This window comes from Stappia stellulata, assembly GCF_020176715.1.
Lineage (GTDB): Bacteria > Pseudomonadota > Alphaproteobacteria > Rhizobiales > Stappiaceae > Stappia.
Map to the genome: position 1 here is coordinate 54,769 of NZ_JAIVMF010000005.1, position 114,124 is coordinate 168,892.

Below are 114,124 nucleotides of genomic sequence, written 5' to 3' on the forward strand. Positions count from 1 at the left end.
CCTTTGAAAGCGCCGCACGGGTGAAGGCATCGCTGCGGTTGCCCGGCGGCACGTTCCCGGCGGCCACCACCCGGTCGTGGTTGCCGCGCACGGTGGTCCAGTCGCGCGCCATCAGCAGCTGCGCGGTCTCTTCGGGCCACAACGGACCGGAGAGACAGTCGCCGAGATTGACGACACGGTCCGGCGCCAGGCGCTCGAGATCGTCCAGGACGGCTTCGAGCGCCGGGGCGTTTCCGTGAATGTCGGCAATGACGGCGATGCGCATGATCGCGGTCCTCTTGTCTCAGCCCTCGCCGAAGACCCGTGCGAAGATCGTGTCCACCGCCTTGGTGTGATAGCCGAGGTCGAAGCGGGCGCGGATTTCCTCTTCCGGGAGAGCGACGCGCACGTCGGCGTCCTTCAAGAGTTCCTCCAGGAAGTCGACGTCGGACGACCCTTGCGTCTGGTAGCTGTCCCACACCTTCATGGCGTTGCGCTGCACGAGGCGGTAGGCGTCCTCGCGGCTGACGCCGGCCTGGGTCAGCGCCAGCAGGATGCGCTGGGAATGCACCAGCCCGCCGAGGCGGTTCATGTTGGCGAGCATGCGCTCGGGATAGACCATCAGCTTGTCGATGACATTGGTGAGCCGCGCGAGCGCGAAATCCAGCGTCACGGTGGCGTCGGGGCCGATCATGCGCTCCACCGAGGAGTGCGAGATATCGCGCTCGTGCCACAGCGCCACGTTTTCCATCGCCGGCATTGCATAGGCGCGCACCATGCGGGCAAGACCGGTGAGGTTTTCCGTCAGCACCGGATTGCGCTTGTGCGGCATGGCGCTGGAGCCCTTCTGGCCGGGCGAGAAATATTCTTCCGCTTCCAGAACCTCGGTGCGCTGCAGGTGGCGGACTTCGGTCGCCACGCGCTCGATAGAGGAGGCGATGACGCCAAGGGTCGCAAAGAACATCGCGTGGCGGTCGCGCGGGATCACCTGCGTGGAGACCGGCTCCACGGCAAGGCCCATGGCTTCCGCGACATGCTCTTCGACGCGCGGGTCGATATTGGCGAAGGTGCCGACCGCCCCGGAGATCGCGCAGGTGGCGATTTCGGCGCGCGCGGCCAGCAGGCGGGTGCGGCAGCGGTCGAACTCGGCATAGGCTTCCGCCATCTTCAGGCCAAAGGTCACCGGCTCGGCGTGGATGCCATGCGAGCGGCCGATGCAGACGGTGTCCTTGTGCTCAAAGGCGCGGCGCTTGAGCGCGGCCAGCAGGGCGTCGAGATCGGCCAGCAGCAGGTCCGCCGCGCGGGTGAGCTGCACGTTGAGGCAGGTGTCGAGCACGTCGGAGGAGGTCATGCCCTGATGCACGAAGCGGGCGTCGGGGCCGACGATTTCGGCCAGATGCGTCAGGAAGGCGATGACGTCGTGCTTGGTCTCGCGCTCGATCTCGTCAATCCGGGCGACGTCGAAGGTGGCGGCACCTCCCTTTTCCCAGATGGTCTTCGCGGCGGCTTCCGGGATGACCCCGAGTTTTGCAAGGGCGTCGCAGGCGTGCGCCTCGATTTCGAACCAAATGCGGAACTTGGTCTCGGGCGACCAGATGGCGACCATCTCGGGCCGCGAATAGCGCGGGATCATGCAAAGTCCTCGTCAGCGGGGAAAGGGTGAGAGTGCCATATCAGACGCGGCCGCCCGGCTCAATGCGGGCGAAATACCATGACGCGGCAAAAAGCGGGAGAAGCATGACCGGAAGCAGCACGCGCACGCCCATCACCACGAAGATATAGGCCGTGGTCGCGCCGGTGAAGACCTGCTCCCAGAGCATGCGGTAGGAGAATTCATGCGTGTGCGAGCTCGCGTAGTAGCCGCGCAGCTGCAGGAAGAACAGGAATGCCGTCAGGCCGGCGGTCGCAATCGACAGGCAGACGACCATCGCCGCGAAGCGGGCGGAGCGCTGCCTGCGTCGCCAGGTCAGCAGTCGAGCCGCCCCCCAGGCGATCCAGCCGCCCAGGAAGCTGCCGACGCAAAACACCGCGATCACGGCAAGCGAGCGCCCGCTCAAGGCTTCGCCCCGTCCCAGCGTCAACAGGGCAACGCATGCGGAGATGGTGCCGGACCAGACGAGGGCGAAGAGCAGCGGGCGCAAGAGGTCCTGCCTTTCTGGCGGTTCAGGCCGCGGCCTTTGCCGCGGCGTCGCGGATGGCGGAGATATTGGCGCGGTAGCCCGCGACACCTTCGCCCTTGAAGACGGCGGAGCCGGCGACGAGCGCGTTGGCGCCGGCCTTGGCCACCAGCGGCGCGGTCTCGGGCGTGACGCCGCCGTCGACTTCCAGGTGGATCGGGCGGTCGCCGATCATCGCCTTGATGCGGGCGACCTTGTCGACCATGGCGGGGATGAAGGACTGGCCGCCGAAGCCCGGATTGACGCTCATGACAAGGATCAGGTCGAGCCGGTCGAGGACATATTCCAGCACGCTTTCGGGCGTCGCCGGATTGAGCGACACGCCGGCCTTCTTGCCGAGTGCGCGGATCGCCTGCAGCGAGCGGTCGAGATGGGGACCGGCTTCCGCATGCACGGTGATGATGTCCGATCCGGCCTTGGCGAAGGCTTCCAGATAGGCATCGCAGGGCGCGATCATCAAATGGGTGTCGAAGATCTTGTCGGTGTGCTTGCGCATCGCCGCGATCACATCCGGGCCGAAGCTGATGTTGGGCACGAAATGCCCGTCCATGACGTCGAGATGGATCCAGTCGGCGCCGGCTTCCGCAACGTCGCGGACTTCCCGCCCGAAGGCGGAAAAGTCGGAGGCGAGCATGGACGGGGCGATGACGAGGGGGAGGGACATGGCGGCGGGCGGCTCCGATGGGGTGTCTGTTCCGCTCGCCGCTAGCACAGCCCGCCGCGGGCGACAAGCGCAACGCGCGGCGGGAGCGCGATCACAGCCGGCCGGTGATCGCCAGAAACCGCCCGTCGGGGCCTTCGAAACCGATCCGTTCCATCAGCACGAGAACGGCGAAATAGGTCGGGCCGGGAAAGGTCGGCGTATGGATGACGAACCGTTCGATCCGGTAGCGCAGCGGGCAGCCCCGGCTTTTCGGGATCTGGGTGTCATCGGCCAGGATGCGCGTTTTTCCTTCAAACGAGAGCGTCAGCTTCATGCCCCGGATGTCGCCGAAGCCGCTCGGACAGGTGTCCGGGTCGGGAACGGGACGCTCCTCAAGGGCAAGCGTCACGGTCTCTCCCATGGACGGCACGTCGGGAATGACGGAGGCGAGCATCAGGTGCGGATCGCTGGAGCGCTCCGTTGCCGGATTGTGGGCGACGGTTTCGCCCGCGCCGGCGATCCCGGTCTGGTCGAGCACGACCCGCGCGGCCTCCCGGTTTGCGGCGCGGGTGCGGGCCAGTTCCTCAGCGAAGTCGAGCGGCTGGCTGTCGTCCACCTCGTCGAGGCGCCGCAGCGGGGTGCCCGGCACCCAGCTGTCGTCGCCGACATCGATCACGTAGATGTTGGAATAGGGGAACCCCGATCCGTCCTGAACGCCGTACTCCTCGAACGCGAAGTGACTGCCGGAGCGGGAGAAACCGAGAAGGTCGACCTGGGCGAATTCACCGGCGGCCGCCGGAACCGGGAGCGCGGCAAGGGCCATGCCGGCGAGGAGCGTCAGGCCGCCCGCAAGACGGCGCACCGGTGAGCGTCGAACATGTGTGCTGTGCATTCCCGTTATCTCCGTTCCTTCGGCGGACGGCCGCGCCGCCCGGATCCTTTCCTAGCGGGAAATCCCGTCGACACCGTGACTCTCGTCACGCATCGCAGCCTTTGCCGCCGCGCGCCGCGCCAGCGGCCCCAGGATCCACGGCAGGAGATAGATCGGCAACTGGCCGAGCCCGAAGTAGAGCCAGGCGAGATCCGGCAGGCTGCCGCCGAGCGCCGCCACCAGCAGCCCCATGTTGCGGTTGCCGGCCGCATGGGCGAGCACGAAGGCGTGATCCTTGCGAACGGCCGAAAACACCAGCCACGTCAGCCCCATTTGCGCGCAGGCGACGGCGAAGGTCAGCGCGCCGATCCCCAAGGTCAGGACCGGGTTGCTGGCGAATTGCGCCGCGACACCGTCCATCACGGCAACCGCGAAGACGAAGAGAACCAGCACGTTCAGCCCGTCGATGTGCTGGCGGGCGGCGACGACCCGCACAGTGCCGAAGACCCGCCGGATGATCCAGGCGCAGCCGGCGGAGGCGGCGAGCAGCAGGGCGAGGCGCAGGGCCAGCGCCGGCGCGTCGATCGGCAGCGTGTCGCCGATCAGCGCGCCGCCGATGAGCGGTGCGGTCAGCGGCGTCAGCAGCATGGTCACGCAGACAAGCGCGAGCGACAGCGCGCCGTCGAGACCGATCAGCGCGATGAAGGCGGGGGCGGACATGATCGGCGGCGCGGCGGTGACGATGAAAGCGGCAAGCGCCAGGTCGGGATTGTCGTCGATGAGCCCGCTGGCGGAGAGCGCGAGTGCGGTTGCGCCCGGCACGATCACCAGCATCCACAGGCTCGCCAGCCCCACGAGGCGCGGTTTCCGGACATGGGCGATCACCGCCGCGGGATCGACGCGCAGGAAGGCAAGCACCAGCAGCACGAAGATCGCCTCTTCCACGATCGGCCGGAACAGCGCGGAAAGCTGGGGCAGAAACAGGCCGAGCAGCGCGCTGACCGCGACGGCGCGCGTCCCTTGCCGCCCGAGCCAGGCGACAAGTCGCAGAGGCAGGAGCAGCGCCTGCATGGGGAAACTCCGTGGGGTTGACGATGCCGCGTCCCTGGCCGGCGCGCGGGGTGCTGGAGATCAAAAAAATGCGGCTTCAGTATCGACGCGGGCGACTTCCCCTTGCAAGCGCCCTGTGAACGGTGTGGATAGGCACAATGCGGAACCACGATGTCATTGTTCTGGGAGGGGGAATCAGCGGCGTTTGCGCTGCGCTGCATTTGCAGGCGCGCGGCATGCGGGTTTTGCTTGTCGATCGCGCCGCGCCCGGAGACGAGGCATCGAGGGCCAATGCGGGCATTCTCGCGCGCGACGGCTTCAGTCCGGTCGACTGGCCGGTGACGGCGGGCGAAATCCTGTCGCGGGTCATGCGCCCGGCCGGGCGGATCCGCCTCGACCTTCGCAGCCTGCCGGCGGCGCTGCCGTTCCTGCGGGCGGCGCATATGGCGGTGCAGACCGGGGCGGCGGCGCGGACCGGGCGCGCCATCGCGCCGTTGCAGGCGATTGCGGCGGGCGAGCATCTGGCGCTTGCGCGCGCGGCAAGCGCGCTGCGATTCTTCCGCCGCACCGGCTGGATCAAGATCTATCGCCGTCAGGCATCCTATGAAGCGAGCGAGCAGGACCGGCATTTCGCCCGGATCTTCGGCGTTCCCTACACGGATCTTTCCGCGGCGGATCTCGTGCGGCTGGAGCCGCATCTGGTCTCCTTCGATCACGCCGGCCTCTACTGGCCGGACACCCAGTCGGTGTCCTCGCCCGGCGGGGTGACGAAGGCCTATGCGCGGCTGTTTCGCGAGCGCGGCGGCGAGACGGAAATGGGCAAGGCGGAGACGCTGGTCGCCACCCGGGACGGCTGGTCGGTGCGCACCACCCGGGGCGAGGCGGAAGGCCGGCGCGCCGTGATCGCGCTGGGCGCCGGCGCGCCGGGCGTGCTGGCGCGTCTCGGGGTCGAACTCCCGGTCGCGACGATGCGCGGCTACCACCGGCATTTCCGGGCGGTGTCCGGCGTGACGCTGTCGCGGCCGATCACCGACATCGACAATGGTTACACGCTGACGCCGATGGAGCGCGGCCTGCGGCTCGTCGGCGGCCATGAACTGACCCGCGTGGACCGTCCTGTGCGCGAGACCGCCTTGCTGCGCGCGGGCGCGGCGGCGCGTGCCCTGATGCCGATCGGCGCGCAGGTCGAGGAGGTGCCGATCCCCGGCGTCCGGCTCTGCATGCCCGACGGACTGCCGGTGATGGGGCAGGTGCCGGCGCTGCCGGGGCTTTGGCTGGCGCTCGGCAACGAACGTTCCAGTTTCGGTCTCGGGGCGGCGATGGGGCGCCTGCTCGCCGAGACGATGACCGGCGCGCGTCCCTTTGCCGATCCCGCTCCCTATTCCCCGGTGCGGTTCATTTCCGATTAAGCTGCGGAACCTCAAGAGGCTGTCCTTGGAAAAGGTCGAATTGACCGATTGGCGATTTCGACTGAGGGCTGCCATGCGGGCGCTGCCTATTGTCGCGATGCAACCAGACAGCTCGTTCCTGGGCCGATGCTGTGATGTGGGGGAGGCAACAACGCTTTCCTTTTTCTCGTCGGAGCGGATCGGGCTGAAGGCGTCACGCGAGGCATTGTCGATGTCGATCGACTTGTCGGGAGGCGGGCGTTCATGGCGCCTGACCGGCCGGTCGGCCCGATGCCGCGCGGCCGCGAGAGCCCGGCCCGCTTCAGCACCGGCGACGCGAGGCCACGTTGCGGGTTGCGCCGGTGCGCCCGGAGCGGTGGCCTGCGGCATGTGCACCGGTCGCGAAGATCGATCCGCCATGCCCGCACGGCCCCCGACCTTGTAACGTGCCACCCAGCGAGCAACGACCTTCTCCGAGCCCCTGGGGCTGCGCCGCCTGCACTTTGGCAAGACGGCCTTGAGGACCGACAGCGCCATTTCTGTTCGACGCGACCGTGTCAGCCGGGCATCTCTGTCGATGTTCATTCTGACCCAGCAATGAGTGCTGAAGCTTGGGAACTCCAGGCTCCTCGGTCCGGTTCGAATGGACACCCTCACGAAAACTCACAGCTAGAGTGGCTGGCCGGCCGGCTCGCTCGAGGTGTCGTCCGGCAGCGGGATCAGCAGGCTGCGTTCCTGGAGAAAGGGGTGGAGCGCGACCGCCTCGCGCAGGGCCTGCTGGCCCAGGCGCATGCGGCCCTGTCCCATGAGAATGCGGGCCTTGCCGCTCATGGCGCCGAAATGGCGCGGCTCCAGCGCCAGCGCCCGGTCCAGATCGGAAAGCGCGGCGTCGTATTTCTCCTGCAGGAAAAGCACGAAGGCGCGCTGGTTCCATCCTTCGGCATAGCCGGGCGCCTGCGACACCACCTCGTTCAGGATCAGCCGCGCACCCTCGAAGTCGTATTCGCCGCGCTTGCGCATCGCCTCCCGGGTCAGCGCGTTGATCTCCTGCGTCGGCGCGGCATCGATCCAGCTTTCCCAGATCTCCGCCTCGATCGCGCGCGCGTCGCGCTCGCTCTGCGCGGTCTTGAGCGCGGCGAAGAGCGCCTCCGTGTCGGCGTTTGCCGGTGCAAGCGCGATGACGAAGGCGACCGCGACCGCGCCCAGCACAGGGGCGAGGGCGAAACGGCGAAACAGCGGGTGCCGGGACGGGGGCGGCGTCTTGCGGTGCGACATGCGGGTTCTCCCAGGTTTTACGTGTCTCGCCGAGCCGGTTGCCGGTCCTGCCATTGACTTGGGTCGGCATGCAGGCAAGCCTTCAGCCAAAATTCATCGGCCCGCGTCATCTTGCGCGAAACAGTATCGGGAGTTTTCCGCGCGCATGTCCAATGTCGTGACCGCCGTCGCCATGATCGCCACAGCCGGCGTTGCCGCCCAATGGCTCGCCTGGCGCTTTCAGCTTCCCGCCATCGTCCTGCTTCTGGCGGCCGGCGCGCTTGCCGGGCCGGTGACGGGTCTGGTGCAGCCGGACGTGCAGTTCGCCGGACTGGTGCAGCCGCTCGTCGCGGTTGCCGTGGCGATCATCCTGTTCGAAGGCGGTCTGACGCTGAATTTCCACGAGATCTCCGGCACCTCCAAGGCGGTGCGCCGGATCGTCTTCATCGGCGCGCCGATCGCCTTTCTGCTTGGCGCGGTCAATGCCTATTACGTCGCGGAGCTGAGCCTGTGGCCGGCGCTGATCTTCGCCGGGATCCTGGTGGTTACGGGGCCGACGGTGATCATCCCTTTGCTCAGGCAGGCGAAACTCGCCAAACGGCCGGCGGCTCTGCTGCGCTGGGAGGCGATCCTTGCCGACCCGCTCGGTGCCCTGATCGCCGTCTTCGTGTTCGAGGCCTTTCTTGTCGCCTCCGGGCAGCATCACGCCGACACGCTGCTGATGCGCATTGCGCTGGCGCTGCTGCTCGGGCTTGCCGGAGGCTGGTTCGCGGGCCGGGCGCTGGTCTGGGCCTTCGTCAACGGTCACGTCCCGGAATACCTCAAGATCCCGGTCATCCTCACCACGGTGATCGGAACCTATGCGATCTCCAATGCGGTGCTGGAGGAAAGCGGTCTCCTGACCGTCACCATGCTCGGCCTTGCGCTCGGCAATTCGCGCATCGCTTCGCTCGGGGAGGTCAAGCGCTTCAAGGAGATCATGACGATCCTGCTGGTCTCAGGGGTCTTTATCATCCTCACCGCCTCGCTGGAGCCGTCGGCGCTGGTTTCCGCCTTCGAGCCGCGCACGCTGGCGTTCGTCTTGGTGCTGCTGTTTGTCGTGCGGCCGGTCTCGGTGTGGCTGGCGACGATCGGAACGGGGCTGGGTGCGAAGGAACGGCTTCTCGTCGGCTGGATCGCGCCGCGCGGCGTGGTCGCGGTCGCCGTGTCGGGCCTCTTCGCGGGGCTTTTGGTCGGGCGGGGAATCGAGGACGGCGCCCGTCTCGTGCCGCTCGCCTTTTCCGTCGTGGTCGTGACCGTGATCGCGCACGGATTTTCCATCGCGCCGCTGGCGCGCGCGCTCGGCCTGTCGTCCGGGGGCGGGGCGGGGCTCTTGATCGTCGGCGCCAACCGTTTCACCGTCGCGCTCGCGGAGAAATTCGGCCAGAAGGAGATCCCCGTCCTCGTTTCGGATCGCAACTGGCGTCGGTTGCGGCATGCGCGCAACGCCGGGGTGCCGACCCATTACGGCGAGATCCTCTCGGAAGTGGCGGAACACACCATTTCGCTCGCGCCCTACAGTCACCTGCTCGCGGCCAGCGACAACGACGACTACAACGCGCTGATCTGCACGAACTTCGGCCCGGAAATCGGCCGCTCGGAGGTGCTGCAGATCGGCCGCGACGATACGGAGGGCGCGCAGCACCGCCAGTTGATGGTGACGCTCGGCGGCCGGCCCTATCTGGCGTCCTGCGGCGGCATTGAGGGGCTGGACGGACTTCTGGCCCAGGGCTGGAAGGTGTCGGCGACCACCCTGAGCGAGACCTATGGCAAGGACCGGTTCCTGGAGGCGCGGGCGCCGGAGGCGATCAGCCTGTTCCTGTTGTCCGCCGGCGGAAAGCTGCGCCCCGAGCCGGATCTTTCGCAAGACACGCTCAAGCCCGGAGACACGGTGTTCAGTCTCGTGCCGCCGGAAAAAGACGGCTGAGACGTGTTAGCGATTGAACCGCCTTGGCCCGCAGCGCTATAGGGCAGGCGCAGACTTCCCGAGGCCGGAGCCTTCATGACCACCATACGCGTCCGCATCACCGCCCTGGAATTTGAGGCGAAGCGCATCTACGAGCTGCTGGCCCGCGATTTCGAGGACGAGGGCAATCCCGTCACCGTGTTTGAATCCTCACCCGACGGGCGGACCTGGACCGCCGAGATCCTGCTGTTCGACATGAGCGCGGACGAGGCGCGGGATCTGATCCGCGACCGGCTGGGGGTGGACGCCTTTGCCGCCCCCGTCGAGGCCGAGCCGCTCGACGACATCAACTGGGTGGAAAAGAGCCTGGAGGGTCTGACCCCGGTGCGGGCCGGGCGCTTCTTCGTGCATGGCCGGCACGATCGCGACAAGCGTCCCGTCAACGGCGTGTCGCTGGAGATCGAGGCGGCGCTCGCCTTCGGCACGGGTCACCACGGCACCACCGCCGGCTGCCTGATCGAGATCGACAGGCTCTTGTCGCGCCGCCGCTACCAGTGTCTGCTTGACCTTGGAACCGGAACCGGCGTTCTGGCAATTGCCATGGCGCGGCTGGCCCGGCAGCGGGTGCTTGCGACCGACATCGATCCGGTGGCGACGCGCACGGCGGCGGAAAACGCCGTCCACAACGGTGTCGGCCAGCTCGTGCATGCCGTTACGGCGGCCGGTGCCGATGCGCGGATCTTCGCCGAGGAAGGGCCGTTCGACCTGGTGGTGGCGAATATTCTGGCGCGGCCCCTGATGCGCATGGCGGTGGCCGTGTCGCGCTGCATGGCGCCGCAGGCGACCCTCATTCTCTCCGGCCTTCGCGTTGAGGACGGGCCGCGTATCCTCTTTGCCTATGGCACGCAGGGCTTTCACCTTGCGCGTCGGCAGGACCGCGACGGCTGGCTGACGCTGACGCTGGTGCGCGGGCGCCGGGACCCCTGACGGGTCGCGTCCGGAAAACCAGGCAATAAAAAACCCGGCCATGTGGCCGGGTTTTTTCGTCGGACCGCCTCAAGGACGGTGCGCGTGTCAGAATGCCGAGGTGGCAGAGCCCTGACGTTCCAGCTCCGCACGGTCGTAGCCGTAGGCGGCGAGCGTGGCATCGTCGAGCGACAGCAGGTAGCCGTTGACGTAGCGGCGGGCCTGACGCTCGCGCGCGGTCACCAGCGACGAGAAGGCGCGATGCATGAAGCCCTTCGAAGAGCCGCGCGAGGCGCCGGCATGCGAGGTCGACGTGAAGGTGGCGATAGCCATGATGTGTGTCTCCGGTTCGAGGTCTCTTTGCGAAAGAGCTTCCTCCCTCAAACTCTCGACACTGAGTATGGGGATGCGGACCACGTCGGAAAAGAGCGTTAAGTGCATGGCTGCGCTGCGATTGTTGCATGTGCGAATTCATAATGTTGCAACGCGGCATCGGATCTGGGCAAGATTGCCCTGCATATTTTACCGTCGCGCCCAAAAATTGGGCTTGCTGCCGCGTCGCCATGCACAAACGGCTTTCGCTTGATCGCCAGTTGATCTAGCGTTCGGCCCATGTTTCAGACCTTCGACAGCATGATCGACCCGTCCGTGGGTTCCGCGCGTTGCGCGGCGCTCCGGCAAGAGCTCGCCCGGCGCAAGCTGGACGGTTTTCTCGTTCCGCGCGGCGATGCGCATCAGGGCGAATATGTGCCGCCGTCCGATGCGCGGCTGGAATGGCTGACGGGCTTTGCGGGATCCGCCGGCATCGCCGTGGTCCTCGCCGAGGACGCGGCGATCTTCGTCGATGGTCGCTACACCATTCAGGTGCGCGAGCAGGTTGATGCGCAGGTCTTTGCGCCGATGCATCTGATCGAGACGCCGCCGGCGGACTGGCTCGCGACGACGCTCAAGCCGGGCCAGAAGCTCGGCTACGATCCGATGCTTCACACGATCTCGGGTACACGGCGGCTCAAGGCGGCCTGCACGGCGGCCGGTGCCGAACTGGTCGCGGTTTCCGGCAATCCCGTCGACGCGGTCTGGCATGACCGCCCCGCGCCGCCGCTCGGTGCGGTGGTCATCCATCCGGATGCATTGGCCGGAGAGGCGGCATCCGAGAAGATCGCGCGCATGGGGGCGAAGGTTGGCGAGGCGAAGGCCGACGCCTTCGTGCTGACCCAGCCCGATTCCATCGCCTGGCTGTTCAACATTCGCGGCAGCGATGTCGCCCATACGCCGCTGCCGCTCTCCTTTGCGATCCTGCCGGCCAGTGGCAAGCCGCGTCTCTTCATCGATGGACGCAAGCTCAGCAACGCCGTGCGTGATCATCTTGTCGGGCTCGCCGAGGTGGAAGAACCAGTCGGACTGGTGCCGGCACTCGCCGATATGGGCCGGGCGGGGGCAGCCGTGATGCTCGATCCCGACTGGGCGGGCGACGCGCTGGCCAGCGCTGTTTGCGACGCGGGCGGCACGATCAAGGAAGGCGCGGACCCGATCGCGCGGGCCAAGGCCGTCAAGACCGAGGCGGAAATCGCCGGCGCGCGCGCCGCACACCTGCGTGACGGGGCGGCCTACGCCCGCTTTCTCGCGTGGTTCGACAGGGCGATTCTCGATGGTCCGCTCGATGAAATCGCTGTTGCGGAGCGGCTTGAAGCGTTTCGCGCCGAGACGGGTGCGCTCAAGGAAATTTCCTTCGACAGCATTTCCGCCGCAGGTCCCAATGCCGCGATCTGCCACTACCGCGTGGACCGCAAGAGCAACCGGGTCATTCCTCCCGACAGCCTGTTCCTGATCGATTCCGGTGCGCAATATGAAGACGGCACCACCGATATCACCCGCACGCTCGCGGTCGGTGCGGTCGCCAACGAAATGAAGCGCCATTTCACGCTGGTCCTGAAGGGGCACATCGCCATTGCGACCGCGCGCTTTCCAAAAGGCACCAGCGGCGCGCAGATCGATGCGCTGGCGCGGATCGACCTGTGGAAGGCGGGCCTCGATTTCGACCATGGCACCGGCCATGGCGTTGGCTCCTATCTCTCCGTGCACGAGGGGCCGCAGCGTATCGCCAAGACCGGCCATGTCGCTCTGGAGCCGGGCATGATCGTGTCGAACGAGCCCGGCTATTACAAGGCCGGAAGTCACGGCATCCGGATCGAGAACCTTGAGCTGGTAACCGGCCCCGACGAGATTGAGGGCGGGGAACGGCCAATGCTTGGGTTCCAGGCGCTGACGCTTGCACCGATCGACCGCCGGTTGATCGTCAAGGAGATGCTGAGCGCCGGGGAACACGCCTGGGTCGAGCGCTATCATGCCCGCGTTCTGGCGGAGATCGGACCGCTGGTCGATCCCGACACCAGGTCCTGGCTGGAGGCGGCGACGGCCCCGCTATGAGGCGGCGCCGGATCGACGCGGGGGCTTCCTGCGGCGACATTGTCGATCCGGCACCGGCATGTCAGTGTCGACATGGCCGGGTTTGGGCGAGGCATGGGCGGACATGAAGGTTTTGGATGCGCTGAAGATGCCATTCTGGGTGGCGCAGGTGGCCACCGGGGCGAAGTCGTTTCGCGACAATCCCGTTCTGGGCAGCCGCCGGCTGAACGAACGCGGGCTTCACGTTGCCCGCGTCCGTGCCGCCGAGGCCATGGCCGACCGTCGCCGGCGGGGGATGGAAGATCTCCTCGACGACCACCATCGCCGTTTCTTTGCCGAAAACGGCTATGTCGAGCAGCGCAACGTGTTGCCGGCGGATACGTTCGCGCAATTGCTCGAGGAGGTGCATGGCACCCGCTTCGACGCCTGGGAAATGCGGCAGGGCAACGCGGTCACCCGCTTCATCCCCTTGCCGCCGGAAGTGCTTCGGCGCCTGCCGGCGCTTGCCGCCTTCGTCAATGGCGCCGTGTTTCAGGGCACGCTGAAATATGTCGCCTCGACGAGAGCCGAGCCGACCGTCTATCTCCATGCGGTTCTGACCGATCCCGATCTCGGCACGCCCGACCCGCAAACGCATTTTCACGCCGACACCTTCTTTGCCAATTCCAAGGCGTGGTTCTTTCTCGACGATGTGCCGGAAGCCGACGGTCCCTTCCGCTTCGTTCCCGGATCGCACCGGCTGACCCCGGAACGTGCCGCATGGGAGCAGACGCAAAGCGAAACGGCCGCCACGCACGGCAACCGGCTGCATGGGCGCGGATCGTTTCGCATATCCGAGGACGAACTCGCCACGCTCGGCTTTGCCCCGCCCGTCACCTTCGAAGTGCCGGCCAATACGCTGGTCGTCGCCGATACCTTCGGGTTTCACGCCAGGACGCCGAGCCTCCGCCCGTCTGTGCGGATCGCGATCTACGGCAGTGTCCGGCGCAATCCGTTCCTGCCGTTTGCCGGGCTCGATCCGCTGACGCTGCCGGGCTTGCGCGGGCGTTCTGCGCAACTGCTCAACGCCTATCGCGACACGCGGGCGCGGTTGCTGAAAAAACCGCAGTCGGAACGCTACATCGGCAAGACCTTGCTCACCGACCCCGCGCATCTCTAGCGGCGCTGCACCCTAGCGGTGCTCTTCCACCTGGTTGTTGATCAGTTCGGCGTTGAAGAAGCGCAGCGCCCGCACATGGGTGGCGTGGCCGATTACCCGTGTCGCATCGGCCCCATCCACCACCGGCAGACGGTTCCGGCCGCTGTCGTCGAAGATCTTGAGGGCGGTTTCCAGGGTGTCGGTGAGGTGAAGATACGGCTCGCCGCTCGCCGGATCGAACTCGACCGGCTCGGCATCCTCGTCCAGCCGCTCCACGAAATCGGACACATGGACGATGCGCACCAGCCATTTGTGCGCACCCTCGTGCAGCATCACGCCGCGCATTTCCAGCTGCCAGTGGAAATAGGAGCGTCCGTGCACCGCCTGCGTCAGTCCGGTGGCGATCGACACGGTGACGAGCAGCGCGATGGAGAGCGCATAGCCGCCGGTCAGTTCGAAGACGATCATCGTCGTTGAGAAGGGCGCGCCGAGGACGGCCGCCGCCACCGCGCCCATGCCGAGGATCGCATAAAGCCCGTGCGAGGAGGCAAGCTCGGGAAAGACGGCGGCGGCAATCAGGCCGAAGGCGCCGCCGCACATGGCGCCGAGATAGAGCGCGGGCGAAAAGATGCCGCCGCCGAAGCGCGAGGCAAGGGTGATGGAGGTCGCGGCGGTTTTCGCCACCAGCAGGATCAGCAGGGTTGCAAGCGGAAGCTGGTGCTTCAGCGCGGCATCGGTCGCCTCGTAGCCGACGCCCAGAACCTCCGGATAGGCAATGCCGATGGCCCCGACCGCAAGCCCGCCGATGGTCGGGCGCAGCCACAGCGGCATGGGGATGTTGCGCGCCACCCAGTCGGTGCCGATCAGCGCGAACTGGAAGATGACGGCGACGGCGGCGCAGGTCAGCCCGAGCAGCGCGAAGGCCGGCATCTCCAGAAGTGACGTGATCTGGTACTGCGGAATGGCGAAGGCAACGACATCGCCGAACCAGGCCCGCGCCATCAGCGTTCCAAGCACGGAGGCGATGACGATGGGCACGAAGGCCGTCAGCGCGTAATGGCCGAGAATGACCTCATGGGCGAAGAGCACGCCGGCGATCGGGGCGTTGAAGGAGGCGGAGACCGCGCTCGCCACGCCGCAGGCCAGCAGCATGCGGCGTGCCGCGTCCGGCAGCCGGAAGGTCTGGCAGATGGCGGTACCGATGGTCGCGCCGAGATGCACCACCGGTCCCTCGCGTCCCGCGCTGGCGCCGCTGCCAAGCGAGAGTGCGGTGACGAAGGCGGAGGAAAGCCCGGACCAGAGCGTCAGGCCGCGCCCGCCCTGCGCGCGGGCCTCGATCACGTCGGCGACGCCACCGGCGCGCTGTTTCGGCTGGATGAACGTCAGGTAGAGACCGACGAGGAAGCCGCCGCCCGCCGGCGCGAGCAGGATCGTCCACCAGGGCACCTCGGCGGTGGCGCTGACCACCGTTTCCGCCGCCGAGCCGAGCCATGTCCACTGGATCGCTCCGATGGCGAGACGGAACAGGATTGCGGCGGCGGCGGTCAGAATGCCGATCACGATCGCCAGCGCCCAGACGAGCGGGAGCCGCGTCGTGCGGAACAGCCGGATGTTCGGCTCGATCCAGCGCGCGGCGATCACCGGCAGGCGTCTCACTATCGTCGGCAGGCGGATCATGGACTGGGATCCGTTTGCGCGCGGACCGCTCCTGTCCTAGCGCTTGGTGATGGATATGCGGCGGCCGGCGCGCTCCGGGCGCCCGAGCACCGCATGGGCTTGTTTCATCCGCTCCAGCCTCTCGCGAATGTCGTCGGGCCAGGGAGCGACCTTGCGCGCGCCCATGTCGACATGCAGCGAGACCTGTTCCGAGGTCGCGGACAGAAACCCTTCCTCGGCATGATAGAGTTCCTGATAGAGATGCGCACGTTTCTCGTCAAAATCAACGAGTTGAACCGTTGCATACACCGGAGAATGCTCTTCCAGTTCGCGCAGGTAGCAAAGATGCACCTCGGCGGTGAAGAAGGAGGCGTTGCGGGTCGCGACATACTCCGGCCCCAGGCCGAGGCTGATGAAGGCCTCGTCGACGCAGGTGTCGAACAGGACGTTGTAATAGGCCATGTTAAGATGGCCATTGTAGTCGAGCCACTCGCTCTTGACCGTTTGCAGCGAGCCCTTGAAGGGGGCGGCCTCCGGTGAGGCGGTTGTCATGGTCCTGCTCTTTCGTTCGGGGTGAACGGGAAACGGCGCAAAAGGCGGAGCGCCGGTCGGAAGTCTTTGGCCGGGATGGCCGTTTTTGCTAGTGTGCGCCAAACCTAGTCCGAGGGTGCGCGCAAAGGCAAATCAGGCGCCGGCACGCCGGACACTTGCCCGCAAAACCCGCAAGGCACGCGGATGTGGAGACCTTTTATGACGCTCGCCTCGATGCAAATGCCGGTGGAACGAAACGAGACGGGAATCAGCGTCGCCCTACAGGTTCTCGCGCAGCGCTTTGGCGAGCGGTTTTCCGCCGCAGCCGCCGTGCGCGAACAGCACGCCCACACCACGACGTGGCTGCCCAACCAGGCGCCGGACGCGGTCATCTTCGCCCATTCGACCGAGGAGGTTGCCGAGGCCGTGCGGATCTGCGCCGAGCACAAGGTGCCGGTCATCGCCTTCGGCACCGGATCCTCGCTCGAAGGCCACGTCAACGCACCGGCCGGCGGCGTGTCGATCGACATGTCGCAGATGGACAAGGTGCTGCAGGTCAACGCCGAGGACCTCGATTGCACGGTCCAGGCGGGCGTCACCCGGACCCGGCTGAACGAGCATTTGCGCGATACGGGTCTGTTCTTTCCCATCGATCCGGGCGCCGATGCCAGCATCGGCGGCATGGCCGCGACCCGCGCGTCGGGCACCAATGCCGTGCGTTACGGCACCATGAAGGATGCGGTGATGGCGCTGACGGCGGTGATGGCCGACGGCACCGTCGTTCACACCGGCGGGCGGGCGCGCAAGTCGTCGGCCGGCTACGACCTGACCCGCCTGCTTGTCGGCTCGGAAGGAACGCTCGGCATCATCACCGAGGTGACCTTGCGGCTCCACGGCATTCCCGAAGCCGTCTCCGGCGGCGTGTGCCCGTTCCCCGATCTGGAGTCGGCCTGCAACGCGGTGATCATGACCATCCAGTGCGGGCTGCCGGTGGCGCGCATCGAGCTGCTTGACGCGATGCAGATCCGTGCCAGCAACGCCTATTCCAAGCTCGATCTTGCGGAGACGCCGACGCTTTTCGTCGAGTTTCACGGCACGCCCGACGGTGTGCGCGAGCAGAGCGAACTCTTCGGTGAAATCGCCCGCGACAGCGGCGGCGGCGAGTTCGTCTGGGCCACCAAGGCGGAGGACCGCACGAAGCTGTGGAAGGCCCGCCACGACGCCTATTGGGCGGCGATGGGCTTGCGGCCCGGCGCCAAGGGGGTGTCGACTGACGTCTGCGTGCCGATTTCCCGGCTCGCCGAATGCATCGGCGAGACCAATCGCGACATCGACGCCATGGGGCTGACAGCGGCTCTGGTCGGCCATGTCGGCGACGGCAACTTTCATGTTCTGGTGCTCGTCGACACCGACAATCCGACGGAAATCGAAACGACGGAAGACTTCATCGAGCGGCTGAACTGGCGCGCCATCGAGATGGGCGGCACCTGCACCGGCGAACATGGCGTCGGGCAGGGCAAGATGAAATATCTTGCGCGCGAACATGGCGCGGGTCTCGGTGTGATGCGGGCGATCAAGACGGCCCTCGACCCCGACAACATTCTCAACCCCGGCAAGATCGTGCCGGCGGCGTGAGCGGTCTCCTGATCCTCACGCGCATGATTGAGGGAGAGAACTCCTGAACTCGATCTACATCACGATCGGCCTCAGCGTGATCGCGGTGCTTCTCGCCGCGCTCATCGGCCCGTTCTTCATCGACTGGACCGCCTATCGCAGCACGTTCGAGGATTACGGCGAACGCCTGCTCGGCCACCGTGTCGCGGTGATGGGCGATGCGGAGATGCGGCTGCTGCCGACCCCGACGCTGACCTTCTCCGACGTGCGCGTCGGCGAGCCGGAGGATCCGCTACTTGCCGTTTCTCGCTTTGCCGTGCGCATCGAGCTGCCGCCGTTGCTGAAGGGCGAGGTCCGGATCATCGACATGACGCTCGACGAGCCGTCGCTGCGCCTGTCGCTCGACGAGCAGGGCCGCCTCGACTGGTTCACCGGCCTCAATCGCGACGGGTTCCTGCGCGATGTCGATCCCGATCTGGTGATGCTGGAACGCGCGACCATCCGTGACGGACGCCTGTCGGTGATCGACGCGCGCAGCGGCCGGAGCCATTCCCTCGACGACATCGACCTGCTCGTGGGCGCAAGGTCGCTGCTTGGTCCCTACAAGCTCGATGGCATGGTCAGCCACAATGGGCAGCGCGCGACCGTTGTGCTGGCGACCGGCCGGCGCGATGCCGAAGGTGCGTTGCGGTTGCGGGCCGGGATCACGCCGGTTTCCGTTCCTGTCGACCTGGTGATGGACGGACAGGTCTCGCTCGCCGAGGGCAAGCCGGCCTATGAGGGCGCCTATACGCTGAATTCCGTGGTGACGGAGGAGGGGGCTGCGGCGCGCTGGGTCAGCGAGGGCGCCTTTGCGCTCGACGTGGCACGGCTGGCCCTGACGCAAGCGAGCCTGCGCTATGGTCCGGAGGACCGGCCCGTCACCATCGAGGGCGGGCTGGACGTCGCCTTTTCCACCCCCTCGCGCTTCGACTTCGCCGGGACGGCGAAGCAGATCGACCTCGACCGGATCGCCGGACGCGGGCCGCAGGAGCCGCTCTCGCCGGGCGAGGCCGGCGGTCTCCTGCTCTCCGCCCTGCAAGGATTGCCGCATCCGCCGATCGACGGGCGGATCGCGCTCGACGTGCCCGCCGTCGTGGCCGGCGGCGGCCTGGTCCAGGACGTGCGGATCGAGGCCGAGCGGCTGGCCAGCGGCTGGCGGCTGGCCGAGATCTCGGGGCAGATGCCGGGCCGCAGTCCGTTTCTTGCGCGCGGCGATCTGGAACTGAAGCCCCGCGCGGCCTTCCGGGGCAGCTTCGCGGCCTCCGTCTCCCAGCCGAACGTCTTTGCCGACTGGTGGCGGCAGGGCGTCGTGGTGGATGCCGTTGTCGATGCCTTCGCGCTGGAAAGCCGGATCGAGGCGTCGCCCGCCGGACTGGCGCTTACCGATCTCATGTTCGAACTTGCCGGCGAACAGGGGCGCGGCGCGATCAGCTACCGCGAACAGCGCAACGGGCCGCCGGTGTTCGAGGCCGATCTCGATGCGGATCTGCTCGATGCCGATCAGGCCGCCTTGCTGGCGCGGCTCTTTCTGGGCGGCGAAAACGGCATCTTCGCACGCCCCGGCGAGAGCGCGACGCAGGTGGCGCTCAGGCTTTATGCGCAAAAGCTGAAAGTGCGCGATCTCACCGCCTCGTCGATTGCGCTGCGCGCTTCCTATCAGGGCGACATCCTGGAGATCGAGGACCTGACGGTGGCCGATCTCGCCGGCGCGCGGCTTGCCGCCAGCGGGCGGATCACCGACGTCTCGACGGCACCGGCCGGTGCCATGCAGCTAAAGGTCGATGCCGACCGGCTTGGCGGTGTCGCGACGCTTCTTGAAACCCTGTTTCCGAACGCGGAGGCGCTTGCGCTTTTCACCGACCGGCCGGAACTGTTCGCGCCGGCCAGGCTCGATGTCGCCTTCCAGGGCGAGGCAGCGGGCGGCAATGCGCGCGCCGGCACGCAGGCGACGGTCACCCTGTCGGGCACGGCGGGCGGCACGGAGGTCGATGTCAGCCTCGGTCTGCGCGGGCGGCTGGATGCGTGGCGCGAGGCCAATCTCGACTTTGAGGCCGGCTTTACCGCGGCCGATGGCGGCGACCTGCTGCGCCAGTTGGGTCTGACGGTTCTTCCCGTGGCGCAGCTTGGCGAGGCGCGGGTCGAACTGGGGGGCGCGGGCGTGCCGCAGCAGGGGCTTGACGGTCACGCGCGGCTTTATCTCGACGAGGCCTCCCTGGTCGGCGTCGGCACGCTCAGCCTGCCCGACGACGGACCCTCAAGCTACTCCGCGGATCTCGGGGCCAAGGCGTCCGACCTGTTGCCGCTGACCCTGATCACGGGACGTCTGCCGTCGCTGTCGAGCTCCGTCGGCGATGTCGACCTTGTGGCGACGCTGGAGGGAGAGGGCGACGAATTTTCGCTGAGCGGACTGTCCGGGCGCATTGCCGGGACCGAAGTTGACGCCGATCTGCAGATCGACCTGCGCCGAAGCGTTGCCAGTCTTCAGCCGCAGGTGCGCGGCAGTGCGGCGCTGTCCGATCTCGACCCGGCTGCGCTGGGCGACCTTCTGCTTGGCGCCGACCAGCTCACGGCAGCGCGAGACGGCTCGGGCTGGCCCTCGATTGCCTTCGGCCCGCCGGTCGTCTCGGGCGTCGACGTGGCGCTCGATGTGACGGCGCGCCGCATGCCGCTTGGTCCATCGCTTGAGGCGAGCGAGATGACGGGTACGCTCGGCCTGAGAGACGATGCGCTCAGCCTCGATGTCGACGGCGCGGACCTCGCCGGCGGCAGGCTGACCGGGGCATTGTCCGTGAAACGCACCGACGGGCAGGCCGGGCTGACGCTTTCCATGCGCGTGGAAAACGGCGCGCTCGGCGATTTCATCTGGCGGCGCAATGCCCGTCCGGTCGCAACCGGGCGGATGGATCTGTCGCTCGACCTGGAGGGCACGGGGCGCTCGCTCGCAGGGATCGTGTCCGGGCTTGCGGGCGGCGCGACATTGTCCATTCGCAACGGCGAGATCCGCGGCATCAACCCGGAAGCCTTCGGACTGGTGATCCGCGCCGCCGATGCCGGGCTGGAGCTGGACGATGCGGCCGTTCGCTCCGCTTTCGAGAGTTATCTCGATGCGGGACGTCTGCCCTTCGAGGCGCTCGAGGCGGGTGCGACGGTTGCCGGCGGCGTGGTGCGCGTCAGCAATGTCACGCTCGACAACACGAGCGCCACCGTCTTCGGCAATGCCCGGATCGATCTGGACGCACAAACGCTCGACAGCGACTTTTCCCTGAAGGTGGATCCGGGCGCTGAGGCCGTGACGGGAGCCGAACCGGAGGTCGGGCTTGTCTTTTCCGGGGCGCTGGGCGATCCGGGTCGCTCCATCGATATCGCTCCCTTCACGGCCTTCCTGACGCTGCGCGCCTTCGAACGCGAGGTGCAGCGCATCGAGGAGCTTCAGGCGGAAATCGACGCGCGCGAACAGGCGATGGAAGAGCGCATGCAACTGCTGCAGCAGGAAAAGCGGCGCGAGGATGCCAAGACCCGGCTTCCGGGCGATCCGGACCCCGAGGCGCCTCGGCCCGAGGAGGAGGAAGAGGCGGCGGCGTCTTCGCCAAGGCCGGCCATCGATGCGCCGTCAACGCCCGGCGTCGCGACGCCGAATGCGCCGCAGGCCCCGGTGGTGGCAACCCCCACCGCGCCCTCGGCGCCGGCCGTGCCGCGCCGCCGTGAAACGCCTCCCGCGCCGCAACCGTCGCAGGCCGCGAACCCGGCGACCGAAAGCGGGTTTCGGGACCGGATCCGCTCCGCGCTGGAACAGATCGACGCGACCGGACGCATCGCCCCGTCCGAGCCGGAGCCGGGAGAGCCGATGCGCCTGCTGCCGCCGCTCGATCCGCCGGTGTTCATCGACGTCACGCCGGACCGTTAGGACGCCAGGCCGCCGCCATTCCTGTAAAAGCCAAGTGCTGCCACGCGCAGGGCGGAGGAAAGCGCCGGCGCATCGCTCACCGGATCCATGTGCCGCGCATCGTCGATCCCCGCGACAAGCGTCGGCAGGCTGACACCGTCGCGCGCGGCCATGGCATCGAGCGCGTCCCAGAATTCCGGCTCGAGCGCGAGGCTGGTGCGATGGCCGTGCAGGGTGAGGGATCTTTTTACGAGAGGCACGAGACTGGCCTCACAGCGACCGGACCCATAGCTTGCCGGGGCGAGACTGACCCGATAGCCGGGGGTGTCGCGGACCGGGCAGTCACCGGTCCGTATCCGGATCTTCGCGATCCGTGGCGCCGGCATCATTGTCAACGTCGGACCCGCGCAGATGCGCGTCGATCCGCCGTTGGGCGCGTTCGTTTTCCGCCTTGACCACCGTCCGTTCCGCTTTGGTGCGGCCGAAGACAATCCGGTTCTCGGCGGCGCGGGCGTCCTTGTCCTGCCGCTTGCGGGCCTTGCGCGCCTTGCGAAGATTTATGATCTCGCCGCTCATCGCCGGTCCGGCCGCTTCGTTCAGGGTTTCTTGCGGAAGGCATCGAGCGACACGACGTCGGCGCTGGCCGTGTCGTCGTCGCCGGTCTTCTCCCCAGCCTTGTCGCCCGTCTTGTCGGTGGCGTTTCCGGCCGTCTTCTTGGACTTCGGCTTGTCTGCAGCGGTCTTTGCCGTCGCGCCGCGGTCGCGGGACAGGGTGTCGTCGATATCCGCCAGCGTGGCTTCGGCGCGCTCCTGGTCGCGCGCCGCGTCGACGAGTTCTTCCGGCAGCTCTTCCGCCGTCTTGCCCGGCTCGAATTCGAGCGCGAATTGCACGGACGGATCGAAGAACCCCTTGATCGAGGAAAACGGCACGAACAGCTTTTCCGGGATGCCGCCGAAGGACAGGCCGACCTCGAAGGCATGGTCCGTCACGGTCAGGTCCCAGAACTGGTGCTGCAGCACCACCGTCATCTCGTTGGGATAGCGTTCGTGCAGGCGCGGGGAAATCCGCACGCCCGGCGCGTTGGTGTCGAAGGCGATGTAGAAATGATGCTCGCCCGGTAGCCCGATGCGGACCACCTCGGTCAGGATCTTGCGAACGGCGCCGCGAAGCGCGTCCTGAATGACGATGTCGTAACGGATCAGGTCTTCGGCCATTTTCTTCAACTGCCGGTCTTTGGAATCACTCTGGCGCCCAACATGGCCTGTGGCGGGCAAGATGAAAAGGCTTCCAGGCCGCCTTGCGCTATTCTTTTGCACCCTTGCCGCGCAGGCGATGCCCCAAGGGTTTTCAGGGCACGGGAAACCGCGCGTCACGACGTCAAAAGCCAGGCAAAAAAGAAGTGGAGGCTTCTGTTGCCAGGTGCCTCCGAACCCCGCCTGAAGGTGCTAACCAACAGGACTTAGTGGACTACCGGCACTGCATTACGCAGCGACAGCGTTGTCCATAGCATAGTTGTCATTTGCAACTATTGAGACGGCCCGATAACGGCGGAACCATGCCGGACGAAAGAAAAGCCTTTACACCCTCGTCGATCCTATTTCGCCCCCCCGAAGCCCGCCTGATCCGCTTGCGCGAGACGGGCTTGGGTGGAGGCGCCGGGTACCGCCCCCGGGTCCGATAGGCTTATTACGCAGTCCGTTTATCGTCATAGTCGGCTTGCGCCGACACACCCAATATAGGCAGTGCCCGTCGGGATGAAAAGGGGGTGTCTCGCGCGCTTGTGAGCTTGTGTCATTGGCGCGCAAGCTGTTGTGGTGCTTAGAGTGTCGCTCATCAAGGGTCTCGTCCGGCCTGCCATGGCCGCGCGGACGCGGGTTGGAAGGAGTGGCAGTGATGAGCGGAATTTCCAGACGGCAGGTTCTGATTGCGGGCGCGCTTCTTGCCGGGGCCGCGGCGATTGGCGCACGGGGGGCGGCTCAGGCCGGGTGGTTCGGTCTGGGCAGCGACGACACCGGCCCGGTCTATACCGGTCTTGTCGATGGGGTGGCCGTCGGCGGCTACGATCCGGTCGCCTATTTCACGCAAGGAAAGCCGGTGGAAGGATCGCGCGATTTCGCCGCGACGCACCGGGGCGCCGAATGGCGCTTCGCCAGCGCCGCCAATCGCGACGCCTTTCTGGCCGAACCGGAAAAATACGCGCCGGCCTATGGCGGCTATTGCTCCTGGGCAATCGCAGAAGGCAAGCTTGCCAAGGGCGACCCGAAGAACTGGGACATCGTCGACGGCCGCCTTTATCTCAACTACAACGACGCCATCCAGAAACGCTGGCGCGCCGACGTTCCGGGCTTTATCGCCAAGGCCAACGGCAATTGGCCGGCGATTGCCGAAAAGTAACCTCGTCTCCGGCCATTCTTGCGCCGATACGGTGGATTGCGGGTGAAAGGCGACATGCCCCGATGCCTCGGCGCTTGTCGCCCCGGCGCCCGCGCGCGACACTCGAGCGTCAATCGAATCGACCTCCTTACGGGACGGGCAAGGTGCGCCAGTATCACGATCTCATGCAGCGGATCCTCGACGAGGGAACGAAGAAGACCGACCGCACAGGGACGGGCACCTTGTCCGTCTTCGGTCATCAGATGCGCTTCGACCTCGCGCAGGGCTTCCCGATGGTCACAACCAAGAAGCTGCACCTGAAATCGATCGTACACGAACTGCTGTGGTTTCTGGCCGGCGACACCAACATCCGTTATCTCAAGGAAAACGGCGTCCGCATCTGGGACGAATGGGCGGATGAAAACGGCGATCTCGGCCCGGTCTACGGCTATCAGTGGCGCTCGTGGCCCGCGCCCGACGGCCGGTCCATCGACCAGATCGCCAAGCTGCTCGACATGATCCGCACAACGCCCGACAGCCGGCGGCTGATGGTCTCGGCCTGGAACCCGGCGCTGGTCGACGAGATGGCGCTGCCGCCGTGTCATGCGCTGTTCCAGTTCTATGTCGCCGACGGAAAGCTCTCCTGCCAGCTCTATCAGCGTTCCGCCGACGTCTTCCTCGGCGTGCCCTTCAACATCGCCTCCTACGCGCTGCTGACGATGATGGTGGCGCAGGTGACCGGCTATGAGCCCGGCGACTTCGTGCATTCTTTCGGCGACGCGCATCTCTACACCAACCACCTGGAGCAGGCCCGCGAGCAGCTGTCGCGCGAACCGCGCGCCCTGCCGACGATGACTCTGAACCCGGACGTGACGGACCTCTTCGCCTTCCGCTTCGAGGACTTCACGCTGACCGGCTATGATCCGCATCCGCACATCAAGGCGGCGGTTGCCGTCTAGCGGGACACCCGGCGTTCTCCCATGCGAAAGGCCGGGCGATGCGATGCCGCGCCGCCCGGCCTTTTCTGTCGTTCGGCCATTCGCTGTCGTTCGGGCGGTTGATCAGGCGCGCAGGCGCCAGCCGGTCTTGAAGATCCAGCTGATCACGGCAAGGCAGATCACCAGGAACAGGAAGGTCATGAAGACGCTGAGGCCGATGCTCACGTCCGCCTGGCCGTAGAAGCTCCAGCGGAAGCCGCTGATCAGATAGACAACCGGATTGAACAGCGTGACCGTCTGCCAGAAGGGCGGCAACATGTTGATCGAATAGAAGCTGCCCCCCAGGAAGGCGAGCGGCGTGACCACCAGAAGCGGCACGAACTGCAGCTTCTCGAAATTGTCCGCCCAGATGCCCAGGATGAAGCCGAGCAGGGCGAAAGTGACGGCCGTCAGCATCAGGAACAAGAGCATCCAGACGGGATGCTGGATGTCGAGCGGCACGAACAGATGGGCGGTCGCCAGAATGATCAGGCCGACCAGGATCGATTTCGTCGCCGCCGCGCCGACATAGGCAATGACGATCTCCAGATAGGAGACGGGCGCCGACAAGACCTCGTAGATCGTGCCGGTGAAGCGCGGAAAATAGATCCCGAAGGAGGCGTTGCTGACGCTTTGGGTCAAAAGCGACAGCATGATCAGTCCGGGCACGATGAAGGCGCCGTAGCTGACGCCGTCGACTTCCTCGATGCGCGAGCCGATGGCCGCGCCGAAGACGACGAAATAGAGCGATGTGGACAGGACCGGCGAGACGATGCTCTGGAACAGCGTGCGGCCGGTGCGCGCCATCTCGAAACGGTAGATGGCCTTGATGGCGTGAAAATTCATGACGGGGCCTTCACGAGATTGACGAAGATGTCCTCAAGCGAGCTTTGCCGCGTCTGCAGGTCGCGGAAGCGGATGCCGGCCGCATGCAGGTCCTTGAGGAGCGCGGTGATGCCGGTGCGCTCGGCCTGGGTGTCGTAGGTGTAGACCAGCGTTTCGCCGTTCTGCCCGAGCTCCAGGCCGCGTTCGGCGAGCGTTTCCGGGACGGCTTCCAGCGGGTCGGCAAGATGCAGGATGAGCTGCTTGCGCCCCAATTTGCGCATCAGCTCGACCTTGTCCTCCACCAGGATGATCTCGCCGCCGTTGATGACGCCGACGCGGTCGGCGAGATCCTCCGCCTCCTCGATGTAGTGGGTGGTCAGGATGATGGTGACGCCGGTCTCCTGCAGGCGGCGCACGACCCGCCACATGTCGCGGCGCAGCTCCACGTCGACGCCGGCGGTCGGTTCGTCGAGGAACAGCACCCGCGGCTCATGGGCAAGCGCCTTGGCGATCAGCACCCGGCGCTTCATTCCGCCGGACAGGGTGATCAGCTTGTTGTCGCGCTTGTCCCAGAGCGACAGGTCCTTCAGCACCTTTTCCACGATGGCGTGGTTCTTCGGCTTGCCGAACAGGCCGCGGCTGAAATTCACCGTCGCCCAGACCGTCTCGAAGGCGTCGGTTGTGAGCTCCTGCGGCACCAGGCCGATCTCGGCGCGGGCGGCGCGGAAATCGCGGGCGATGTCGTGACCGTCGACGGTCACGGTGCCGCCGCTGGCGTTGACGATGCCGCAGATGATGCTGATCAGGGTGGTCTTGCCGGCGCCATTGGGCCCGAGCAGCGCAAACAGCTCGCCGCGCTCGATCTCAAGGTCGATGCCCTTCAGCGCATGGAAGCCGCTGTCATAGACCTTTGAAAGATTGGATATTTTCAGGATTGGCGACATCAATGGGTCTTTGCTTGCTGGAAAGCCGGAGCGGGAGGCGGGACCGACGCCTTGAGCAGGGCGCCAGCCTCCCGAAAACATGCGCGGAGCATATAGGGATGCGCCGGCGCTTCAACCGTCGTGTAGCCTGTGGCGAACCGCGACGTCCCGGAGCGTTCAGCGAATGCCGTCGTGCCAGCGGTCGGCGCGGGCACGGCCGCGCAGCTGCTCCCAGCGCTCATCCTTGATCCAGCGGATCGGCATCAGCTTTGCGGTCACGCATCCGATCAGCAAGGAGCCGTTTGCGGTTCGCAACGGCAGGATAAGGCGCTCGTAAAGAAGGTCCATCTCCCGGCCGGCGAGATCCCGCGTCCTGACCGACATGATGTCGAGATTGGGTTCGCCGGCGATTGCCGCGTGGTAGCCACGCGCCGCACTGCGCTCCAGATCCGTGTCGGGCGTGTGTTCCTCGACGATTGCCGAGCGTGCCCAGGCCGCGCCATAGCATTCGGCGACGAAGGACTGCGGACCCACGACAAGCAAGCGGGGCGAAAGGCCGGACGACGCCGTGCCGGCGCTCAGAGTCGTGCGGTCTGCGATATAGCGATGCAGCAGACGCAGGTCCTGCGCGCCGGTATCCAGGTCACGCCAGCACGTCCAGAACGCCTTGATGTCGCCTTGCACGAGACCGCGATCCAGTGCCGACAGGCTGAGTTGCATCACGTCGTTCACAGTGGCGCCTCGCGGAGCCTGGACAGCAGCGGGTGTGTCGCTCAGCCGGGGCCCGTCGTGGCGGGCCCCGGCTGCATGCGTGTCGGGTCAGAAGCCGACGTTGATCAGCTGAACCCGCCGGTTGATCGCGCCGTCCGGGTTGGAGGGATCGCGCAATTGCTCCTCGCCCAGCCCGATGGCCTCAAGCTGTTCGGAGGGGACGAAAAAGGTGGTCACCAGCGCCTCGCGGACCGCGTTTGCCCGGCGCTGCGAAAGCTCCAGATTGTACTCGCGCTTGCCCTTGGCATCGGTGTGGCCGACGACGAAGAAGACCTGGCCCCACAGGTAGGGTGTGTGCAGGGCGTCGGCGATCACGCCGATGGTCTCGTAGGATTCCGGCCGGATCCGGTCGGAATCGAAGTCGAAGGTGATCTCGACATTGAACTGGCGCAGCTTTGCAAGCTGCGCGGAGATCGGCAGCGACGTGGTGGCATTGTCGCCGGGATATTGCTGAATGTTCTGCAGTGCCTGCGCACGGACATCGGCGGCGTTGATCTCCGCCTTGCTCTGGGCGCCCTGCAGGCTGTTGACGATCTCGTTTCGCGACAGCTGGGTCTGCGCCTGTGCGCCGGCCAGGGTGAGCGGCAGTGCGATGATCGACGCCGCGAAGAGGTGGGGTAACTTCAAGACACGTCCTCCGTAGGATTGCGGTCCAAGCCGGGCGGGCTCAGCGATAACCGGCATCGTCGATCGCCTGATTGCAGTCGGCGCTGACGCTTGGCTGCGCCTTCAGCAGGCACCGCAGGACATGGCCCTTACCCGGTTCGGTTCCGCTGCACAGACGGCGGGCGTCGCGGTCGCAAATCCTGGACACGACGGATTGCGCGGCGAGCCGGGTCTGCAGGGAAACATAGACGCCGGCATAGTCCGCCTTGCAGCGGGGAGAAATGCGCGCTTCATTCTCGGCCAGGCATTTCTGGATGCGACCGTTGCCGATGTTGGCGGTCTTGCAATACTTCTGAATGTCCTCGCCGCAACTCGAACTCAGGATCTTGATCGCATCGGCGAAACCGATGGTCTGGGCATAGGCGCCCTGCGTGTGGATTATGGTTCCGACCAGCAGAAAAATGGCCGCCCAAAGTGATTTTGACATTCGCACCCCCCGGGAATGTTTTTTGCCGCCCATCGGCAAAAACAATCTGAATTGTCATCTTATTCCAATGGCATGAAAGATCCATCTTGATACTTGTCGCAAGGGGCCTTCGCACACTGCGGGCTCGCGCATATCCTGACAGAAAGCGGCATCGCGAACGGAGGGACGAGGGCAGATGAGCGGACACTCCTACCAGGCAGGTCGGTTGAACCTTCCCTTCGTCGGGATCGCGACCTTCGGCAAGCGCCCCTATTGCGAGGACTGGTCGAAACTCGATGCCGATGTTGGCGTACTCGGCGCGCCGTTCGATTTCGGCACGCAGTTTCGCGCCGGGGCCCGGTTCGGTCCGCGGGCCATCCGCGAGGCGTCGACGCTGTTTTCCTTCGGTCACGCCGGCGCCTACGACCATGAGGACGACGCTACCTATCTGCCGGAAAGCGTCCGGATCGCGGATCTCGGCGACGCCGACATCGTGCATACCGACACGGTGGCAAGCCACGCCAATATTGCAGCCGGGGTGCGGGCGATGCTGGAGGCCGGAGCCTTTCCGGTGGTGCTCGGCGGCGACCATTCGGTCAACATCCCCTGCATCGATGCCTTCGAGGAGTATGGACCGATCCATATCCTGCAGATCGACGCGCATCTGGATTTCGTCGACGAGCGCCACGGCGTGCGCAACGGACATGGCAATCCGATGCGCCGGGCGGCGGAAAAGGACTATGTCACCGGGCTGACGCAGGTCGGCATCCGCAACGTCTCCTCGACCGCCCGCGAGGGCTACGAGGCGGCACGCGCCTTCGGTTCCGACATTCTCTCGGTGCGCCAGATGCGCAAGCTCGGCCCGGAGGGCGTGATCGCGCGCATCCCGGAAGGGGCAAGGGTCTATGTCACCCTCGACATCGATGGCTTCTGCCCGTCGATCGCACCTGGCACGGGAACGCCCAGCCACGGCGGCTTTCTCTATTACGAGGTGCTGGAGATGCTGCAGGCGCTGAGCCGTCGCCACGAGGTGGTCGGCATCGATCTGGTGGAAGTGGCGCCGGACTACGACCAGACCGGCTCGACGGCAATCCTCGCCGCGCAGATCCTGCTGAATTTCCTGGGGTTCGTGTTCCACGAACGCGAGCAGCGGCGGGGAGGCGCCTGACGCGGAGGACGCGTGTTTGCAGCGCCGAAGCGCACTGTCTCATCTATCGTCAGGAAGAGAAGGGAGTGGTGGGTGCACGGGGATTCGAACCCAGGACCGGCTGATTAAGAGTCAGCTGCTCTACCAACTGAGCTATACACCCACGGCCAATGCGGCCAAACGGCGGAAGCGGCAATCGCCCGCGCCGTGGAGTGGGTATATACAAAGCCCGGCGGGGTGTTGCAAGGGGCTTTTCGCGTTTAGTGACTGCTCACGTTCGAAGCTGGGGATATCCGCGCAGCGCACTGGATGTAGCCCGGTTTCCATCGGCAGGTTTTGCAGGGGAAATCGGATCGTCTGCAACATTCGACAAGATTTGCCATTCCGCGGCGAAATTTCCTGACATAGCGCTTGACCCCTTGGGAGGGCGCGTCTAGTTTGCGCGGCGTCGGGTGACGGCAGTTCGTGCGGGGGCAGATGCCCCGTCGGACAGGCCGGACGCGACACCGGCAAAACGGGAGTGGTACGAATGATGGGCTTTACGCTCATTCTTGTAGGCGAGGCGCGCGCGAACGGGACGAGGTGACACTCGTTTCCCGACGATGATGCGCGCACAAGGCCTCCTCGGGGGCCTTTTTTATTGCCTGAAGGTCGTGCCCGGACTGTCCGCCTCAATCGCGGCGGGGCCGTTGCGCCAAACCAGAACGATGACATGTGTCGAGACAGCAAGCTGCGATAATCGAGGAAAGCGAAAATGAAGCGCGAGATGACCGGCGCCGAGATGGTGCTCCAGGCACTCAAGGATCAAGGGGTCCAGCATGTGTTCGGCTACCCCGGTGGTGCCGTGCTTCCGATTTACGATGAAATTATCCAGCAGGACGATGTCGCGCATATTCTCGTGCGTCACGAGCAGGGCGCCGGCCATGCGGCCGAGGGCTATGCCCGTTCGACCGGCAAGCCCGGCGTGGTGCTCGTCACCTCCGGTCCCGGCGCGACCAATATGGTCACCGCGCTGACCGATGCGATGCTCGATTCGATCCCCATGGTCTGCATCACCGGCCAGGTGCCGACGCATCTGATCGGCAATGACGCCTTTCAGGAATGCGACACCGTCGGCATCACCCGGCCCTGCACCAAGCACAACTGGCTGGTGCGCGACGTCAAGGACCTGCCGCGCATCCTGCACGAGGCCTTTTACGTCGCGACCGCCGGGCGTCCCGGTCCGGTCGTCGTCGACATCCCCAAGGACGTGCAGTTCGCCACCGGCACCTATGAGGCGCCGGGCACCGTCGCGCACAAGAGCTACCGCCCGCGCCTTAAGGGCGACATGGAGGCGATCCGCGGCGCCATCGAGCTTCTCGCGCGGGCGCGCCGGCCGATTCTCTATACCGGCGGCGGTGTGATCAATTCGGGCACGGCGGCCTGCCACCTGCTGCGCGAATTCGCCCAGATGACCGGCATTCCGGTGACCTCGACGCTGATGGGGCTTGGCGCCTATCCGGCGTCGGGCAAGGAGTGGCTCGGCATGCTCGGCATGCACGGCACCTATGAAGCCAACATGGCGATGCACGATTGCGACGTGATGGTGAACATCGGCGCGCGTTTCGACGACCGCATCACCGGGCGTCTCGATGCCTTTTCGCCGAACTCGCTGAAGGTGCATATCGACATCGACCCGTCGTCGATCAACAAGACGGTGAAGGTCGATATCCCCATTGTCGGCGATGTCGGCCACGTTCTGGAAGACATGGTGCGGCTGTGGCGCAGCGGCGGCCATTCGCTCAATGCCGAGGCGCAGAAGGACTGGTGGGCGCAGATCGACACCTGGCGGGCGCGCAATTCGCTGGCCTACCGTCCGACGGACGACGTCATCATGCCGCAATACGCGATCCAGCGGCTCTATGAGCTGACCAAGGACCGGGAGACCTATGTGTCGACCGAGGTCGGCCAGCACCAGATGTGGGCGGCGCAGTTCTACGGCTTTGAATCGCCGAACCGCTGGCTGACATCGGGCGGTCTCGGCACGATGGGCTACGGTCTGCCCGCGGCGATCGGCGCGCAGGTCGCGCATCCGGACGCGCTGTGCGTCGATATTGCCGGCGACGCCTCGATCCTGATGAACATCCAGGAAATGTCGACGGCGGTGCAGTTCGGCCTGCCGGTGAAGGTGTTCATCCTGAACAACCAGTACATGGGCATGGTGCGCCAGTGGCAGCAGCTGCTGCACGGCAACCGCCTGTCGAACTCCTACATGGAAAGCCTTCCCGACTTCGTGAAGCTGGCGGAAGCCTATGGCGGCCACGGGATCCGAGTGGAGAAGCCCGGTGATCTGGATGCGGCCATCGAGGAAATGATCGCAACCCCCAAGCCGGTGATCTTCGACTGCCGGGTCGCGAGCCTCGCCAACTGTTTCCCGATGATCCCGTCCGGCAAGGCGCATAACGAAATGCTTCTGCCCGACGAGGCCAACGACGAAGCGGTGGCCTCGGCCATTTCCTCCGAAGGCAAGGCGCTCGTGTGAGCTTTGCCTGACAATGACCGCCCTTGCCGTATTCGGATTGATACTTGCGTATCCTCTTCTGCTCCTTGGCTACACTGGAACGTGTACCCAGGGAGCAAACGGGCCTTTTTTGACCGGCGCGATTCTTGGCGGTGTGCCGCTTGTTCTCTCGCTGATCGGGAGTATCGGAGCTCTTTATAGAGAGCGCGGGGGGCGGTCCCATTCCGCTTTGGCAGTGTCGGGGTGCGTCGGACTATTGGGATGGGCGCTTGTGGCACTCAACCACGGGGTTTCAAGAGGTGTTCTCCTATTCGGCACACCCTGCGGGCAGGGGTATGAGCATGCAGGGCGTCCGCTGTCCAACTGGCTGTCGGTTCTCCTGCTGACCTCATATCTCGTGCTCCCTGCCGTCGTCGCTTCGATCAACTCCGTGCTGGCTTTTCGACTGTTGAGAAAGATACCGGGAACGAAAAAACCATGAACGCACAGAACCTGAATGCGCCGTCCGCCTACTTCATGGCAGAGGTGAGCGAAGTCTCCGAAAGCCACACGCTCTCGGTCCTCGTCGACAACGAGCCGGGTGTCCTTGCCCGGGTGATCGGTCTTTTCTCCGGGCGCGGCTACAACATCGACAGCCTGACGGTGTCGGAGACGGAGCACGAGAAGCACCTGTCGCGCATCACCATCGTGACCACCGGAACGCCGATGGTGATCGAGCAGATCCACCATCAGCTTGAACGGCTGGTGCCGGTGCACCGGGTCACCAACCTGACGGTGGAGGCCCGCCGGCGAAACTTCGAAAAGCCGCTGGAACGCGAACTGGTGCTGATCAAGGTGGCCGGCGTCGGCGAAAAGCGGCTCGAGGCCCTGCGCTTGGCCGATGCCTTCAAGGCGACGGTGATCGATGCGACGGCGGAGCATTTCGTCTTCGAGATCACCGGACGGACCAACAAGATCGAACAGTTCATCGGCATTTTGAAGCCGCTCGGACTGGTGGAAGTGTCGCGCTCCGGCGTCGCCGCATTGCAGCGCGGTCCGGAAGGGCTTTAAGCTCGACCGCGCCGGTGCTTGCATCGGCGCGGGCTTTCCGCTACCAAATTGTTAACGGTTTGGTCAGTCTTTCCGGTGACCCTCGGGGTCTGCCGAAAAGTCACGCGATGACCGGCAATACGGACAGACCGCCCCGGCCACCTTCGTTGGCCCGTCGGGCGCAAGACACGGGAAACGAGATCCGCATGATCGCCGCTGGCACCATTGCCGCTTCTGCGATCGACGCGCACAGCTTGCGCGGCGGACTGCTACCGATTTCCGGTCTCCTTCTTCTTATCAGCCCCTGAGCGCTGACTGCTTCCGCCATGACCGGGAGCGGGCACTCAGGGGAGCCAGCATCATTCCCAACACCAGATTTTGATAGGCTTCGCGCGCAACGCATCTGCGGCGCCGAACCAGGCTAAAGAGGAAACCCGACCCATGTCCGGCCAGGATCACGTCTTCATCTTCGACACCACCTTGCGCGACGGCGAGCAGTCGCCCGGCGCCTCCATGACGCTGGAGGAAAAGCTCCAGGTCGCCGAAATCCTCGACGACATGGGCGTCGACATCATCGAAGCCGGCTTTCCGATCGCCTCCAACGGCGATTTCGAGGCGGTGAGCGAGATCGCCAAGCGCGCCAAGCGGTCGGTGATCGCCGGTCTGGCCCGCGCGATCCACGCGGATATCGACCGTGCGGGCGACGCCGTGCGTCATGCCGAACGCGGGCGCATCCACACCTTCGTGTCGACCTCGCCGATCCATCTGGAACACCAGATGAAAAAGACCGAGGCGCAGGTGCTCGACATCATCACCGATACGGTGACGCGGGCGCGCAACCTGATCGACGACGTCGAATGGTCGGCAATGGACGCGACCCGCACGCCGATCGAGTATCTGTGCCGCTGCGTGGAAGCCGCCATTCGCGCCGGCGCCACCACGATCAACCTGCCCGACACCGTCGGTTATGCGACGCCGGACGAATACAAGGCGATGTTCCAGGCCATTCGCGAAAGCGTGCCGGATGCCGACAAGGCGGTTTTCTCGGTGCATTGCCACAACGACCTGGGACTGGCGGTCGCCAACTCGCTGGCCGGTGTCGCCGGCGGCGCACGCCAGATCGAATGCACGATCAACGGTCTGGGCGAGCGCGCGGGCAATGCGGCGCTGGAAGAGATCGTGATGGCGCTCAGGACCCGCTCCGACGTGCTGCCCTACGCGTGCGGCGTCGACCCGAAGTTCCTGACGCGCGCGTCCAAGCTGGTCTCGGCCGTTTCCGGTTTTCCGGTCCAGTACAACAAGGCCATCGTCGGCAAGAACGCCTTCGCGCATGAAAGCGGCATCCACCAGGATGGCATGCTGAAGAACGCGGAGACCTACGAGATCATGCGTCCCGAGGACGTTGGCGTGCGCGCGACCTCGCTGGTCATGGGCAAGCATTCGGGCCGTCACGCGTTCCGCCAGAAGCTGGAGGAACTGGGCTACGAGATCGGCGACAATGCCTTCGAGGAGGCGTTCCGCCGCTTCAAGGAGCTGGCCGACCGCAAGAAGCATGTCTACGACGAGGACATCGAGGCGCTGGTCGAAAACGAGATCGCGACACAGGGCGAGCAGATCAAGGTGATCGCGCTGACAGTGATCGCCGGCACCGGCGGTCCGCAGAAGGCGATCCTGACGATGGATGTCGACGGCAAGCACGAGACCCGCGAGTGTTCCGGCGACGGACCGGTCGATGCGACCTTCAATGCCATCAAGGCCATCGTGCCGCATGAGGCAAAGCTTTCGCTCTACCAGGTGCATGCGGTCACCGAAGGCACCGACGCCCAGGGCGAGGTCTCCGTGCGGCTTGAGGCCAACGGGCGCATTTCCACCGGCAAGGGCGCGGATACGGACACGCTGGTCGCCTCGGCGCGCGCCTATGTCTCGGCGCTGAACAAGCTGCTCGCCCGTCAGAACCGCCCGGACCATCAGGAACTGAAGGCCGTGTGAGGTCCAGCTTCCTCCGGCTGTCCTCGGCGGCAGCCTTGACGATGACAAACGCCCTGCGGTCGATGGATCGCAGGGCGTTTTTGTTTCTCGGATGGTTGAAGTGCTGTCCTAACCCGCGTTCGAGGCGAAGCGTTTCGCCAGCGCCGGGGAGAGGATCTGCAGGCAGTCGAAGGCCGCGTCGTCGATCAGCATGCGCTGGCGCTGGCGGAAGCCGTTGGCTTCCATCATCCGGCGGGCCGGTTCGTTGCCGGCGGCCACGAAGGCGATCAGATGGGTGAAATAGGTGGTGTCGAAGAACCACTCCACGAGGGCGTCCGCCAGTTCCGACGCATAGCCCTTGCCCCAGAATTCGGACTTCAGGCAGATGCTGAGCGCGACTTCCGAGGTCTCGGGATAGACCGAGAAACCGGCGCGCCCGGCGAAGGTTCCGTCGTCCAGCGACGCTTTCCACTGGCTGAAGCCGCGCCGCTCCTGTCCGGTAACATAGTCGCTGAGGTGGCGCCTGGCGTCTTCGCGGGTGTGGATGATCTCGTGGGACCCCAGGAACCGGTTGACCTGCGGGTCGCAATGCAGCGCGTAGAGGTCGGCGAGATCGTCCTCGGAAAATGTGGTCAGCGCCAGTCTTGGCGTGGTGAGGATCGCTTTCGACGGCATTCCGTCCTCCTACGGTGTCGTCCCGGCGCCATGTGCCGGAAAGCCATGCGTGCGCGTGTCGCACACGTCAGGCGCTGTCGCGTTCACCGGGCATTTACCGCCTCTCATTGAACGCTGATTCGGCGTCTTGCGGGAACAAGACCCGACTTATTCAAGCCCGGCCCAAGGATTGCGCGAAGTCGATACCCGCATAATGTGCGCAAACCGTGGCGGTGCAATCTTGGGCTTTATTATATCACGGATGGCGCGCCAATTGTGTGACGAGTTCGCGCAAGGTAGAGGCGTTCGGGTCGAGACGCGGCCAATCGCCGAGCTGGCCGCGGAAGAAGGTCTCCTGCCGTTTTGCGTATTGCCGTGTCTGGGCGACGCAGCGCTCGACAGCGGCAGCAAGGCCGGCATCCATGTCGGGCAGGTTGGCGAGCTCGCGCACGCCGATCGCCTTCATCGCCGGCAGGGCAGGGGAGAGGCCGCGCGCCGCAAGACGGCGCGCTTCGGAAATCGCGCCCTGTGCGATCATGGTGTCGAAACGCGCGGCAATGCGGGCATGCAGCCAGCGGCGCGGCGGCGCCAGAACGACCCGTGGGGCGGAGCGGGCGATCAGCGGTGTCCCGGTCTGGCCTTGCCAATGCAGCAACGACCGGCCGGTGCTTTCCACGACCTCCAGCGCGCGGGTGATGCGCTGCGTGTCGCCGGGCTCCAGACGGTCCGCCATGTCGGGATCGCGCGCGCGCAACAGCCGGTGCAACTCATCGCCCGGAGCCTCGGCCGCCATGGCGCGCAGTCTGGTGCGTACCGCCTCGTCGATGGGCGGGACGCTCGACAGGCCCTTGGTCAGGGCGCGGAAGTAAAGCCCCGTGCCGCCGACCAGGATCACGGGGCGCCCGTCCGCCGTTGCCGATGCCAACGTCGTCTCGACATCGCCCAGCCAGCGGGCGACGGAATAGGCATCGGCGGCGTCGATATGGCCGTAGAGGCGGTGGTCGGCGCGGGCGAGATCGTCCGCCCCCGGACGGGCCGTCAGGACATCGAGATCGGCATAGACCTGCATGCTGTCGGCATTGACCACCAGCGCCCCGGTCTTTTCCGCCAGGGTCACGGCAAGCGCCGACTTGCCGCTGGCGGTCGGCCCGGCTATCAACGTTACCGCTTGAGATCCCATCCAATTCCTCTCAAAGGCAGAGCCGACCATGACCCTGGTTGCCACCCTGATTGCCGCCCCGCAGCGTCCGGTTATTGACGCCAGGCTTCTGGAGGCCGCGCGGGCGGTCCTGCCCGAGGGCGCGCAAACCGTGACGCTCGACGCCGGGCACGCCGTTGACCTTCTGTTCAATGCCGATCCGGCCAGCGCCGGCGCCTTCGAAACCGCGTTGCGTAACGCGCTCGACGGCGTGCCGGTCGACCTTCTTGTGCAGAAGCAGGAGGGAAGACGCAAGCGCCTGCTGATCGCGGACATGGATTCCACCATGATCGGGCAGGAATGCATCGACGAACTGGCCGATGCCCTTGGCAAAAAGCCCGAGATCGCCGCGATCACCGAGCGGGCGATGCGGGGCGAGCTGGAGTTCGAGCCAGCGTTGCGGGAGCGGGCCGCCATGCTCGCCGGGCTCGATGTCTCGGTGATCCGGACGGTGCTCGACACCCAGATCACCCTGACGCCGGGTGCGAAGAGCCTTGTGCAGACCATGCGCCGGGATGGCGCCTATTGCGCGCTTGTGTCCGGTGGCTTCACGGCCTTTACCGAGGTGATTGCGGCCGAGATCGGGTTTCACGAAAACCGGGCGAATTCTCTGCTCACCGCCGACGGCAAGCTGACCGGCGAGGTCGCGGATCCGATCCTTGGACGCGAGGCCAAGCGCCAGCGTCTGGGAGAGCTTCTGGCGGAGCAGGGGCTGACGCCGGAAGACGCACTTGCGGTCGGCGACGGCGCCAACGATCTGGCGATGATCGAGCTGGCCGGCCTGGGCGTTGCCTATCACGCCAAGCCGTCGGTCGCGGCGGTCGCGGATGCGCGGATCGATCACGGCGACCTGAGCGCGCTTCTGTATATGCAGGGCTATGCGAAGGCGGATTTCGCCGCCTGAACACGGGCTGCCGTCACCTCCCACGGGAGGGGCGAGAGAAAAAGAAAGGGGCCGCGGGATGTACCGCGGCCCCTTTTTGCTTCGAACGCGTGATGCGTCCAACCCGGTCAATCCTCGATCGGGACCGGGATGAAGCGAACCTCGCCCTGGGCGTTGGAGATCAGCAGCAGCGCCAGGCGGCGGCCTTCCTCCTTCAGGGTCTGCACGCGCGCGCCAATGTCGGCGGGTGCCTTGACGGCTTCCTGGGCCACTTCGACGATCACATCGCCGGCGGTGATGCGCTTTTCCGCAGCGTCGGACCCGGCCTCGACCTCGGTCACGACGACGCCTTCGACATCTTCGGCGATCGTGTATTTCTCGCGCAGTTCATCGCTCATCGGGGCAAGCGTCATGCCCAGCATGGAGGAGGTTTCCGACGGCTCGTCGGCCGGGCTTTCGCCGGATGCGTCGGCAACGGCGGAATCCGCTTCCTCGAGACGGCCAAGCGTCACCTTCAGCGTGACCTCGGTACCCTTGCGCAACACGACCACATCGACTTCCTCGGCGACGGGCGTGTCCGCGACCATGCGCGGCAGATCGCGCATGGAGGGAACACGCTCGCCATTGAACTCGACGATGACGTCACCGGCGGTGAGGCCGGCTTCTTCGGCCGGTCCGCCTTCGGTGATGCCGGCGACAAGCGCGCCTTCGGCATCGGACATGCCGAGGCTTTCCGCGATCTCGTCGGTGACTTCCTGGATGCGGACGCCGAGCCAGCCGCGGCGGGTCTCGCCGAACTCGCGCAACTGGGCGATCACCTGCATCGCCGTCTTGGAGGGAATGGCGAAGCCGATGCCGATCGAGCCGCCGGAAGGCGAGATGATCGCGGTGTTGATGCCGATGACTTCGCCCAGCTCGTTGAACAACGGTCCGCCCGAGTTGCCCCGGTTGATGGAGGCGTCGGTCTGCAGGTAGTTGTCATAGGGACCGGAATTGATGTCGCGGTTGCGCGCGGACACAATGCCGGTGGTGACCGTGCCGCCAAGCCCGAAGGGGTTGCCGATCGCCATCACCCAGTCGCCGACCCGCATCTTGTCGGAATCGCCGAAGGCAACCGCCTTCAGCGGACCGTCCGGATCGACCTTGAGCACGGCGAGATCGGTTTTCGGATCCGTGCCGATCACCTCCGCCGCGAGCTTGGAGCCATCGTTGAAATTGACGGTGATTTCGTCGGCGCCCTCGATCACGTGGTTGTTGGTGATGATGATGCCTTCGGTGCCGTCGAGAACGAAGCCCGACCCCAGCGACTGGACGCGCCGCGGACGGTTGGTGTTGTCGCGGTTCTGCCGGTTGAAGAATTCGTCGAAGAACTCCTGGAAGGGCGAGCCGTCCGGAACCTGCGGCATCGGCACCGAGCGCTGTCCGGTGACGTTTTGCGCGGTCGAGATGTTCACCACGGAATCGAGGCGCGATTCCGCGAGATCGGGGACCGATTCCGGACCATGCGCCAGGGCCGGGCGCAGGTCGGCCGCAAGGCTTGCAGCGCCAAGCGCGAAGGCCAGTGTCAGAACTGCGGCGCGGCGGAAGATCCGCTGCGCGCCGGACGTCTTGGTGTAAGAGGCGTCGTCGCGGGTCGTCAACGCGCCTTGAGGTGTCATCAGGGCCATTGGCCGTCGTCCTCCAGTGCCTTCGTCCTGACGCCGGGAGATGCCGGCGCCGCTTGATAGTCTATCCCCGATCAATTGGGCGAGGAAACCGTTCCGGCCGCCTCGCCGTCGTGAGGGGCGCTCACCCGCGCACGAGCCATACGATACAGACCCCGATGGCGAGCGCGGCGACACCGCCGCCGCGCAGGATGTTGTCCGGCAGGTCCAGCATCTGCCGGATTGCCTGTTTCATCGCGCCCGGGGCCAGCGCATAGAGGGTTCCCTCCAGCGCCAGCACCAGTCCAAGCGCGACCCACAGATCGCTCACTGCGCGGTGGCGGCGGGCGCTGCGGGCTCAGCCGTCGGCGCCGCCGGCATCTCCGTGGCCGGAACGCGCGTGGGCGTCAGTTCGGTTCCGCGCGGATCGCGGAAGTAGCGGAAGAACTCAGAGTTCGGAGACAGCACCATCGAGGTTCCGCTTGTCTCCAGTCCGGCCGCATAGGCCTGCATCGACCGGTAGAAGGAGAAGAACTCCGGATCTTCGCTGAACGCTTCGGCAAAGATGTTCGTCCGCTCCGCGTCACCGTCACCGCGCATGATCTCCGCATCGCGTCGCGCCTCGGCGATCAGAACCGTCGCATCGCGGTCGGCGCGCGACCGGATCCGGCGAGCCTGTTCCTCACCCTGCGCACGAAGCTCCGTCGCCTCGCGCTGACGCTCGGTTTGCATGCGACGGAAAATCGCGTCGGAGTTGGTCTGCGGAAGGTCCGCGCGACGGATCTTGACGTCGATGACCTCGATCCCGATCGGTGCGGCGCGGATTGCCACGTCCTCACGGATCTCGTCCATCAGTTCGGCGCGTTCGTCACGCACGACCTGCACGAAGGTGGCCCGCGCCAGCACTGAGCGAAGGCTCGACTGCAGGAAGGTGGACAGACGCTGGTTCGCCTCGTTGATGTTGTTCACCGTCTGGTAGAACAGGACCGGATCGGTGATGCGGTAACGGGCGAAGGCGTCCACGATCAGGCGCTTCTTGTCCGAGGCGATGGCCTCAATCGGCGGCATGTTGAGATCAAGCACCCGCTTGTCGAAGAAGCGCACGTTCTGAACGAAGGGGACCTTGAACTTCAGGCCCGCTTCGCGCTCGCTCTTGCGGATTTCACCGAACTGAAGCACCAGCGCCTGCTGGTCCGGGTTGATGATGTAGATCGACAGATATGCGGTGAACGCCAGTGCTGCGATCAGCAGGGCGCCAAGTCCGAAAAGACCGTTCTTCATTACTGGTTGCCTCCGCTGCGGGCGGCGCCCTGAGACTTGTTGAGCTGGTCGAGCGGGAGATAGGGGACAATGCCGCCCGCGCCGCCAACGTTGTCGTCGATGATGATCTTGTTGTTGGCGCCCAGAACCTTTTCAAGCGTTTCGAGATAGAGCCGCTCGCGGGTCACGTTCGGTGCCTTGCGATACTCCTGGAGAACCTTGGTGAAGCGCTGTGCCTGACCGTTGGCTTCCGCGATCGTCTGGTCGCGATAGGCATTGGCCGCCTCGAGAACACGGGCCGCTTCGCCTCGCGCTTCCGGCACGATCCGGTTGGCGTAGGTCTGCGCCTCGTTCTGGATGCGCTCCTGGTCGGCACGGGCCGCCTGCACGTCGCGGAAGGCGTCGATGACCTGCTGCGGCGGGTCGACCTTCTGCATCTGCACCTCGGTCACTTCGACGCCGGCGCCGTAGGTGTCGAGCGCGCCCTGCATCAGCGTGCGCACGGCCTGCTGGATGGGCAGGCGGTTTTCGCCGAGGATGGAATCGATGTTGCTCTCGCCCACGACCTCGCGCATCGCGCTTTCGGCAACCGCCTTCACCGTGGCTTCCGGATCCTGGATGTTGAACAGGTAGTCAGCCACGCCCTGCGGCGTGTTGCGGATGCGCCACTGAACCTTGAAGTCGACGTCGACGATGTTCTCGTCGCCGGTCAGCATCAGGCTTTCCTCGACCACGTCCTGCGCCGTAACGCGCGAGCCGCGCACCGTCTCGCGAAGGCCGACGGTGATTTCGCGGATGCGCAGCACTTCCGGCGTGAACACGGACCCGAGCGGATAGGGCCAGTTGTAGTTCAGGCCCGGAGCGGTCTGGTCGGTGATTTCGCCAAGAACGAGCTCCACGCCGACCTGGCCCTGTTCGACGCGGTAGAAACCGTTGGCGAACCAGATGCCGATCACGACGACGATCGCGAGCAGGATGCCCTTGAAGCCGAGATTGCCGCCGCCGGGAAGCACGCTCTTCAGCGTGTTCTGGCTACGCTTCAGGAGTTCTTCCAGATCCGGCGGATTGCCGCCTCCGCCGCCACCGCCGCGCTGGGGACCACTGCCCCAAGGGCCGCCGCCGCCACCGCCCGATCCGCCCCACGGACCGCCGTTGCCGCCGCCTTTCCAGCCGCCGCCGCCGTTCTGGTTGCTCCAAGGCATCAACACATCCTTCGCTGAGGAGCCCGGCGCCGTATGCGCCAGGGTCCGGTTGTCGTCTTGCGCCCATCAGGGCCTCGTCGGGTTATAGGAACTCTTCCCGGCGCTTTCAATGAAGCGTATCGGCCGTCACTCCCCTGGTACCGACTTGGATACCGCGACCTTGCTTGTCAATGCATACCGGGGCGACAGCTGCCCGGTTTCGCGGTTTTCGCGTCGATTTCGCCCACGATGGTTTATCCGGCTGCCGACAGGGCGGCTCGGGCGGCCTCCAGTCCGCTTTGCCGTGCGCCATGGGCGGTGGAAAAAGCCGTTGCCGAAACCGCTTCACCGGCCAGAAACAGGCCTCCCTCAATAGGTGCGCGAAGGGCGGCGCGGGCGTCGGCATGGCCCGGCAGGGCGCAGGAGTAGGCGCCCAGGATATGCGGATCCGAGCTCCAGCGGGTCGCGGTGGCGCGGCGGATGCGCGCGGCGATGCCGCTGCCGAAAACGTCCTTGAGGGCGGCAAGGCCGAAATCGACCATCGCCGGCTCTCCCGCCGCTTCCAGCTCCCGCGCGGTTTCGCCGCACAACTGGCCGACGATCACCGGCTGGGAGAAGTGGTTGACGACGAAATTGATCGGCGCCCGCGCCGGGTCGCCGGACGTCATCGTGTCGATATAGGCCGTGTCCTCGAAGCCCTCGACCGGTGCGTCGAGCAGGAACGCGACTTTTTCGGCGACGCCGGTCGGACAGTGTAAGGCCGCCTCCTGCACGGCGTCGGGAAGCGCGGGCGTAAAGCGGATCCTGCCTGAGGCGAGGATATTGGTCGAAACGGTGAGGATGACGGAGCGGGCGCGCAAGGTGCCGCGGCTGGTTGCGACGCGGATCGGCGTCGACGACCGGTCGATCGCGCTGACCTCCACATCCAGATGCACCGGCACATGCGCCGAAGCGCGGGCAATGAGCGCGCCATAGCCGGAGACGACCGGCCAGTTTTCCTTGGTGTCCTGATAGGCGGCAAGGTCGAGCGTGGAGATCTGCTCCGGGGGCATGGCGGAGAGCAGCGACATCCAGTGCCGGGCGAGCGGCCACCACGGGCCGGCGGTGTCGCATACGCTTTGCGCATCGACGTCCCGGCCCGCCTCGCCGGCCGCGTCAGCGGCCGCGAATGCCGCCTCGACTGCGTCCCAGGCGGCCCTCGTCGTTGCCGCATCCGCCTTTTCGCCAGCGAGATACAGACCGCTGGAGCGGCGCGTTCCCATGCGTCGATAGTCGACGTCCAGCCGGTCGGCGATTTCGCGGAACGGATTGTGCGAGGCGCTGTGAATCCAGTGACAGCCCCGGTCGAAGGGGATGCCGGGAAAGATGCGCTCGTCCGTCCAGGCGCGGCCACCGACGCGGGCCTTGGCCTCCAGGACGGCGAAAGACACGCCGGCGCGTGCGAGGGCTTCTCCGGCGGCAAGGCCTGCAGCACCTGCGCCGATGACGATCACGTTGTAGTCGGACATTGGGTCTCCGGAAATCGGGTCTTGAAAATAAGCCGGTCAGCCGGTCAGCCGTTCGGCGTGCCAGGCCATGTGGTCCGGCAGAAAGGTCGAGACGAAGTAATAGGAATGATCATAGCCGCCCTGCAGGCGCAGGGTCAGCTCGACGCCAGCCTCGCGGCACGCCGCGTCGAAGGCCCAGGGCTTGAGCTGCTCGTCCAGAAAGCCGTCGGCAGATCCCTGGTCGATCAGGATATCGCGCGCCCAGCCTTTGGTTCGAACGAGATGGCAGGCGTCATGCGCTTCCCAGGTCTTGCGGTCGCCGCCGAGATAGGCGCCGAGCGTCTTCTCGCCCCAAGGGCAGGCGGTCGGATTGACGATGGGCGCGAAGGCGGAGACGGAGCGGAACAGGTCGGGGTATTTCATGGCAAGCGTCAGCGCCCCGTGACCGCCCATGGAATGGCCGGTGATGCCGATGGCGCTGTCCCACACCGGCAGCTCGGCGCTCACCAGGCCCATCAGTTCGTCGGCGACATAGCTTTCCATGCGGAAATGCGGGGCCCAGGGGGCTTGCGTCGCATCGACGTAGAAGCCAGCGCCCTGGCCAAGGTCATAGGCCTCGTCATTGGCAACGCCTTCGCCGCGCGGGCTGGTGTCGGGGGCGATCACGATCATCGCGTTTTCCGCCGCGAGCCGCTGGTAGCCGGCCTTCGAGGTGGCGTTTTCCCAGGTGCAGGTCAGGCCGGAGAGATAGACCAGCGTCGGGCAGATTTCGCCGCGCAGGGCCTCTGCCGGCAGAAAAGCGGCGAATTCCATGGCGATGCCGGTGGCGGTGGAGGCGTGCCGGTAGACGCGCTGCTCTCCGCCGAAGGCGCGGGCGCTGGAAACAAGATCAAGGGTCATGGATGGGCGGTCTCCGAAGGGGTGTCGTGGCGCGCGGCGGCCGGCTCGATCCCGGCCGGGCGGCGCATGTCGATATGCGGGATCCCGTCCTCGTCGTAAATCTCCGAGACGGGACGGAAGCCATGAGCGGCGTAGAAGCCTTGCAGTTGGGCCTGGGCGGAGAGCTCCACCGGCCGGTCGGGCCAACGCTCGAGCGCGCGGGCGATGCCTGCCGTCAAGAGATACCCGCCGAGGCCGCAGCCGCGCCAGTCCCGTGCGGTGGCGATGCGGCCGAGGCGCGGTGCCCCGTCGCCGTCCGGCGGCAACAGGCGCAGGCAGGCGGCAAGCCCGCCGTCCGCCGTCTCCAGCAGGAGATGTTCGGCATCGGGGTCGCGCCCGTCGATCTCCGCGTAGGCACAGGCCTGCTCGACAACGAAGATGGCGACGCGCAAGCGGAACAGCGCGTGGATCCGTGCCGGGGACAGATTGTCCAGGCTGGACCAGATCGCGTCCAGCCGGGGCCGGTCGGAGATGGCAGGCGGCGGGATCCGGATCACGAAGACCCGGCCGCCTCTTCGGCCTGCGACCGGGCTGCGCGCGCCAGACGCTCGATCTGCTCTTCCAGCCGGTCGAGCGCCTCGCCGGTGCGCTCATGGGTGTCGCGCAGGTTCTTGAGGCTCGCCGAGATCATCGAGAGCTCCGTCGTCATGCGTTCATCCGTCGGCGCCTCGCCCACGCCATACAAAAGCCAGGTCGGGCTGACGGCGAGAAAACCCGCAAGCATGGTCAGCCGGTTGGCGCGCGGCTCGGAGCGGCCGCTTTCCCAGGCATTGACCGTCGCGGTCTTTATGCCGAGACGGCGCGCAAGCTGCGCGCCGCTCAGGTTGGCGGCTTCCCGTGCGCGGCGGATGCGTCCGCCGATGGAATCCAGGTCGCGTGTCTCCGACCACATCGTTTCCGCCTCGCTCATTGCGGGGAGCTCCTCAGGTTGCACGCATGCCGGCTTTGGGGGCCGCGTGAGGGACAGGGTCAGTCGTAGAGGACGACCGAGCGGATCGACTTGCCTTCATGCATCAGGTCGAAGCCGTGGTTGATTTCCTCCAGCGGCATGGTGTGGGTGATCATCGGATCGATCTCGATCTTGCCGTCCATGTACCAGTCGACGATCTTCGGCACGTCGGTGCGTCCGCGTGCACCGCCGAAGGCCGTGCCGCGCCAGGAGCGGCCGGTGACGAGCTGGAAGGGGCGGGTGGAGATCTCCGCGCCCGCCGGCGCCACGCCGATGATGATCGATTCGCCCCAGCCCTTGTGGGCCGCTTCCAGCGCCGTGCGCATCACGTTGACATTGCCGGTCGCGTCGAAGGTGTAGTCGGCGCCGCCCTTGGTCAGGTCGACGAGATAGGGCACGAGATCGCCCTCGACCTCGTTCGGATTGACGAAATGGGTCATGCCGAAGCGCTCGGCCATTTCCTTCTTGCCGTCATTGATGTCGACGCCGACGATCATGTTGGCGCCGACGAGACGCGCGCCCTGGATCACGTTCAGGCCGATGCCGCCGAGACCGAAGACGATGACGTTGGAGCCGGGTTCGACCTTGGCGGTGTTGATCACCGCGCCGATGCCGGTCGTCACGCCGCAGCCGATGTAGCAGATCTTCTCGAAGGGGGCGTCCTGGCGCACCTTGGCGAGCGCGATTTCCGGCAGGACGGTGAAATTGGCGAAGGTCGAGGTGCCCATGTAGTGGAAGATCTTCTCGCCGTTCAGCGTGAAGCGGCTGGACCCGTCCGGCATCACGCCGGCGCCCTGCGTCGAGCGGATCTTCTGGCACAGGTTGGTCTTGGGGTTGAGGCAGTATTCGCACTCGCGGCATTCGGGCGTGTAGAGCGGGATCACGTGGTCGCCGGGCTTCAGGCTGGTCACGCCCTTGCCGACCTCGCGCACGATTCCCGCGCCCTCGTGGCCGAGGATCGCCGGGAACAGGCCTTCCGGATCGGCGCCGGAGCGGGTGAATTCGTCGGTGTGGCAAATGCCGGTGGCCTTGATCTCGACCAGCACCTCAAAGGCCTTCGGGCCTTCCAGGGTCACGGTCTCGATCGTCAGGGGCTTTCCGGCCTGCCAGGCCACGGCCGCGCGTACGTCCATAGTGTCGTCCTCCAGGAGCGGGTCGTGCGGCGGCGAAACAGGCCGCCTGTTCTGGGCCCGATCCTAGGCAGGCTTTGCGACGAGCGAAAGGGCGCAGGCCGACGCAGATAGGCGCAGACGCGACAAAGGGCGCGTTCGTCGATCCAAGCCCTGTTTCGCAAACTGTGGAAAACGGCTGGTTCTCAGCGCTAGCGCCGATAGCTCAGGAAGGTCACATCCGTGCTGTCGTTCGCTCCGCGCTCCGGGGTTTCGCGCGCGACTTCCCGCCAGACGTCTTCGTCGATCCGCGGAAAGTGTGCATCGCCGTCGGGGGTTGCGTGCACCCGTGTGATCTCCAGCCGGTCGGCGCGGGGCAGAGCGGCTGCATAGATCTCGCCACCGCCAACCACCATCACCGCCTCGACGCCGTCGGCCGCGGCGATCTTGGCTGCGCGTTCGATCGCGGCCTCGAGCGAGGGCGCGGTGAGCACGCCGTCGCGGGTCCAGTTGGCATCGCGGGTGACCACGATGGTGGTGCGTCCGGGAAGCGGACGACCGATCGATTCAAACGTCTTGCGGCCCATGACCATCGGATGGCCGAGCGTCAGTCGCTTGAAGCGCTTCAGGTCGGACGAGAGCCGCCAGGGCATGTCGCCCTTCGCGCCGATGACACCGTTTTCCGCAACGGCTGCGACGAGCACGAGAGCGGGGGCGGAGGGCGAGGCGGAGCTTGCGGACACGGGCGGGCCTTCGTTCTTCGGGCGGCTTTTGTTTGCGGACCGGGAGATAGCACAAAAACGGCCCGCGCGAAGGCGGGCCGTTTCATTTGCTTCAGGTCGCTCAGGCGATCTAGCGCTTAGTTGCGCTCCTTGTCGACCAGGGCGTTGGACTTGATCCACGGCATCATGCCGCGCAGCTTCTCGCCAACTTCCTCGATCTGGTGGGCGTCGTTCAGGCGACGGGTCGCCTTGAAGCGGGCCTGGCCGCCCTTGCATTCCTGCATCCACTCGGAGGTGAACTTGCCGGTCTGGATGTCGGTGAGGATGCGCTTCATCTCCGCCTTGGTTTCCGGCGTCACGACGCGCGGACCGGACATGTACTCGCCCCACTCCGCGGTGTTGGAGATGGAGTAGTTCATGTTGGCGATGCCGCCCTCGTAGATCAGGTCGACGATCAGCTTCACTTCATGCAGGCACTCGAAATAGGCCATTTCCGGTGCGTAGCCGGCCTCGACCAGGGTCTCGAAGCCGGCGCGGATCAGCTCCACGAGACCGCCGCACAGAACGGCCTGCTCGCCGAAGAGGTCGGTTTCGCACTCTTCCTTGAAGGTCGTCTCGATGATGCCGGAGCGGCCGCCACCGACGCCCGACGCATAGGCGAGGCCGAGGTCGAGCGCGTTGCCGGAAGCGTCCTGATGGACGGCGACCAGGCACGGCACGCCGCCGCCCTTCTCATATTCGCCGCGCACGGTGTGGCCCGGGCCCTTCGGCGCGATCATCAGAACGTCGACCGTGGACTTCGCCTCGATCAGGCCGAAGTGGACGTTCAGGCCGTGGGCGAAGGCGATGGCCGCGCCGTCACGGATGTTGTCGGCGATGTGGTCCTTGTAGATATCGGCCTGCAGCTCGTCCGGGGTGGCCATCATCATCAGGTCGGCCCAGGCGGCGGCGTCTGCCACGCTCATGACCTTGAGGCCGTCGGCCTCGACCTTGTGCGCGGTCGTCGAACGGGGGCGCAGTGCGACGACGATGTCGGTGACGCCGCTGTCCTTCAGGTTCAGCGCATGGGCGCGGCCCTGCGAACCGTAGCCGATGACGGCGACCTTCCTGGATTTGATCAGATTGAGATCGGCATCACGATCGTAGTAAACGCGCATTGTTGGATACTCCCGTTTGGCGTTTCATGCTTGGGCGCCGGTTGGCCGGCGTCCGGGGTTTTGACGTCAGCCCGCCGGGTGGCCCGTGTCCTGGGCGTCCGGCGGGAAGAGGGTGAGAAACTGGTCGACCGACAGGTTTGCCCGCGCCGCGAAATCGGCCTCGGTGCCCTCGGGCTCCTGGCCGAGCAGCCAGCGGCCGTGGGCATCGCGCACGATCAGCCCGTAGAGCGTGCGATAGGCCTCCGTCGCATCGACGGCGGCGATATGCCCTTGTGCAGCGCCTGCCTCCAGCAGCACGCGGGCTCGGGTCGCGATCCTGAGGCGTCCGCGCTCCAAAAGCAGGCGGCCGAGCGGTGAGCCCTCGCGGCTCGCCTGGCCGATGGCGAGCCGGTTCAACGCGAGCGAGGTGTCGCCGGCCAGCACCGTGAGCAGATCCTCCGCGAAGGTGACGAGCCGCTCGCGAAAGGCGGATGCGCTCAATTGGTAGTCGTTTTCATGTGGCACGCGCACCTTGGACGCCTGATGGGCGACGATGGCCGCCAGCAGTCCGTCGCGGTCGCCGAACCAGCGATAGAGGCTCTCCTTGGAGCAATTGGCCGCCCGCGCCACCGCCGCCGTCGTCAGCGCCTTCTCGCCGCCCTCGACCACAAGCCGTAGCGCCGAGGCGAGGACCTCGTTCTGGCGGGGCGTGAATTCGGGGCCGGTGGCGGTCATGGGGGTGCTGACTTCGAGCGTGCGGTTGGAGGGTAGCGGTCGTCTGGCCGGCGACTGTCCGGGCGCGTCACCACGGTCTCATGCGGGTTGAGAAACAAATAGTACCGTACGGTACGGTTCGGCAGTGACAATGCCCGCGATGCCATCCGCCGTCAAGCGGGAAAATGGGCGCGCTTCGGTGTTCGCATTGGAGGGAAGCGGTCACCCCGGCTTTCGCCAAAGCTCAGCCGGTGTGACATGCGGAGAGTGGGGGCCGGTACGCCTGACGGGCGCTAGATGAGCAACTCACCCTTGGAGATGATGACCGCCTGGCCGCCAATGCGCGCGGCGTGGAGGGCGCCGGCTTCGATGTCGAGTTCCAGGTCGATCATCGAGGGGCGGCCCATGTCGTAGCCCTGTTCGATGCGCACATAGTGGGTGCCGTCGGTCGGCTTGTCGAAATGGCGCACGACGCCGGCGAAGGCGGCTGCCGCGGAGCCGGTTGCGGGGTCTTCGTAGATCCCCATGCCGGGGCTGAACATGCGGGCCGAAAAGGTGCCGTCATGCGTCGTGGTCTGCCGGCAGTAGACATAGACCGCCGCGCCGCCGTCGCCGCCGTAGGCGTCCTGCCAATAGGCCTGGACGGGGCGCGCGCGGGACAGGGCCTTGAGGTTGGCCACGGGCACGAAAGCGAAGGCGACGCCGGCCTCGAAGGCGGAGGGGCGGTGGTTCTCGAAACCGATCTCGTTGGGTTCCAGCGACAGGCTTGCCGCGATGATGTCCTTGTCGCCGAGCGGATCGGCGGGGCGGGCGAGTTTCGGTACGTCGAATTCGGCAAAGCCGGCGGCGCCGTTTTTCAGCACCACGCCGCAGCGCACGTTGCCGACGGCCTCTTCCAGCACGACCATGGCGTTCTGGTCGTCGTCGGTGTCGCCGAAGCGCTGGCGGGCCAACAGGATCGCGGTTCCCACCGTCGGATGGCCTGCGAAGGGCAGCTCTTTCGTCGGGGTGAAAATTCGCAGCTTGGCCGAGTGCGCCGGGTTTTCCGGCGGCAGCACGAACACGGTCTCCGACAGGTTGAACTCGCGTGCGATTCCCTGCATCCGGGCGTCCGACAGGCCTTCCGCGTCCAGAACGACCGCCAGCGGATTTCCCGCAAGGGCCTGATTCGTGAAGACGTCGAGGACGTAGAACCGTCGTGCCATCGTGCGCATTCCCCTGTTTCTCTTGTCGCCGTTGTCGCGATTGTCGCCATGCCCGAGCGTGCGGGCGGACAGACTGTCGCATGCCGTGGCCGGCGTTGCCAGCGCCGGACGCGACTTCGCGCCCGGTCATCGTCAACCAAAGGTTAACAAAACACGCCGGGCCGGTCGCCCCTTGTGCGGTTTTGGCTAATGGGCCGGCTCGAGACCCGTGAACCGGTCGGCGCGATCGGCCGTAGGACAGGCCATGACCCTCTCATTGAACAGTTTTCCTCCCGGCGGCATTGCCGTTGTCATCGGCTCGACCGGCGGAATCGGCTCCGCGTTCATGGATGCCCTGGACGCCTCCGGCCGCTTCGGCGCCGTGATCGGCCTGTCCAGACGGAGCGATCCGCCCCTTGATCTTCTGGACGAGGCGAGTATCGAGGCCGCCGCGGCTGCCGTGCGGCAAAGGGGACCGTTGCGCCTCGTCGTCGATGCGACCGGTATCCTCTCCGATGCCGAGATGTCGCCGGAAAAGGCGCTTCGCCAGATTGACCCCGCGCAGATGGCGCGCTCCTATGCGATCAACGCCATCGGTCCGGCGCTTCTCCTGAAACACTTTGGCCCGGCGATGGCGCGCGACGGCAAATCGGTGTTCGCGACCCTTTCGGCCAAGGTCGGCAGCATTGGCGACAATGGGCTCGGCGGCTGGATCAGCTACCGGGCGGCCAAGGCGGGGCTGAACCAGATCGTCAGGACCGCCTCGATCGAGCTCGGGCGCCGGGCGCCGGAGCTTGTCGTTCTGGCGCTTCATCCCGGTACGGTCGACACCGGCCTGTCGAAACCCTTCGCCAAGGCGGGTCTGGAGGTCCAGACCCCCGACGCCGCCGCCGGGCGGCTCTGCTCGGTGATCGATACGGTAGATGCATCGCAGACCGGAGGCTTTTTCAGCTACACGGGCGAGCGGCTGCCCTGGTGAAGGGCAAAAGCCGGCGGTCGTTGCGCGGTGCGCGTCGACGGGTGTAAAAGGCGCGGATCGCCCGCCGCACCCGAGAGCCGCATGTCCGATTTCCGCATTTCCGCCTTCTATCATTTCGCAGCCCTCGACGACTTTGCGGCGCTGAAGACCCCGCTTGCGGCGCTGGCCTGCAGGAAGGGCGTACGCGGGTCGATCCTGCTTGCGGCGGAAGGCGTCAACGGCACGATTGCCGGCACGGACGAGGGCGTCGACGCGGTGCTCGCGCATATGCGCGCCGATCCGCGCCTGGGCGGGCTCAAGGACAAGAGTTCCCGCGCCGGGCGCATGCCGTTCAAGCGGCTGAAGGTGCGGTTGAAGCGCGAGATCGTCTCGCTCGGCGTGGAGGGGATCGACCCGGTCGAAAAGGTCGGGACCTATGTGGCGCCGGAAGACTGGAACGACCTGCTTCGGGACCCGGATGTCGTGCTGGTCGACACGCGCAACGACTACGAGATCGCCTTTGGCACCTTCGAGGGCGCCATGTCGCCCGAAACGCGCAGTTTCCGCTCCTTCCCGGAGTGGGTGAGAACCGCCCCGGCGATGGCCAACAAACCCAAGGTCGCCATGTTCTGCACCGGCGGGATCCGCTGCGAAAAGGCGACGTCGCTGCTGCTTGAGGAAGGCTTTGGCGAGGTCTACCACCTCGACGGCGGTATCCTGAACTATCTCGAACGCGTCCCGCGCGAAGAGAGCCTGTGGCGCGGCGACTGTTTCGTGTTCGACGAGCGCATCGCGGTCGATCACGACCTGGCGCCGACCTGGGGCGAGGGGGCGCCGGAAGAAGCGCATGCGGTGCTGCCGCGCGCCGTGGTCGAGGGCGCGGACGGCTGACGATCCGCTGCCCGTCAGTCTCCTACAGGCGCAGGAGATGGCCCGGAAGGCCGCGCACGCCGGGCGTCAGCGCGAACACTCCGCCGGAGTCCGGATAGGCCGACAGCATGTCCGCGTCTCCGGGCGGGCGCAGGCTGGTGATGACGAGCGTGTCGAGACCGGGGCCGCAGAAACACGGCATGGTCGGTCGCGGCACCGGCATCTTCAGCGTCTCGAAAAGGGTCCCCTCGGGCGAAAACCGGTTGACGACGCCGGCGGAAACGCCGGCGGACCAATAGTCCCCTTGCGCATCCACCGTGCCGCCGTCCGGCCGGCCGCTGTCGTTGGTCATTTGCGCGAAGAGGCGGCGGTTGGCGATGGCGCCGGTCGCGGGATCGAAATCCCAGGCCTCGATCCGGCCGGGCCGGCTGTCGGCGTGATAGAGCGTGCGCCCGTCGGGCGACCAGGCCAGTCCGTTGGAGACCGTGACCCCCTCCACCATCCGCGTGCAACCGCCCGAGGCGTCGACCCGGTAGAGCGCGCCGATCGGCTTGCGGTCGGGCCGGTCGTCCATGGTCCCGACCCAGAAGGCGCCATCGGGACCGACCTTGCCGTCGTTCAGCCGGGTGCGCTCGTCCGTCTCCTCGATGGCGACGAGCGGCTCGAAGGTCTCGTTGCGAAGGCGATAGAGGCCGACCCGGTCGCGCAGGGCGACGATCAGCACGTCGGGGTCGGTGGTCAGTCCGAAGGAGCCGATCACGTCCGGCATGCTGCGGATGGTCTCTGTGCCGCTTGCCCAGTCGCGGGCGATTAGCCGTTTGCCCAGAATGTCGCACCAGTGGAGTGTGCGGCTGCGATGATCCCAGGTCGGCCCTTCCGCCAGGTCGCTGATCGTGTCGCTCAACCGGCGGATGCACGCGGATGTCTGTCGGGGCTCGGTCATGGAGAGAACCTTCGCAGTCGGGAGGAACCGATCGGGCGGCAGGTCTCATGTGTCGGACGAAACGCCGGCGGGATCAAGGTCGGGATCGGCAATCGGGATCTGGGCTCGGGACCGGCGTTCGGAGGCGGAGCCGGCAAAGGCCTCAGCCGGTGGCTTGCCGTTGGGCGCGGGCGGTGCCGGACACCGGCAGGCACAGCCATGTGTCGCGAACATCGCGGATCAGGTCTTCCAGCTTATCCATCGTGTCCGGTTTGGTCAGCACTGCGTTCGCGCCTGCGCGGCGGGCCTGCTCGGCCAGGTCCTCGTCGTTGCTGGTCGTCAGCATCAGGATCGGTGTTGCAAGAAGCACCGGGCGTGCCCGCAGAACGGCGAGAAGCTCCAGACCGGACAGGCCGGGCATGTTGATATCGAGGACAATGAGGTCGGGAAGCGGGCCGCCGGCGGCCTGGGCCTCGCCGATCCATTCAAGCGCGGCCGTGGCGCCGAGTTTTGCAACGACGTTCAGCCGCTGTCCGCCAGGCACGGATTTGCGAAACTGGCGTTCGACAAGCCAGATGTCGTCCTCGTCGTCATCGACGAGAAGAACGGTCATGGATGCCGCGCGGGCTGCCTCTTTTGTCTCGAGCATGGGCATTCTGTCGAATCTTCACGGTGCACGCTGTCTGTTTTACCTATCCTATCAGCAATACTCCTGATTTCCCACCAGCTTGAAATGGTTGCGGCCACCGTGACTTTTCGCAGGATGCCTCACGCCCGCGGTCCGGGGGCGCCGTCGCGCTGCTGCTCGCGCGACGGCGCCGGCAGCGGAAAGGCCGTGCTCCGCGTGATGGTGCGGATCGCGAAGGAGGAGCGCATGCGCGACACGCCGGGAAGCCGGGCGAGATGGTCGCGGTGGATATGCTCGAAATGGGCGGGGTCGGCGGCCGCGATCCGCAGCATGTAATCCGCGTCGCCGGCCATCAGGTAGCATTCCATGATTTCCGGGGATTGCGCCACGGCCTGTTCGAAGGCGGTGAGGACCTCGTTCGATTGCGAGTTCAGCGAGATCTCCACAAAAATATCCATCCGCCGGCCGATCCGGTCCTGGTTGAGTAGCGCGACGTAGCGATCGATCACGCCGGCGTCCTCCAGTGCGCGCACGCGGCGAAGGCAGGCGGAGGGGGAGAGGCCGACGGCATCGGCAAGCTCGCTGTTGGAAATGCGTCCGTCGCCCTGCAGGAGCGTGAGAATGTGCCGGTCGATCCGGTCAAAGGGCATGCACAGGTCTCCACCGCATAAAATTTCAATGACCAAGCGTAATATGCTTCAAAGTTGCGCTGAAGCGGCGAAACCTGTCAAGTTCGCAAGCACATTCGATGAAACACGGTCTATCCTTTAGGGCAGGGAGTTGTTTTCGACGTAACGTATGGGAGGAGAAACAAACATGCGCATCGGTGTGCCCAAGGAAATCAAGAATCACGAGTACCGTGTCGGGCTGACGCCCGAGAGCGTGCGCGAGCTTGTTGCGAACGGACATGAGGTCGTCATCGAGACCCAGGCAGGCGCGGGCATCGGCGCGGGAGACGACGTCTATCAGTCTGCCGGCGCGCGGATCCTGCAAACGGCCGCGGAGGTGTTCGACGCCGCGCAGATGATCGTCAAGGTCAAGGAACCGCAGGCCGGCGAGCGGGCGATGCTGCGGCCCGACCACATTCTTTTCACCTATCTGCATCTCGCCCCGGACGCGGCCCAGACGGCGGATCTGGTCAAGTCGGGCGCGACCTGCATTGCCTATGAGACAGTGACGGACGGGCGTGGCGGGTTGCCGCTTCTGGCGCCGATGTCCCAGGTGGCCGGACGGCTGTCGGTGCAGGCGGGCGCAACGGCGCTTGAGCGCGCCCATGGCGGCGCCGGCATGCTGCTTGGCGGCGTTCCGGGCGTTGCACCGGCCAAGGTCGTCGTCATCGGCGGCGGTGTCGTCGGCGCGCATGCGATCACGATGGCGCTGGGCCTTGGCGCGGATGTGACGGTGCTCGATCGCTCCATCGACGTGCTGGGCGGCTTGTCCTCGCGCTTCGGTGCGGCCCTGCGCACGGTCTATTCGACGCGTGCGGCGGTCGAGGAATATGTGCTCGATGCAGACTTGGTCATTGGCGCAGTGCTGGTGGCCGGCGCCGCCGCACCCAAGCTGGTTACCGCCGATCACGTCCGCCGGATGAAGCCGGGGTCCGTGCTGGTGGATGTCGCCATTGACCAGGGCGGCTGTTTCGAGACCTCGCATGCAACAACCCATGCCGAGCCGACCTATGTCGTCGACGAGGTGGTGCACTACTGCGTCGCCAATATGCCGGGTGCGGTGCCGAAGACCTCCGCGCATGCGCTCAACAATGCGACGCTGCCCTTCACGCTGGCGCTTGCCAACAACGGCTATCACAAGGCGCTGACCGACAATCCGCACCTGATGAACGGTCTCAACGTTCATGCCGGCCGGGTGACCGTGAAGGCGGTGGCCGAGGCGCTTGGCTATGAGTACGTCAGCCCGCAGGTGGCGCTGGCCGGAGTTGCCGCTGCCGCTTGACGGCGGTCAGGAGGCGGCGCCAAGTCGCTCCGCCAGAAACCGAAAGCCCGGCCGGGAGATCCCGGCCGGGCTTTTTTGTCGTGCCTATCGCGTGTCGCGGGTCGCAGACGGACCGCGTACAGGCTGAGCTTACGGGCAGACCACGCGGTAGCGACGGCCGTAGCGGTCGGTCGCAACGCAGTTCTTCGGCGTGGTGGCCGCGCCGACGACGCCGCCGCCGACGGCACCGATCGCCGCGCCGGCAAGTGCCGCACCGGCGCCACCGCCGGTTGCCGCGCCGATTGCCGCGCCGGTTGCCGCACCGAGGCCGCCGCCGACCAGCGTCCGGTCCCGTTGGCTGTCCGACTGACAAGCCGCCAACAGCAGGGCAGCAGCAGAAACGAGAACGACTTTCTTCATCCAATCACACTCCAAGAGAATGCCGCCCACGCGGTCACTTCAGTCAAACATAGCATTGCGCCCGAAAGGGCTCCGGCGCAATGGCGTCAAGCCTGTTACGGACAGGCAACCCGGTAGCGGCGGCCATAGCGATCGGTCGCGATGCAATTCTTCGGCGTGGTCGCCGAACCGACCATGGCGCCGCCGACACCGCCGATCACGCCGCCGACGAGGGCACCACCGACATCGCCGGTTGCCGCCGCGCCAACCGCCGCGCCGGTCGCAGCACCAAGGCCACCGCCGACAAGTGTCCGGTCGCGCTGGCTGTCGGACTGACAGGCGACCAGCAGAAGCGCCGATGCGCTTACCAGAACAAGTTTCAGCATTTGTTCGCTCCTCATACTAAGCCTACCGAATTCATGGCCGAGGCGCCTTGCGACGGTTGGTAGACGATCTTGCTTCCGTCTGCGCATCACACCATCAAAACCGAGTACAGTCTAGGCCGGCGAAGTGGCGACGCTGTGACCTAAATCATACAAGTTCATTCATTGTTAAGATTTTCGCGGAAATGCCGTCTTTCTCAGGAGGCCATCGGTGGAGGGGTCGCGTCCGCCGACCGGCGTACGGCCCTCGACCATCGGCAGCAACTCGCTGGCGAGCGTTTTCCCCAGTTCAACGCCCCATTGATCGAAGGAGTTGATTCCCCAGATCGCGCCCTCGACGAAGACGCGGTGTTCGTAGAGCGCGATAAGACGCCCGAGGGCAAAGGGGGTCAGCTTGTCGTACAGGATGGTGATCGACGGGCGGTTGCCGGGAAACACCTTGTGCGGGGCAAGCCGGGCAGCCTGTGCCTCGCTCGCGCCCTGCGCGCGCAAGGCGGCCTTCGCCTCCGCGAGGGTCTGGCCCTTCATCAGCGCTTCCGACTGCGCCAGGCAATTGGCGATGAGCAGCGCGTGATGCTCGGCAAGCTCCGGCTCGTGTCCGCGGGCGGCGAGGATGAACTCGCACGGAATCACGTCGCTGCCCTGGTGCAGCAACTGGTAGAAGGCATGCTGGCCGTTGGTTCCAGGCTCTCCCCAGACGAGCGGGCCGGTCGCCTCGCCAACCGCTTCGCCCGACAAGGTGACGCGCTTGCCGTTCGATTCCATGTCGAGCTGCTGGAGATAGGCCGGCAGGCGGGCGAGCCGCTGGTCGTAGGGCAGAACCGCCCGGGCCGCAAAGCCGCACAGGTTGCGGTGCCAGATGCCGGCAAGGCCCAACAGCACCGGCAGGTTCTCCTCAAGCGGCGCGGTCTGGAAGTGCCGGTCCATGGCATGGGCGCCGTCGAGAAACTGTCCGAAGTTCTGCGCGCCGATCGCCAGCATCACCGGCAGGCCGATGGCTGACCAGACCGAATAGCGCCCGCCGACCCAGTCCCAGAAGCCGAAGACGCGGGTTTCGCCGATGCCGAAGGCCGCGACCTTGTCGAGGGCGGTGGAGACGGCGGTGAAATGCGAGGCCACCGCCTGTTCTCCCAGGCTTTCGACGATCCAGCGTCGCGCCGTGCGGGCGTTGGTCATGGTCTCGGTGGTGGTGAAGGTCTTTGAGGCGACGACGATCAGCGTGCGCGCGGGATCGAGCCCGGCGAGCGTGTCGGCGATATGCGCGCCGTCGACATTGGAGACGAAATGCAGGCGCGGGCCGTCGGCATAGGGGGAGAGCGCCTGGGTGACTATCGCCGGACCGAGATCCGATCCGCCGATGCCGATGTTCACCACGTCCTGGAACGGCTTGCCGGAATGGCCGGCGATCACGCCGGAGCGGATGCCGTCGCAAAAGGCCTCGACGCGGGCAAGCGTCTCGCGCACGTCGGGCATGACGTCATGCCCCTCGATCAGGACCGGCGCATCGCCGCGGTTGCGCAGGGCGACATGCAGCACGGCCCGGCCTTCCGTCTCGTTGATCGCACCGCCGGCAAACATCGCGTCGCGGCGGCTCTCGACGCCGCGCGCGCGGGCGAGATCCGCAAGCGCGGCGATGGCGTCGCGGTCCCAGTGCATCTTGGAAAAATCGACGAGCAGGTCGTCGAGCGAGACAGAGAGCGCATCGAAGCGGCCAGGGTCGTCGGCAAGGAGCCGACGTAGCCCCTTTGCCTGCAGTTCCGCTGCCCGGTGCTTGAGGTGCTGCGGCATGTCAGGCGGCGTCATCGGTTCTCTCCTCCCTAGGCAATAAAGGCCCTGCCGGCACGCGAGCTTAGGCCAGCAACACGGCGCAGTACCAGCCATAAGCGACGAGGAGTGCCAGACCGGCAACACGCGGCAGCCGGCGCAAGGACAGCAAGAGCACGGCAATCCCCAGCGACACGACCAGCATGACCGGAATATCGAATGCGGCGATCTCGGCGGCGACCGGAATCGGAGAAAGCATCGCGGTGATGCCGAGAATACCCAGGATGTTGAAGATGTTGGAGCCGACCACATTGCCGATGGCGATTTCCGGCTGCCTGCGCAGCGCCGAGGCGACCGAGGTCGCAAGCTCGGGAAGGCTGGTGCCGACGGCCACCACGGTCAGCCCGATCACCGCATCCGACAGGCCCATCACCCGGGCGATCCGGGATGCGCCGTCGACGAGGAAGTCGGCGCCGAAGATGAGCGCGGCGAGACCGGCACCGGCAATGGCAAGGGTCTTCCAGACCGGCGACCCGACTGCGTCGGGCGCAAGATCGGGAGCGCTGCTTCGCCCCGTGACGGCGCTATAGGCCAGATAGGCAACGAGCGCGGCGAAGAAGGCCAGGCCGATCGGTGCGGACATTATCCCCGCCCAGGCGACCGCGGCCAGGGCGAAGGCGCTTGCCAGCATCACCGAGAGATCGCGGCCGAGACCGGCGATGCGCGTCGGCATAGGCGCGATCAGCATGGCAAGGCCGAGGATCAAAAGGATGTTGGCGGTGTTCGATCCGACGACATTGCCGACCGCGATGTCGGGGACGCCAGCGAAGGCCGCCTGCACGGAGACCAGCAGTTCCGGCATGGACGTGCCGAAACCGACGATGGTCAGTCCGATGAGAAGCGGCGGCATCCGCAGCCGCACGGCCAGGGCGACGGCGCCGCGCACCAGCGCGTCGCCGCCAACGAACAGAAGAACAAGCCCTGCGACGATAAAGCCAATATCCACAAGCATTTACTTTGATCTTTCACCGTCGGGTTTCAGGGTCGAACGCGGCGCGAGAGAAAGCGCACCGCGCCGCATCGGTTGTGCGCGTGCGGGCGGGTGCGAGATTGTGACGTCGCGGATATAGCCCGGGTCAGGCGTCTGTCGGATCGTCTGACAGGAGGTCGCGTTCGCCCTCGTATGCCATCACCGCAAGCTTCACGATGCAATAGAGCGCGGCTGCAACAAGCGGAACGGCAACGACGGCGGTCGCGACGGGACCGAGCGCCAGAAATCCGCTGAGCGCCCAAATGGTGCCAAGCGCCATCACCGCGATTTCGGCGGCGAAGAGGATCACGGTAGAGATGAGAATGAGAAAGAAGACGAGCCCGGGTTGTTTGATCTGTGCGGGAACCGGAGACTGCGGCAGTTGAAGCGAGCCTGGCATGGCCTTGACCCTTGATGAGCGCGGGCATGAGCGCCCGCGGCTCAGGGCAGATGGGAGGGCACTGCCTGTCGCACAAGATGGGAAATGCGGCGCGTGACGATCTTTTTTTCAAGCCTCCAGCCAGCATCGATCAGCCGAGGTTGGCGGCCTGGCGCGCGCGGCTCTCGATCCCGTCCCAGTCCTCCTCCGCGATTGCCTTGGCGCCTGCAATCCAGGAGCCGCCGACACAGGCAACATTGGGCAAGGCCAGATAGTCGGGCGCGCTTTGCAGCGTGATCCCGCCGGTCGGGCAGAACCTTGCCGCCGGCAGCGGTGCGCCGAGGGATTTCAGCAGGGCGATGCCGCCGACGGCTTCCGCCGGGAAGAGCTTCAGCCGCGTGTAGCCGGCTTCCAGCAGGCGCATCACTTCAGACGCCGTGGATGCGCCGGGCAGCAGAGGCACATTGTGGTCGGCTGCGGCGGCGAGCAGCCGGTCGGTCGCGCCGGGGGAGACGATGAAGCGCGATCCGGCGGCGACGGCTGCCTCATATTGCGTGGCGTCGAGCACGGTGCCGGCGCCGACGATGGCGCCCTCGACCTCGTTCGCGACAGCGCGGATCGCCTCCAGCGCACCGGGCGTGCGCAGGGTGATCTCGATCGCCGGCAATCCGCCGCGCACCAGCGCCCGTGCCATCGGCACGGCCTTGGCGGGATCCTCCACGACCAGCACCGGAATCACGGGGGCGGCCTGCATCACCGTGTCGAGCTTGGCGGTGTCTTGCGTCATGAAAAACTCCAGTTCGAAGGGCGCGCGTCAGGCGCCGAAAACATGCGCGCCCTCGTCGGCGGGACCGGCGGCGGCGCGGAAGGCGGCGAAGAGGTCGCGACCGACCCCTTGCTGGTGGGCGGACAAGTCGGCGGTTGTCGGCTGCCGGGCCTCGAACTCGGCCGCATCGACGAGCACCTCGAGCCGACCCGTTTCGGCATCAATGCGCAGCAGGTCGCCGTCGCGCACCTTCGCGATCGGTCCGCCGGTGGCAGCCTCCGGTGTCACATGGATCGCGGCCGGCACCTTGCCGGAGGCCCCCGACATGCGCCCGTCGGTGACAAGGGCGACCGTCAGCCCGCGGTCCTGCAGCACGCCGAGGGTCGGGGTGAGCTGGTGCAGTTCCGGCATGCCGCAGGCGCGCGGCCCCTGGAACGGCAGCACGGCGACGAAATCCTCGGTCAGTTCGCCGGCCTTGAAGGCGTCGATCACGGCGGCTTGAGAGGTGAAGACCCGCGCGCGCGCCTCGATCACGCGGCGTTCCGGCTTGACCGCCGAGACCTTGATGACGGCGCGGCCGAGATTGCCGTCGAGCATCTTCAGCCCGCCGTTCGGCTGGAAGGGGTCCTTGACGGTGGAGAGAACCTTGGGGTCGGCGCTGGCCTTGTCCGCTGGTTCCCAGACGACAGAGCCGTCCGCGCCAAGCCTCGCCTCGACCGCATAGCCGGACAGTCCGGTGCCGTTCACCGTCTTGACGTCCTCATGCAGCAGCCCTTCCGAGAGCAGTTCGCCGATGAGGTAGCCCATGCCGCCGGCGGCGTGGAAGTGGTTCACGTCGGCGAGCCCGTTGGGATAGATGCGCGCGATCAGCGGCACGATGTCGGAGAGATCGGAGATGTCGCCCCAGGTGAGCTTGATCCCGGCCGCATTCGCCATGGCGACGAGATGCATCGTGTGGTTCGTCGAACCGCCGGTGGCATGCAGGCCGACCACGCCGTTGACGATGGCGCGGGCGTCGATCATCTCGCCGATGGGCGTGTAATTGTTGCCGAGGGCGGAGAGGGCAAGCGCGCGTTTCGCGCCCTCGCGGGTCAATGCGTCGCGCAGCGGCGTGTTGGGATTGACGAAGCTGGCGCCGGGCAGGTGCAGCCCCATGATCTCCATCAGCATCTGATTGGAGTTTGCGGTGCCGTAGAAGGTGCAGGTGCCCGGTGAATGATAGGATTTGCTCTCCGATTCCAGCAGTTCAGCGCGGCCGATCTTGCCTTCGGCGTAAAGCTGGCGGGTCTTGGCCTTCTCGTCGTTGGGCAGGCCCGAGGGCATCGGTCCGGCCGGCAGGAAGACCGCCGGAAGATGGCCGAAGGAAAGCGCCGCGATCATCAGGCCCGGAACGATCTTGTCGCAGATGCCGAGATAGACGGCGGCGTCGAACATCTGGTGCGACAGGCCGACGGCGGTGGCCATGGCGATGACGTCGCGCGAAAACAGCGACAGCTCCATGCCGGTCTGGCCCTGGGTGACGCCGTCGCACATCGCCGGAACGCCGCCGGCGACCTGCGCCACGGCGCCGGCCTCGCGCGCCGCCTCGCGGATCAGTTCGGGAAAGCGCTCGAACGGCTGATGCGCGGACAGCATGTCGTTGTAGGCGGTAATGATGCCGAGATTGGGCACCACGTCGCCGGCGAGCCGCTCCTTGTCCGTGATCCCGCAGGCGGCAAATCCATGCGCCAGGTTCCCGCAGGACAGGGTGCCGCGCTTCGGTCCTGCCTCGCCGGCGGCGCGGATGCGCTCCAGATAGCGCGCGCGACTGTCGCGGCTGCGCTCCTCGATACGGGCGGTGACGTCGGCAACGGTGGAATGCACGGTCATGGCTCGGTTCATCCTCTCAGCATGCGCCGCAGGCACGGGGGGAGCGGGCCGCGGCGTCGGTGAAACCGGTGGTGCGCCAATGCGCGCCAGCCTCACGTTTAAATCGATTTAATTTCGGGTTCAACGGTTAAGCCCGTCGATCATTGTCGTATCCGGTGGCCGGCCTAGATGAGGTCCTCGAACCAGGTGCGGCCGTCGCGCTCGATCAGGGCAATCGCCGCCGACGGTCCCCAGGTTCCCGACGTGTAGCCCTTCGGCAGGTCCTTCAGCGTGGCCCAATCCTCAAGGATCGGGTCGACCCAGGCCCAGGCGGCCTCGACCTCGTCGCGGCGCATGAACAGCGTCTGGTTGCCGCGGATGACATCCATGATCAGGCGCTCGTAGGCGTCCGGGTTGCGCACCTTGAAGGCGGTGGCGAAGGACATGTCGAGCGGCACCTGCCTGAGCCGCATGCCGCCGGGGCCGGGGTCCTTGATCATGATCTGCATGCGCACGCCCTCGTCGGGCTGCAGCCGGATCACCAGGCGGTTGGAGGAAATCTCGCCCGCTTCCGCCTCGAAGATGGAATGCGGGATGGGGCGGAACTGCACCACGATTTCCGAGACCCGCGCGGCCAGTCTCTTGCCGGTGCGCAGATAGAACGGCACGTTGGCCCAACGCCAGTTGGCGATCTCCGCCTTGATCGCGACGAAGGTCTCCGTCTGCGAGGTCGGGTCGTCGAGTTCCTCGAGGTAACCGCGCACCGCGCCGCCGGCCGACGCGCCGGCGCGATACTGGCCGCGCACGGTCGCCTTGCTCGCCGTCTCGGCGTCCATTTGCTTCAGAGCCTTGAGGACCTTGAGCTTTTCGTCGCGCACGGAATCCGCGTTCATCGATTCCGGCGGCTCCATCGCCACCAGGCACAGAAGCTGGAGAATGTGGTTCTGCACCATGTCGCGCATGGCGCCGGCGGTGTCGTAATAGCCCGCGCGCCCCTCGACGCCGAGCGATTCCGCCACCGTGATCTGCACATGGTCGATATGGGCGGCGTTCCACAGCGGCTCGAACAGCGCGTTGCCAAAGCGCAGCGCCATCAGGTTCTGGACGGTCTCCTTGCCGAGATAGTGGTCGATGCGGAAGATCTGGTCCTCGCGGAACACCTCGCCGATCGCGGCATTCAGCGCGCGCGCCGAGGCGCCGTCCTTGCCGATCGGCTTTTCGATGACGATGCGGGCGAGGTCCGTTGCCAGGCCGTATTCGCCGATCCGCTCGCAGATGGTGCCGAAGAAATCCGGCGACACGGCGAGATAGAAGGCGCGCACCACATCTTCGCGACCGCGCAGGGTGTCGCCGAGTTCGCTCCAGCCGCGCTCGCCCGCCGCATCGACGGCGATATAGCTCAGCCTTGCAAGAAACCGCGAGAGGGCGGGGGCCTCGATGTCGTCGACATGTTCGCGCACCGCTTCTTCGGCGAAGCTGCGGTAGGCGTCGTTGCTCATGTCGCGGCGCGAGCAGGCGATCACCCGGGCGTCGGCCGGGATCTGTCCGTCGAGGTCGCGGTGGTAGAGCGCGGGCAGGAGCTTGCGGTGGGCAAGGTCCCCCGTTGCTCCGAACACGATGAGATCGAACGGATCGACTTCGATGACGCGGGCGACCATGAACGTCCTTTCAACTGACGGCGGGATCGGGAAGGCCGAGTTCGGCACGGCGGGGCAGGTCAGCGCCGCGTCGGGAGCAGGTGATGGCGGCGGCACGCGCGGCGAAGCGCAGCAGGTCCAGCATATCCGTGTCGCCAAGGCGCTCAAGGGCTGAACGACTGCGGCCGCAGGTTTCTCCGAGACGGGCGAGGACGGCGGCCTGGAAGGTGTCCCCGGCGCCGACCGTATCGGCGAGCGCGACAGGGTCTCCGGCGATCTCGACACGATGGCGCGCAGTCAAGGCCGCGGCGCCGTCTGCGCCGCGCGTCACAATCACCAGCGCTGGCCCCTGGCCAAGCCACGTCTCGGCGAGCGTCTCCAGGGTCTGCCCCGGATACATCAGCTCCAGATCCTCCAGGCTGATCTTGAGCAGGTCGACATGGGGCAGATAGTCGGCGAAGCGCGTCCGCCAGGCATCGAGATCCGGGACCACGGTCGGGCGCACGTTCGGGTCGTAGGCGATCATCCGCCGGCCGTGTTCGCGCGCGGCGAGCGCCAGCAGGCTGTCGCCGATGGGCGGCACCAGCGCCGTGTAGGAGCCGATCTGGATGGTGTCGATGCTGTCGGGCAGCTGCGGCAGGTCGTTGGTGCGCACCTGCCGGTCGGCCGCATCCTTGCCGTAGAACCCGTAGGCCGGGCTGCCGGCCGCGTCGAGACCGACAACGCTCAGCGTGGTGAGCGCGTCGCTCTCAAGTGCGAAGGAAAGATCGACCCCTTCCGCGCCGAGCGCCCTGCGCAGCCGCTCGCCGAACAGGTCGGTCGACAGCGCCCCGAAAAAGGCGGCCGGTGTCCCGAGGCGGGCAAGGCCGACCGCCACGTTGAACGGCGAGCCGCCGATCCTTGCATCGAGCGTCAGCTGTCCGTTTGTCTCGTCGGCGAAGAGGTCGAACAGGGCTTCGCCGCAGACCAGGATTATGGGCCGGCCCCCTTCGCTCACGCCGCCTCCGGGGCGTCGGGCGGCTCCATCGCGCCGGTCATGATCGCGACCGCGTCCGACATGGAATAGTCGGACGGGCGGATCACCGCGATCCGTCGTCCGAGCCGGTGGATGTGGATGCGGTCGGCGACCTCGAAGACATGCGGCATATTGTGGGAGATCAGCACGATGGGAAGGCCGCGGGCCTTCACGTCGCGGATGAGTTCCAGCACCCGCCGGCTTTCCTTCACGCCGAGGGCTGCCGTCGGTTCGTCCATGATGACGACCTTGGAGCCGAAGGCGGCGGCACGGGCCACCGCCACCCCCTGGCGCTGGCCGCCCGACAGCGTCTCGACGGCCTGGTTGATGTTCTGGATGGTCATCAGGCCAAGCTCGGACAGCTTGTCGCGGGCGATGCGCTCCATTTCCTTGCGGTCGAGCTTGCGGAAGATCTTCCCCATGAGGCCCGGCGCGCGCAATTCGCGGCCCATGAACAGATTGTCGGCGATGGAAAGCGCCGGCGACAGGGCGAGGTTCTGGTAGACGGTCTCGATGCCGGCGTCGCGCGCGCGCATCGGCGAGGTGAAATGCACCGGCTTGCCCTCCAGGCGGATTTCGCCGGCGTCCGGCGTGACCGCGCCGGAGATCGCCTTGATGAGGGTCGACTTGCCCGCGCCATTGTCGCCGATCACGGCGAGCACTTCGCCCGGATAGAGATCGAAGTCGGTGCGGTCGAGGGCGACGACGCGTCCGTAGCGCTTGACCAGGCCACGGGCGGTGAGAACGGGTTCGCGGGTCATGCGGCCACCTTTCGGATCCATTGGTCGATGGCAACGGCGACGATGATCAGCACGCCGATCAGGAGATAGGTCCACTGCGGATCGGTGCCGATCAGCCTGAGGCCGAGGGAGAACACGCCGACGATCAGCGCGCCGAACAGCATGCCGAGTACGGAGCCGCGTCCGCCGAAGAGCGAGATGCCGCCGATCACCACGGCGGTGATCGATTCGATGTTGGTGAACTGGCCGGTCGTCGGCGACACCGAGCCGAGGCGGCCGATCATCACCCAGCCGGCCAGCGCGCAAATCAGTCCGGCGAGCGTATAGACCGAGATCCGCATCCGCGCGACGCGCACGCCGGCAAGCTCGGCCGCGTCCGGATCGTCGCCGATCGCCATGACATGGCGGCCCCAGGCGGTGTGGTTGAGCGCGTAGTTCAGCACCAGCACCAGAACAAACAGCGCGATCACGCCATAGGTGAAGATGGCGCCGCCGATGTTGAACTTTTCGCCGAAGAACTGGAGGATCGGCGCCTGGGCCTCGATGTCCTGGCTGCGAATGGTCTCGTTGGCTGAAAAGAGGAAGTTGGTGGCCAGCACGATCTGCCACATGCCGAGCGTGACGATGAAGGGCGGCAGGCGCATGATCGCGACCAGAGCGCCGTTGATGAAGCCGCAGAGCGCGCCGCAGGCGAGGCCGCACAGCACCGCGATTTCCGGGGGAAGCCCGTAGCGGAAGGTGAACTGGCCCATCACCACGGACGACAGCACCATGATCGCGCCCACCGACAGGTCGATGCCGGCGGTGAGGATCACCAGCGACTGGGCGCAACCGACGATGCCGACGATGGCGACCTGTTGCAGGATCAGGGTGAGGGCGAAGGGCGAGAAGAATTTCGACCCCAGCAAAAGGCCGAAGATGGCAACCGAAATGACCAGCACGATCAGCGGCACGAATTCGGGCCGTGCATGCAGCTTGTGCTGGATCGTGTCGAGCAGCGAGCGGCCGTGTCCGTCAAAGGTCGCGACGTCGCCGGACTTGCCTGCGAGCCCGTCCTCGTAACGCTCGGCGTCGCGTGCGTCCCCTTCGCTCATGGTGTCCCCTCCCAAAGACCGCCGGCTTTCCGGCATTTCCTCCCAGGATGCGCGGGGCGACGGTGGTCGCGCCCCGCGTCCGTGTGCTCAAGGCCTAGTCGGCGCTGGCGATCAGCCCCAGCACTTGTCCAGGCCTTCCTTGGTGTCGATGGACGGCACGCCCTCGGCCGGCTTGTCGGTCACGAGCGCGACGCCCGTGTCGAAGAAGGCCTTGCCCGGCGTCGGCTCGGGCTTCTTGCCGGCGTCGGCATAGGCCTTGATCGCCTCGATGCCGAGGGAGGCCATCAGCAGCGGATATTGCTGCGACGTGGCGCCGATGACGCCTTCCGCGACATTCTTCACGCCCGGGCAGCCGCCGTCGACCGAGACGATCAGCACGTCGTTCTCGCGGCCCATCGCCTTCAGCGCCTCATAGGCTCCGGCGGCGGCCGGCTCGTTGATGGTGTAGACGACGTTGATGGTCGGATCCTTGGTGAGAAGGTTCTCCATCGCCGTGCGCCCGCCTTCCTCGTTGCCGGCGGTGACATCGTGGCCGACGATGCGCGGGTCGTCCTCGTCGCCCCAGCGGTTCGGATCCTTCACGTCGATGCCGAAGCCGGTCATGAAGCCCTGGTCGCGCAACACGCCGACGGAGGGCTGGCTGACGGCGAGGTCGAGCATGGCGATGCGCGCATTGGCGGCCTCGTCGCCGAGCGAGGCGGCGGCCCATTGGCCGATGAGTTCGCCGGCCTTGAAGTTGTCGGTCGCGAATGTCGCGTCGGCCGCGTCGATCGGCTCCAGCGGGGTGTCGAGGGCAATCACCAGAATCCCGGCATCACGGGCCTGGCGAACGCTGTCGACAATGGCCTTGGTGTCGGAGGCGGTGATCAGGATGCCCTTGGCGCCATCGGCGATGCAGGTCTCGATGGCCGCGACCTGCGCGTCGTGGTCGCCGTCGATCCGCCCCGCATAGGACTTGAGCGTCATGCCGAGTTCTTCCGCCTTGGCGGTGGCGCCTTCCTTCATCTTCACGAAGAACGGATTGGTGTCCGTCTTGGTGATCAGGCAGGCATTGGTTTCCGAGGCGAGCGCCGGCGTGGCACCCGCGGCTGCGATGATCGTTCCGGCAAGCATCAGTTTGCGTAGCATGTCAGTCTCCTCCCAATGGTCGTTTGACCCGGCTGGTCCTCCCCCGGCGTATCCGGATGGAGGTCGTCAGGTGCCGCCGACCGCCGCATGCGGTTGATCCGCATGTCGTGGCCGGGCTGCACCCTGTTTCGCCCCGCGTCCGGTCAGGATGGCGGTCCGTGGCGAATAGTTGAAAAAGATCGGCAGGTTGGCAGCTCCCGCCGCCCCCGCGTCGGATCCGAAGGAGCCGCGTTGCAGGCGCGGCGGGTAGCGCGCCTCCGGGGCGGCGGCCTCGAGGGCTTCTGCAAGATCGGCAAGCAGGCGGTCCGCCAGTCCGCCGTCGATGTCGAAGTCGATCACCACCAGCGGGACATCGAGGAGCGAGATTGCCGACCAGACGGCCGGTGCCAGGGCCGCGACGCAGTCATCGAGCCATTCGTCGACGGCGGGGTGCCCGGTCTCGACGGCAAGCTCGAGGTCGCCGCGCGTTTCCGCGTCCACGCCGTGATGGGCGAGGTGGCGCTTGAGGGCGGAAAGCGATGCGCGGGTCAGCAGGATGTCCATCTCGCCGCGCGGCCGTGGCGCGGAGGCGAGCCGGCTGGGCGGAACCGGGATCATCGCGACATCGCCGGCGTTGCCGTTGACGCCCTTGAGGCAGTCGCCTCCGGTGACGACGCCGCCGCCAATCGCCGGTCCGAGAAACAGATAGAGGAAATCGTCTGCAAGCCGGCCGGCCCCGGAAAAGAGCTCGGCGATGGCGGCGGCCGTCCCGTCGTTTTCGGACAAGACGGGATAGGAGATGGCCTCCTCCAGCAAGGCCTTGAAGTCGACCTCGTCCCAGCGGCGGAAGGCTTCGACCGGAAGCCCGAGTTCGCGCAGCCAGGCGCCGAGGTTGAAGGGCATTGCCAGCCCGACGCCGGCGATGCGGTCGTGTTCTTCCGGCTCGATCAGCTTGAGCAGGGTGTCGATGTCGCCGGCCACGAGTTCGACGGCGCGCTCGGGGGTCGGCAGGAACCGGTCGTGCGACTGGCGGCCGATGATGCGGCCCGAGAAATCGGCCAGCACCGTTTCGATCGAGGTCCGGTCGAGACGCACGCCGAAGCCGTAGGCGCCGGAGGGGGCGATCCGCAGCATGGTCGCCGGCTGGCCGCGCCCGCCATCGTGGCGCTTGCCGAGGGTGTCGATCAGCCCGGCCGCCGAGAGCTCCTGGATGATGCCGCCAATCGCCGCGTTGGTGAGTTGGGCAAGCCGCGCGAGATCCGCCTTGGAGGCCTCGCCGACGCGCCGCAGGGCCTGAAGCACGATACGTTCATTGTAACGGCGCAGTTGTGCCGAATTGGATCCTTGACCGACGCGCGGGCGAACTGGCACGATTTTGGTCCCTCCCTCGCGGCTGTAACCGCGGCCGGGTGTCCATTCTGCCACCCGATCTCCAATTTAATTTATCTGATTTAATTAATCATCGACAGGCCGCGTCTGTCAAATGCATTCGTTGCTGCGCTGCGGCGAGACCGGTGGAAACGGACGTAGCGGAAGGTGGCTCACCTGTGGGCGAGGCTTCGCGGCGGTGGCGCGACGCCGCGCTTGCGTGTCATGGTTGGTGCCGCGCCGGCGGTTCCGCGGCCGTGCCCGGCGCCCGTTTTCCTTTCCCGCAACGGAGACCTCCATGCCGGACACCGCCGATACGCAAGCGTTTCTCACCCGTGCCATTGCCGCCGGGCGCGGCGAGGTCCCGGCCGATCTGGTGATCCGCAATGCGCGGCTTTTTTCGGTCATGGACGGATCGGTTACGGACACCGACATCGCCATCGTGGGCAACCGGATCGTCGGCACGCATGCGCGCTATCGCGGCGAGCGCGAGATCGATGCCGGTGGCCGCATGGTCGTTCCAGGCTTCATCGATACACATCTGCATGTGGAATCCTCGCTGGTCACGCCGCTGGAGTTCGACCGTTGCGTGCTGCCGCATGGCGTGACGACGGCGATCTGCGATCCGCATGAGATCGCCAATGTGCTCGGCGTCGAGGGCATTCGCTATTTTCTCGACGCGTCGGAACGCATGGTGATGGACCTCAGGGTCAATCTGTCGTCCTGCGTTCCGGCAACGGCCTTCGAGACCGCCGGCGCACGGCTCGAGATCGGCGATCTGGAGCCGTTGCGGTCGCATCCCCAGGTGATCGGCCTGGCGGAATTCATGAATTTCCCCGGCGTGCTCAATCGCGACCCGGCGGTGATCGCGAAGCTTGCCGCCTTCCAGGAGGGGCATATCGACGGCCACGCGCCGCTGGTGACGGGGCTCGACCTCAACGGCTATCTCGCCGCCCGGATCCGCACCGACCATGAGGCGACAACGGCCCAAGAGGCGCGCGAAAAGCTCGCCAAGGGCATGAGCGTGCTGATCCGCGAGGGGTCGGTGTCGAAGGACCTGGAGGCGCTGGCGGAGATCCTGACCCCGGATACGGCGTCCTTCGTGTGCCTGTGCACCGACGACCGCAATCCCCTCGACATCGCCGAGGAAGGCCATCTCGACAGCATGATCCGCCGGCTGATCGCGCGCGGCGCGCGGCCGCAGGACGCCTATCGCGCGGCGAGCTGGTCGGCGGCCGTGGCCTTCGGCCTGCGCGACCGGGGGCTGGTCGCGCCGGGGTGGCGGGCGGACCTCGTGCTGCTCGACGATCTGGAAGAGTGTCGCGTGCATTCGGTGATCGCCGCCGGTCGCCCGGTGGATGATGCGGCGTTTGCCGGCCGCGCGCCGCTTGCGCCGGTCGGGCTGACGAGCGTGCATCTGCGCAAGATTTCGGCTGAGGACTTTCGCGTTCCGGCCGATGCTGCGAACGAGCGGGCGGTGATCGGTGTCGTGCCGGGGCGGATCATCACGGAGCGGTTGAGCCGCTCGCTGCCGGTCGAGGCGGGGGCGGTCGCAGCCGATCCGGCGCAGGATGTCGCCAAGGTCGCGGTGGTGGAGCGCCACGGACGCACCGGGGGCATCGGCCGCGGCTTCGTCTCCGGCTTCGGCCTGACGCGCGGCGCCATTGCCTCGTCGGTGGGTCATGACAGCCACAATATCTGCGTGGTCGGGGTGGACGATGCGGCGATGGCGATTGCCGTCAACCGCATCGCAGACCTGCAGGGCGGGTTCGTCGTCGCCGATGAAACGGGCGTGACGGCGGAGCTCGCGCTTCCGGTTGCCGGCCTGATGAGCGTGGAGCCCTTCGAGACGGTGCGGCATGCGCTGGAGGAACTGCGCGCGGCGGCGCGGGCGCTGGGCTGCACGCTCGACGAGCCGTTCCTGCAGGTCGCCTTCCTGCCGCTTCCGGTGATCCCGCACCTCAAGATCACCGACAAGGGGATGTTCGACGTCGACCGTTTCGCGCTGCTGGATTCCTGACCCGATCCCGCACGGCGCACGCCGCGCAACAGCCGACAGGGATTGGAACCGGGCCGGCGATGCTTATCTGAAGGGGATGCGGATGTCGGCCGACCGCATTTTCCGTTGACGTAAACGGAAGGCTTGGTCATGTTTCTTGCGCGCGGCGCCGGGGGAGACGGCGGTTTGCGCAAGAAAGAACAGTCAGGGGAGGAGCATCCGTGACCGACGCGCAGGAATGGCTTGCCGATTTTCATCCAAAGCCGCTTCACGCCTATCTCGACGCCACGGTGCGAGAATTCGGCAACCGGCCGGCCATGGATTTTCTGGGCAAGGGCTGGAGCTATGGCGAGATCGGCGAGATGGTCGAGCGCACCGCGGCCGGCCTTCAGGCGATGGGCGTCGGCAAGGGCGACAAGGTGGGCCTGTGCCTGCCCAACACCCCCTATTACACGGTGTTCTACTTCGCCGTGCTGAAGATCGGCGGCATCATCGTCAACTTCAATCCGCTCTATGTGGAGCGGGAGCTGTCGTTCCAGGCGCGCGATGCCGGCGTGCGCACCATGGTGACGCTTGACCTCAAGGTGATCTACGACAAGGTCGAGGCGGTGCGCCGGGAAGGCTCTCTCGACACGATCATCGTCTGCCCGATGGCGGAGATCCTGCCGCAGCCCAAGAAGCTGCTGTTCACCCTGTTCAAGCGCAAGGAGCGCGCCGATGTTCCCCGCGATGCGGCGCATCCGCGCTACGGCGATATCGCGCGCAGCGGGGCAAGGCCGACACCGGTCGAGATCGATCCCGAAACCGATATCGCGGTGTTCCAGTACACCGGCGGCACCACCGGCGTTCCCAAGGGCGCCATGCTGACCCATGCCAATCTGTCGGCCAATCTGGAGCAGCTGCGCACGCTGTTCGCCGATGCCCGGCCGGGCGAGGAGAAGAAGCTTTGCGTGCTTCCGTTCTTCCACGTCTTCGCGATGACGGTTGCGCAGAACCTCTCCGTCGCCATCGGCGCGGAAATGGTGCTTTTGCCGCGGTTTGAGCTGAAGATGCTGCTCGACACCATCAAGCGGAAGAAGGTCACACTGTTCCCCGGCGTTCCGACGATCTACACCGCGATCAACTCTTCGCCGGTCGCGCGCAACTACGACCTGACGTCGATCAAGCTCTGCATCTCCGGCGGCGCGCCCCTTCCGGTGGAGGTGAAGGAGGAATTCGAGGGCCGGACCGGCTGCATCCTGGTGGAGGGCTACGGCCTGACGGAGGCCTCGCCGCTGGTGGCCGCCAATCCGCTCAACGAGAACAGGCGGTCGGGGTCCATCGGTCTTGCCGCGCCGGGCACCACCATCGGCTTCCGCGATCTGGAGGATCTCACCCGGGACGCGCCGGAGGGCGAAAAGGGCGAACTCGTCGTGTCCGGGCCGCAGATCATGGCCGGCTACTACAATCGCCCGGAAGAGACGGCGCGCGCGCTCGAGGGCGGCGTGCTGCACACCGGCGACGTCGGCTACCGCGATGCCGACGGCTTCATCTATCTGGTCGACCGGATCAAGGACCTGATCCTGTGCTCTGGCTACAACGTCTACCCCCGCGTCATCGAGGAGGCGATCTACCAGCACCCTTCGGTGGAAGAGGTTATCGTCATTGCGATCCCCGATACCTATCGCGGCCAGGCCCCCAAGGCCTTCGTCAAGCTGCGCGAGGGGGCTGAACTCACGGCAGACGAGCTGAAGACCTTCCTCAAGGACCATCTGTCGGCAATCGAGCGTCCGCAGGAGATCGAGTTCCGCGACAGCCTGCCGAAGACGATGGTCGGCAAACTGTCGAAGAAGGAACTGGTGGAGGAAGAAGAGGCGCGCCGCGCGGCGGCCGCGGAGGGATAGGCGCAGCGGCGCGCAGCCGCTTGCGGCGGAGGCGGATGATTGGCATTGTCGCTCGTCCCCGGTACGGGGTGCGTGCGCCAGCAATTCAGGATATCCGGCCTTATGACGGGCGATCTGCCGACTTATCTGACCACCCGCGAAATGGCCGATCTGCTTCGGGTCAAGGAGCGCAAGATCTACGATCTGGCGGCGGCCGGCGAGATCCCGCACAGCCGCGCGACCGGAAAGCTCCTGTTTCCGCGCGACGTGGTGCTCGCCTGGATCGACAATGCCAGCGAGGCGCCGTCGCCCCATGCGCCGCGACCGCCGGTGGTGCTGGGGAGCCACGATCCGCTGCTGGAATGGAGCCTGCGCGAATCGGGGTCGGGGCTGGCCGCGCTCTTCGACGGCAGCATGGACGGGCTCGAGCGCTTCGAACAGGGCGAGGGCGTCGCTGCCGGACTGCATGTCGTTCAGGACGAGGGATGGAACACCGAGGCCGTCGCCCGGCGGCTGAGGTTCCAGCCCGTCGCGCTGCTGCAATGGGCCTGGCGCAGCCGCGGCTTTATCGTCCCGGCCGGAAACCCGAAATCCGTATCCCGGCTTGCCGACGTCGCCCGTCTCACCGTGGTGCAGCGTCAGCCGCAGGCGGGCAGCCAGCTTTTGCTCGACCGCTTGCTAAGGGAAGAGGGCATCGCCGCCGGCGCGGCCGGCCCGATGGCACGCGACGAGCGCGAGGCGGCGCTTGCGGTGCTCGACGGCAGCGCGGATCTGGCCTTTGGCCTCGAGGCGTCGGCGCGCCAGTTCAAGCTCGATTTCGTTCCGGTCTGTCAGGAGCGGTTCGACCTGATCGTCGGCCGGCGCGACTGGTTCGAGCCGCCGCTGCAGGCGCTGCAGGCGTTCAGCCGCACGCCAGCGTTTTCGCAGATGGCCACGACGCTCGGCGGATACCGGATCGATGGCATCTGGACACCGCATTTCAACGGCGGCTGAGAGACGGCGGCAGGGTCAGGGCGGATCGGCGCGTACGCCGTCACGGGTAGCGACCCGTTTGCCGAGTTGCGCCTCGCGCAACACCGTGTAGAGCGAGCCGGCGATGATGAGTGCAGCACCTGCGTAGGTCGCCAAAGCGGGCAGGTCGCCGAACACCAGGAACCCGATGACCGTGGCATAGAGCAGGCGCACGTAGTCGAGGGCCGCCAGCGCGGAGGCCTCGCCGGCGCGGAAGGCGCGGATGTTGCACATCTGCCCGGCCCAGGAGACCATGCCGACGATCACCAGAAGCCCGAGCTCCCAGAGCGTCGGCGTTTTCCAGTTGTAGAGGGCGATGGGCAGCATGATCAGGCCGACGAAGACCGCCTGATAGGTCAGGATCGTCACCGGGCGTTCGTGCTGGGACAATTTGCGGATCACGATCATCACGACGCCGGCGCAGGCGGCGCTGAGCACGGCGAGGCCGGCATAGAGATCGATCCCCGTGTCGGCCCCGGGGCGCAGGATGATCATCACCCCGACGAACCCGATCGCCGTGGCCGTCCAGCGGTGCCGCCCGACCGTCTCGCCCAGGAAGAAGATGGCGAAGATGGTGATGAAGAAGGTCTTGGAAAAGGCGATGGCGGTCGCATCGGCCAGCGGCAGGTGAATGACCGCGGTGAAGCCGGCGAGCATTGCGGTCGAGGCGCACAGGATGCGCAGGACATGCAGTGCCGGGTGCCGGGTCGACAGCGATCCGGGCAGACCGTAGATGATCGTCGGCGCGACGATGGACGCCATCACGATCTGCCGGATCAGGATGATTTCCGCGACATGCAGCCTTTCGCCGAGGACCTTGATCAGGGTCACCATGACGGTGAAGAACAGTCCGGCCACCAGCATCCACAAGGTGCCGCGCAGGTTTCCCGGAAGGCTGGAAAGCCTGGCGTCGGCGGAACGGAAGCGGTCGGCAAGGCCGGGTCGCTGTGGAGTGGGGGCCATTGGAACGAAACCGGGGGTTTGGCCGACGCGCTGCGATCGACCGGACGGGAAGATGTCGAGCATAGACCCTTCGGCCGGCATAGAGGAAGGGGTTGCGCGTTGTGCGCTGCGGTCGGCGCGTTTGCACGGTGGTGCGGGCGGTTACCATCGGGTCTTGGCGGCAGGCCCGGAATGCCGCTAAGGTCGGGGCAACGGATCCGGTGAGGAACGGGCATGCCCGTGCTTTCGCCGGTGTCCTCCCACATTCGGCGTTCGGGACCTGCATTCGAATGGCCGGCATCCATGACCGCAGCGCTCATGCAAACGCACTGTCGCCCTTGACCCTTTCGGCTGGAGCGTCATGTCGCGCGAAGCGCAGGCTCACGATCATCGCAACGAGGCTTAAGACATGACTGAAATGGCTCCCGGGAAGTTCGGCATGGGTGCGCCGGTGCGGCGCAAGGAAGACACGGCGCTGATCACCGGCCACGGACGCTACACCGACGACATTCATCCCGACGGCGTCCTGCGGGCCTATGTCCTGCGTTCGTCGATGGCGCATGCGCGCATCAGGATCGGCGGTCTGGAAGACGCCCGCGCCGCCGAGGGCGTCGCGATGATCCTGACCGCGGCCGACATTCCCGATCTCGGCATGATGCCCAACAAGGCGTCGGTGAAGCAGCCGGACGGCAGCGCGCCCGTCGTTCCGCCGCGCCCGGTGCTGGTGGTCGACACGGTACGTCATGTCGGCGAGCCGATTGCCTTCATCGTCGCCGACACGCTGAACAACGCCAAGTCGGCGGCCGAACTGATCGAGATCGACTACGATCCGCTCGATGCGGTGGTCGACACCGCCGACGCACTGTCGCCGGACGCGCCGCTGGTGTGGCCCGACCACGGCAGCAATCTCGCCTATACCGCCGAGATGGGCGACGCCGAGGCGACGCGGGCGGCCTTCGACACCGCCCATCACGTCACCCGGATCGAGATCGTCAACAACCGGCTGGTGTGCAACTACATGGAGCCGCGCGGCTGCATCGGCGAATTCGATGCCGGCACCCGGCGCTACACGCTGACCGCCGGCACCCAGGGCGGTCACGGCATGCGCGATGTCATCGCCGGCGACATTCTCGGCATCGACGCCAAGGATCTTCGCGTGATCACGCCGGACGTCGGCGGCGGCTTCGGCACCAAGAATTTCGTCTATCCGGAATATCCGCTGGCGCTGGTCGCGGCAAAGCGCCTCGGGCGGCCGGTGAAATGGGTGTGCGAGCGCACCGAGCATTTCGTCGCCGACGCCCACGGCCGTGACAATCTGGCGGTCGCGGAAGTGGCGATGGACGCGAACGGTCGCTTCCTGGCGCTCAAGGTCGACCTGATCGCGGCGATGGGCGCCTATCTGCACCAGTACGGGCCGTTCATCCCCTATCTCGGGCTGACGATGTCGACCGGTCTCTACGACATTCCGGCGATGCATGCCGAGCTGAAGGGCGTCTACACGCATACCACCGCGACCGATGCCTATCGTGGCGCGGGACGGCCGGAAGCCGCCTATCTGCTGGAGCGGCTGGTCGACAAGGCGGCCGCCGAGATGGATCTGGCACCGGCGGAGATCCGCCGCCGCAACTTCATTGCGACCGAGGCGCTGCCCTACACCACGCCGACCGGGCGCATGTATGACACCGGCGAGTTCGCGGCTCACATGGACAAGGCGCTTGCGGCCGCCGACTGGGACGGCTTCGAGGCGCGCGCCCGCGCCTCGGCGGAGGCCGGCAAGTATCGCGGCATCGGCATGGCGACCTATGTCGAGGCCTGTGCCTTCGCAGGCTCCGAGGAGGCGACGGTTGAACTCGGCACCGACGGCTCGCTGACGCTTCTGATCGGCACCCAGTCGAACGGGCAGGGGCATGCGACCGCCTACGGGCAGATCATCGCCGAGCAGTTCGGCGTCGATCTCGACAAGGTGACGATGATCCAGGGCGACACCGACCGGGTGCGCAAGGGCGGAGGCACCGGCGGGTCGCGCTCCATCCCGATCGGTCTGCCGTCCGTTCTCGAGGCGTCGAAAACGCTGGTGAAGAAGATCAAGGATCTCGCCGCCGACAAGCTGGAGGCGGGCGTGGAGGATCTGGAACTGATGGACGGGGCCGTGCGGGTGGTCGGCACCGACCGCGCCGTGACGCTTGCCGAGATCGCTGCCGGCGCGGACGAGCCGCTGGCCGCCCGCGAGGCGGTTAAGCAGGCGGAGGCGACCTATCCCAACGGCACGCATATCTGCGAGGTGGAGATCGATCCCGACACCGGCGACACCCGGCTGGTCGATTATGTCATCGTCGACGACTTCGGCGTCACGGTGAACCCGCTGCTGCTCGCCGGCCAGGTGCACGGCGGCGTGGTGCAGGCCATCGGCCAGGCGCTGATGGAACACACCGTCTATGACGCGGACGGCCAGCTGATCAGTGCGTCCTTCCTCGACTACCAGATGCCGCGGGCCGGAGATATTCCCGATATCCGCTTCGAAACGCGCAACGTGCCGTCGACCACCAATGCGCTGGGCATCAAGGGCGCCGGCGAAGCCGGCACCATCGGCGCCTGTCCGGCGGTGATGAATGCGGTCAACGACGCGCTGCGTCGCGGCGCCGGTGTCGCACAGATCGACATGCCGGCAACGCCGTCGCGGGTCTGGGAGGCGATTGCCGCCGCCCGCAGCTGAAGGCGCGAGCCGCGTTCCTCCGCGGCTGTGGACAAACCTGCAGCCGCATATCGGTTGCGGCCAAGGCTGCGCGACGTTTGCGCGCCGCCTTGGCCGGGGAAACCGGATCGGATTGCCGGCCATGCGTCCCGCGCAAGGGTGAGCTTCCCAGACGGGTCGAGACTGAAACCTATTGATACTATAAATAAAACGGGTAGCCTTGCTCGTGTTCTCCCCTGCGAGCCGCGAGGTCCTCACGGACCGCGCGACTGATTTCGAGTTGGATTTTCCCGCATGTCCTCGACACCCGCCGCCGCGTCCGGCGACCTCAATTCGCACAATCCCCGTCTCGGTATCGCGCTGAAGATCGGCGCCACGCTCCTGTTCACCGCCATGGTCGCATTGGTGAAGCTTCTGGAGGCCCGCTACCCGGTGGGAGAGGTCATCTTCGCGCGCAGCTTCTTCGGCCTGATCCCGGTGCTCGTGATGGTCTGGTGGCAGGGGGAGGGGTCGTCGGTGTTCAAGACGCGCCGTCCGCTCGGGCATATCGGCCGGGCGTTGATCGGCGGCTCGGCCATGGCGATGTGGTTTGCGGCTCTGGCCCGCCTGCCGCTGCCCGATGCAACGGCGATCAGCTTTTCCGCGCCGCTGATCACGGTCGCGCTCGCCGCGGTGATTCTGCGCGAAAAGGTCCGCTTCTATCGCTGGACGGCGGTCGTCGTCGGCTTTTTGGGCATTCTCATCATCCTGTCGCCGCATCTGGGGGCGACCGCGCCGACGCAAGGCACCACCGAGGGGGCGATGCTTGCCTTTGCGGCTGCGGTGGCGATGGCGCTGGCGATGATCACCGTGCGGCGCCTGACCAACACGGAACGCACCTCCACCATCGTGATCTGGTTCACCGGCGTGATGGCGCTTCTGTCACTTGCAAGCGCGCCCTTCGGCTGGACGGTCCCGACGGGCACTGATGCGCTGATGCTCATCTCCATCGGGTTGTTCGGCGGAATCGGGCAGATCCTGCTGACCACGAGCTATCGCTTCGCCGATGCCTCGACGATCGCGCCCTTCGACTACACGACCATGATCTGGACCGTGATCGTCGGCTGGCTGGTGTTTTCGGAAGTGCCGACGCTGGAGGTCATGGCCGGGGCGATCATCGTGATCGGAGCGGGCGTCTTCGTGATCTACCGCGAACGACAGCTCGGTCTCGACCGCTCCAAGGAACGCCAAACGGTCACGCCCTCCAAGGTGTGACGCACGTGCCTGCCCGCCGGGATCGGCAGGGGCTGCCTCAAAACGCCTTGAAGGTGATGATCGTCTTGGTGTCCTGAATGCCGTCGAAGGGATGGACCTTTTCATTGACGAAATGGCCGATGTCGGCGTTGTCGTCGACGTAGAATTTCACCATCAGATCATAGTCCCCGGCCGTCGAATAGATCTCCGAGGCGATTTCGGCGTCGGCGATTGCATTGGCCACCTGATAGGCTTTTCCCAGATGGCATTTGATCATCACGAAGAACGGAATCATGAACGTCTCCCAAGCGGGGCGGGCGCCTGCGGGCGCGGGAATCGCCCGACAGTGAAGCGGAAGCGCTCGAGCGGAGCAAGGGGCGTTGTCGATGCAGTCCCGGCCGGCGCCGCTTGCCCGGTAAACATGGGTAAATTTTAATAATGCGGGCCTTGCGAAGTTGCGGCCCATGCCCGAACCTGCCAAGAGGTCTGCGCTGGTTGACCGGTTTTTGCAATCGAGACTGCGTGACGGACCATGCAGGATGACGGACTACGGCAGGGTGACGGGACAGGATCGATGACCACCCATGGAGCGAAACCGCCTCGGCGCCCGGCCGGCGACGGTGGCAGCGGACGACGTTCGCATGGGGGCGGGTCGTCGTCGGCTTGCGTATCGGGGCGTGTCGATGCCGGCAGCAGCGGCGCGATCTCGCGGCGCGCGGCGCTCGGGCTTGCGGGCGCAGCGGCTGCCAGCGGGCTGGCCGCACCGGCCCTTGCCCAGACCACCATCGAATGGAAAATGGCGACCGCATGGCCTGCGGATCTTGAAGGTCCGGGGCAATCGGCACAGCGCATCTGCGATGCCATCGCGCTGCTCAGCGGCGGGCGTATGCGCGTGCGGCTGTTTCCCGACGGAGAGCTGGTGCCGGCAACGGGCATCTTCGACACGGTCTCCGCCGGCACGGCACAGATGGGCCATGCGGCGTCCGCCTATTGGCAGGCGAAGATGCCGGCGGCCGTGTTCTTCACCGCGGTGCCCTTCGGCTTCCTGCCGCATGAGCATGTGACCTGGATCGAGCAGGCCGGCGGCCAGGCGCTCTGGGACAAGCTTTATGCGCCCTATGGCGTGCGGCCGTTTCTCGCCGGAAACACCGGCGCGCAGATGGGGGGCTGGTTCACCCGGCCGGTCGAGACGCTTCAGGACCTCAACGGGTTGAAGATCCGGATGCCGGGACTGGGCGGCGAGATCATGCGCCGGCTCGGAGCGACGCCCGTGTCCCTGCCGCCCGGCGAACTTGTCCAGGCGCTGTCCAGCGGCTTGATCGATGCGGCGGAGTTCCTTGGCCCGGCAAGCGACCGTGCGCTCGGCTTCGCCGGCGTGTCCAAGCTGTACTACGCGCCGGGCTTCCATGATCCCAACGGCGCCAATGAGATGCTGGTGAATTCGGTTGCCTTCGACGGGCTCGCCGAGGACCTCAAGGCGGTGGTGATCGCCGCCTGCCGCGCCGAGACGCTTCTGTCGATGGCCGAAAGCGACTGGCGCAACGCGCAGGCCTTCGAGGCGCTGAAGACCGAGGACGGGGTCGAGGTTCGCGCCTATCCGCCGGAAATCCTTGCGGCGCTGCGCAACACCGGAGTTCAGGTGGTGGCGAGTTTCGCCGACGCAGGCGGTCTCGATCGCGACATCTACAAGAACTACATGCGCACGCTGCAGACCCTGGCGCCCTGGAGTTCCGCATCGACGCGGCTGTTTCTTCAGGGGCGCGAGATCTGATCCGCTGTCCGGGGGACGGTTCCCCGGTGAGGGGCAGCAATCACGGGATCAGGCGGTCTGCTTGAGTTCTGCCGGCAGCTCCCGGTAGCGACCGTCGCGCAGGGCGGCGAGGGCAAAGTCCACCATCGGCTCGAACAGGTGATCCTGCTGGCCCTCGGCAAAACAGCGGCAGGTCTGCGCGATCAGCGCCGGATGGAAGAACATGATCAGCGAATGCTGGAACAGCATCGCCGACGTTTCGACGTCCTGCTCGGCAAATTCCCCCCGAGAAATCCCGTCGCGGATCACCTCGGCGAAAGCACTGCGCATGCGGGCCTTGTGGATCTCGATCTCGTCCCAGGCTTCCTCCATCGCCGCTTCCAGCAGATCGTGGATCTTGCGGTTGTCGGCATAGCGTTCGCGCATGTGGTGGAAATGCCGGCGGACCATCTCGCGCAGCCGCTCGCTGCAGGATTGCGCTTGCGACGACGCATCGCCGATCATTGCCGAATGCAGGCCGGCCGTCACCACGCCCGCCACGGCTTTCGTCAACTCCGCCTTGGAGGCGAAGAACCGGTAGACGTTTGCGGGCGACATGCCGAGCTCGCGGGCGATGTCGGCGACGGTCGTCTTCTGATAGCCGTAGACATGGAAGAGCTTGTTCGCGGTCTCGACGATGCGCTGGCGCGTTTCATGCGCCGCGCTGCTCGCGGTTCCGTCGCGCGTTGCCGCTTGCGAGCCGTCGGATCTCGTCGTGTCCAGCATATCCGTCATCTGCGTTGCTTCCGATCCTTCTGCCATGAAACCCCATTGTAAGTCCAAAGGGTGCGCTGAACAGCCGTATTCGGCTGAGCGGCGGCGTTGCCCACCGGCCGGCGTTGGCGGGACGTGCAATGGCGTCGACACGGGTCGCCGGCACTCCACCGGGGGTTTCATGAACCATGGGAGGCGCTGTGGCGCGCGTCAATGTCTGACTGTTGATATATATTCTCTGACGATTATTGACAATCATCATTTGATGGCTTTATCTCCTGACGTCGGGTCGTTTCGGCTTCGACCCGGTTGACGGAGCCGTTTTGCCCGGAAAGGCGACGGTTTCGGTGTTTTGACGGTCTCAGGAGCAGCATGATGCATCGAAGCGCCTTCGTTTTTCGCGCCTGGTCGGGTCGGCCCGCTCCCCGGATCGTCCTTGCGATGGCCGTGTCGGGTCTGCTTCTTGCTGCCTGTCAGCCCGAACCGGCGTCTGACACCGCCGATGCGCCGCCGCCGACCGTCTGGGTCGAGCCGGTGGCAGCGGCAAGAAGCGCCGGTCTGTCCTATTCGGGCACCATCCGTGCCCGCAGCGATGCGCCGGTCGCGTTTCGCGTCGGCGGAAAGCTCTCCGTTCGGGAGGTCGACATCGGCGACCGGGTCGAGGCCGGCGATGTCATCGCCCGGCTTGACGCAACCGATTTCGAGGCTGCGCTCAGCGCCGAGCAGGCGCAGGAACGGGCCGCGCGCGCCGAGGCGGACCGCACGGCCGATGCGCTGGAGCGCATCAAGACCCTCAAGCAGAAAGGGCACGTCAGCCAGGCTTCGCTCGATGCCGCTCAGGCCGCCGCCGATGCGGCCGCCGAGGCGCTGAAGGCCGCCGGCGAGCGCCGGCTGCTTGCGGAAAACCAGCGCGCCTACACAGAACTGCAGGCAGATGTCGCCGGCGTCGTGACCGCCGTCCTCGCCGAACCCGGCGAGGTTGTCGCCCTTGGCCAGCCTGTGGTCCGGATCGCGGCCGCACTTGGTCGCGAGGCGGAAGTCGCCGTGCCCGAAGCGCATGTCGCGGCGGTCTCGCAGGCGAGCGCCAGCGTGACGTTGTGGGCGCTTCCGGGAAAGACCTTTCCCGCCCGCTTGCGCGAATTGTCGCCGCAAGCCGATCAGGCGGCGCGGACCTTTACCGCGCGGTTCGAGGTCGAGGATCCGCAAGGTCTGGCGCGGCTCGGCATGACCGCGACGGTTCACCTTAATCCGCCGGGGCAGGCGGCGGGCGTCGCCGTTCCTCTGTCCGCCGTCTGGTACCGGGACGAAGCCGCCTATGTCTGGCAGGCCGCTCCCGGCGACAGCCGCGTGACGCCGGTCGCCGTCAGGGTCCTGCGTATCGAGGCCGAACGCGCCATCGTCGAGGGCGAGCTGAAGCCGGGCATGACCGTGGTCAGCATGGGCGTCCATCGCCTCGATCCTGAGCTTGAGGTGCGGGTGGTCGAGCGTGCGCCCTCCGACCCCGTCCTGGTCGGAGCCCTGCAATGACTAGCTTCAATCTTTCCGCCCTGGCGCTGCGGCACCAGACGCTGGTGCTCTTCTTCATCCTGGTAACCGCGGCCGCCGGCATCTGGGCCTATGGCAATCTCGGGCGCAACGAGGACCCGGCCTTCACGGTCAAGGTGATGGTGGTCACCGCCGCCTGGCCGGGCGCGAGCGCGGTGGAGATGCAGGAGCAGGTCGCCGACCGGATCGAGACGCGGCTGCAGACCCTTCCCCATCTGGGCCGGCTGGAGACCTACACGCGGCCCGGTTTCATGGCGACGCAGATCGTGCTCGAGGACACCACGCCGCCCAAGGACGTGGAAGGCCTGTGGTATCAGGCGCGCAAGAAGGTCGGCGACATCCGTCGCGACCTGCCGCCGGATGTGCTCGGTCCCTTCTTCAATGACGAATACTCCGACGTCTACGTTCAGGTTCATGCGCTGACCGCGCCGGATGCGACCTGGATGGAAGTCTCCGACCTTGCGGAAATGGCACGCCAGAACTTCCTGTCGGTTCCGGGGGTGGAAAAGGTCCAGCTCTTCGGCGAGCAGGACCAGAAGATCTTTGTTGAGATTTCCTACGCCAAGCTTGCCACCCTCGGCATTCCGGCCTCCGCGATCTTCGATGCGCTTGCCGCCCAGAACGCTGTGGTTCCTTCAGGCTCTGTCGACACGCCGAGCGAGACGGTGCAGGTGCGCGTCAGCGGCAGCCTCGGGGGCGTGCGCGCCGTCGCGGCCGTGCCGGTCAAGGCGGGCGAGGAGACGTTTCGGCTCGGCGATATCGCCACCGTGCGGCGGGACATCGCCGATCCGCAAAGCTATCTCGCCCGCTACAACGGGCAGGATGCCATCATGCTCGGGATCGCCATGGCCGACGGCGGCAATGTGCTGGAGCTTGGCGAGCGGCTGGCGGTCAAGGCGCAGGAAATCCGCTCGCGCCTGCCGCTCGGCGCCGAGCTGCACCAGGTGTCGAACCAGCCGGAGGTGGTTGAAGGGGCAATCGGGCAGTTCCTGCTGAAATTCGTCGCCGCGATCTCCATCGTGCTGATCGTGTCGTTCCTGTCGCTCGGCTTTCGCACCGGGGTGATCGTCGCGCTGTCGGTGCCGCTGACGCTTGCGGGAACCTTCGTCGTCATGCTGTTGATGGGGATCGATCTGGAGCGCATTTCGCTCGGCGCTCTGATCCTGTCTCTCGGGCTTCTGGTCGACGATGCGATTATCGCCATCGAGATGATGGTGGTGAAGATCGAGCAGGGCTGGGACCGGTTCCGCGCCGCGACCTTCGCGTGGGAATCGACCGCCTTTCCGATGCTCACAGGCACGCTGGTGACGGCGGCCGGGTTTCTTCCCGTCGGCTTCGCCCAGTCCTCGGCTGGCGAATACGCCGGCGGGATCTTCTGGGTGGTGACGGCGGCGCTGATCATTTCCTGGTTCGTCGCCGTGATCTTCACCCCCTATCTCGGACTTAAGCTGCTGCCGCGGTCGCTGGAGCGCCACGCGGCGGCGCGGGGCGACGTCGACGAGGACGCGATCTATCAGACCCGCGGCTACAACCGGCTGCGCCGGATGATCGAAGCAGCCGTACGCTTCCGCATTCCCGTGGTGCTGGTGACCTTCGCGCTGCTTGTGACGGCCGGCTATGGCATGGGCTTCGTCAAGAAGCAGTTTTTTCCGAACTCCTCGCGGCCCGAAGTGCTGGTCGAACTCAAGGGGCCGGAAGGCGCTTCCTTCGCGGCGACCGAACGCGCCGCGCGCGAGCTTGAGGCGCTGCTCGCCAAGAGCCCGGACGTCGACTATTTCACCACCTATATCGGTGCCGGCGCGCCGCGCTTCTTCCTGGCCTACAATCCGGCGCTTCCCAACCCGAGCTACGCGCTGATCCTTGTCCAGTCGAAGGGCGGGGAGCACACCACGCGGCTGGTGCAGGACCTGACGGCGCGCTTCGAGGCCTCCGAAAGTTCCGTGCGCGGTCGGGCCAACAAGCTTGAACTCGGGCCGCCGGTCGGCTTCCCGGTGCAGTTTCGTGTCGTCGGGCAGGACCGCGAGGAGGTGCGGGCCATCGCGGCGAAGGTGCGCGATGCGATGCGCGCCAACCCCGACACCCGCAACACCGAACTGCAGTGGGGCGAGAAGGTAAAGACGGTGAAGCTGGAGGTCGACCAGGAGCGCGCCCGCGCGCTTGGACTGTCGACCCGCGAGATCGCGCAGTCGCTGCAGGCGCTCCTGTCGGGCGTTCAGGTGACGAGCCTGCGCGATGGCCGGCATGCGGTTGGTGTCGTGGTGCGGGCGTCGGAGAGCGAACGGGCCGAGTTGGGTGACATCGGCGATCTGGTCCTGAACGTGCGCGACGGTCGCGCGGTGCCGGTGTCGCAGGTCGCGCGCATCGAATATGTGTCGGAGGAGCCGATCCTGTGGCGCCGCAACCGCGAGACCGTGCTGACCGTGCGCTCCGACATCGTGCCCGGCGTGCAGGCGCCCGACGTGACGGCCGCGCTCCTGCCGAAGATGAAGGAGATCGAGGCGGGGTTGGCTCCCGGCTACCGGATCGACGCCGGCGGCGCAGCGGAGGAATCGGCCAAGGCCAATGCCGCACTTGCCAAGGTGTTTCCGGTGATGCTCCTTGCGATGGCCGTGTTGATCATGCTGCAGATGCAGTCCTTTTCCAAGATGTTGATCGTCTTCCTGACGTTTCCGCTCGGTCTCGTCGGCGCGGTGGCGGCCCTGCTGATCGCGGATGCGCCCTTCGGCTTCGTCGCGATCCTCGGCGTGATTGCGCTGGGCGGCATGGTGATGCGCAACACGCTGATCCTCGCCGACCAGATCGAGCACGACCTAGCGGGCGGCGCGACCATGCGCCAGGCGATCGTGGAATCGACCGTGCGCCGGGCGCGCCCGGTCATCCTGACCGCCCTGGCGGCCGTGCTCGCGTTCATCCCGCTGACGACCAACATCTTCTGGGGACCGATGGCCATCGCCATGATCGGCGGCCTGACGGTGGCCACCGTGCTGACCCTGGTGTTCCTGCCGGCGCTCTATGCCCTGTGGTTTCGCCGCCGCCTCGACAAGAGCGACGCGCAGGCCGCTTCTGACCGCGATGGTGCGTCGACAGCCGACACCGCCGGTTCCCGTGACACGACAGAGCGCGAAACGGACCCCGCGCCGGCTCTGTCGCAGGCAGCGGAGTGACGGCCTCGTCACTCCGCTGCCTCACCCTTCGCATCGCTTGGCATTGCTGCAAACCGCGATCCGGCGGCCGGATCTTCAGACGATTCCGTCGCCTCGCCGCTATCGTAGCCGGCGGGAAACGGCGATTTCGTGACCTTCCTGCAACAGTGGGCCGAGAAGTCGCGGGTCTCTCCGGCATTGGCTGATTTGATTAAAATTTGTGCAAATGCACGCGGATGTTTTTCCCCTTCAAAAAACTGACATGAAAATCCCGGCTTCGGCGCTCTGCGGATCGAAACTGCGGACCATGTGTCGTTGGGGAAGGGGGTGAAATGGTAATATTGTGCAGTGCAATATCGCTCCGACCCTGTCAAAATTCCCGGTTGCCCGAAGCGGTCCGCTCGATAACCTTACCAATACGTAATTGGCCGCCGGGGCGTGCGGCCTGAATAATGTATTGGGAGGTTCGGGACGCAATATGCGCAAACACGTCGGGGCAGGACTACTCTCTTTTACCGCAATCGCGACCGCCTTTACGGCCGGGGAGGCGCTGGCAGGCGGCTTTGCATTGCGCGAGCAGAGCGCCTACTATCAGGGGATGTCATTCGCGGGGTACGGTACAACCGGCCCGTCGATCTCCTCGATGTTCTGGAATCCGGCGACGCTGACGGGCGCCGGGGCCGGCTGGACGTTTGAGGCACACAACTCGGTGATCGTGCCGACGTCCGACGTGACGGGCACGTTCACGCCGCCCGGTGGCAGTCCGCTTCCGGCCAGCAGTGTGCCCGCCGGGGATATTGGCAACGACGCTTTCGTGCCTGCAAGTTATGCCGCCTACCGGTTGAACGAGCGCGCGGTTCTCGGCGTGTCGATCAACGCGCCCTTCGGGCTTGCCACCAAACCCGCTCAAAACTGGGCGGGTCAGTTCTACTCCCGTTCATCCAAGGCGCAGTCGATCAATGTCGCGCCCACGCTCGCCTATGAGATCAATGACATGGTCTCCGTCGCACTCGGCCTGCAGATCCAGCACTTTGCCGTGGCGCTGAAAACCGGCGTGCCGACTGTTGCAGGGTTTCCGACTGCCGCGATTGAGGGAGACGACATCGCGCTTGGCGTGACCGCAGGTGTCACGGTGAAACCGATGGACGGAACCGAGATCGGTCTCGGGTATCGCTCCGGCGTCTTCCATGAACTTGACGGCCAAATCGCCACCCCGGCCGGGGTCAATGGGATCAATGCACGTTTGATGACGCCCGACATGGTCAATCTGTCGGTCAAGCAACGCGTCACCGACACGTTTCGTATCTTCGGCACGGTCGAATGGACCAACTGGAGCCGCTTGAAGTCGCCGCGCGTTACCCTCCAGGCCAACGGTGCGACAGTCCAGACGCTGCATTTCAACTACCGCGATGGCTGGTTCTTCGCCCTCGGCGGCGAGTATGACTTCAACGAGGATTTGACCCTGCGCGCCGGTATCGCCTACGAGCTGTCGCCTGTAACGGACGATATTCGCTCGACCCGCCTGCCGGACAACGACCGCCTGTGGCTGTCGGCCGGTGCGAGCTATCAGGTGCTGGAAAACCTCGCGCTCGATCTCGGCTACACCTACATCCACACGGGAGACACACCGATCAACATTGGTCCGGGGCATCAGGACTACAATCCCGCGCTCGGGACCTTTATTGGCAGCGCCGATGCCAACGTGAACATTGTCTCCGCCTCGCTGCGCTACCGCTGGGGCGGTCCGCACGACAGGCCGGAGGCGAATGGTCGGGGCTACTGAGAGAAAGTCACCGGAACTGACATAATGAAGCCGGCGGAGCGATCCGCCGGCTTTTCTTGTGTCGCGGCTCAGAATGCGGCCGGATAGAGCCCGCCATCGATAAGGATGTTCTGGCCCGTCACATAGGCGGCGTGGGTCGAACAGTAGAAGGCACAGATCTGGCCGAACTCCTCCGCCGTGCCGAACCGCCCGGCCGGAATTTCGCCGGCCTGCGCGGCGCGGATCTCCTCGACCGTGCGGCCGGAGGCTTTCGCCGCGCCCTCGATGCCGCCGCGCAGCCGGTCCGTGTCCATCTTGCCCGGAAGCAGGTTGTTCACCGTCACGTTGCGGCTGGCATAGGTGCGTCCGACACCGGCGAGAAACGCCGTGAGGCCGGCCCGCGCACCGCTCGACAGGTCGAGGCCGGCGAGCGGCATGCGCACGGTGATCGAGGTGATGTTGACGATCCGCCCGAAACCGCGATCCGCCATACCGTCGGCGACCTTCTGGATCATCTCGATGGGGGAGATCATGTTCTGGATCACGCCGTCGATCATCGCGTCGCGGTCGAGCTCGTGATAGTCGCGGCGCGGCGGTCCGCCGTTGTTGTTGACCAGAATGTCGGGGGTCGGGCAGGCGGCGAGCAGGGCGTCCTGGCCTTCCCGGGTGGAGACATTGGCGGCGACGGGGATCACCGTCGCGCCGGTGCGGCGCGCAATTTCGTCCGCCGTGCGCGCCAGCCGATCCGCATCGAGACCGTTGACGACGACCTCGCAGCCAGCCTGCGCCAGCGCTTCGGCGCAGCCGCGCCCAAGGCCCCGGCTTGAGGCGCAGACGATGGCCTTGCGGCCCGAAATTCCAAGATCCATGAGCTTTGTCCCCGTGATGAGTGGAGCGGTGGCCTTCCGGCGGAATGGCCGGGAGCCTGCCGGTCGCCTGACGACATGAGGTTGCGATCCTCTCGGATCGGTCGCTGTGGCGCTCATCCTCGACCGGGCAGGTGGGGGCTGGCAAGCCCCTCGCGCCGGCGGCGGCGTTCCGGCGCTTTCTTCCGCTTTTTCCCGTGTTTTGGCTATACTGCTGTCGGTGAGCGGCGCGAAGGAGCTGAAAATGGCGGGTAAAGCGAATGTCGGTTTGGCCTTTTCGGCAGCCCTGATCCTTGGAGGCTGTGTCGGGGCGGGGGAGCGGGCGCCCGATCCGCAGGCAAGCGGCGCATCGGCAGCGGATACAAGCGCCTGCCTTGCCGCTGTTGCGGCGCAGACGGGAAACAGCGTCAGCGTTCTTCGCTCCGAAGTTTCCGAGGCCAATACGCTGGTGATGGTCGGCGTCGGGCCGCAACAGGCGCCCTGGCGCTGTCTCGTGTCCGGCGGGCAGGTTGCGGAAGTGATGTCGATGACGGACGAAGGCACGCTTTGACAGCGGTGTGGTGTCCAGGCTCGGGGAGAAAGACGATGCGGTTGATCTCGACGCTTGCAATCCTTTTGATCGGTCTTGTGGTCTGGCCCGCCGTTGCCCAGGACGCTGATACAAAGCGGGTTCAGTTTGCAGCCGGCCAAAGCGGCGCGACGATGTCCGGTCGCATCAAGGGCTATGAGAGCGTGCACTATCTTTTGGGCGCAACGGCCGGGCAGCGCATGACGGTGGAAATGACGACCTCCAGCGGTGCCGCCTATTTCAACATTTTCGCGCCCGGAGACCGCCCCGGCGAGAGCACTGCCCTGTTCATCGGAACCACCAGTGGGAGCCGGTTCGAGAGTGTCCTTCCCGCCAGCGGCGATTACCTTGTGCAGGTGTTTCTCGTTCGCAGCGCGGCGCGCAGGGACGAAACGGCCGACTACGACCTCATGTTCCAGATTGCCTCTCCTTGACCGGCTTCCGCGCGCGGCCGGGCACCCGGTGACACGGGCGAAGCTGTGGCGGGCGCGCAGGATGGCGAACGCGATCCTGCGGAAGCGGCGGCGGAACGGTGAACAGCGACAGAACAATTGTCGTGAACTGTCATATTTCTGAGACCGGAATCGAGCAAAACGCTTCCTGTAATCTTGTCAGGAGCGCGTCATGTCCGTCAAACCGGCCCCGCGGCATTTCCGGGCGATCTTTCTCTCCGATATTCACCTCGGCACACGGGGATGTCAGGCGGAGATGCTTCTCGATTTTCTTCGCCACCACGACGCGGAGACCTTCTACCTCGTCGGCGACATTGTCGACGGCTGGCGCCTCAAGCGGATGTGGTACTGGCCGCAGGCCCACAATGACGTCGTCCAGAAACTGATGCGAAAGGGCCGCAAGGGCGCGCGGATCGTCTATACGCCGGGCAACCACGACGAGTTCCTGCGCGACTTTCTCGGCACCCATTTCGGCGGCATCGAGGTGATGGACGAGGCGGTGCACGAGACGGCGGATGGCCGGCGCTACCTGGTGATCCACGGCGACAAGTTCGATGTCGTGGTCCGGCATGCCAAGTGGCTCGCCTTCCTCGGCGACTGGGCCTATGTCACCGCCCTCAACCTGAACACCGGGGTGAACGCGGTGCGCCGGCGGCTGGGGCTGACCTATTGGTCGCTGTCGGCCTGGGCCAAGCTCAAGGTCAAGAATGCGGTGAGCTTCATCGGCAAGTTCGAGGAAACGCTCGCCGGCGAAGCCGCGCGCCAGGGGGTGGACGGGGTGATTTGCGGTCACATCCACCACGCCGCCGACCATCACAGCTTCGGCACCCATTACATCAACACCGGCGATTGGGTGGAAAGCTGCACGGCGATTGTCGAGCACCATGACGGCACCTTCGAGGTGGTCGACTGGTCCGGCATGCGGCCAAGGGCGGAGGCGTCAGAGGTTCGCCCGCGCGCGCAGGCCGCCGCATGAGGTCGCTCCTGATTGTCAGCGATGCCTGGCACCCGCAGATCAACGGCGTCGTTCGCTCCATCGACCGGACCGCCGTTGAATTGCGCCGGCTGGGCGTGCGCGTCGAGGTGCTCTCGCCCGCGGATTTCCACACCATGCCGTGTCCGACCTATCGGGAGATCCGGCTCACGCTGACGACCGCGGGCGCGCTGCGCCGGCGCATGGCGGACCGCGACTGCGAGCATCTGCATATCGCGACCGAAGGGCCGCTCGGCCTGCTCGCCGCGCATGTGGCGCAGCGCGATGGCATCGTCTTCACGACGAGCTATCACACGCGCTTTCCCGAATATCTGTCGGCGCGCGTCCCCGTGCCATTGTCCTGGTCCTACGCATGGTTGCGCCGCTTTCACAATGCCGGACGCGGCTGCATGGTGGCGACGAAGACGCTTGAGGACGACCTTCGCGGGCGCGGCTTTCGCAACCTGATGCGCTGGTCGCGCGGCGTCGACCACGAGGTGTTTCGCCCGTTCAAGGGCTCCGTCCTGCCGGCCCACATCAAGGGACCGGTGTTCATGTATGTGGGACGGGTGTCGGTGGAGAAGAATATCACCGCCTTTCTCGACCTCGCGCTGCCGGGGACCAAGGTCGTGGTCGGCGACGGTCCGCAGCTTGGCGAGTTGCGGGCGCGGTATCCGGACGTGCTCTTCACCGGTTCGAAGACCGGAGAGGACCTGTCGCGTCATTACGCAAGCGCCGATGTCGTGGTGTTTCCAAGCCTGACCGATACGTTCGGGAATGTCCTGCTGGAAGCGCTTGCCTGCGGCGTGCCGGTGGCCGCCTATCCGGTGATGGGGCCGCTCGACATCGTCGGCGGCACGGATGTCGGCGTGCTGGACGAGGATCTCGAGACGGCCGCGCTTGCCGCGCTCGCCATCCCAGGCGACCGCTGCCGGGAGATGGCGCTGGGCTACACCTGGGCGCGCAGCACCCGCCAGTTCATCGACAATTGCATGGCCGCAAAGGCGACCGAGGGCCTGCGCGGGGCGGCGTGACGATTTCGCCCCGGGCGCCTTTCGATCCCGCTTCAAACCTCTGCTGCAATCGTGTACCGCTGTCTCAAACCTTCAAGGAGAGAGCGGAATGGATGCGATGACGGCGCTGCCGGACTTCCAGGATGTGGTTGCGGCGCGCGCGCGCATCGCCGGGGAGGCGGCGGTGACGCCGCTGCTCACGTCGGCCTATCTCGACGAGCTGACCGGCGGACGCATCCTGCTCAAGGCGGAAAACCTCCAGCGCACGGGCTCCTTCAAGTTTCGCGGAGCCTTCAACCGTCTGAGCCAGATCCCGGACGAGGCGCGGGCTGCCGGCGTCGTCGCCTGTTCGTCGGGCAACCACGCGCAAGGGGTGGCCGAAGCGGCCCGGATCCTGGGCATGTCCGCCACCATCGTGATGCCGGAAGATGCGCCGGAGGCGAAACTCGCCCGCACGCGGCGCTCTGGCGCGACGGTCGTCACCTACCGGCGCGGCATCGAGGACCGGGAGGCAATCGCCCAGGCGCTTTGCGCGGAAACCGGCGCGACGATGGTGCATCCCTACAATGATCCCGGTGTCATCGCGGGGCAGGGCACGGCCGGCGCGGAAATCGCCGAACAGGCAGCCGCGCTCGGGCTTTCGCTCGATGCCATGCTGACCTGCGCCGGCGGCGGCGGGCTCACCGCCGGCATTGCCCTGGCGCTCGAAACCCTGGCCCCCGACTGCGAGTTGCTTCCGGTCGAGCCGGACGGGTTCGACGACTACGGCCGCTCGCTTGTCGCCGGCGCGCGCGTGGCGAACCCCAGAGAGGGCGGATCGGTCTGCGATGCGATCCTGACGCCGACGCCCGGCGAGCGCTCCTTCGCCATCGTCAGCCGGCGCGCGACGCGCGGCCTCGTGGTGAGCGATGACGAGGCGCTGGCGGCAGTCGCCTTTGCCTTTCGCGAACTGAAACTGGTGGTGGAACCGGGCGGGGCAGTGTGTCTTGCAGCCGTTCTCACCGGCAAGCTGCCGGTGAAGGGGCGCACGGTGGCGCTGACGCTGTCGGGCGGCAACATCGATGCCGAGGTGCTGTCGCGGGCGCTTTCGCTCGGGTGAGGCGGCGTCAGGTCAGTTGAAGGCGCGCGGCGTGCCCTGGTGGCGCATCGTGCGGAAGGTATAGACCTCATGCGCGACGCCTGTGGTTCCAACCCCCAGCCACGCGCAGCGCAGTTTCAGGAACTTGCCATAGGTCTTGTGGCCGATGCCGGTTTCCTTCATCAGCATCGCCACCGCGCCGTCGGCCTGCGAGGCGAATGTATCGCGCACGGTGCTGTCACGCAGGTTCAGGTGCCGTGACACCAGCCAGATGATCGCGGGCATGTCTTCGCGCTCCATGAGCGTCAAAAGGATGTTCTCGAAGCTCAGTTCCCCGGATGCGATCTGGATCCGCACTTCGTGCTTGGACAGATGTTCGCCCTCGATCTCCAGGCCGGCGTCGCGATCGTCGATCACGGTACGCTGGGCGATGCGCTCAAGCGCGGCGCAATCGTCGAGCGCCTTTTCCAGCTCCGCCGGCATCAGCGGGCAATCCGTCTGGCTGACCAGTCGCAGGTCTTCGCGGAATTCTTCATCGTTGATGCAGCGCTGAGCCATCGCACCGAGGAGCCGTTGATCGCCGTTCGACAGGATCAGCAGCGCCAGCATCGCCCGCACCGCAAATTGCGCGCCATCGTTCTGCAACAGCGCGTTGACAACGGGAAAGGCGCCGCGCGCGATCAGCGCGTCGACGATCTTCTCCGGCACCTTGTCGCGGCGGGCAATCGCCAGCCTGTGGCGGTCGGAGCGGCTGCGCACGACATCGACCAGCTTTTCGTCGCTGATCACCGGGGAATGTTCGAGGATCGCTTCGCTGAGATCGAAGGCTTCCGTTGCCAGCCGGTCGGCCAGTGCCGAGGTGATACGGTCGGTGCGGGCCAGTCGCACGACAATATCGAGACGCACCGAATGGTCGAGCTGGTCGAAGACGTCGAGAACCAGGCTTGAGAAAAGAAAGCGCTCGGTATCGCTGGGTTCGCGCTCGAGCTTGTCGGCATATTGGGCGCTCAACAGCCTGACGAGTTCCGACCGTGCGGACGGTTCCCTGATCCTCGCCAGTTCCTCGAGACGCTCCCTGAACATGCCCGAACCTTTTCCTCCCGCAAGCCCGTAGATCGCCGTGCCCCTCTTGCCTCAGCGTCAACGATCCAGAGTACTTACCCGAATATCGTAAAAATGATCATAAAAAATGGGCAATTGTGCAGGGGGTGTTTCTATTCCTGGAGAGCGGCAGGCGACAGGGCAGGTTGCAAAAGGGGTGGGTGCAGGGAGGCGACATTTCTGTGGATGCCTTCCCGGGCGGAACTTGCAGCGATTGGCCATTCGGTCGGCGTCGTTTAGGAGGTCACCTCCCCAAGAACCTGTACGTCAGGATTATCTCAATGAAATTTCTTGCTTTCGCGCTGGTCGCCGTTGCCGCGGCCGGATGCGTATCGGAGGGGCCGTCTCAGCGCAGCGCACCGAAACTGTCTCGTGTGGACCTTTTGTGCGAGGCCGCCGGTTTCACCCCCGGATCCGCCGACTATCGCCAGTGCCGCGCGATTGCCGAACTCGAGACGTCGATCCGTGACGAAGAGAAAGCGGAGCGCGTTGCGCGCGAAACCATCGGCGATGGATTGGCGATCGAGATCTGCGAGAGGTTTTCCAGACGCCAGATCCGCTATCCGATCGTACGACGCGCGAGCGCGCGGGCATCGGGCGACTACGAGAAGACGGTCGAACTCTCGTTCAAGATCGACAAGTCAGCGGAGGATCCCCAGAGCATATCCGCATTTACCTATGTGACGTGCGAATTGCGCGGCCGCGAGGTCGTCGATTTCAGGAGTCGCTGATGCCCGTCGCTCTCGACGGTTCAGCTAAAGAGCGACTGGCGCTCGCCCGGAGAGAGGTCTTCGAGCGGATCGGCGGAGGCGTCACCGGCGGCGTCCTCGGCCCATTTTCGCTCTTCCTCGGCATCGACCATCACGATGTCGTCGATGAGAGAGGGGGGGATATCTTGCTCGCCGTCCGGGTCCCCATCCGGGGTTTCCTGTTTGGCGGGTGCGCGCTCGAACACATCGGCGGCGTTCAAGTCGTCGTCGGAGATCCCCGCGAGGTCTGCAAGGTCCTCAAGCGCCGGTCCGTCCGATAGCGCGTTGCCGGTTTCGGCAGTTTCGAACACATCGGCAGCGGTGTCTTCCTCGGACTCGATATCCCAGGCGACGTCGCCTGCGTCGTCGCTGTCTGCGACCTCGTTGGCGAACAGGGCATCGATCTCATGGGCTTCCGCGGTTGCGCCGGCAAAGGCGGCATCTGCGGCATCCTGGGCCGACATCGCATCGGCTGCGTCGTCCTCCTCCGCCATTGCGTCCGCCCCCGGGCCAAACATCTCGTCCACGGCGTCCTGGTTGACGCCGCGGCCGTCGAGTTGCGGTCCGTTGAGCAGATGTGCGTCGGGACGCGTGTCCTCGACCAGCGGGTGGTCTTCGCCCTGGGCGTCCTCGATGCCCCAGATCGAGATCATCAGGTTGATGCGCGATTCCAGATACTGCAGCACCTGCACGATCTTCTGGGTCCGCTGTCCGGTGAGGTCCTGGAACGAGCAGGCCATGAAGATCTCGGTGGCGCGCGCGTCGATGTCGTCGCAAGCCGCTTCGTCGGCGCCGGCCTCGCGCAGCGTCCAGGCCTGCTCCTGGATCGCCTCGGCGGCGGCCAGGATTTCCTGCGTCGCGCTTTCCGTCTTGGTGACGATGGCGTCGAGCTCGTTGGAGGCCTCGATGAAGCGGTTGCCGTCCTCGGCCTCGTGCTTGATGTTGGCGATCTCGCGCTTGGTGCGTTCGATGGCTTCCTGCATGTCGGCGATGTCGAGCCGGATCCGGTTGAGATCGGGCACCGTGCGGTCGCGCACCATGGCTTTTTCCAGCCGTCCGATGGCCTCCAGAACGACCTGCGTGTCCGGCTTTTGATGGCGGCGCATGTATTCGTCGAGGAACCAGCGCCCGCGGTCGGTTTCCGTCAAGGCCGTCAGGATCGCGTCGTAGTCGCTCTCCATGATCGCGCTGGGCGTGCTGTTTTCAGCCATGATCGTGATCCGCGTCGTGTTTTTCTGTCGGTCGGGGCGACTGCCGTGATCTTCAATGCATAATCGCCAAATCCTTAAAATCGGTATAGAAGACCGGCTCCCGCGCAATACGGACCGGCGTCATGCCCTTGCGATACCGGGTGGCATCCCTGTTTGCCGCCTATTTCTTCGGCCTTGGACTGTTTCTGCCCTTTTTTCCTCTCGTCCTTGCCGAGGCCGGCCTCGGAGCGGCGGAAATCGGCTCCCTGCTTGCCTTGCCGCTGCTGATTCGGCTGGTGGCCAACCCGCTGGTCAGTGCTCTGGCGGATCGCTACCTGCGTCCGGGGCAGGCCATCGCCCTGCTGTCTGCGGTCGCCTGCGCCGGCTTCGGCGCCCTGTTTCTGGTGTCCGGCTTCTGGCCGACGGCCCTTGTGCTGGCCGCCACCTCGCTGGCCTGGGGCCCTTTGGTGCCGATCAGTGACGCGCTCGCCGCCCGCGTCCAGCGGCGCGGCGGCGGCGACTACGGGCGCATGCGTCTGTGGGGCTCGATCGCCTTTGTCGTTGCAAATCTCGTCGGCGGGCTTCTCGTCGGCACCTGGAGCTCATCGGTGGTGCTTGGCGGGATACTCGCCGGGCTTGCCGTGTCGGCCGTGGTCGGCTGGTGTCTGCCGCTTGCGCGGCTGCGCGACGAAAGCGCGCCCGACGAAGCGCAGTCGCCGGAGCCGGGACGCGGCGCTGCGATCCTTTACGCGCCTTCCTTCCTGATCGTCATCGCCGCGGTCGGCCTCGTGCAGGCAAGCCATGCCGCCTATTACGCCTTTTCCGCCCTGTACTGGTCGCAGGCGGGTCTCGGCGGGACGCAGGTCGGGCTGCTGTGGGGGCTTGGTGTCGTGACGGAGGTTCTGCTGTTTTCCATGGCGGGCCGGATCGGCGCCCGCATCGGCAGCGGCGGCCTCCTCGCATTTGGCGCGGTCGCGGCCGTGGTGCGCTGGCTGGTGTTTCCCCTTGCGCTCGACCTGTGGGCGATCTCGGCCCTGCAACTGCTGCACGGGCTGACCTTCGGCGCAACCCATCTGGGCGGCGTCGCCTATGTCGCGCGCATGGCGCCGCCGCAATGGGCGGGGGCCGCCCAAGGCATCGCGTCGACCATCGTTGGGGTGATGAGCGCGACGGCAACCGCTCTGGCGGGCGTGCTCTATGCGCAGGGAGCCGAACCAGCCTTCTTCGCCATGGCCGGCCTCGCCGGCCTTGGCGGCGCCTTGCTCTGCGTCAGCCTGCTTTTGGGGCGACCGCGCGCCTGACGGCGCGGGGTCCCGGTGTCAGCGGCACGACGTCGGGGTGTCTCAGCCCCAGAGATCGGCCACGGGCGGCGAGATCATGCTGCCGGCAAACACCAGTCCGGGCTCGCGGTCGCGCTCAAGCAGCAGCGGTGCATCCAGATCGACATAATCGGCCTGTTGCGCCGGAAGTGTCGCCGGCGCCATCGCAAGCGACGTGCCGAGCATGCAGCCGACCATGATCTTGAAGTCCATGGCGCGGGCCTTCTCCAGCAGGACGAGCGCTTCCGTGACACCGCCGGTCTTGTCGAGCTTGATGTTGACCGCATCGTAGAGCGGGGCGAGGCGCTCCAGATCGGCGCTGGTGTGCAGGCTTTCGTCTGCACAGACCGGGATCGGACGGTCGAGCGTTGCCAGGATGCCGTCGCTGTCTGAGGGAAGCGGCTGCTCGATCAGCTCCACGCCGGCGGCGGCGCAGGCGGCCATATTCTCCGCGAAAGTGTCCGCGCTCCAGGCTTCGTTCGCATCGACGATCAGCCGCGCGTCCGGCGCGGCTTGCCGCACCGCCGCGATGCGCGCGGGATCGCCGTCGCCACCGAGCTTGACCTTGAGCAGAGGCCGCCCCTTGGCCTTCGCCGTGTCGGCGGCCATCTTCTCCGGCGTGCCCAGGCTGATCGTGAAAGCGGTCAGCATGTCGTGCGGAGTGTCGACGCCTGCGGCCTGGAAGGCTGGAACCCCGGAGCGCTTGGCCTCGAGGTCCCAGAAGGCGCAGTCGAGCGCATTGCGCGCGGCACCGGCGGGCATCGCCTGTTGCAGGGCCTCGCGCGTCAGGCCGCGCTCGATCTCCGGTCCCATCCTCTCAATGTCCGCCATCACGCCCTCGACGCTTTCGCCGTAGCGGGCATAGGGCACGCATTCGCCACGGCCCGTGTCCGGGCCTTCGCGAAGCGTGACCGTCACCACATGGGCGTGGGTGCGGCTGCCGCGGGCGATGGTGAAGCCGCCGGCGATCGGCCAGCTGTCGGTTCGGACCTTAAGCGTGACGGTCATGGTGTGCCGAACTCGCTTTCCAGCCGCAGAACGATGCTCTCGCATCCGAAGCGCACCGGATCGGTCGCCGGCAGGTCGTATTCCGCCGCGATGTCGGCCAGACACTGTTTCGCGTCTTCCTCGGAGAGGGCCGCCGTGTTCACGCAGATGCCGACGCAGCGGATCTCGGGATTGGTGAGCTGGCCGCAGGCGATCGTCATGTCGATGACCTGGCGGATCGTCGGCAGCGGGGTTTCGACGCCGCGCATGGTGGTCCGGGTCGGTTCGTGACAGACCACGAAGGCGTCCGGCTGGGAGCCGTGCAGCAGGCCGAGGGTGACGCCGGCGAAAGAGGGGTGAAACAGCGAGCCCTGGCCCTCGATCACGTCCCAGTGGTCGGGTTCGGCGGCGGGCGAGATCCATTCCGCAGCACCCGAGATGAAATCGGCGACCACCGCGTCGAGCGACACGCCGCGCCCGGAGATGAAAATGCCGGTCTGGCCGGTCGCGCGGAAATCGGCGTCATGGCCGCGCTCGCGCATGGCGCGCTCCAGCGCGAGCGCGGCGTATTTCTTGCCGACCGAGCAGTCGGTTCCGACCGCCAGCAGGCGCTTGCCCGTGCGCTTGGTGCCCTTGCCGGTGTCGAAGCGGATTTCCGAATGGCGCACGTCGCGCAGGTGACGGCCGTTGCGTTCGGCCGCTGCGCGGATCTCCGGCACGTCGGCCAGGCGCATGTGCAGGCCGCTTGCGACATCCATGCCCGCATCGAGCGCCTCGACGATGGAGGCGACCCAGTGGTCGGGCAGGACGCCGCCGGCATTGACCGCGCCGATGATCATGGTGCGCGCGCCGGCGCCGGCCGCCTCTTCCGGCGTCATGTCGGTCAGGCCGGCGTCGGCGGCGCAACCTTCCAGCCGGTGCTGGCCGATGCACCAGTCGCGGCGCCAGTCGACGATGCCCAGGCCGGTCTTGGCGGCAAGTGCGTCGGGCACATCGCCGAGAAACAGCAGATAGGGATGGGCGATTTCCATGGAAAAGCTCCTGCTTCAAAGACGATTCGGATGCGGTCGCGCCGGACGGGATGAGGCATGGGCGCCACACGCCGCCCGCCGAATGCCCCGTCCGCGCCAGTCTCCGCATGCCGCTGTGGACGCTGACGTTGGCCGCAAGGTATACGTGGCCCATGGGACGCTCGGCAAGAGGGTGTCGCCGGTGGGGTCGGTTGGGGCGTTGCCGGGTGCAGGGGAAGCGACGAAGCTCGGATGACGATTCACCCGGTCAAGGACATGCCAACGATCACCGTGGAGGCGACGGACGACGTTTGCCGGGTCGTTCCGGTCGGCGCATGGACGATCCACGAGAGCGGCTTGATGGAACAGCGGCTTGCGGAGCTGAAGCTTCCTGCGGCCTCGCGTCTCGTGGTTGACCTGTCGCAGATCACCGCGCTTGACACCACCGGCGCCTGGCTGTTGCACCGGTTTCGCGGCGATCTCGATTATCGCGGCACGAGGGTCGACCTGGAAAACCTCCGTCCCTCGCACCGCGTCCTGCTCGGCGAGGTGGAGAAGCATCATCCGCCGCCGTGGAAGCCGCAACGGCGACCGACATCGCTCGTCAGCATCCTGGAGACAACCGGCCGGGAGGTCGTGGAGATCGGCGCGGACATCCGTGCGGCTCTGCATATCGTCGGGTCGCTGGTCAGCGTGCTTTCAGGTGTCCTGCTGCGGCCGCGCAGCCTGCGGCTTCCCTCGGTCGCCAATCAGTTCGACCGCACCTGCATCGGCGCCGTTCCGATCATCGTGATGATGAGTTTCCTGATCGGCGCGATCATCTCGCAGCAGGGCGGCTTCTACCTCCGCCAGTTCGGCGCGGAAGTCTATGTGGTCGACCTCGCCGGCGTGCTGGTGCTGCGCGAACTCGGCGTTATCCTGACCGCGATCATGGTCGCCGGCCGCTCCGGCTCCGCCTTTACCGCCGAGATCGGCTCGATGAAAATGCGCGAGGAAATCGACGCGCTGCATGTCATCGGCCTCCGGGTGACGGAGGTGTTGATCCTGCCGCGTCTGCTCGCGCTCATTCTCGCGATGCCGGTGCTGACGTTCCTGTCCAACATTGCCGCGCTGTTCGGCGCTGGGCTGGTGAGCTGGTTCTATCTCGACATGGCGCCGCGGGTGTTCATCGACCTGATGCAGGCCGCGGTCACGGTCGACACGCTGATGGTCGGCCTGGTCAAGGCGCCCTTCATGGCGCTGATCATCGGCCTGGTCGCCTCGGTGGAGGGGATGAAGGTCGGCGGGTCCGCGGAATCGCTCGGCCAGCACACGACCTTGTCGGTGGTCAAATCGATCTTCATGGTGATCGTCGTCGACGGTCTCTTCGCCATCTTCTTCTCCTCGATCGGGATCTGAATGTCTGACGTCGCCTCGCCCCAAAGCCCCGACACGGATACCGGCGCCGACGCCGCGTCGCCGATGTCCGTCCCGAGCGACGAGGTGGTGCTCAGCGCGCGCGGCGTGACCGTCGGCTTCGGCTCCACCATCGTGCTGAAGGACCTCGACCTCGACGTCTACCGGCGGGAGATCCTCGGCTTCGTCGGCGGATCCGGCACCGGCAAATCCGTGCTGATGCGCGCGATCCTGGGGCTGACGCCGCGCCGGGCGGGCGAGATCGAGGTCTTCGGGATCAACCTGAAGACCGCCTCCGACGATCAGCGTCAGGCGGTGGAACGGCGCTGGGGCGTGCTGTTCCAGCAAGGCGCGCTGTTTTCCTCCCTGACCGTACGGCAGAACATCCAGGTGCCGATGCGCGAGCACATGCAGATGTCGGACCGGCTGATGGACGAACTGGCGCTTTTGAAACTGGAAATGGTCGGCTTGCCGCCATCGGCCGCCGACAAGTTCCCGTCCGAGCTCTCCGGCGGCATGATCAAGCGCGCGAGCCTGGCGCGCGCGCTGGCGCTCGATCCCGATCTCGTCTTTCTGGACGAGCCGACCTCGGGGCTCGATCCCATCGGCGCCGCCGCTTTCGACGACCTGGTGATGAAACTGCGGGAAACGCTGGGTCTGACGGTCTATATGGTGACCCACGATCTGGACAGCCTGCATTCCATTTGCGACCGCGTCGCGGTATTAGGGGAGAAGCGGGTGCTGACCGCCGGCCCGATCGAGGAGCTGCGGCGTTTCGACAACGACTGGGTGCAGGACTATTTCAACGGCGTTCGGGCGTTGCGACGCGTGTGACCGGGGCGGGCTGGACTGAGGATTTGAGGTAGGTATGGAAACCCGCGCGAACTATGTGGCGATCGGTGCGTTTGTGTTCGTCACGATGTTCATCGGATTCGCGTTCATCTACTGGCTCGGCAGCCGGTCGGAGGGGCCGCGCGCGCTTCCCGTCAAGGTCGTCTTCAACGGGGCGGTGACGGGCCTGTCCGTCGGCGGATCGGTCAATTTCAACGGCATCAAGGTCGGCGACGTCGGCTCGCTCGGGTTCGATCCCAAGGACCCGTCGGTCGTGATCGCCACCATCCGGGTCAGCCCGACCACGCCGCTGCGCGCCGACGTTAAGGCAACGCTGGGGTTCCAGACGCTGTCGGGCATTGCCTATGTCGAGCTGTCCGGCGGGTCGCCGACATCGCCGCTGCTGCTTGATCCGGATGCCGAGGAGCCGCCGGTGATCTATGCCGAGCGCTCCGCTTTCGAGGATATCGTCGAGGGCGCGCGCGACATTCTCTCCCGCGCCGACACGACGCTGGCCGCCGTGGAGCGCGTCGTGGAGGACAATCGCGAGGACATCAGCGACATCATCACCAATGCGCGGGTGTTTTCCGAGGCGCTCGCCAAGAACGCCGATGGCGTCGACACCTTCATGTCGAGCGTGGCCAGCACCGGCGAGGCGCTGCAGAAGCTGTCGGGACGGCTTGAGGGGCTGGTCGACAGCGCCACCGCCGTTGTCGACGCGGTGCCGCCCGGGAAAGTCACCGAGATTGTCGACAACGCGGCCGAGATTACCTCGAAGGCCGCCGATGCGGCGGACGGTTTGACCTCGCTTCTCCAGGACGCGGAGACGGCCGCCGCCGACCTGGCCAAGTTCACCGTTTCGCTGAACGAAAGCCTTGCGGAATTCGACAAGGTCGTGACCGCGATCCGCCCCGAGGCGATTTCCGAAATCGTCGACAATGTCGCCGCCTTCTCCAAGGTGCTTGAGGACCGGTCCGACGACATCGACCGCCTTGTCGTCTCGACGAGCAAGACGATGGAAAACATCGAGGCCGTGACCGCGATCGCGGTCGATCGCGAGAGCGACATTCGCGAATTCATTGCCGATGCCCGGATCATTTCCGACAAGCTCATCGGCACGGTCGATCAGGTAAACGGAATACTTGGAGCCGTCGATCCCGCGCGGATCTCGAGTGTCATCGCGTCCGTCGACGACGTGGCGAGCGGGATCGCGGGGCGCCGCCAGACGATCACCGATGCCATCGACCAGGCCGGCGCGGCGGTCGCGAATGTCACCGAGTTCTCGCAAAGCCTGAAGGGCCGGGGACCGGACATCGACCGCATCATATCTGATGCCCAGGATCTGGCGGCCAAGCTCAATGCGACCGGAACGCGGGTGCAAAGCCTGGTCGCCAAGGTCGAGGCGATGGTCGATGCCGATGGCGAGGGGCTGATCACGGAAGCCACCAAGGCCGCCAGCGCCATCCGCAAGGTCGCCGATACGCTGGCCGAGCGCGTCGGCCCGATCACCAGCGGGCTTGAAAAATTCACCGTGCGCGGCTCGGCCGATTTCTCGGCCGCGATGGCCCAGCTCAATCGCACGCTGCTGGAGATCCAGCGCGCGGCCAGCGACCTCAACCGCAATCCGCAGCGGGTCATCTTCGGCGGCTCCGACACGCCGACCTTCGGCGGAGCGCAGCGCCGATGAGCGGGACGAACCGGCGATTGCCGACAGGAACGGCTTGCGTGCGGGCGACAGACGTGGTCTCAGCGGCTAGGGTTGGACCGAGAGACGCTTACGCAACGCCACGGGGACGCGGAACACGATGAGTTTGGCAAGGATCGCGACGGCTGTATTCGCCATGGCCGTTCTGGTCGCGCTCGGCGGCTGTGCAAGCACCAATGCACCGGAGGCCTATTACGGGCTGACCGCCCCGGAGAATCTCGAGGCGCGGGCACGCTCCGGCTCGGGCGCGCGCCAGGTGCTGGTGCCGCAGCCGCGCGCGCTGCAGGCGCTCGATACCGCCAATATCGCCGTCGTCGACGCCGGGCCCGTCTACACCTACTTCCCCAAGGCCGCCTGGACGGACACGCTGCCCAAGGTGGTGCAGGCCAAGATCGTCCAGTCGCTGGAAAACACCCGCGGCCTGCGCGGCGTCGGCCTGCCGGGCGAGGGGCTTTTGATCGACTACCAGCTCCAGACCGACCTGCGCGCCTTCGAGCTGCGCATCGACGGCCGCGACCGCGCCGTGGTCGAAATCATGGCGCGCCTCGTCAACGACCGCAACGGCCGCACCCGCGCCAGCCGCATCTTCCGCGCCGAGGCGCCTGCCAAAAGCACAAACGTCCGCGACGCCGTCGCCGCCCTCAACACCGCCACCGACGCGGTCCTGCGCGAAATGTCCGCCTGGGTGCTCGGGAACGTTTGAGGGGGGGGGAGTGAAAGGGCATGGCGCGCGGCACACATTCTGGTCACCCCGGGCAGGCATTAGCGCGATGCCCTCAATCAAAGAGCCTGGGCGCGTCCATATTTCACCCCTGCGAGACTTAGTCTCACCGATCCTAGATCTCCGATTACGCTTCGTCCGAGAAGACGCTGGAAGGTGGATTGGCGTCGGAGGGTCATTGAGAACCAGAGCGTTCTTGAGAGTTTACCCCGCGTCTTCTGCCCAGTGACTCGGATGTGTCAGACCCTGCGGGAGTTTTGTGCGCTTATTCCCTAAAGCTGAGTTGACCTGCTTTTGCGTGAGATAGCTCGCGTCTCTTAGATCCGCGTGTCTCAAGTCTGCCCCGCTCAGGTTTGCGCCACTCAGGTCCGCCCTATTCAGATTTGCCCCACTCAGGTGCGCGTCTCTTAGATCCGCGTGTGTAAGGTCTGCCCTGATTAGGTTCGCCTCGCTCAGGTGCGCCCCGCTCAGGTTTGCACAGGTCAAGTCCGCCCCGATGAGGTTCGCTCCAATCAGGTCCGCTCGGCTCAGGTCCGCCTCGCTTAGGTCCGAACCGTTCAGGTTCGCCTCTATCAGGCTCGCCCCTCTCAGGTTTGCGCCGTTCAGGTTCGTCCCAATCAGTTCTGTCCCGATCAGTGTCGAACTGCTCAGGTTGATGCGTCTAAAGATTGCCCTCGCAACCTCATATCTTGTATAGATCAATCTGCTAACCAAGCCGATTGCACCATCGCGAGTTTTCATAGTGTCAATATCTACTGTCGGGCTCGTTCTCTTGCCGTCTTTCTCCCCGTGGAGCGGAATGACACACGCCGATGCAGAGGCCGCGGCGAGCAGAGCGCTTTCCGCGCAGCGTTGAAACGTTTCGAGAGTTCGCCAAGTCAAACCGGGGAATACTTTTTGAACCGGAAATCCATGCTCGATGCTCCAATTCATCATCTCCGTCAGCGCCGTTTTCACCATGAAAGCTTCTTTTGGCGCCAATATATGGCGAGCCTCATCGTATAGGAACTGGAGGATATAAGGGGTCAGTTCTGCCCCGGCGATGAGTTCCGCCCACGGCTCAACCAATTGCTCGGGTTCGTAATCCCCAGTCAGTTTTTCGGCAACCTTGCAAGCCTGAGACAAGAGGCCACGAGCGGCCAAATACTCTCCGAAGCTCTTGTGTATGAACTCAAAGCCGTCGTCTTTGCTCTTGCCCCCGGGACGCGTGTGGATATTGAGCGCGACTGACTTCAAGGATGCTGCGCCGATGTCTCTATAGTGCTTTTCTTTCAGCAAGTGGAGTTTGCGAACGATGCGAAACTCATGTTCATCCCCGGTTCGACCGTTGCCGCGCCAGGCTGCCAGACCGAGCACCTCCATCAAATCGAAAAACTCATCGCGGGAAATATTATGAGCTGAAAAATGATCTTTGTTCTTGTTTCTATCATAGATCTTTTCAAGTATATCCTCATAAACGAGGTTGCGATTGTCGGATGCTTCTCCCCAATTCTCCCTGCAATACTTTGATATGATCAATAGATGTAAGAGTAAGGGCTCCAGGTTGAGTTCCGACATGTCTTCATGGGTGACAGGTTCTGGAATAGCTTGCGGATTCAACCCCTTCGCTTGCGCCCACTGCTCCCAATAGGTCACACGCTGATCGATCTCCATTAGGTTGTCTGGGTTGAGAAGATCTTGGCCCTCCTCTGGAGGATCGCGGCTGAGCAAGCAAGTTTCACGCGTCATCGGCGCGATCGGTGCAACGTTCAGCATAGTAGGCAGTGGCAAGGCAGCGGCTTTCATCGCCTGTTCGCAAGCGATATTGCGGCCAAGAACAACGGCACGCACGGGCGGGCCATCGGCGTTCAGGGGAGACAGCATCCGCATGAGCGAAAGCAAAAATTCGCGCGCGTATTTTTCTGCATCTCCGGCATCTGCGGTCAACTCGTCCAGTCCATCGAAGATCAGCAGCAAGGGGGTGGCATCTTCCTTTCGCCATTCCAGCGGGCTTTCCGGCAAACCGGGATTGCCCTTTAGTGCGACGAGCGAATTGAACCTGTGGAAGTACTCCGCAATGTCGCGGTCTAATTGGCCGGTCAGGTGGACATGTTGTAACCTAATCAGTGCGACCCTGTGTTTGTTCGGATCTTGCATAACCTCATGCGCAAAGGCCCTAGCAAAGGAAGATTTGCCGCAGCCCGGTCCGCCCGCGATTACGCGGACGGGGTTCTTGGCTGCATCTTCGCCCAGCCATTCATGAAGGGTCTCATGCAGATAAGAAACATGGGCCTTTCGTTTGATTACCTGCAGTTCTCGACGCTCCGTTACGATTTCCTCGTTCCAGAAACACCGTAGGCGCAAGTAGACGGAGGCGAGCGGAACGGTCTCGTCGGCATCCGGCGAGAAGACAGGTTCATCGGTGAATTGCGCCGAAATCCAGAAGTTGTGTCGCGCCCAGTCCGCCTCGCGACGGGCCGGTTCTCCTCCAACGCTATAAAGCGCGTCCTCAAGTGGCTTGAAATAGCTTGGATCTTCGCAAATCACCCGGTTCGATGCCGCCTGCAATGCCCGTTCGAAGCGTGTTTTCAAGGTCTCTAATTTAAGGTTGGCGGCCGTTGTCGATTGCAACAACAGCTCGGGAAGCGCTTTTCTCGCGGGTTCGAAGACGGCGGACGCAGCCGGTACGCGCAGTGTTGACTGGTCAAGCTGGGTGCCACCAAATTGCGTTGACGCATTGAGGAAGGCTTTCAGAGCTTCTTCTTTTTTCGTGGTCAGCGGGGCAATGCGGCGCGATTGCGCCAGGATATCGCTTGCTGCATAGGCCAGTGTCCGCGCCGCCCAGTTCCAGGCTCGATTCGGCGGCGTGTCGGTTTCCTTGCCCGCGAGCTCCTTTAGCGCATCATTCAGTTGCAGAACGATGTTGTGAATATTGGGACCAGTCGGTGACGCTCCTTCGACACCTGCGAGCATCCCGTGCACTACCGCGCGCCACCAGTTTCGGCGCAAAGCCGGCTTTTCAAAATCAATGGCCATGCAATTCACCTTTTGAAAATCAGGCAAGTCGTGAATCTTGTCGCAGTCGCGTCCTTGTTGAAAGTCTAGCCCAAATACTGATTGTGGCGGCCACAAATTGCACCCAACAAAAAAGGCGCGGCCCCTTTCGGAAGCCGCGCCTTCTTTCGTTTCAGTGCGTCGTCGTGAGACGGATCAGTCCAGACGGCCGCTGGCGTGGGCGAGCATCGTGTAGACCTTGCCGGTGTCCGACGTGAGATAGGTCTGGCTCATGATGTTGTCGCGGTCGTTGCGCGACACCTGGGCCAGAAGCTGCTCGAAGTCGGAGAGATAGCGGTCCACGGCGGCGCGGAACTCGCCGTCGCGGGCGTATTTCTGCCGGATCTCGTCGAAGGTCTGCTGACCCTGCAGCGTGTAGAGACGGCGGGTGAAGACATGCCGCTCGCCGCGCTTGTAGCGCTCCCACAGGTCGATGAACGTCTCGTGGTCGATCGCCCGGGCGATGTCGATGGACAGCGAGTTGAGCGATTCCACCATCTGCAGCGGCGACCGGGCGGCCTCGTCGCCGTCAGCGCCATCCTCGTCCTGCGAGGCGCGGCGCAGCAGGTCGGAGACCCAGCCCTTGCCCTGGGGCGCGTTCGAGGCGCTTGCGCGCTTCTCCGGTGCCTGTGCGGGGGCCTGCGGCTCGAAGTCGCTCAGCGTCTTGCGGCGCAGCTCTCCGCGCAACTCGCCACGCTGCTGCGGGGCCTGTTGCTGGGGCGCGGGCTGCCGGGCGGCCGGCTGCGGGGCAGGGCGCGGTGCCGGCTCCGCCGGAGCGGCGGGCTGGCGTGCGACGGAGGCCAGTGTGGCTCCGGCCGCGACCGTGCGTTCCCCGGCACGCGAGGTGTCGAGCGCGTTCGACTGGCGGGCGACGATCTCCGACAGTTCGGAAAGCGCGCGCACCTGTTCGCTGACCACCTTGCGCAGGGCCGAGGTGGACTGCTCTGCCTCCTCGGGGAGGTCGAGAATGCCGCGCTTGAGTTCGGCGCGGGTCTTCTCCAGCTCGCGGTGGACGTCGCGGGCGACGTCGCGCATGCGGGTGGTCGCCTCGGTGAAGCGTTCGGAGGCTTCCGACAGGGTGCTCGACATTTCCGCGACCACGTCGTCCTGCGCGGCGCGAACCGCCTCGCGGGCCTTCTGGCCTTCGAGACCGGCCGACATGCGCATGGATTCAAACTGCTCGGCGACGGCAGCCGTTGCGGCTTCCGCGGCCGAGGTGAGCTGACGGGTCACGTCGCGGCTCTTGGTGTCGGCCTGCTCCAGCATCTCCTCAAGCTGCTTGGAGAAGCTGCGCATCAGGCTGTCGACGGCCTCGGTCTTGGCCAGCAGCGTGTCGGCGACATCCTCGATGGCGGTCTTGCGCTCGCCGACGCGGCTTTCCACGGAGCGGTCGACCTCTTCCAGATGCTTCGCGGCATCGGTGAGATGGCGGCCATGCTCTTCCAGGCGACCGGCGAGGGTCGCGAGGTCGGAGAGAACCGTGTCGGAGACCTTGCGCAGCACGCCGGTCTGCTCGGTGAGCGTCTCGGTCGAGCTGGAGGTTTCCGACACCGCCCGGTCGATGGCGGTGCGGAACTCGCCGGCACTGCGCGACAGCGAGGTCTCGACCTTGCCGAGGTTGTCGTCCGCATTGGCGAGGACGTCGCTCAGCATGGCGTTCGACTGGTTCAGGCGATCCAGCAGGCCGGTGATGTCGCTTTCAAGCTGCGACTTGGTGCGGGTGAGGATTTCCGCCGCCGAGGCGCTGCGCTCGTCGAGCCTGGTGACCAGCTCGTCGCCGGCTTCCACCAGCGCGCGGGTGGCATCCAGACCCGTGCGGGCGAAGCTGTCGGTGACGTCCTTGCCCTTGACGGTGATCGCCTCGAGGATCGCGTCGTGGACCTCCGAGACACGGCCCGTAAGGTCGTTGGCGCGCTGCTCGATGGCCGTGACAAGCGCGTTGCCGTCGGTGCTGACCAGACCCGCAAGGGTGCCGGTGCGCTCCTCGAGCGCCGCGTTGAGCGCTTCGGCGCGGGCGACGAGGTCTTCCGCGACCGCATTGCCGCGCTCCGACAGGAGGTCGGCCGCCGCGCGGACCGCATTGGCGACCTGCGAACGCACGCCGTCGGCTTCGCCGGCGACGGTGTTGCGGATCTCCTCGATGGTGCGGGCAAGCACCATGCGGGCCTGCTCGCTTTCGGCGTTGAGCGTGCCGGAAACTTCCTGGACCGTACGGGTGATCTCCTCGCGGGCCTTTTCGCTCTCGCTGCCGAGGGTTCCGTTCATTTCCGTCAGCGTGCCGACGAACATCGCACGGGCCTTCTCGCTTTCCGCGGCAAGGCTGTGCGCAGCTTCGCTGATGGCGGAGAACAGCAGGTCGCGAATCTTCTCGCTTTCGCCCGACATGGCGCCGGAAGCATTGTTGAGAGCCTGGACGATGGCATCGGCCGCCTTCTCGCTCTCGCTCTGCATGGCGCCGCGCGCCTCGCCGACCGAGCCGAGCACGATCTGGCGCAGGCGTGCGCCTTCGCCCTCGAGCTTGCGGGTTGCCTCGTCAAGGGTGACCTCGACGGTTTCCTTGAGCTTGCCGCTCTCGCCGGTGAGGACGCCGGTGAGGCGTTCCACCGTGCCGCCGGCTTCCGTCAGGACTTCCGACAGGGTGAGGCGGGCGCGCTCGCTCTCGCTTGTCAGCGTGCCGGAGATGGCTGCCAGACGATCGGCGAGGATGCGTTCCAGTTCGGCCGAGCGGCTGTCGAGGGTTTCGGCAACCTCGAACACCTTGGAGCCCAGCGACACGTTGATCTCCGCGATGCGGTCGGACAGCGTGTCGGTCAGGTCCTGGCTCTGGCGCGACAGCACCTGGCCGGCGTCGGTCAGACGCTGGTCGAGCGAGTTCGACATCTCGGTCTGGCCGTCGACGAAGGCGGCGGCGATCTCGCGGGTGCGGGCGATCAGGGTCTCGCTGATCTGGCGGGCACGGGCGTCAAGCGCCTGGTCGATGCGGTCGGTACCGGTCGACATGGTCTCGGCCAGATGCTCGGCCTTCTCCGACATGGAGACGGCGGCCAGCTCGACCTTTTCACCGATCGAGGCCTCGAAGCTGACGAGGTGACGTTCGATGGTCTCGCCGATGGCGGCGGAACGGTTCGACAGGTTGGTGCCGATTTCCTCGGCGCGGGCGCTAAGCGAGGCACCGACCTCGTCGACCTTGTTCGACAACTGAACCGTGATCGCCTCGGAGCGGTTCTCCAGGACGTCGGAGAGCGCGACGGTGCGTTCAGACAGCGTCTTTTCGAACTGTTCTGTGCGGTTTTCCAGCGTCACGGCGAGCTTGCCGATGCCGCCATCCAGCGTCTTGTCGAAGCCTTCGATGCGCTGGTCCAGCGTTTCCGCCAGTGTGGAGGAGCGCAGGTCGAGCGTGGATTGCAGCGACTCGATGCGCCCGTCCAGGGTCTCGCCGAGTTCGCGCGAGCGGCTGTCGACGGAGGCGATGAGCGCGTCGCCGCGTTCGCCGATCAGATATTCCATCTTCTCCAGATGGCCGCCGAGGCTGAGCGTCAGCGTGTCGCCGCGCTCGGCCAGCGTTGCATCGAGGCGGTCGCCGATGGCGTTGAGGTCGCCGACCACCCGTTCGCCGCGCGAGCCGATGAGATGGGCAAGCTCGGTGCCGGTCTCCGACAGGGTGCGGGCGAAATCGGACGTATGGGTCGACAGCGACGTGGTGAGCGCGGCGGAGGCATCTTCCAGCGTGACGCGGAAGGCCGTCGTCTGGCTGTCGATGATCGTCGCGATTTCCTTGTTGCGCTGCTCGAGGCGCTGGTCGAGCGCCTCGCCGTTGACCGAGATGGCCTCGTGGATCTTGTCGCCAACGGAGCCGAGACGGTCGGCAAGCTCGGTGCCGCGCACGGTGATCGTTTCCGACAAGCTGCCGGCGGTCTCGTCCAGCTTGGAGGCGATCTCGCCGCCGCGCAGCGACAGGTCGACGACGATGCTTTCGCCGGTGCCGCGCAGGATTTCTGCCACTTCCTCGGTGCGCGAGGACAGCGTCTCGACGATTTCCGCGCCCTTGACGGAGATCGTGTCGGTCACTTCCTGGCCGCGCAGCGAAATGCTCTCCACGACCCGGTCGCCGGTTTCGGCAAGCGAGGTGTCGAGGCCGGTGACCCGGGTGTCGAGGGTCGACAGCAGGTCCTCGGTGCGGGTGGTGATCGTGTCGATCAGCTTGCCGCTGGTGAGCGACAGGCTGGCGGTGATCTCCTCGCCGCGGCTGGTGATGGTCTCGCCGACGCTCTGGCCGGTCGAGGTCAGCGCCTCGGTGATTTCCGAGCCGCGCAGCGACAGCGTGTCGACGATGGAGGTGCCGGTCGATGCCAGCGTCTCGTTGATCTGGTCTCCGCGCTCGGTGAGCGTGGTGAACAGCGAGGTCGAGGTCTCTTCCAGCCGGTCGTTGATCTCCGCGCCGCGCGTGGTGAGCGTGTCGACAAAAGCGTTCGCCGTTGTGGAGAAGCGGTCGTTGATTTCCGCGCCGCGGCTTTGCAGCGTCTCGGCGAACTCCGAGCCGGTGCGCGACATGTTCTCGACGAGATCCTGGCCGGTGCCGGTCAGGCGCTCGACGTAGCTTTCGCCATGGGAGGCGAGGCTGTCGATCAGCTGGCCGCCGGCGGTGTTGAACGTGTCGGTGATCTCGCGCACGCGTCCGTCGACGGTGGCGGTCAGCTCGCCGACGCGGGCGTCGATGGCGCCCGTCAGTCGCTCCGTGGCGCTGTCGGCGATGGAGCTGATCTTGTCGGAGGTGGCATCCAGCTGCGCCGCGAGGCTCTCGTGCGCGCCGGTGATGGAATCGCGGACGCGATCGGCGTTGGAGACCACGGCTTCGCGCTGGGTCACCAGTTCGTCGATCAGCGAGCGGATCTTGAGCTCGTTGTCATTGTAGGAGCGCTCGAGCGAGGACACCTCGTTGTGGACGAGGACCTCCAGCTCGCTGGCGCGGGCGATCGCCCGTTCGATGCCGTCGCCCATGGCGGCGACCTCGCGGCGGATCGCCTGGCCGACGCTGAGAATGGATTCCTTGGCCACATCCTCCGGCTCGGCAAGGCGCAGCGCGACTTCGGTCATGCCGCGCGCGACAATGCGCATTTCCTGCGCGCGGAAGATCATCAGCGCCATTGCCCAGAAGAAGAGCACCGGCACGACGACCGCGACCGCGATCAGGATCAGCGAAGGGGAGGCCATGATGTCATTGGCGGAACTGACCGCCGCGACTTCGGCGGAAAAGGCGGAGGACGCGAGCCACCAGCCGCCGGCGATCCACAAAATGCTGAGCGCGAGGGAAAACCAGAAAGGCGCCGAGGTCGGGCGGCGCTGCAAGGCGTAGATCAGGTTGCCGATGGAGCGGCGGTCGTCGTTGGCGGCCGAGGTCGGTCGTCCGCCGCCGCGTCCGCGGCGGTTGCCGGAGCGGTTGGAGTCCGGGCGTGCGGGCGTCGCCGCGCTGTCCGAAGCGCTGGTCTCCGCACTGCGCGCGCTGGCCTCGCTGCCCGCCGAGGCGGTGGCGGCCTGCTGTTGGTCGTCGTCGCCGAAATCGATCTTCAGCGCCTCCTCAACCGCCGAAAGGGCAGCTTCGGCGGGATCTTTCGCCTTCGGGGGATTTGCCATCTTGAACTCGCCTCGCGTCCGTACTCGTTACACATCGGGTGACACGGCGCTTCTGGCGCCGCGAGACCTTGCACGGCACACCGGTTCCGGCATTCCTGCCGAAATCGAAAATCGTCGGGCTTGACCTTGGAAGCGTTGAAGGTCGGCCTCTGACCTTTAAACGCAACTCGCCCGAACTTGCCGCACCACCACAGCTAATGACACAATCCGCGTCCTGGAACAAGAATTTGCAGAGTCATGACAAGGAGATGGGTGGCATGGCGCAGGTCAGGAAAGGGGGAGCCCGGACGTCTTCACGCCGGGGAAGCGTCGTCGCGCCGGCGTCGCGAAAGCCGACCCGCGCGCAAGCGGCCTGGCTCGCGCGCGGCCTGTCGCAGGCGGGTGGAAAATTGCCGCTCTTCGACCGCGACGGCCGCCGCGTCTCCGAGAAAACGATCCGCGCCTGCATGGCCGCAGGGTGGGCAGAGCCTTGGTTTTCCAACCCAATCAAGCCCGACTGGCTGGTGTGTCGGCTGACGGATGCCGGACGCGCGGTCGCTTCGAACCACGCCTCCTGACGGCGACGGCCGCCGGGCGCGCGCCGGCTCGCCGTCCAGTCGGGGCACAATCCGGGCGGGACGGGCCGCGTCCTGCGCGCGGGATTACGACAATTCGTGAATTCGCGTTAACCAAAGATTCACTTTGTTGACCGGCTCCGGGCGCCGCGGGCGCGATTTAACCCGATTTTCGTCATTTTTGCCGATGCTTGAACTTGACACGGCGCTCCGGATCCTTCGGGCGCGGATGATGGGACAGCAGGAAAGGCAGCGGTGATGATGCAGGCACTGGCGCAGGCCGAGGCGAGCGCGGCGACACACGCGGATCCCGTCGATCTGGTTCATCTCAGCCGGCATACGCTCGGAAATCGCGAGCTTGAACGCGAAGTGTTGCGGCTGTTCGCCCGTCAGGCGGAGATCGCCATGCGGCGGATCGAAACCGCGACCGACAGGGCGGTGCTGCGCGAAAACGTCCACACCGTCAACGGATCGGCGAAGGGCGTCGGCGCTTGGAAGGTGGCGGACGCGGCGGATGCGGCGGAGCGGGCGCTGCTTGACGGCGAGATGCCGGATCTGGAGCCCTTGCGCGCTGCGGTCGAGGAAGCCGGCTTTTACATCGACGGATTGCTTGAAAGCTGAACTTTGCGGCGGTCGGCCGGGTGGTTGGCCACGCGCAGCGCTTGACCTTTGGCGATGAACGGTTATGTCGGGTTCGAACCGAGCCCTTTCATTTCATCCCGAGATGCTTCGCCCATGCCAAAGATCACTTACATCACGTCCGACGGCGCCGAGACTGTCGTGGAGGCCCCGGTTGGCTCCACGGTGATGGAGAATGCCATCAAGAACATGGTTTCCGGCATCGAGGCGGAATGCGGCGGGGCGTGCGCTTGCGCCACCTGTCACGTCTATGTCGATCCGGCCTGGGCCGAGAAGACCGGCCAGCCCGAGCCGATGGAAGAGGACATGCTGGACTTCGCCTATGACGTCCAGCCGACCTCGCGCCTGTCCTGCCAGATCAAGGTCACCGAGGCGCTCGACGGGCTGGTCGTGCTCGTTCCCGAACGGCAAGCCTGACTTCCCTTTGATTGCGACGTGTTGCGCCGGGCGATCATTCGGCCGGCGCGGGTGCTGCGCGTGAAAACAGCGGCTCCACCTCGTGTCCGTCGCTCGGGTCGCGCGGCACCATGCGCGCCAGCACAAGGCTGACGAAGGCCATGCCCGCGCCGATCAGGAAGACGGCCGCCGGCGAC

The 114,124-nt window shown here is 65.9% G+C and carries 100 protein-coding genes, 1 tRNA gene, 1 other RNA gene and 1 pseudogene (2 of these 103 running past the window's edge); 40 read left to right on the plus strand and 63 right to left on the minus strand.

Going from position 1 to position 114,124, the window contains the following annotated elements; all coding sequences use genetic code 11:
* The 6 genes from LC092_RS08295 to LC092_RS08320 all read right to left on the minus strand — a co-directional run.
* On the minus strand, positions 1-265 hold the 5' portion of the coding sequence (locus LC092_RS08295; protein WP_224806018.1) for a metallophosphoesterase family protein. 488 nt of this gene lie to the left of the window's left edge; the window shows 265 of its 753 coding nt (coding positions 1-265); the start codon lies at positions 263-265; its stop codon lies beyond the left edge, outside the window.
* Positions 266-283: 18 nt separating this feature from the next.
* Entirely contained in the window at positions 284-1,612 is a 1,329-nt protein-coding gene (gene purB / locus LC092_RS08300) for an adenylosuccinate lyase (RefSeq protein ID WP_224806019.1), read from the minus strand.
* 40 nt (positions 1,613-1,652) lie between these two features.
* A complete protein-coding gene (locus tag LC092_RS08305) occupies positions 1,653-2,120 on the minus strand; it encodes a hypothetical protein (protein ID WP_224806020.1) in 468 nt (155 codons plus the stop codon).
* 22 nt (positions 2,121-2,142) lie between these two features.
* A complete protein-coding gene (rpe, locus tag LC092_RS08310) occupies positions 2,143-2,820 on the minus strand; it encodes a ribulose-phosphate 3-epimerase (RefSeq protein ID WP_224806021.1) in 678 nt (225 codons plus the stop codon).
* 91 nt (positions 2,821-2,911) lie between these two features.
* Entirely contained in the window at positions 2,912-3,691 is a 780-nt protein-coding gene (locus LC092_RS08315; protein WP_224806022.1) for a DUF2259 domain-containing protein, read from the minus strand.
* A gap of 51 nt (positions 3,692-3,742) precedes the next feature.
* The gene (locus LC092_RS08320) at positions 3,743-4,741 is read right to left on the minus strand and encodes a sodium:proton symporter (protein WP_224806024.1); all 999 of its coding nucleotides are present in this window, start codon (positions 4,739-4,741) and stop codon (positions 3,743-3,745) included.
* 137 nt (positions 4,742-4,878) lie between these two features.
* On the opposite strand from LC092_RS08320, the gene LC092_RS08325 reads away from it, so the two are divergent.
* Positions 4,879-6,129 (plus strand): NAD(P)/FAD-dependent oxidoreductase, encoded by a 1,251-nt coding sequence (locus tag LC092_RS08325; RefSeq protein ID WP_224806025.1) that lies wholly within the window; start codon positions 4,879-4,881, stop codon positions 6,127-6,129.
* Positions 6,130-6,486: 357 nt separating this feature from the next.
* Here the strand turns inward: LC092_RS08325 and LC092_RS21350 are convergent.
* A pseudogene (locus LC092_RS21350) lies at positions 6,487-6,693 on the minus strand (leucine zipper domain-containing protein); the annotation flags it as partial.
* Between the two features lie 84 nt (positions 6,694-6,777).
* Positions 6,778-7,383, minus strand: coding sequence for a tetratricopeptide repeat protein (locus tag LC092_RS08335; RefSeq protein WP_224806026.1), 606 nt, complete (start codon positions 7,381-7,383; stop codon positions 6,778-6,780).
* A 145-nt stretch (positions 7,384-7,528) separates the two neighbouring features.
* On the opposite strand from LC092_RS08335, the gene LC092_RS08340 reads away from it, so the two are divergent.
* Both LC092_RS08340 and LC092_RS08345 read left to right on the plus strand, forming a co-directional pair.
* Entirely contained in the window at positions 7,529-9,328 is a 1,800-nt protein-coding gene (locus LC092_RS08340; RefSeq protein ID WP_224806027.1) for a cation:proton antiporter, read from the plus strand.
* 75 nt (positions 9,329-9,403) lie between these two features.
* Positions 9,404-10,294, plus strand: coding sequence for a 50S ribosomal protein L11 methyltransferase (locus tag LC092_RS08345; RefSeq protein ID WP_224806029.1), 891 nt, complete (start codon positions 9,404-9,406; stop codon positions 10,292-10,294).
* Positions 10,295-10,381: 87 nt separating this feature from the next.
* On the opposite strand, the gene LC092_RS08350 is transcribed toward LC092_RS08345, so the two are convergent.
* Positions 10,382-10,606 carry a hypothetical protein gene (locus LC092_RS08350; RefSeq protein WP_224806031.1) on the minus strand — a complete coding sequence of 75 codons (225 nt, stop codon included), beginning with the start codon at positions 10,604-10,606 and terminating at the stop codon, positions 10,382-10,384.
* A 279-nt stretch (positions 10,607-10,885) separates the two neighbouring features.
* Here LC092_RS08350 and LC092_RS08355 point away from each other — a divergent pair, with 279 nt between their 5' ends.
* Both LC092_RS08355 and LC092_RS08360 read left to right on the plus strand, forming a co-directional pair.
* Positions 10,886-12,700 carry an aminopeptidase P family protein gene (locus LC092_RS08355; RefSeq protein WP_224806033.1) on the plus strand — a complete coding sequence of 605 codons (1,815 nt, stop codon included), beginning with the start codon at positions 10,886-10,888 and terminating at the stop codon, positions 12,698-12,700.
* A 103-nt stretch (positions 12,701-12,803) separates the two neighbouring features.
* Entirely contained in the window at positions 12,804-13,838 is a 1,035-nt protein-coding gene (locus LC092_RS08360; RefSeq protein WP_224806035.1) for a phytanoyl-CoA dioxygenase family protein, read from the plus strand.
* 12 nt (positions 13,839-13,850) lie between these two features.
* On the opposite strand, the gene LC092_RS08365 is transcribed toward LC092_RS08360, so the two are convergent.
* Positions 13,851-15,494, minus strand: coding sequence for a chloride channel protein (locus LC092_RS08365; protein WP_224806037.1), 1,644 nt, complete (start codon positions 15,492-15,494; stop codon positions 13,851-13,853).
* Positions 15,495-15,530: 36 nt separating this feature from the next.
* Entirely contained in the window at positions 15,531-16,025 is a 495-nt protein-coding gene (locus LC092_RS08370; RefSeq protein WP_224806038.1) for a thioesterase family protein, read from the minus strand.
* A gap of 198 nt (positions 16,026-16,223) precedes the next feature.
* On the opposite strand from LC092_RS08370, the gene LC092_RS08375 reads away from it, so the two are divergent.
* Both LC092_RS08375 and LC092_RS08380 read left to right on the plus strand, forming a co-directional pair.
* Positions 16,224-17,639, plus strand: coding sequence for an FAD-binding oxidoreductase (locus LC092_RS08375; protein WP_224806039.1), 1,416 nt, complete (start codon positions 16,224-16,226; stop codon positions 17,637-17,639).
* A 64-nt stretch (positions 17,640-17,703) separates the two neighbouring features.
* Positions 17,704-21,564: an AsmA family protein gene (locus tag LC092_RS08380; RefSeq protein ID WP_224806219.1), complete on the plus strand. Its 3,861-nt coding sequence runs from the start codon at positions 17,704-17,706 to the stop codon at positions 21,562-21,564.
* Here LC092_RS08380 and LC092_RS08385 read toward each other — a convergent pair.
* The 4 genes from LC092_RS08385 to ssrA form a co-directional block, all read right to left on the minus strand.
* The gene (locus LC092_RS08385) at positions 21,561-21,803 is read right to left on the minus strand and encodes a ribbon-helix-helix domain-containing protein (RefSeq protein WP_224806041.1); all 243 of its coding nucleotides are present in this window, start codon (positions 21,801-21,803) and stop codon (positions 21,561-21,563) included. The genes LC092_RS08380 and LC092_RS08385 overlap by 4 nt on opposite strands.
* Positions 21,804-21,885: 82 nt before the next feature.
* Complete coding sequence (locus tag LC092_RS08390) at positions 21,886-22,119, minus strand: DUF4169 family protein (protein ID WP_224806043.1); 234 nt, start codon at positions 22,117-22,119, stop codon at positions 21,886-21,888.
* A gap of 20 nt (positions 22,120-22,139) precedes the next feature.
* The gene (locus LC092_RS08395) at positions 22,140-22,757 is read right to left on the minus strand and encodes an SspB family protein (RefSeq protein ID WP_224806220.1); all 618 of its coding nucleotides are present in this window, start codon (positions 22,755-22,757) and stop codon (positions 22,140-22,142) included.
* 184 nt (positions 22,758-22,941) lie between these two features.
* Positions 22,942-23,308: a transfer-messenger RNA gene (gene ssrA, locus LC092_RS08400) on the minus strand.
* Between the two features lie 128 nt (positions 23,309-23,436).
* Here ssrA and LC092_RS08405 point away from each other — a divergent pair.
* Both LC092_RS08405 and LC092_RS08410 read left to right on the plus strand, forming a co-directional pair.
* A complete protein-coding gene (locus LC092_RS08405) occupies positions 23,437-23,937 on the plus strand; it encodes a YHS domain-containing (seleno)protein (protein ID WP_224806044.1) in 501 nt (166 codons plus the stop codon).
* A gap of 143 nt (positions 23,938-24,080) precedes the next feature.
* Entirely contained in the window at positions 24,081-24,875 is a 795-nt protein-coding gene (locus tag LC092_RS08410; RefSeq protein WP_224806046.1) for a thymidylate synthase, read from the plus strand.
* 102 nt (positions 24,876-24,977) lie between these two features.
* On the opposite strand, the gene LC092_RS08415 is transcribed toward LC092_RS08410, so the two are convergent.
* From LC092_RS08415 to LC092_RS08435, 5 genes are all read right to left on the minus strand, one after another.
* Positions 24,978-25,739 carry an ABC transporter permease gene (locus tag LC092_RS08415; RefSeq protein WP_224806047.1) on the minus strand — a complete coding sequence of 254 codons (762 nt, stop codon included), beginning with the start codon at positions 25,737-25,739 and terminating at the stop codon, positions 24,978-24,980.
* Positions 25,736-26,662, minus strand: coding sequence for an ABC transporter ATP-binding protein (locus tag LC092_RS08420; RefSeq protein WP_224806049.1), 927 nt, complete (start codon positions 26,660-26,662; stop codon positions 25,736-25,738). Before LC092_RS08420 ends, LC092_RS08415 begins: the two co-directional genes overlap by 4 nt.
* Before the next feature lie 156 nt (positions 26,663-26,818).
* Complete coding sequence (locus LC092_RS08425) at positions 26,819-27,373, minus strand: hypothetical protein (RefSeq protein WP_224806050.1); 555 nt, start codon at positions 27,371-27,373, stop codon at positions 26,819-26,821.
* An 87-nt stretch (positions 27,374-27,460) separates the two neighbouring features.
* Complete coding sequence (locus LC092_RS08430) at positions 27,461-28,039, minus strand: OmpA family protein (protein ID WP_224806052.1); 579 nt, start codon at positions 28,037-28,039, stop codon at positions 27,461-27,463.
* A gap of 40 nt (positions 28,040-28,079) precedes the next feature.
* Entirely contained in the window at positions 28,080-28,550 is a 471-nt protein-coding gene (locus tag LC092_RS08435; protein WP_224806054.1) for a cysteine rich repeat-containing protein, read from the minus strand.
* Between the two features lie 130 nt (positions 28,551-28,680).
* On the opposite strand from LC092_RS08435, the gene speB reads away from it, so the two are divergent.
* Positions 28,681-29,652 (plus strand): agmatinase, encoded by a 972-nt coding sequence (gene speB / locus LC092_RS08440; protein ID WP_224806055.1) that lies wholly within the window; start codon positions 28,681-28,683, stop codon positions 29,650-29,652.
* 66 nt (positions 29,653-29,718) lie between these two features.
* On the opposite strand, the gene LC092_RS08445 is transcribed toward speB, so the two are convergent.
* Positions 29,719-29,794, minus strand: a tRNA-Lys gene (locus LC092_RS08445).
* Between the two features lie 591 nt (positions 29,795-30,385).
* Between LC092_RS08445 and LC092_RS08450 the strand changes: the two genes are divergently transcribed.
* The 3 genes from LC092_RS08450 to LC092_RS08460 all read left to right on the plus strand — a co-directional run bounded on the left by LC092_RS08450 (position 30,386) and on the right by LC092_RS08460 (position 35,149).
* On the plus strand, positions 30,386-32,152 hold the full coding sequence (locus tag LC092_RS08450; protein ID WP_224806057.1) for an acetolactate synthase 3 large subunit: 1,767 nt from the start codon (positions 30,386-30,388) through the stop codon (positions 32,150-32,152).
* A 456-nt stretch (positions 32,153-32,608) separates the two neighbouring features.
* The gene (ilvN, locus tag LC092_RS08455; protein ID WP_224806058.1) at positions 32,609-33,181 is read left to right on the plus strand and encodes an acetolactate synthase small subunit; all 573 of its coding nucleotides are present in this window, start codon (positions 32,609-32,611) and stop codon (positions 33,179-33,181) included.
* A gap of 420 nt (positions 33,182-33,601) precedes the next feature.
* Positions 33,602-35,149, plus strand: a complete 1,548-nt coding sequence (locus LC092_RS08460) for a 2-isopropylmalate synthase (RefSeq protein WP_224806059.1) — start codon at positions 33,602-33,604, stop codon at positions 35,147-35,149.
* Positions 35,150-35,257: 108 nt separating this feature from the next.
* Here LC092_RS08460 and LC092_RS08465 read toward each other — a convergent pair whose 3' ends face one another.
* Together LC092_RS08465 and miaA are read right to left on the minus strand one after the other, a co-directional pair.
* Positions 35,258-35,803: a GNAT family N-acetyltransferase gene (locus LC092_RS08465; RefSeq protein WP_224806060.1), complete on the minus strand. Its 546-nt coding sequence runs from the start codon at positions 35,801-35,803 to the stop codon at positions 35,258-35,260.
* 235 nt (positions 35,804-36,038) lie between these two features.
* Positions 36,039-36,962 carry a tRNA (adenosine(37)-N6)-dimethylallyltransferase MiaA gene (gene miaA / locus LC092_RS08470; protein WP_224806062.1) on the minus strand — a complete coding sequence of 308 codons (924 nt, stop codon included), beginning with the start codon at positions 36,960-36,962 and terminating at the stop codon, positions 36,039-36,041.
* 28 nt (positions 36,963-36,990) lie between these two features.
* Here miaA and serB point away from each other — a divergent pair, with 28 nt between their 5' ends.
* Positions 36,991-37,884 (plus strand): phosphoserine phosphatase SerB, encoded by an 894-nt coding sequence (gene serB, locus LC092_RS08475; RefSeq protein WP_224806064.1) that lies wholly within the window; start codon positions 36,991-36,993, stop codon positions 37,882-37,884.
* A gap of 107 nt (positions 37,885-37,991) precedes the next feature.
* On the opposite strand, the gene LC092_RS08480 is transcribed toward serB, so the two are convergent.
* The 13 genes from LC092_RS08480 to LC092_RS08540 all read right to left on the minus strand — a co-directional run bounded on the left by LC092_RS08480 (position 37,992) and on the right by LC092_RS08540 (position 50,208).
* Positions 37,992-39,521: a DegQ family serine endoprotease gene (locus LC092_RS08480; protein WP_412103547.1), complete on the minus strand. Its 1,530-nt coding sequence runs from the start codon at positions 39,519-39,521 to the stop codon at positions 37,992-37,994.
* Positions 39,522-39,651: 130 nt separating this feature from the next.
* Positions 39,652-39,837: a DUF2065 domain-containing protein gene (locus LC092_RS08485; protein WP_224806067.1), complete on the minus strand. Its 186-nt coding sequence runs from the start codon at positions 39,835-39,837 to the stop codon at positions 39,652-39,654.
* Positions 39,834-40,787, minus strand: a complete 954-nt coding sequence (gene hflC / locus LC092_RS08490) for a protease modulator HflC (protein ID WP_224806069.1) — start codon at positions 40,785-40,787, stop codon at positions 39,834-39,836. The genes LC092_RS08485 and hflC overlap by 4 nt, the downstream gene beginning before the upstream one ends.
* Positions 40,787-41,968 carry an FtsH protease activity modulator HflK gene (gene hflK, locus LC092_RS08495; protein WP_224806070.1) on the minus strand — a complete coding sequence of 394 codons (1,182 nt, stop codon included), beginning with the start codon at positions 41,966-41,968 and terminating at the stop codon, positions 40,787-40,789. Before hflK ends, hflC begins: the two co-directional genes overlap by 1 nt.
* 233 nt (positions 41,969-42,201) lie before the next feature.
* Positions 42,202-43,455 carry a flavin monoamine oxidase family protein gene (locus LC092_RS08500; RefSeq protein WP_224806072.1) on the minus strand — a complete coding sequence of 418 codons (1,254 nt, stop codon included), beginning with the start codon at positions 43,453-43,455 and terminating at the stop codon, positions 42,202-42,204.
* Between the two features lie 36 nt (positions 43,456-43,491).
* Positions 43,492-44,334, minus strand: coding sequence for an S-formylglutathione hydrolase (gene fghA, locus LC092_RS08505; RefSeq protein WP_224806074.1), 843 nt, complete (start codon positions 44,332-44,334; stop codon positions 43,492-43,494).
* Complete coding sequence (locus LC092_RS08510) at positions 44,331-44,870, minus strand: GNAT family N-acetyltransferase (RefSeq protein WP_318245910.1); 540 nt, start codon at positions 44,868-44,870, stop codon at positions 44,331-44,333. The genes fghA and LC092_RS08510 overlap by 4 nt, the downstream gene beginning before the upstream one ends.
* Positions 44,867-45,283, minus strand: coding sequence for a helix-turn-helix domain-containing protein (locus LC092_RS08515; protein WP_224806076.1), 417 nt, complete (start codon positions 45,281-45,283; stop codon positions 44,867-44,869). Before LC092_RS08515 ends, LC092_RS08510 begins: the two co-directional genes overlap by 4 nt.
* A gap of 59 nt (positions 45,284-45,342) precedes the next feature.
* Positions 45,343-46,455, minus strand: a complete 1,113-nt coding sequence (locus tag LC092_RS08520; protein WP_224806077.1) for an S-(hydroxymethyl)glutathione dehydrogenase/class III alcohol dehydrogenase — start codon at positions 46,453-46,455, stop codon at positions 45,343-45,345.
* 188 nt (positions 46,456-46,643) lie between these two features.
* A complete protein-coding gene (locus tag LC092_RS08525) occupies positions 46,644-47,174 on the minus strand; it encodes a dihydrofolate reductase (RefSeq protein WP_224806079.1) in 531 nt (176 codons plus the stop codon).
* A gap of 116 nt (positions 47,175-47,290) precedes the next feature.
* On the minus strand, positions 47,291-48,310 hold the full coding sequence (gene ilvC / locus LC092_RS08530; RefSeq protein WP_224806080.1) for a ketol-acid reductoisomerase: 1,020 nt from the start codon (positions 48,308-48,310) through the stop codon (positions 47,291-47,293).
* Between the two features lie 66 nt (positions 48,311-48,376).
* Entirely contained in the window at positions 48,377-49,024 is a 648-nt protein-coding gene (locus LC092_RS08535) for a TetR/AcrR family transcriptional regulator (protein WP_224806082.1), read from the minus strand.
* A gap of 272 nt (positions 49,025-49,296) precedes the next feature.
* On the minus strand, positions 49,297-50,208 hold the full coding sequence (locus LC092_RS08540; protein WP_224806084.1) for a PhzF family phenazine biosynthesis protein: 912 nt from the start codon (positions 50,206-50,208) through the stop codon (positions 49,297-49,299).
* Positions 50,209-50,452: 244 nt separating this feature from the next.
* Between LC092_RS08540 and LC092_RS08545 the strand changes: the two genes are divergently transcribed.
* Together LC092_RS08545 and LC092_RS08550 are read left to right on the plus strand one after the other, a co-directional pair.
* Entirely contained in the window at positions 50,453-51,166 is a 714-nt protein-coding gene (locus tag LC092_RS08545) for an SDR family NAD(P)-dependent oxidoreductase (RefSeq protein ID WP_224806085.1), read from the plus strand.
* 81 nt (positions 51,167-51,247) lie between these two features.
* Entirely contained in the window at positions 51,248-52,036 is a 789-nt protein-coding gene (locus LC092_RS08550) for a rhodanese-related sulfurtransferase (RefSeq protein WP_318245911.1), read from the plus strand.
* A 22-nt stretch (positions 52,037-52,058) separates the two neighbouring features.
* Here LC092_RS08550 and LC092_RS08555 read toward each other — a convergent pair whose 3' ends face one another.
* The 3 genes from LC092_RS08555 to LC092_RS08565 all read right to left on the minus strand — a co-directional run bounded on the left by LC092_RS08555 (position 52,059) and on the right by LC092_RS08565 (position 54,215).
* Positions 52,059-52,958: an SMP-30/gluconolactonase/LRE family protein gene (locus LC092_RS08555; RefSeq protein WP_224806087.1), complete on the minus strand. Its 900-nt coding sequence runs from the start codon at positions 52,956-52,958 to the stop codon at positions 52,059-52,061.
* 142 nt (positions 52,959-53,100) lie between these two features.
* Entirely contained in the window at positions 53,101-53,586 is a 486-nt protein-coding gene (locus tag LC092_RS08560; RefSeq protein WP_224806089.1) for a response regulator, read from the minus strand.
* Positions 53,587-53,705: 119 nt separating this feature from the next.
* Positions 53,706-54,215: an Lrp/AsnC family transcriptional regulator gene (locus LC092_RS08565; protein ID WP_224806090.1), complete on the minus strand. Its 510-nt coding sequence runs from the start codon at positions 54,213-54,215 to the stop codon at positions 53,706-53,708.
* Positions 54,216-54,381: 166 nt separating this feature from the next.
* On the opposite strand from LC092_RS08565, the gene ald reads away from it, so the two are divergent.
* Entirely contained in the window at positions 54,382-55,515 is a 1,134-nt protein-coding gene (ald, locus tag LC092_RS08570) for an alanine dehydrogenase (protein WP_224806091.1), read from the plus strand.
* 129 nt (positions 55,516-55,644) lie between these two features.
* On the opposite strand, the gene LC092_RS08575 is transcribed toward ald, so the two are convergent.
* The 13 genes from LC092_RS08575 to LC092_RS08635 all read right to left on the minus strand — a co-directional run bounded on the left by LC092_RS08575 (position 55,645) and on the right by LC092_RS08635 (position 68,958).
* Positions 55,645-55,914 carry a glycine zipper domain-containing protein gene (locus LC092_RS08575; RefSeq protein WP_224806092.1) on the minus strand — a complete coding sequence of 90 codons (270 nt, stop codon included), beginning with the start codon at positions 55,912-55,914 and terminating at the stop codon, positions 55,645-55,647.
* A gap of 95 nt (positions 55,915-56,009) precedes the next feature.
* A complete protein-coding gene (locus tag LC092_RS08580) occupies positions 56,010-56,279 on the minus strand; it encodes a glycine zipper domain-containing protein (protein ID WP_224806094.1) in 270 nt (89 codons plus the stop codon).
* Positions 56,280-56,444: 165 nt separating this feature from the next.
* The gene (gene pgi, locus LC092_RS08585; protein ID WP_224806096.1) at positions 56,445-58,079 is read right to left on the minus strand and encodes a glucose-6-phosphate isomerase; all 1,635 of its coding nucleotides are present in this window, start codon (positions 58,077-58,079) and stop codon (positions 56,445-56,447) included.
* Between the two features lie 46 nt (positions 58,080-58,125).
* Positions 58,126-59,052 (minus strand): calcium/sodium antiporter, encoded by a 927-nt coding sequence (locus tag LC092_RS08590; RefSeq protein ID WP_224806097.1) that lies wholly within the window; start codon positions 59,050-59,052, stop codon positions 58,126-58,128.
* Positions 59,053-59,176: 124 nt separating this feature from the next.
* The gene (locus tag LC092_RS08595) at positions 59,177-59,470 is read right to left on the minus strand and encodes a hypothetical protein (protein WP_224806099.1); all 294 of its coding nucleotides are present in this window, start codon (positions 59,468-59,470) and stop codon (positions 59,177-59,179) included.
* A gap of 130 nt (positions 59,471-59,600) precedes the next feature.
* On the minus strand, positions 59,601-60,236 hold the full coding sequence (gene eda / locus LC092_RS08600) for a bifunctional 4-hydroxy-2-oxoglutarate aldolase/2-dehydro-3-deoxy-phosphogluconate aldolase (RefSeq protein ID WP_224806101.1): 636 nt from the start codon (positions 60,234-60,236) through the stop codon (positions 59,601-59,603).
* A 27-nt stretch (positions 60,237-60,263) separates the two neighbouring features.
* On the minus strand, positions 60,264-62,084 hold the full coding sequence (edd, locus tag LC092_RS08605; protein WP_224806103.1) for a phosphogluconate dehydratase: 1,821 nt from the start codon (positions 62,082-62,084) through the stop codon (positions 60,264-60,266).
* 164 nt (positions 62,085-62,248) lie between these two features.
* Positions 62,249-63,721 carry a glucose-6-phosphate dehydrogenase gene (gene zwf / locus LC092_RS08610; RefSeq protein WP_224806105.1) on the minus strand — a complete coding sequence of 491 codons (1,473 nt, stop codon included), beginning with the start codon at positions 63,719-63,721 and terminating at the stop codon, positions 62,249-62,251.
* 10 nt (positions 63,722-63,731) lie between these two features.
* Complete coding sequence (locus LC092_RS08615; protein WP_224806107.1) at positions 63,732-64,697, minus strand: carbohydrate kinase family protein; 966 nt, start codon at positions 64,695-64,697, stop codon at positions 63,732-63,734.
* Positions 64,694-65,476 carry an ATP-binding cassette domain-containing protein gene (locus LC092_RS08620; protein WP_224806108.1) on the minus strand — a complete coding sequence of 261 codons (783 nt, stop codon included), beginning with the start codon at positions 65,474-65,476 and terminating at the stop codon, positions 64,694-64,696. Before LC092_RS08620 ends, LC092_RS08615 begins: the two co-directional genes overlap by 4 nt.
* Positions 65,473-66,549, minus strand: a complete 1,077-nt coding sequence (locus tag LC092_RS08625; protein WP_224806110.1) for an ABC transporter permease — start codon at positions 66,547-66,549, stop codon at positions 65,473-65,475. The genes LC092_RS08620 and LC092_RS08625 overlap by 4 nt, the downstream gene beginning before the upstream one ends.
* A gap of 111 nt (positions 66,550-66,660) precedes the next feature.
* Positions 66,661-67,662 carry a sugar ABC transporter substrate-binding protein gene (locus tag LC092_RS08630; protein ID WP_412103548.1) on the minus strand — a complete coding sequence of 334 codons (1,002 nt, stop codon included), beginning with the start codon at positions 67,660-67,662 and terminating at the stop codon, positions 66,661-66,663.
* 81 nt (positions 67,663-67,743) lie between these two features.
* Complete coding sequence (locus LC092_RS08635) at positions 67,744-68,958, minus strand: ROK family protein (protein WP_224806113.1); 1,215 nt, start codon at positions 68,956-68,958, stop codon at positions 67,744-67,746.
* A 364-nt stretch (positions 68,959-69,322) separates the two neighbouring features.
* On the opposite strand from LC092_RS08635, the gene ade reads away from it, so the two are divergent.
* The 3 genes from ade to LC092_RS08650 all read left to right on the plus strand — a co-directional run bounded on the left by ade (position 69,323) and on the right by LC092_RS08650 (position 73,878).
* The gene (ade, locus tag LC092_RS08640) at positions 69,323-71,044 is read left to right on the plus strand and encodes an adenine deaminase (protein ID WP_224806115.1); all 1,722 of its coding nucleotides are present in this window, start codon (positions 69,323-69,325) and stop codon (positions 71,042-71,044) included.
* A gap of 200 nt (positions 71,045-71,244) precedes the next feature.
* Positions 71,245-72,906, plus strand: a complete 1,662-nt coding sequence (locus tag LC092_RS08645) for a long-chain-fatty-acid--CoA ligase (protein WP_224806116.1) — start codon at positions 71,245-71,247, stop codon at positions 72,904-72,906.
* A gap of 102 nt (positions 72,907-73,008) precedes the next feature.
* On the plus strand, positions 73,009-73,878 hold the full coding sequence (locus LC092_RS08650; protein WP_224806117.1) for a helix-turn-helix transcriptional regulator: 870 nt from the start codon (positions 73,009-73,011) through the stop codon (positions 73,876-73,878).
* 15 nt (positions 73,879-73,893) lie between these two features.
* Here the strand turns inward: LC092_RS08650 and LC092_RS08655 are convergent, their stop codons facing one another.
* The gene (locus LC092_RS08655) at positions 73,894-74,859 is read right to left on the minus strand and encodes a DMT family transporter (protein ID WP_224806118.1); all 966 of its coding nucleotides are present in this window, start codon (positions 74,857-74,859) and stop codon (positions 73,894-73,896) included.
* A gap of 388 nt (positions 74,860-75,247) precedes the next feature.
* On the opposite strand from LC092_RS08655, the gene LC092_RS08660 reads away from it, so the two are divergent.
* Together LC092_RS08660 and LC092_RS08665 are read left to right on the plus strand one after the other, a co-directional pair.
* The gene (locus LC092_RS08660) at positions 75,248-77,551 is read left to right on the plus strand and encodes a xanthine dehydrogenase family protein molybdopterin-binding subunit (RefSeq protein WP_224806119.1); all 2,304 of its coding nucleotides are present in this window, start codon (positions 75,248-75,250) and stop codon (positions 77,549-77,551) included.
* A 273-nt stretch (positions 77,552-77,824) separates the two neighbouring features.
* On the plus strand, positions 77,825-78,784 hold the full coding sequence (locus LC092_RS08665; RefSeq protein WP_224806120.1) for a DMT family transporter: 960 nt from the start codon (positions 77,825-77,827) through the stop codon (positions 78,782-78,784).
* Between the two features lie 37 nt (positions 78,785-78,821).
* Here the strand turns inward: LC092_RS08665 and LC092_RS08670 are convergent, their stop codons facing one another.
* Complete coding sequence (locus LC092_RS08670) at positions 78,822-79,058, minus strand: Lrp/AsnC ligand binding domain-containing protein (RefSeq protein WP_029058905.1); 237 nt, start codon at positions 79,056-79,058, stop codon at positions 78,822-78,824.
* Between the two features lie 279 nt (positions 79,059-79,337).
* Here LC092_RS08670 and LC092_RS08675 point away from each other — a divergent pair, with 279 nt between their 5' ends.
* Positions 79,338-80,534, plus strand: a complete 1,197-nt coding sequence (locus LC092_RS08675) for a TRAP transporter substrate-binding protein (protein WP_224806121.1) — start codon at positions 79,338-79,340, stop codon at positions 80,532-80,534.
* Positions 80,535-80,582: 48 nt separating this feature from the next.
* Here LC092_RS08675 and LC092_RS08680 read toward each other — a convergent pair whose 3' ends face one another.
* Entirely contained in the window at positions 80,583-81,287 is a 705-nt protein-coding gene (locus tag LC092_RS08680) for a TetR/AcrR family transcriptional regulator (protein ID WP_224806122.1), read from the minus strand.
* A 351-nt stretch (positions 81,288-81,638) separates the two neighbouring features.
* On the opposite strand from LC092_RS08680, the gene LC092_RS08685 reads away from it, so the two are divergent.
* The 3 genes from LC092_RS08685 (at position 81,639) to LC092_RS08695 (ending at position 87,737) form a co-directional block, all read left to right on the plus strand.
* Positions 81,639-82,793, plus strand: a complete 1,155-nt coding sequence (locus LC092_RS08685; protein WP_224806123.1) for an efflux RND transporter periplasmic adaptor subunit — start codon at positions 81,639-81,641, stop codon at positions 82,791-82,793.
* Entirely contained in the window at positions 82,790-85,975 is a 3,186-nt protein-coding gene (locus LC092_RS08690) for an efflux RND transporter permease subunit (protein ID WP_224806124.1), read from the plus strand. The genes LC092_RS08685 and LC092_RS08690 overlap by 4 nt, the downstream gene beginning before the upstream one ends.
* A gap of 457 nt (positions 85,976-86,432) precedes the next feature.
* Entirely contained in the window at positions 86,433-87,737 is a 1,305-nt protein-coding gene (locus LC092_RS08695) for an OmpP1/FadL family transporter (protein ID WP_224806125.1), read from the plus strand.
* A gap of 68 nt (positions 87,738-87,805) precedes the next feature.
* Here the strand turns inward: LC092_RS08695 and LC092_RS08700 are convergent, their stop codons facing one another.
* Positions 87,806-88,585: an SDR family oxidoreductase gene (locus LC092_RS08700; RefSeq protein ID WP_224806126.1), complete on the minus strand. Its 780-nt coding sequence runs from the start codon at positions 88,583-88,585 to the stop codon at positions 87,806-87,808.
* A 106-nt stretch (positions 88,586-88,691) separates the two neighbouring features.
* On the opposite strand from LC092_RS08700, the gene LC092_RS08705 reads away from it, so the two are divergent.
* The 5 genes from LC092_RS08705 to LC092_RS08725 all read left to right on the plus strand — a co-directional run bounded on the left by LC092_RS08705 (position 88,692) and on the right by LC092_RS08725 (position 92,687).
* Positions 88,692-89,132 (plus strand): hypothetical protein, encoded by a 441-nt coding sequence (locus tag LC092_RS08705; protein WP_224806127.1) that lies wholly within the window; start codon positions 88,692-88,694, stop codon positions 89,130-89,132.
* A 35-nt stretch (positions 89,133-89,167) separates the two neighbouring features.
* Positions 89,168-89,584, plus strand: a complete 417-nt coding sequence (locus LC092_RS08710; protein ID WP_224806128.1) for a hypothetical protein — start codon at positions 89,168-89,170, stop codon at positions 89,582-89,584.
* A 190-nt stretch (positions 89,585-89,774) separates the two neighbouring features.
* Complete coding sequence (locus LC092_RS08715) at positions 89,775-90,578, plus strand: UDP-2,3-diacylglucosamine diphosphatase (protein WP_224806129.1); 804 nt, start codon at positions 89,775-89,777, stop codon at positions 90,576-90,578.
* Positions 90,575-91,609, plus strand: coding sequence for a glycosyltransferase family 4 protein (locus LC092_RS08720; protein ID WP_224806130.1), 1,035 nt, complete (start codon positions 90,575-90,577; stop codon positions 91,607-91,609). The genes LC092_RS08715 and LC092_RS08720 overlap by 4 nt, the downstream gene beginning before the upstream one ends.
* A gap of 88 nt (positions 91,610-91,697) precedes the next feature.
* A complete protein-coding gene (locus LC092_RS08725) occupies positions 91,698-92,687 on the plus strand; it encodes a threonine/serine dehydratase (protein WP_412103544.1) in 990 nt (329 codons plus the stop codon).
* A 12-nt stretch (positions 92,688-92,699) separates the two neighbouring features.
* Here the strand turns inward: LC092_RS08725 and LC092_RS08730 are convergent, their stop codons facing one another.
* Entirely contained in the window at positions 92,700-93,749 is a 1,050-nt protein-coding gene (locus tag LC092_RS08730; protein WP_224806131.1) for a DUF2336 domain-containing protein, read from the minus strand.
* A gap of 299 nt (positions 93,750-94,048) precedes the next feature.
* On the opposite strand from LC092_RS08730, the gene LC092_RS08735 reads away from it, so the two are divergent.
* Positions 94,049-94,498, plus strand: coding sequence for a hypothetical protein (locus tag LC092_RS08735; RefSeq protein ID WP_224806132.1), 450 nt, complete (start codon positions 94,049-94,051; stop codon positions 94,496-94,498).
* Positions 94,499-94,518: 20 nt separating this feature from the next.
* Here LC092_RS08735 and LC092_RS08740 read toward each other — a convergent pair whose 3' ends face one another.
* On the minus strand, positions 94,519-95,727 hold the full coding sequence (locus LC092_RS08740) for a protein phosphatase CheZ (RefSeq protein ID WP_224806133.1): 1,209 nt from the start codon (positions 95,725-95,727) through the stop codon (positions 94,519-94,521).
* Positions 95,728-95,849: 122 nt separating this feature from the next.
* Here LC092_RS08740 and LC092_RS08745 point away from each other — a divergent pair, with 122 nt between their 5' ends.
* Positions 95,850-97,007 (plus strand): MFS transporter, encoded by a 1,158-nt coding sequence (locus LC092_RS08745; protein WP_224806134.1) that lies wholly within the window; start codon positions 95,850-95,852, stop codon positions 97,005-97,007.
* 42 nt (positions 97,008-97,049) lie between these two features.
* Here the strand turns inward: LC092_RS08745 and dgcA are convergent, their stop codons facing one another.
* Together dgcA and dgcN are read right to left on the minus strand one after the other, a co-directional pair.
* Positions 97,050-98,033 carry an N-acetyl-D-Glu racemase DgcA gene (gene dgcA, locus LC092_RS08750; RefSeq protein WP_224806135.1) on the minus strand — a complete coding sequence of 328 codons (984 nt, stop codon included), beginning with the start codon at positions 98,031-98,033 and terminating at the stop codon, positions 97,050-97,052.
* Complete coding sequence (gene dgcN / locus LC092_RS08755; RefSeq protein WP_224806136.1) at positions 98,030-99,043, minus strand: N-acetyltransferase DgcN; 1,014 nt, start codon at positions 99,041-99,043, stop codon at positions 98,030-98,032. The genes dgcA and dgcN overlap by 4 nt, the downstream gene beginning before the upstream one ends.
* A 231-nt stretch (positions 99,044-99,274) precedes the next feature.
* Between dgcN and LC092_RS08760 the strand changes: the two genes are divergently transcribed.
* From LC092_RS08760 to LC092_RS08775, 4 genes are all read left to right on the plus strand, one after another.
* Positions 99,275-100,420 (plus strand): ABC transporter permease, encoded by a 1,146-nt coding sequence (locus tag LC092_RS08760; protein ID WP_224806137.1) that lies wholly within the window; start codon positions 99,275-99,277, stop codon positions 100,418-100,420.
* Between the two features lie 63 nt (positions 100,421-100,483).
* Positions 100,484-101,251, plus strand: coding sequence for an ABC transporter ATP-binding protein (locus LC092_RS08765; protein WP_224806223.1), 768 nt, complete (start codon positions 100,484-100,486; stop codon positions 101,249-101,251).
* 34 nt (positions 101,252-101,285) lie between these two features.
* Positions 101,286-102,935, plus strand: a complete 1,650-nt coding sequence (locus tag LC092_RS08770; protein ID WP_224806138.1) for an MlaD family protein — start codon at positions 101,286-101,288, stop codon at positions 102,933-102,935.
* A 118-nt stretch (positions 102,936-103,053) separates the two neighbouring features.
* Positions 103,054-103,656, plus strand: coding sequence for an ABC-type transport auxiliary lipoprotein family protein (locus LC092_RS08775; RefSeq protein ID WP_224806139.1), 603 nt, complete (start codon positions 103,054-103,056; stop codon positions 103,654-103,656).
* A gap of 222 nt (positions 103,657-103,878) precedes the next feature.
* Here the strand turns inward: LC092_RS08775 and LC092_RS08780 are convergent, their stop codons facing one another.
* Positions 103,879-106,689: a pentapeptide repeat-containing protein gene (locus tag LC092_RS08780; protein WP_224806140.1), complete on the minus strand. Its 2,811-nt coding sequence runs from the start codon at positions 106,687-106,689 to the stop codon at positions 103,879-103,881.
* 174 nt (positions 106,690-106,863) lie between these two features.
* Positions 106,864-112,338: an antitoxin gene (locus tag LC092_RS08785; RefSeq protein ID WP_224806141.1), complete on the minus strand. Its 5,475-nt coding sequence runs from the start codon at positions 112,336-112,338 to the stop codon at positions 106,864-106,866.
* Between the two features lie 38 nt (positions 112,339-112,376).
* On the opposite strand from LC092_RS08785, the gene LC092_RS08790 reads away from it, so the two are divergent.
* The 3 genes from LC092_RS08790 to LC092_RS08800 all read left to right on the plus strand — a co-directional run bounded on the left by LC092_RS08790 (position 112,377) and on the right by LC092_RS08800 (position 113,948).
* Positions 112,377-112,895, plus strand: coding sequence for a hypothetical protein (locus LC092_RS08790; protein ID WP_224806142.1), 519 nt, complete (start codon positions 112,377-112,379; stop codon positions 112,893-112,895).
* Between the two features lie 255 nt (positions 112,896-113,150).
* Positions 113,151-113,513, plus strand: a complete 363-nt coding sequence (locus LC092_RS08795; protein ID WP_224806143.1) for an Hpt domain-containing protein — start codon at positions 113,151-113,153, stop codon at positions 113,511-113,513.
* A gap of 114 nt (positions 113,514-113,627) precedes the next feature.
* Positions 113,628-113,948 (plus strand): 2Fe-2S iron-sulfur cluster-binding protein, encoded by a 321-nt coding sequence (locus LC092_RS08800; protein ID WP_224806144.1) that lies wholly within the window; start codon positions 113,628-113,630, stop codon positions 113,946-113,948.
* A 34-nt stretch (positions 113,949-113,982) separates the two neighbouring features.
* Here LC092_RS08800 and LC092_RS08805 read toward each other — a convergent pair whose 3' ends face one another.
* Positions 113,983-114,124 carry the final stretch of an MFS transporter gene (locus LC092_RS08805; RefSeq protein WP_224806145.1) on the minus strand. The gene runs 1,091 nt beyond the window's last position, so the window shows 142 of its 1,233 coding nt (coding positions 1,092-1,233); its start codon lies off the right edge, out of view; its stop codon occupies positions 113,983-113,985.

What these genes read in the sequence shown, in the direction of transcription:
- LC092_RS08745 (WP_224806134.1), top strand. Translation starts at nt 95,850, where the DNA reads ATGCCCTTGCGATACCGGGTGGCATCCCTGTTTGCCGCCTATTTCTTC.
- LC092_RS08335 (WP_224806026.1), bottom strand. Translation starts at nt 7,383, where the DNA reads ATGTCGCACCGCAAGACGCCGCCCCCGTCCCGGCACCCGCTGTTTCGC.
- ilvC (WP_224806080.1), bottom strand. Translation starts at nt 48,310, where the DNA reads ATGCGCGTTTACTACGATCGTGATGCCGATCTCAATCTGATCAAATCC.
- LC092_RS08535 (WP_224806082.1), bottom strand. Translation starts at nt 49,024, where the DNA reads ATGACCGCCACCGGCCCCGAATTCACGCCCCGCCAGAACGAGGTCCTC.
- LC092_RS08780 (WP_224806140.1), bottom strand. Translation starts at nt 106,689, where the DNA reads ATGGCCATTGATTTTGAAAAGCCGGCTTTGCGCCGAAACTGGTGGCGC.
- LC092_RS08765 (WP_224806223.1), top strand. Translation starts at nt 100,484, where the DNA reads ATGTCCGTCCCGAGCGACGAGGTGGTGCTCAGCGCGCGCGGCGTGACC.
- LC092_RS08590 (WP_224806097.1), bottom strand. Translation starts at nt 59,052, where the DNA reads ATGCTTGTGGATATTGGCTTTATCGTCGCAGGGCTTGTTCTTCTGTTC.
- LC092_RS08460 (WP_224806059.1), top strand. Translation starts at nt 33,602, where the DNA reads ATGTCCGGCCAGGATCACGTCTTCATCTTCGACACCACCTTGCGCGAC.
- LC092_RS08355 (WP_224806033.1), top strand. Translation starts at nt 10,886, where the DNA reads ATGTTTCAGACCTTCGACAGCATGATCGACCCGTCCGTGGGTTCCGCG.
- speB (WP_224806055.1), top strand. Translation starts at nt 28,681, where the DNA reads ATGAGCGGACACTCCTACCAGGCAGGTCGGTTGAACCTTCCCTTCGTC.
- ilvN (WP_224806058.1), top strand. Translation starts at nt 32,609, where the DNA reads ATGAACGCACAGAACCTGAATGCGCCGTCCGCCTACTTCATGGCAGAG.
- dgcN (WP_224806136.1), bottom strand. Translation starts at nt 99,043, where the DNA reads ATGGAAATCGCCCATCCCTATCTGCTGTTTCTCGGCGATGTGCCCGAC.
- LC092_RS08670 (WP_029058905.1), bottom strand. Translation starts at nt 79,058, where the DNA reads ATGATTCCGTTCTTCGTGATGATCAAATGCCATCTGGGAAAAGCCTAT.
- LC092_RS08390 (WP_224806043.1), bottom strand. Translation starts at nt 22,119, where the DNA reads ATGAGCGGCGAGATCATAAATCTTCGCAAGGCGCGCAAGGCCCGCAAG.
- LC092_RS08520 (WP_224806077.1), bottom strand. Translation starts at nt 46,455, where the DNA reads ATGGACGTACGCGCGGCCGTGGCCTGGCAGGCCGGAAAGCCCCTGACG.
- LC092_RS08660 (WP_224806119.1), top strand. Translation starts at nt 75,248, where the DNA reads ATGACTGAAATGGCTCCCGGGAAGTTCGGCATGGGTGCGCCGGTGCGG.
- LC092_RS08730 (WP_224806131.1), bottom strand. Translation starts at nt 93,749, where the DNA reads ATGTTCAGGGAGCGTCTCGAGGAACTGGCGAGGATCAGGGAACCGTCC.
- LC092_RS08465 (WP_224806060.1), bottom strand. Translation starts at nt 35,803, where the DNA reads ATGCCGTCGAAAGCGATCCTCACCACGCCAAGACTGGCGCTGACCACA.
- LC092_RS08720 (WP_224806130.1), top strand. Translation starts at nt 90,575, where the DNA reads ATGAGGTCGCTCCTGATTGTCAGCGATGCCTGGCACCCGCAGATCAAC.
- LC092_RS08515 (WP_224806076.1), bottom strand. Translation starts at nt 45,283, where the DNA reads ATGAGCGAGGCGGAAACGATGTGGTCGGAGACACGCGACCTGGATTCC.
- LC092_RS08350 (WP_224806031.1), bottom strand. Translation starts at nt 10,606, where the DNA reads ATGGCTATCGCCACCTTCACGTCGACCTCGCATGCCGGCGCCTCGCGC.
- LC092_RS08650 (WP_224806117.1), top strand. Translation starts at nt 73,009, where the DNA reads ATGACGGGCGATCTGCCGACTTATCTGACCACCCGCGAAATGGCCGAT.
- LC092_RS08630 (WP_412103548.1), bottom strand. Translation starts at nt 67,662, where the DNA reads ATGCTTGCCGGAACGATCATCGCAGCCGCGGGTGCCACGCCGGCGCTC.
- hflK (WP_224806070.1), bottom strand. Translation starts at nt 41,968, where the DNA reads ATGCCTTGGAGCAACCAGAACGGCGGCGGCGGCTGGAAAGGCGGCGGC.
- LC092_RS08800 (WP_224806144.1), top strand. Translation starts at nt 113,628, where the DNA reads ATGCCAAAGATCACTTACATCACGTCCGACGGCGCCGAGACTGTCGTG.
- LC092_RS08675 (WP_224806121.1), top strand. Translation starts at nt 79,338, where the DNA reads ATGACCACCCATGGAGCGAAACCGCCTCGGCGCCCGGCCGGCGACGGT.
- LC092_RS08695 (WP_224806125.1), top strand. Translation starts at nt 86,433, where the DNA reads ATGCGCAAACACGTCGGGGCAGGACTACTCTCTTTTACCGCAATCGCG.
- LC092_RS08625 (WP_224806110.1), bottom strand. Translation starts at nt 66,549, where the DNA reads ATGAGCGAAGGGGACGCACGCGACGCCGAGCGTTACGAGGACGGGCTC.
- LC092_RS08685 (WP_224806123.1), top strand. Translation starts at nt 81,639, where the DNA reads ATGATGCATCGAAGCGCCTTCGTTTTTCGCGCCTGGTCGGGTCGGCCC.
- LC092_RS08365 (WP_224806037.1), bottom strand. Translation starts at nt 15,494, where the DNA reads ATGATCCGCCTGCCGACGATAGTGAGACGCCTGCCGGTGATCGCCGCG.
- LC092_RS08565 (WP_224806090.1), bottom strand. Translation starts at nt 54,215, where the DNA reads ATGCCCTTTGACCGGATCGACCGGCACATTCTCACGCTCCTGCAGGGC.
- LC092_RS08345 (WP_224806029.1), top strand. Translation starts at nt 9,404, where the DNA reads ATGACCACCATACGCGTCCGCATCACCGCCCTGGAATTTGAGGCGAAG.
- LC092_RS08450 (WP_224806057.1), top strand. Translation starts at nt 30,386, where the DNA reads ATGAAGCGCGAGATGACCGGCGCCGAGATGGTGCTCCAGGCACTCAAG.
- LC092_RS08785 (WP_224806141.1), bottom strand. Translation starts at nt 112,338, where the DNA reads ATGGCAAATCCCCCGAAGGCGAAAGATCCCGCCGAAGCTGCCCTTTCG.
- LC092_RS08550 (WP_318245911.1), top strand. Translation starts at nt 51,248, where the DNA reads ATGTCCGATTTCCGCATTTCCGCCTTCTATCATTTCGCAGCCCTCGAC.
- LC092_RS08360 (WP_224806035.1), top strand. Translation starts at nt 12,804, where the DNA reads ATGAAGGTTTTGGATGCGCTGAAGATGCCATTCTGGGTGGCGCAGGTG.
- LC092_RS08770 (WP_224806138.1), top strand. Translation starts at nt 101,286, where the DNA reads ATGGAAACCCGCGCGAACTATGTGGCGATCGGTGCGTTTGTGTTCGTC.
- LC092_RS08325 (WP_224806025.1), top strand. Translation starts at nt 4,879, where the DNA reads ATGCGGAACCACGATGTCATTGTTCTGGGAGGGGGAATCAGCGGCGTT.
- pgi (WP_224806096.1), bottom strand. Translation starts at nt 58,079, where the DNA reads ATGACGCCGCCTGACATGCCGCAGCACCTCAAGCACCGGGCAGCGGAA.
- LC092_RS08795 (WP_224806143.1), top strand. Translation starts at nt 113,151, where the DNA reads ATGATGCAGGCACTGGCGCAGGCCGAGGCGAGCGCGGCGACACACGCG.
- zwf (WP_224806105.1), bottom strand. Translation starts at nt 63,721, where the DNA reads ATGGTCGCCCGCGTCATCGAAGTCGATCCGTTCGATCTCATCGTGTTC.
- LC092_RS08690 (WP_224806124.1), top strand. Translation starts at nt 82,790, where the DNA reads ATGACTAGCTTCAATCTTTCCGCCCTGGCGCTGCGGCACCAGACGCTG.
- LC092_RS08555 (WP_224806087.1), bottom strand. Translation starts at nt 52,958, where the DNA reads ATGACCGAGCCCCGACAGACATCCGCGTGCATCCGCCGGTTGAGCGAC.
- rpe (WP_224806021.1), bottom strand. Translation starts at nt 2,820, where the DNA reads ATGTCCCTCCCCCTCGTCATCGCCCCGTCCATGCTCGCCTCCGACTTT.
- fghA (WP_224806074.1), bottom strand. Translation starts at nt 44,334, where the DNA reads ATGACCCTTGATCTTGTTTCCAGCGCCCGCGCCTTCGGCGGAGAGCAG.
- LC092_RS08500 (WP_224806072.1), bottom strand. Translation starts at nt 43,455, where the DNA reads ATGTCCGACTACAACGTGATCGTCATCGGCGCAGGTGCTGCAGGCCTT.
- LC092_RS08340 (WP_224806027.1), top strand. Translation starts at nt 7,529, where the DNA reads ATGTCCAATGTCGTGACCGCCGTCGCCATGATCGCCACAGCCGGCGTT.
- LC092_RS08715 (WP_224806129.1), top strand. Translation starts at nt 89,775, where the DNA reads ATGTCCGTCAAACCGGCCCCGCGGCATTTCCGGGCGATCTTTCTCTCC.
- dgcA (WP_224806135.1), bottom strand. Translation starts at nt 98,033, where the DNA reads ATGACCGTCACGCTTAAGGTCCGAACCGACAGCTGGCCGATCGCCGGC.
- LC092_RS08665 (WP_224806120.1), top strand. Translation starts at nt 77,825, where the DNA reads ATGTCCTCGACACCCGCCGCCGCGTCCGGCGACCTCAATTCGCACAAT.
- LC092_RS08545 (WP_224806085.1), top strand. Translation starts at nt 50,453, where the DNA reads ATGACCCTCTCATTGAACAGTTTTCCTCCCGGCGGCATTGCCGTTGTC.
- LC092_RS08655 (WP_224806118.1), bottom strand. Translation starts at nt 74,859, where the DNA reads ATGGCCCCCACTCCACAGCGACCCGGCCTTGCCGACCGCTTCCGTTCC.
- serB (WP_224806064.1), top strand. Translation starts at nt 36,991, where the DNA reads ATGACCCTGGTTGCCACCCTGATTGCCGCCCCGCAGCGTCCGGTTATT.
- LC092_RS08315 (WP_224806022.1), bottom strand. Translation starts at nt 3,691, where the DNA reads ATGCACAGCACACATGTTCGACGCTCACCGGTGCGCCGTCTTGCGGGC.
- LC092_RS08560 (WP_224806089.1), bottom strand. Translation starts at nt 53,586, where the DNA reads ATGCTCGAGACAAAAGAGGCAGCCCGCGCGGCATCCATGACCGTTCTT.
- LC092_RS08370 (WP_224806038.1), bottom strand. Translation starts at nt 16,025, where the DNA reads ATGACAACCGCCTCACCGGAGGCCGCCCCCTTCAAGGGCTCGCTGCAA.
- LC092_RS08480 (WP_412103547.1), bottom strand. Translation starts at nt 39,521, where the DNA reads ATGACACCTCAAGGCGCGTTGACGACCCGCGACGACGCCTCTTACACC.
- LC092_RS08595 (WP_224806099.1), bottom strand. Translation starts at nt 59,470, where the DNA reads ATGCCAGGCTCGCTTCAACTGCCGCAGTCTCCGGTTCCCGCACAGATC.
- LC092_RS08415 (WP_224806047.1), bottom strand. Translation starts at nt 25,739, where the DNA reads ATGAATTTTCACGCCATCAAGGCCATCTACCGTTTCGAGATGGCGCGC.
- LC092_RS08740 (WP_224806133.1), bottom strand. Translation starts at nt 95,727, where the DNA reads ATGGCTGAAAACAGCACGCCCAGCGCGATCATGGAGAGCGACTACGAC.
- LC092_RS08620 (WP_224806108.1), bottom strand. Translation starts at nt 65,476, where the DNA reads ATGACCCGCGAACCCGTTCTCACCGCCCGTGGCCTGGTCAAGCGCTAC.
- edd (WP_224806103.1), bottom strand. Translation starts at nt 62,084, where the DNA reads ATGACCGTGCATTCCACCGTTGCCGACGTCACCGCCCGTATCGAGGAG.
- LC092_RS08760 (WP_224806137.1), top strand. Translation starts at nt 99,275, where the DNA reads ATGACGATTCACCCGGTCAAGGACATGCCAACGATCACCGTGGAGGCG.
- LC092_RS08320 (WP_224806024.1), bottom strand. Translation starts at nt 4,741, where the DNA reads ATGCAGGCGCTGCTCCTGCCTCTGCGACTTGTCGCCTGGCTCGGGCGG.
- purB (WP_224806019.1), bottom strand. Translation starts at nt 1,612, where the DNA reads ATGATCCCGCGCTATTCGCGGCCCGAGATGGTCGCCATCTGGTCGCCC.
- LC092_RS08680 (WP_224806122.1), bottom strand. Translation starts at nt 81,287, where the DNA reads ATGACGGATATGCTGGACACGACGAGATCCGACGGCTCGCAAGCGGCA.
- LC092_RS08575 (WP_224806092.1), bottom strand. Translation starts at nt 55,914, where the DNA reads ATGAAGAAAGTCGTTCTCGTTTCTGCTGCTGCCCTGCTGTTGGCGGCT.
- LC092_RS08710 (WP_224806128.1), top strand. Translation starts at nt 89,168, where the DNA reads ATGCGGTTGATCTCGACGCTTGCAATCCTTTTGATCGGTCTTGTGGTC.
- LC092_RS08405 (WP_224806044.1), top strand. Translation starts at nt 23,437, where the DNA reads ATGAGCGGAATTTCCAGACGGCAGGTTCTGATTGCGGGCGCGCTTCTT.
- LC092_RS08700 (WP_224806126.1), bottom strand. Translation starts at nt 88,585, where the DNA reads ATGGATCTTGGAATTTCGGGCCGCAAGGCCATCGTCTGCGCCTCAAGC.
- LC092_RS08735 (WP_224806132.1), top strand. Translation starts at nt 94,049, where the DNA reads ATGAAATTTCTTGCTTTCGCGCTGGTCGCCGTTGCCGCGGCCGGATGC.
- LC092_RS08420 (WP_224806049.1), bottom strand. Translation starts at nt 26,662, where the DNA reads ATGTCGCCAATCCTGAAAATATCCAATCTTTCAAAGGTCTATGACAGC.
- eda (WP_224806101.1), bottom strand. Translation starts at nt 60,236, where the DNA reads ATGACGCAAGACACCGCCAAGCTCGACACGGTGATGCAGGCCGCCCCC.
- ald (WP_224806091.1), top strand. Translation starts at nt 54,382, where the DNA reads ATGCGCATCGGTGTGCCCAAGGAAATCAAGAATCACGAGTACCGTGTC.
- LC092_RS08580 (WP_224806094.1), bottom strand. Translation starts at nt 56,279, where the DNA reads ATGCTGAAACTTGTTCTGGTAAGCGCATCGGCGCTTCTGCTGGTCGCC.
- hflC (WP_224806069.1), bottom strand. Translation starts at nt 40,787, where the DNA reads ATGAAGAACGGTCTTTTCGGACTTGGCGCCCTGCTGATCGCAGCACTG.
- ade (WP_224806115.1), top strand. Translation starts at nt 69,323, where the DNA reads ATGCCGGACACCGCCGATACGCAAGCGTTTCTCACCCGTGCCATTGCC.
- miaA (WP_224806062.1), bottom strand. Translation starts at nt 36,962, where the DNA reads ATGGGATCTCAAGCGGTAACGTTGATAGCCGGGCCGACCGCCAGCGGC.
- LC092_RS08540 (WP_224806084.1), bottom strand. Translation starts at nt 50,208, where the DNA reads ATGGCACGACGGTTCTACGTCCTCGACGTCTTCACGAATCAGGCCCTT.
- LC092_RS08375 (WP_224806039.1), top strand. Translation starts at nt 16,224, where the DNA reads ATGACGCTCGCCTCGATGCAAATGCCGGTGGAACGAAACGAGACGGGA.
- LC092_RS08395 (WP_224806220.1), bottom strand. Translation starts at nt 22,757, where the DNA reads ATGGCCGAAGACCTGATCCGTTACGACATCGTCATTCAGGACGCGCTT.
- LC092_RS08725 (WP_412103544.1), top strand. Translation starts at nt 91,698, where the DNA reads ATGGATGCGATGACGGCGCTGCCGGACTTCCAGGATGTGGTTGCGGCG.
- LC092_RS08775 (WP_224806139.1), top strand. Translation starts at nt 103,054, where the DNA reads ATGAGTTTGGCAAGGATCGCGACGGCTGTATTCGCCATGGCCGTTCTG.